The organism is Microbulbifer regidiadema (SeqCode), assembly GCF_052466995.1.
In genome coordinates this window covers 4,699,216-4,790,000 of record NZ_CP174297.1, presented here as the reverse complement: position 1 = coordinate 4,790,000, position 90,785 = coordinate 4,699,216, and the positions used below count along the sequence as shown (strand labels likewise).

The window sequence follows — 90,785 nt, the reverse complement described above, 5'->3', positions numbered from 1 at the left end:
TCAGCGAAATCAACTCGACTACCTGTTTAGGCCGCTAATTTGACAAAACTTAACTAGCCTAAGGATTGTTCGATCCAGCTTGGCACCTCTTTCAACATATTGGGGAGTTCAGATACATCGGTTCCCCCGCCCTGAGCCATATCCTTTCGACCGCCGCCTTTACCGCCCAGTTTGCCGGCAGCAAAACGCATAAGGTCACCGGCAGAAAGGCGGTCAGTCAGGTCCTGGGTCACCGCCGCTACCAGGGCGACTTTTTCATCTCCCGGAGCCGCCAGCAATACCACGCCGCTGCCGAGTTTGTTCTTCATTTGATCCGCCAGATCGCGCAGAGACTTGGCGTCAGCGCCATCAATGGAGGTTGCCAGCACCTTAAAGCCGGCCAAATCAATGGCCTGAGCGGAGAGGTCTCCGCCGGCACCGCTGGCCAACTTGGTTTTGAGCTGGGCGATCTCTTTCTCCAGCTTGCGGTTATTGAGCAAAAGCTGCTCGACCTTATCCGCCAAAGTGTCCGGGCGCGCCTTAAGCAAAGTGGCCACATGTTCCAGGCGATGCTGGGCCTGATCGAACAGAGACATTGCGTGGGCACCTGTTACCGCTTCGATACGGCGCTGACCGGAAGCGATACCGCTCTCACCAACAATACGGAGCAAGCCGATATCCCCGGTGCGCTTAACGTGGGTGCCGCCACACAGCTCCACAGAGAAAGCCCTGTCGTCGGCTTCACCCATTGAGAGTACGCGAACAGTATCGCCGTACTTCTCGCCAAATAGGGCCATAGCGCCCATGGCTTTTGCCGACTCGATATCGGTTTCGCGTGTTTCAACTGGGGTATTTGCGCGAATTTGGCCGTTCACCAGGGATTCAATCGCATGCAATTGTTTTGCCGTCACCGCTTCGGGGTGGGAGAAATCAAAGCGCAGGCGCTCGGAGTCCACCAGGGAACCCTTCTGGGTCACATGCTCACCCAACACCTTGCGCAAGGCCGCGTGCAATAAGTGCGTTGCGGAGTGGTTCAGCGCGGTGGACTGGCGAACATCAGCAGACACGGTGGCCTCAAGGGTTTCACCGACGGCAATAGCGCCTTTTAGCGCCTTACCACTGTGCAAGTGATGCGCGCCCTGCTTGGTGCAGTCGCGCACTTCAAAGCGGGCATCGGCGGCACTCAAATAACCGCTATCGCCCACCTGGCCGCCGGACTCTGCGTAGAAGGGGGTCTGGTCCAGCACAATCGCGCCCTCTTCCCCTTCTTCCAGGCGTTCAACCTGTTCGCCATCTTTAACAATGGCCAAGACTTTGCCGCTTGCCGCAGTCGCGCTGTAACCGAGAAACTCAGTGGCGCCATCCAATTCGAGGACATCGGTATAGTCCTGTTTAAACTTACCGGCAGCGCGGGCTCTCTGGCGCTGGGCCTCCATAGCGGCCTCATAGCCATCCATATCCAGGGACAGGCCGCGCTCACGGGCGATATCCTGGGTCAGGTCTGTAGGGAAGCCATAGGTGTCGTGCAGAGTGAAGACCAACTCACCGGGGATTTCACTACCCTCAAGAGAGCTCAGGGCATCTTCCAGCAGCGCCATGCCCTTATCCAGGGTCTTGGCAAACTGCTCTTCCTCTTTGCGCAGCGCGCTCTCAATTAACTGCTGCTTTTCACGCAGCTCCGGGTAGGCATCTCCCATCTGCTCTGCAAGCGCTTCTACCAGTTTGTAGAAGAAGATCTCTTTGTGTCCAAGCTTGTGTCCGTGGCGCACGGCGCGGCGAATAATACGGCGCAGTACAAATCCGCGCCCCTCATTGGAGGGCATTACACCATCGGCAATCAGGAATGAGCAGGAGCGGATGTGATCGGCGATCACCCGCAGGGACTTCTCTTCCAGATTGCTACAGCCAACCACTTCCCCGGCCGCTTTCAGCAGCGCTTGAAACAGGTCAATTTCATAGTTGGAATGCACACCCTGCATTACAGCGGCGATGCGCTCCAGGCCCATACCGGTATCCACTGACGGCTTGGGCAGCGGGTGCAACTCGCCATCAGCGGTGCGCTCATATTGCATAAATACCAGGTTCCAGATCTCGATATAGCGATCGAGATCGTCGTTATCGGAACCGGGGGGACCGCCGGGCACATCGGCACCGTGGTCATAGAAAATTTCAGAACTGGGACCGCAGGGACCGGTGTCGCCCATCTGCCAGAAGTTATCCTCGTCGAGGCGGGAGAAGCGCTCGGCACTCACCCCCATCTCTTTCAACCAAATATCAGCCGCTTCATCATCGCTGATATGTACGGTTACCCAGAGGCGCTCCTCCGGCAGGTTCAATACCTTAGTCAGGAACTCCCAGGCAAAACGAATCGCTTCGCGCTTGAAATAATCGCCGAAGCTAAAGTTGCCGAGCATCTCAAAAAACGTGTGGTGGCGTGCGGTATAACCGACATTTTCGAGGTCGTTATGTTTGCCCCCGGCACGCACACAGCGCTGCGAGCTGGTGGCGCGATTGTAGGAACGCTTTTCCTGCCCCAGAAAGGTGTCCTTAAACTGCACCATGCCGGCATTGGTGAATAGCAGCGTCGGGTCGTTGCCCGGAACCAGGGAGCTTGAGGGCACAACCGTATGGCCCTGCTCAGCAAAATAATTCAGAAAGGCGTCGCGAATTTGTGCGCTTTTCATCCGGCGTAATTCCACTTCGTTAGTTGAGTTTTATTTGGTTGGCCTCCGTGACTCGGTGTCACTTCTAGCCCACTATTGTGCGAGTCCCTGCTCGGGCATTCTTTTTTGAGCCAGCAGGTGGACGTGCAGGTGAAATACAGTTTGACCTGCGCTTCGACCATTATTAACCACCAGTCGATAGCCTTCGAGTCCCAGCTTGCGCCCCAGTTCTGCCGCAACCCACATCAGGTGGCCGAGCAGGGATTTATCCTCAACCTGAGCATCGGATAAATTCACTAGGGGTTTGCGTGGGATAATGAGGAGATGGGTCGGCGCTTGTGGCGCGCGATCCTCAATAACGACACATTGGTCATCCTCGTAGATCATCTCGGTAGGAATATCTCCCGAGATAATTTGACTGAAAACGCTGGGTTCACCCATAGGTTTATTTTTCCAGCTTTTCCTCGGCTGTCAGCTGCCGCGCTTCAGACTCCAGCATTACCGGTATGCCATCCCGTACAGGGTAGGCCAGGCCGCTGGCCTTACAGACCAACTCCTGAGTGTCCTCCCGGTATTCGAGCGGTGCTTTACTCACCGGGCACACCAATAGGCTCAGCAACTTTTTATCCATGTTCTACCCCACTATTTTCCCCCGGCAGTACTTCCGAGGGGCAAAAATGACCGCGTATCATACAATGCTTCATACGCTTTTACACGGTATTCACTCTCGCTTATGTTGCGCTATTTTGGGGTTTTACGCTTTTTTACCCTTGCGTGACAGCGGTGCGGCCTGCAACTACAGCGTTGAGATGACCGATTAACAACTCCCGAGCCAGGCGCCCCTCCTCCACCTCGTTAAATACCTCGTGGTAGGATTTCGGGAAACAGTGTAGCTGTTTGTTTTTTGAACCCAGCCGCTCAAACCATTTGCGGCTCAGCTCTACATCGACAATTTTATCCGACTCCGGCAATAGCAGCAGACAGGGTACAGATAGCCTACCCAGCCGCTCCGAGAGAAAGGTCCGCTCACGGATAAAAGCCTCGAACCAGCATAGGGATATGCTGCCATGCACTAATTTATCCTCGCCATAGCGCCTGACGACCTCCGGGTCCCGGGATAGCCAGCGGCTATTTATCCGGCTGGAGAGAAGCAACCGCGGAAACCCGCGAGCAAACAGTAACGCCAGCCACAACAAAAACCCTTTCGGCTCATTTTTAGCGCGAAACCCCGGCGCAGAGAGGCTTAAGCTATCGACCGAGCCGTAGCGGATCACACAGCCACAGGCGATAACCGCCCCCATACTGTGCCCGAGAAGGTGCAAACTAAGCCCGGGGTTTACACTTTTTACCAGGGCGATGAATTGGTTGAGGTCCTCGCTGTAAAGCGCAAAATCCTCAATATGGCCGCACCGCCCCTCCGACAGTCCATGGCCATAATGATCCAGTGCATAGACACTGTATCCAGCCCGATTCAGATCCCCCGCCAGCTCGCTATAGCGCCCACTGTGCTCTCCCAATCCGTGTGAAATAACCACGACACCCAGCGCCCCATCAACCCACCAACACCGGTAGTGCAGTGTCACCCCCTTTGTGACAAATTCCATTTCAACTTCCTTAATTTCCCTATTAATTCTTATTTCGCGGGCTACTCCAGAGCTTCGCGATACCTACCCAACATTGCCAAATGATTCATTCGAGAACGCTTGAGCAACGCTTCCTGCGCTGCCGCAACGTTTTCTGGGCGCCCCTGCCAAGCGGCGAGCGCCGGCTCCTGAAGCGCGCGCCCATAAGAAAAGCTCAACTGCCAGGGCTCAGCCCCCCGCTGGTTCATGGCATTGAGGTTGGCGGTGGCCTCTTCCGGCCCCTGCCCCCCAGAGAGAAAGTTAATCCCCGGTACTGCCGCTGGCACGGTTCGGCGCAAACTGCGCAGGGTATATTCCGCCACCTGCCCGGGGTCAGCCGACTCCGCTTTCGCCCCCGGGGTCACCATGCTCGGCTTAAGTAACATCAATTCCAGTATTACCCCGTGCTGGTGAAGAGCGTGAAATACAGAGTGCCAAACCCGCTCGTTCACCGCCGCACTGCGTTCAATATCGTGCTCGCCATCCATCAACACTTCGGGCTCCACAATAGGTACCACCCCCTCGGCCTGACACACGGCCGCGTAGCGGGCCAGCATCTCCGCATTTGCGCTAAGCCCGAGGCCCGTGGGGTTGTGGTGGCCGATAGCGTAGACCTCGCGCCACTTGGCAAAGCGCGCCCCCTGTACCTTGTACTGCCGCAAGCGCTCGGACAAGCCGTCCAGCCCATAGGTAATCATATCTCCCGGGGCTCCCGGTAAGGGTCCCTTGCCCTTGTCCACTTTAATGCCCGGCAGTATGCCCTGAGCTGCGGCCACTTCAGGCAGAGGGCGCCCCTCAATATCCTTTTGCCCCAGAGTTTCCTCGAACAAAATAACGCCGCTAATACACTCACCCAAGCCCTTGCAAGACAGCAGCGCGGCGCGATAGTCGCGCCGACTCTTCTCGGTGGAATCAACCCCGATAGTGGCAAAGCGCTTGGCGATAGTGCCGCTACTTTCATCGGCCGCCAAGATCCCCCTCTGGCCATCGACCAAAGCCGCCACCGTTTCCTGCAACTTATCGATCTGTGACATCTCACCCCTCCCTTCAGTTATTGTGCAAAGAGGATGGGCGGCCCCAGCTAAAAAGCCCTACAGGCTTTCACCGCCCTACGCCAGCCAGTTAGTAATTGCTCCCGCTCTACTGCGACCATTGCCGGTATAAAATCCCGCTCGATTTCCTGTAGACACTCCGGCAACTCCTGTGGCTGCCAGGTTCCACTGCCAATACCCGCCAGCAGTGCGGCACCTATAGCCGTGGACTCAATCTGCTGAGGGCGCTCGACGCGCAGAGAAGAGATATCCGCCTGGAACTGCATCAGGAAGTTATTGGCGCAAGCACCCCCGTCCACCCGCATATGCGTTATCGGTAAACCCAGGGCTCGCTCCATTAGGCGGGCCAGCTCGTCGCTCTGGTAAGCGATAGATTCCAAGGTTGCGCGCACCACCTCGGCTCGGCCAACGCCGCGACTCAAGCCGCAGATAGTCCCCCGCGCCGATGGGTCCCAGTGTGGCGCCCCCAATCCACTAAATGCCGGCACCAGGTAAACACCCCGGGTATCGGGAATACTCTGAGCGATGACCTCGGTATCCACCGCCTGCTGAATCATACCCATTTCATCGCGCAGCCACTGTATGGCGGAGCCCGCCGTAAACACCGCCCCCTCTACGGCATAGGCCGGCTTGCCCCGGGCATCGCAGGCCACTGTAGCCAGCAAGCCCTGAGGAAGCTCCGGGCGATCCTCACCGGCATAAGCCAACATAAAACAACCGGTTCCATAGGTATTCTTAATACTGCCGGGCTCGGTACATCCCTGGCCAAACAGCGCCGCCTGCTGGTCTCCCGCGACACCGCAAATCGGAGCTGACATACCGAGAAAGGCCTGGGGATCTGTATCGATAAAGTGACCTGCCGACGGCAGAATTTGCGGGAGAATAGATTCTGGGCACTGGAAGAAGTCGAGTAACTCCCTATCCCAGGCTTTGTTCTTGAGGTTATACAGCAGGGTGCGGCTGGCATTGGTGTGATCGGTAAGATGGGCCCTTCCGCCACTCAGCTTCCAGATCAACCAGCTATCCACCGTGCCAAAACACAGATCCCCCCTCTGGGCTCGGCTCAGCAGGTCGGGGTTGTGGCGGAATAGCCAGGTCAGCTTGCTCGCGGAAAAGTAGGCATCCAGCAATAGGCCGCTGCGCGCTCGCAACCAGTCAGACCGGCCGAGCGCCTCCAGCTCACGGCACACCTCGGCAGAGCGCCGACACTGCCACACTATCGCGGGAAAAACCGGCTCGCCGGTATATCTGTCCCAGAGAATGGTGGTCTCGCGCTGATTGGTAATCCCTACCGCCGTGATATCCGACGCGCAAATACCGCCGCGCTCAAGTGCTGCGGCACAGACCCGGAGAGTGACCGACCAAATCTCTTGCGCATCCTGCTCAACCCAGCCAGGTTGGGGGTAATGATTGGGGATTTCGGCGTAGCTGCGGCCAACCAAATGGCCCTTACTGTCGAAAATAAAGGCTGTGGTACCGGTGGTGCCCTGGTCAATAGACAGGATCATAGAGTTCTCGCGCTTATTCTTCTGGTCCCTTTCTACGCCTGAAAGAGCGGCCAAAAGCTATAGACCAGCTCCCCAGACACCGGTCAGAATATAAGCCCGATTAATCGCCGTCCAGCGCCCAGCCAATCGCATCGGCGGGAAATCCCCGATAAGCCAGATATCGCTGACGCCGCGCCCGCTCCTTCAGCCACTGATCTCTGGGGAGCTCAGCACTTATTGAGGCCCGGTATTTCCTCTGTAGCATTTCTGCGGCCAGCTCAAACCAGTCCACTTCCAGCTGCTCCAGAGCCCGAGTAATCAACTCACCGCCCACACCGCGCTGCTGTAACTCCTGGCGAATACGAATAGGCCCCTGCCCCCGCTGGACACGGGAGCGGGCAAATACCTCGGCAAAGCGCTGATCGGATTGGTAGTTGAGCTCCTGTAGACGCTCAAGGAGGGCTTCGAAATCGGCACCGGGGAATTTGGCCGCAAGCTTCTGCCTCAGTTCACGGCAGGAGTGCTCGCGGCGGGTCAACAGCTCAAGCGCCGCGCCGAAAAGCGCCTGAGCTGAATCAGCGGAGGAATCCGCTTTTGTGTACGGCATCTACTCTTCCGGTAACTCCACAGCCTCTTCAGAGGTGGCCGGGACCAGATCACCGAGCAGCTGCGCGCGCAACTGGCCTTCAATTTCGTTGCGAATAGCGGGGTTATCGCGCAGGAACTTAGTGGCATTCGCCTTGCCCTGGCCGATCTTATCGCCCTTGTAGCTATACCAAGCGCCGGCCTTATCTACCAACCCCATCTTCACACCGTAATCGACAATCTCACCGATCATGTTGATGCCTTCACCATACATGATCTGGAATTCGGTCTGCTTAAATGGAGGGGCGACCTTGTTCTTAACCACTTTCACCCGGGTTTCATTGCCCACCACCTCATCGCCATCTTTAACGGAGCCGATACGACGGATATCCAGGCGTACAGAGGAGTAGAACTTGAGGGCGTTACCACCGGTGGTGGTTTCGGGGCTGCCGAACATAACACCGATCTTCATACGAATCTGGTTGATAAAGATCGCCAGGGTATTGGTGTTCTTGATATTACCCGTGAGCTTGCGCAGGGCCTGGGACATCAGGCGAGCCTGCAAGCCCACGTGGGAGTCACCCATTTCGCCTTCGATCTCAGCGCGCGGGGTCAGGGCCGCTACGGAGTCCACTACCAGCACATCAACGGCACCGGAGCGCACCAGCATATCGGCCACTTCCAGCGCCTGCTCACCGGTATCCGGCTGGGATACGATCAACTCATCGACATTTACACCCAATTTTTCTGCGTAGATAGGGTCGAGGGCGTGCTCGGCATCCACGAAAGCACAGGTGCCGCCGTTGCGCTGGGCCTCGGCAATCACTTGCAAAGTAAGGGTGGTCTTACCGGAGGATTCCGGTCCATAGATTTCAACAATACGGCCGCGCGGCAAGCCGCCTATTCCCAGAGCCACATCCAGGCCGAGGGAGCCGGTGGAGATCGCGGGGATACGCTCGCGTTCCTTGTCCCCCATGCGCATCACAGTGCCTTTACCGAACTGGCGTTCAATCTGAGAGAGCGCCGCCTTTAGCGCCTTGTCTTTATTGGAATCCATGACCATTCCCGTATTTCTGAGCTGTATTGAGTGGTGGCAAGCTTAACGAAGGATTACTGTATAGGCAACCAGTAATTCCTCAAGCTGAGTACCAGCTCCACATTAAGTTGAGCACTGCCGGAAAAGAGGCCAGTGCTGGCCGCAAACGGGGAAAAATTGACCCGATGGACAGGCTCAAACCGGGTGCTCATAGACAATCGCCAGCATCCCCTTGAGTGCCTCGATCACGGTCTGCGCTTGCACCTCCGCCCGATTGCCGCTGAACAGGAAGCGCTTCGCATCGATCTGTACCGGCTCCTGCCCCTCCGCATGGGCCCAGGCAATCCAAACAGTACCCACCGGCTTCTCTGCACTGCCGCCATCGGGCCCGGCAATACCGCTGACGGCAACGGCGAGATTGGCATCCATCATCGCCAGAACCCCACAGGCCATCTGCCGTGCAACCGGCTCGCTCACCGCACCAAACTGCTTCAGATCGCCACTATCGACCCCTAGGACACTGTTCTTGATCCGATTGGCATAGCTCACAATTGATCCGTCGAACCAACTAGAGGCACCCGCAACAGACGTAATCGCTGCGGCAATCGCACCGCCACTACAAGATTCCGCCGACGACACTCGCCACGCTCTCTTTTCCAGCTCCCGACCCAGCTCACCGGCAAGTTCGATTATCTCTCTGTGATCCACTGTTTCATCCTATTCAACCGCCTCCAGGCCCCACCCTACGGAAGCGGGCCCCAATTCTGAATGTCGACCAGCGCCGACCTGCCCCCCATTTTAAACGAGCAGCGCCTCCGCCGAAAATTCAGCCGCCCTCAACAAAATTAGAACCTGGATTTACAGCAAGATCACACCGGCACCAAAAGATAAAAAATACCGCCAAACCACCAAATCCAACCTCTCCCACTATCTCAGCTAAAAATTAGAATTTAAATTTTAAAAGAGGTGTAAATTCAGCAAATAATTTCAACCGAACAGTTTAGAAGACAAGAAATAGCTTAATGATAAAAGGGCAAAAAATGTGCAAGGGCTCTTATCCACGCTGTCCGCCTCATTTTTTAATAAAATAATTTTCATATATGCGACAAGCTGGACCGCTCCTACGATAAAGGGGCCGCACATTCCCTTTGCAGCTGCCGGCTTTTTGTTAGTCTGTTACTGCTGTAGTAAAAAATAAGTACCAAAATAAAAAGCAGATAAACCTCCAAGCCCCACCAACAACAGTGGGCGCGAAAGTATAGCCATATAAAAACATAATGACGTTGGCGACCCTATAAACAATTAAAGAAAGACAAAATCATGAACTTAAAAAAATCAGCGATTGCAGCTGCGATTGTCAGTGCCTGTGTGTCTTCACTTGCCGGTGCGAAAACACTGGTATGGGAAGACAATTTCGATGGCGACAGTATTGATAAGTCCGTCTGGACTTACGATGTCGGCAATTCAGGCTGGGGTAACAATGAATTGCAAACCTACACCGACGACAGCGCCAATGCCTATATCGAAGATGGCAACCTTATTATTCAGGCGCTGCAAAATGATGACGGCAGTTTTACCTCCGCTCGTCTAAAAACCCTAGGTCGCATGACCTATCAATACGGCACTATTGAAGCGCGCATAAAACTGCCCGACCTAAATGCCGGATTGTGGCCCGCCTTCTGGCAGCTCGGTGGCGACTACGGCCAAGTGGGCTGGCCCGCCTGTGGCGAGCTGGATATTCTTGAAGCGGGCATGGCCGAGGCGCTCAGCGCCGGCACCGTCAACTCCGAGGTTTCAGGTGCTTTTCACTGGTGGCATGAGTCCGATGACTACACCGGCCAGGCAGACTACGGCCAATCGAAAAACCTGGTTGACGATTTCGGTTCCAGTGTGGACCTCACCGAGGACTATCATGTTTTCGGCATGACCTGGACACCCGACAGCATCGCCATGTGGGTCGACGACGAAGCCAATGAAATTATCAGCATCGGCAGTGAAGACCCGGCCTTTGACGAGTTCCGCCAGCACCACTTCCTGATCCTGAACTTGGCGGTAGGTGGTGTATTCCCGGAAATTTATACCAATAGCGAAATCACCGCACCTATGCCCGCTAAAATGTATGTGGACTATGTGCGCATCTACGACAACGACGACAGCAGTTACAGCACAGAAATTTCTCTGGCGGAAGACACGGCAAAAAATGGCGATATCGGCGTATTTTCTGAGAGCGCCAGCCTATCCGAATCGCTGGAGCTTGGCACCGATACAGAGCTGTATATCTGGAATCAAAACAGCATGGCTGCAACTGTTAGCAGCGATGCCGCCGAGGGTGACGAAGCACTGGAGTTAGAGATTACCGCTGGTGAATGGTTCGGTATGGGCTTTTGGATGCACTATGACCTGAATCTGATGAACTATGAAAACGGCCATCTCAATCTCAAAATGAAAACCACCAGCAGCCAGACTATCGGCATCGGAATTTCCAGTACTGGTGGCGGAGATGCCTGGATAGACCTGGTAGATGGCGACGATACCTACGGCTTTGAGCGCGACGGCGAATGGCACCAGGTCAGTATCCCCCTAAGCAAACTCGGAGTAGACTTCAACACTATCAGCCAGGCATTTATGATTCGCGGCGATGCTGCATCTGAAGACTTTGTTCTGGCCATTGACGAGGTCTATTTCAGCGAGAGCGTTGAAAAAACAGCGCCAACCGGTGTCTTCTCTCTCTACAGCGAAACCACCGAGGCCAACTCAACTTTCACCCAGGGAACTGACGGCAACCTGTATATTTGGGGCAACACCCTGCTGGAAGCCAATCAAACCCCATTTGAAGGTGAGGAATCCCTCTCCTTTTACTCCTCGGGTGCCGGCTGGTTTGGAATGGCATTTACTGCCGACAACTATTACGACCTGTCCGCCTTCGACAATGATTCCGCAATGCTGAATTTCGCTCTGAAGACCACTTCAGACACGACTTTTAAAATCGGCATGAAGAGCGGCAGCGTTGCCGATATTGGCCAGCAATGGATTGAATTTGCCAGCGGCTCCGACCCTTACAGCTTCACCCGCGACGGCGAGTGGCACCAAGTATCTATCCCCGTTACCGATTTCAGTAACGAGGTAGATATGTCCAATGTTATTCAGCTATTTGAACTGTTGGGCGTTGACGGGGATATCAGCGATATCGAGATTGACGATATCTATTTCTCCGGCGGAAGTTCAGACGGTGACGATAGCCATCACTGCCATCCGCACACTCGCAAGTGCCCCCCTCGCCACAAAGGGCATAAACATCACCGTGGCGGGCACGACCATCATCATAGAAACTGTCCCCCGCCGGCACAGTGCCCACGGGGTCCCCATAAAGGCTAAAAAATACAAAAGGGCACAGCCAGCTGGCTGCGCCCTTTTTTCTACTACACCAGCCAGTCTCTGCCACCAATATCAAAACTAGCCTGATCTGCCGACAGATATCACCTTTTACAGAGGCAGCCGAGCGTTACCAGCATCTAATTGCTCAGGAATTCTTCAGCTAAAAACATCAAACAATAAATATACACACTGTCATCACAACCCCTCGATTTAAACAGCCCTGAAAAGCTTTTCGGGTAAAACATTTACCAGCAAAAAACCAAAGAGACTTTTATTTTCTTGTAAAAAAATTACAAAAAATTATTTTTCAAGTGGATGCGACAAGCAGGACTGCAAGCACGATAAAAGGTCTGAATCCACTTTCCCGGAGAACAATCGTTTTGCTAGGCTTTGCCCGTGACAAGCGCCTGTTATTTCGAGTGAAATTCAACCAGCAACAATTTAGGTATCCAGTCTTCACTAATTTCACAAACAGTCCTTGATGTGTCACACCACCTACTATCAGGCGTTTTATTCTTATAAATAATTAACAACGAAAGAAAATCATGACTATTAAAAAATCAGCGATAGCGGCAGCTATTGTCGGCACTTTTGTGTCCTCAATAGCCAACTCAAAAACTCTGGTCTGGGAAGATAATTTTGACGGAGACAGTATCGACACTTCCGTCTGGACCTACGATGTCGGCAATTCCGGCTGGGGTAACAACGAGTTACAAAACTATACCGATGATAGCAGCAATGCTTACGTCGAAGACGGAAAGCTGATTATTCAGGCGATACAGGAGAGTGACGGCAGCTTTACCTCAGCTCGATTGAAGTCCCTCGGGCGCCTGTCCTACAAATACGGAACCATTGAAGCTCGCATCAAACTGCCCGATTTGGACGCGGGACTGTGGCCTGCATTCTGGCAACTGGGCAGCGACTACGGTCAAGCCGGCTGGCCCGCCTGTGGCGAGCTGGATATTCTCGAAGGCGGTATGGCTGAAGCCCTCGAAGCCGGTGTCGTCAACTCTGAAGTTTCCGGTGCCTTCCACTGGTGGCACGAGTCCGATGACTATACCGGACAGGCGGATTATGGCGAGTCCAAAAACCTTGTTGAAGACTTCGGCTCCAGCTCCGATCTCACTGAGGACTACCATATCTTCGGCATGACCTGGACACCCGACAGCATTGTTATGTGGGTGGATGACGAATCCAACCAAATCGCCGCACTGACTGACACCAGTGATTCCGCCTTCGATGAATTTCGCCAGCATAACTTTTTAATTCTCAACCTGGCGGTGGGTGGCATCTTCCCGCAGATCTATGACAACAGCGAGATCACGGCGCCAATGCCCGCGAAGATGTACGTTGATTACGTACGTATCTACGACAACGATGACAGCAGCTACAGCACCGAACTCTCCCTGGCAGCCGATACGGCAAAAAGCGGCAACCTGGGCGTATTCGGAGACAGCAGCGATATTTCCAACTCCCTGGCGTTTGGAAGCGATATCGAACTTTACGTCTGGAACAATATGGAAAGCCAGTCCAGCCTCAGTGAGAGCGACGCTCTGGAATTCCAAATTGATGCCGGCGAATGGTACGGCATGGGTGTATGGATGTACTACGACCTAAATTTGATGAACTATCAAAATGGTCACCTAAACTTCCGTATGAAAACCACCAGTGAAGAGAGTATTGGCATTGGTATTAACAGTACCAGCGGTGGCGAGTCCTGGGTAGACTTGAGCGTAGAAGGCGATACTTTTGGCCTGGAGCGCGATGGGCAGTGGCACGAAGTAAGCATTCCCCTGAGTAAGTTTGGAGTGGATTACAACACCATTAGCCAGGCCATTATGCTGCGCGGCGATGCCCCGGCAGAGGCCTTTAGCCTCTCTATTGACGATATTTACTTTAGTGAGAGTGTGGCCAAAGCGGCTCCCAGCGGCACCTTCTCCCTGTACAGTGAAACCACCGAGGCAGACTCCACTTTCGAGCTGGGCAGCGATGGCAACCTGTATATTTGGGGTGAAACTCTGGTCGAGACATCCACCTCCCCCTACGAAGGCTCCGAGTCCCTATCCTACACCTCCGCTGGTGCCGGCTGGTTCGGCATGGCCTTCACCGCTGACTATTACTACGATATGTCGGCCTTCGACAACGATACCGCCACACTCAATTTTGCCCTGAAAAGCAGCTCCAGCACGACCTTTAAAATCGGTATGAAAAGCGGCAGCATCGACGATGTGGAGCAGAAGTGGATTGAATTTAGCAACGGCGCCGACCCCTACGGTTTTAGCCGCGATGGTCAATGGCACCAAATTTCTATCCCCGTAAGCGACTTCAGTGACGAAGTGGATATGTCCAACGTCCTCCAGCTGTTCGAACTACTGGGCGTAGATGGAGAGATCAGCGATATCGAGATTGACAATATCTATTTCTCCGGAGGCAGCGATAACTCTGGTGATGACTCCGACAATGGAGACGACGAGGGCGACAACAATGATAGTGGCAATCGGGACCTGATCGCACAGGCCAGCATCACCGCCAGCAGTGAAATCCAATCCATCGCACAAGCAACCGATGGCGACAGCACCACTCGCTGGGAGAGCGCTCATGGCAGCGACTCAGTATGGGTGCTCCTGGACCTGGATGAAGCGGAGGCGCTGAACACCCTGACAATCGACTGGGAAACTGCCAACGCAGCGGCCTATACGGTGCAAGGCAGCAATGACGCCAGCTCCTGGTCTACACTGGCCAGCTTTAGCGGCGGCACTGCCGGTGAGAGAACCGATGAGCACAGCCTGAGTGGTAGCTATCGATATGTGCGCCTGTACTTTACTGAGCGCAGCACAAGCTACGGCTATTCCATCTGGGAAATGGGCTTAACCGGTGGTGACAGCCAGGCTTCAAGTATCACTGCAACCTCTGAACTGCAAAGCGCTGGGCTGGCAATCGACGGAGACAGCAGCACCCGCTGGGAGAGTGTTCACGGCATCGACAATGTCAGCCTGACCTATGACCTGGGCTCTGTACAGTCTATCGACACCCTTCAGATCGACTGGGAAACTGCCAATGCCGCCGCCTACACCCTGCTCGGCAGTACCGATGGCAGCAACTGGACAACTATTGAGTCACTTTCCGGAATGGGTACAGGTGAACGCACCGATGCAATTAGCGTAGAGGGCGACTACCGCTACTTGCTGATTGATTGCACCGAGCGCAATACCCCGTACGGCTACTCCATCTGGGAAATCACTACTCTCTAAACCCTGTGGGGCAGCACTTTTCTGTGCTGCCCCTTATTCCCCCTTCGATTGCGAGGAAAATAATTCTAAATCCTCTGTATACAACTGCACCCTTGAGGCAATTTTTGTTCGCGCACCGCCACTATAGAAAAAAAAGGGCAATATCCCCTAAAGATAAACCATCGCTAAAATTGCACGCCCCTGTTTCACGTAGCTGCGATACAAATCCCCCACGGGGCTGCTCAAATCATCAACATCTACCCTTTTAAAGCCCAAAGATGAGTAAAAGGGTTCTAAATGTGCATAGGGGAATGTATAGGTATCGCTATCAAAGCGTTCCGCCAGCAGCGCCAATAACTGTCTCGCAACTCCCTGCCCTCGATAGTCCGCAGCAACAGCAACCCCAGCCAGCAGCTTAAAGGTTTCATAGCGCCGCAAATAACCACAAGCAATCACCTCGCCCCGTTCGCTCCGCACAACCCCGCAATCTTCATGGCGTTTGGCTTTGCCACGAAATCCATGCGTGCGATAAAATTTGTTCGCCAGCGGAATCTCTATATCCGCCAGCCACTGAACCCTATAACAAGGCTGCGTTTTCGCCATAAACCTGCCTCTATACCTCGAAGTAAAAAGATGCCCAGAGAGACCTGTAACACCTGCCTGCGCCCCCCCAATGTCTGCTACTGTAGCGCACTAGTGAAGCTGGCCAATACCGTAAAGGTGGTGATCATACAGCACCCACAGGAAGGGAAGCACCCGTTCAATACCGGGCGCATGGCCTACCTGTGCCTGAACAACAGCGAAATGCTTATCTCTGAAACCCTCGCCCCCCAACAGCTGGGGCAGCTGCTTAAAACCCCTAGCGCCCTACTCTACCCATCACTGCAGTGGCTACCTGAGACCCCCCAGTTAGACAAGGGCGGCTCTATCCTTAATCACAAAAACCAACAGGTAAAAATAGAGCAGCTCATTGTGATCGACGCCACCTGGAAAAAATCCAAAAAAATCCTTCACCTCAACCCCAGGCTTCAACAACTCCCGAGGCTAAATCTCAACGGAAACCTAAAGTCCACTTACACCATTCGCAAAACTACGGTTGCCGATGGTTTATCCACCATTGAGAGTATCGCCATGGCTATGACTCAACTTGAAGACAGGAGTGACTTCTCCAGTCTTTTACAACCTTTTGCAAAAATGATCAGCCTGCAACAGCGTAGCTATGCGCTAGAAACGACTTAATGAAAATAGAGATCGCTGCCAGTGAAACCTCAAGGGGAGAGCTGCACCACCATCGCATCAGGAAATATCAAGTTAGACACGCCTTGATAGGTCAGCACACACATAAAGACCGATAATGTATACCGAATAATCTTTCGATATCGCTCCTCATCAATCCTGGACTGAAGTCTAAAGCCAATAATTAGCCCCAAATAGGCAAACACAGTAACTGCGAACAGTGGCATCAGTGCCAAATCATTAAAGCCCGAATAGAACGATAGCACGGCAAACTGTATCAGCTTACCCATCAAGAAACAGATATTGGAAACAATAATTACTTCTCTCGATGACTTGCTTACCTCCAATAAATAAATCATCAATAGCGGTGCAATCGCATTAGTAGCACCACCAATCATACCTGCCAAGCTCCCCATAATGACCGGGAAAAGTACTGGCCGACTGGAAAGCTTGCAAAGATACTTCTTCAAATGATTGGAAAACAGATAAAACAGGATTGATATTGCCAGTAACAACTTGAGAAAGTCAGGATTTGCCCAGGTTAACAGCCATGCTCCGGAAAAACTTCCCAGCGACACCAGCAATATCACCAAAACATATTTAGAAAAATCAACCCTATAATCTCGACATCTATAAAGACTGAAAACAATGAGCAAAAGCGAGGGCAATAGGGTTAACACCACTGCGGTTTTCAGATCATAAACCAGTGCCAGAATGGGTGTGGCGAGCATCGGAAAACCGAAACCCAACGCCCCATGAGCAACCCCCGCTATCAGGATAAGTAGCAATCCTACTGCAACTATCTCTATGACCACTCGCTAAGTAACCCTCGATATAGCAGGCATATCAAAATACATTCGTTTAAGGCACCTTGCTCTATTCTTTATTCCAGTTTTTGTATGAAGGTGTCGCCGACTCAAAAGCACCGTCATTGTACAGAAAAAACGCTCTATCGCTATGGGATATGATCCCACCGTTCCCTGACTTGCCTATCCCTCAGCCCCCTAAATCAAGCTCACACAAGCCCAGCTATTTAACAAAACTGAAACAAGCTCTCTCCCCCCTAAATGGACAAAGTTTACCGGGACACAAAAAAACGTAGTGAACTGCGCCAAAGCAAGATAATTTAATAAAACCACAACAAACAACCCCCAAAAGAGAAAAGAAAGCGTCACAAAATAAAAAGTAGCAACGGCAAGCCCAGCCGATCAATCCACCCCGCAAGGTGGAACAACAGTCCATATATCAAAAATAAAACCTATAAAGTGGATCAGAGCCCCGCCGTTAAGGGCCAATCCCGCTTTCGAAATAAGCTGAGGGGAAAGCATGAAAGATGCCAAGGCGCGCAAATCATTTAAATGCAGATACCAAACAGCCCCAAAGAAAACATCCGACCAACCCCTGCCAGATGGCAGTCATATAAAGCTGAGCGCCGCCACTAAAGTGGCTGTCAGCTACTCTGAGACACGTAGGCATATACGCTTATTCAATGGAGAGGCACAATTCAGCATTTATAAAGATATAAGCTGGCCACTTATTATAGAATCGCGGCAAACATTGATCCGCACGCACAAATCCATCTTCAACATGGATCAGCGATATGGAGAAACAGAAGTCACTGTTCTAGAAGGGAAAATTATAGCCAGCCCAATAAAACAAACTAAAAATCGCAGTAAAGTCGAGAAAGGTGAAACACTCAAAACAACTGAAAACAGCACCGGAGCAATCAAAGCTTTTGACATTGCCACCTACAAGGACTGGTGTAGCGGCTATACCCAGGCCAACAATATCAGGCTGGCAGAACTTCTTATCAAGCTCAATCGCTTTACTGACATACCGCTGATAACCAGAGGGCGGGATACCAATAGGTTGTTGATCAGCGGAACTTACGACTTAAATCATATCGAAAACAGCATTCACTTACTGAGCAAATCCTATAACCTTAAAGCCACTAGAGAAGAGTTCCATATCATTCTCGAACAACTTGCCGAATAACTCCCTAATGCCCCCCCAAATGGATTTATTCCTCCCTGTAATACAGCCATAAAACCGTAGTTTCCTGTAATCTTTACAGCAAATACTGTCATTCTTAGTCGTTCTGCTATGACTAACAATACATAATTTGTTAGTCTAATTTACTCAGCTGGCAAGGAACACCAGGACTCCCCCCCTGGCTCAAAGACTCCTAACCTTGCCAGCTCTTTTTACTCCCACTTATTGCAAGTAAAGATACAGCCCAACAATACTATTCAACCGTATCTCTGCTCTCCTGCCTTAAATAACCAGCCGCATTTTCATCCTGCGCCAACTGCCGCTGTTCCATCATAGGTACTGCCCGGCTGCGCTGATTAATCGCATGAATATTTGAAGTATTTTCGAGGTCCCTACCGCTGGTAATGGAGGCAATGGACTCCCTATCCTTCAAGAAGCCTATCACATCATCCCTGATTTCAGACAGATCCCGCTCAGATTTATGCATTTCAAGTATATGCCTTGGATACTCTAAATTTCTCATACCAGATGCCGCAAAGGTACTGGAGACAACCTTGGTTACAATAACCCAGGGAGTAATTGAACTTCTTACCAATACATTTTCAGAACGTGTACTATCGTGTATGCCTGTACCTGTTGAAATTTTAGACTCGGTAAACGTACCTTCGCATTTAAAATAAACCAATAATGATTCAAATTGTATTTCTGCAAAAAAGATATGCGCAGCATTGGTTAAAAAACGGGCAAAGGTATGAAGAATAAATCCAACTAACAATAAGTGGATTAAAGTCATGCAGAGGGCTCCCCCCGCGGCAACATATTCCTCCAGCAAGGCCAAGCGCCCACTTTCCTGTGTTAAAGCAGTAAACTCCTGCTCAACAGCCGCAATAGATTCCGGTTGAAAAAATTGGATAATATCAATGAACGAATATGCCACCCAAATGGTTAATGCAGTGACCACAAGATAGAGAGCATTACCCACATAAAGACTGATATCGCGAATCCACCTGAATCTATCCCCCAGATCAACGGGGCGGACCGTAGGCTGCACCTCCTGGATCATTTCCCCGGTAAAGGAACCTTTGCCATCGATTTGCTCTACCAGATTTGGATCAAGCTCTCGATAAACCCGATTAGGCACCTCTTTGTAGCGGCGATTTGCCATCACAAGATTATCCAGGTTGATAAAAATCTCCTTCGGATGAACGGATTCCTGCCAGTTATCCCGCAGCTCGGAAACCTCTGTTACCGGATTCGCGACCTCACTTCTAAAACGCAACATAGCGACAACAGCAAAACTACAAGCTGAACCGACGATGACAATGCCTAAAATATACAGAAAAGGGCTAAAGTTCGGTAAGGCTTGGGCCAAAACAGCCGAAACACTAATTAGCTCATCTAAAGAAGAACCACCTTGCTTCGCAAAAAACTCGACTCCCAGGCTTAAGCCCAACCCCAGTAACAGAGGCACCACGATCGAGAATACAATCGTTTTTGCAATACTTCCCCCGGTAAGACTCGCCACACTTTTTTGGGCCTCTCGGGAGATACCACGACTCGCGGAGCGCCATACAACCAGCGTATACAGCAAAGCAATAGCAGAGTACATCGGAAATAGCTCTTGCCCCATATCGCCGGCAAAGCCGCTAAGACAAATAAAGGCAACAATGATATAGGAGAGTATAACCGTAAGCGTACTTACCCAAGCGCCAAACTGTGCTTGTGCCATATTCCGGATGGGGTATGGCATATAGAGCAGCCGGGGAAAGATACTGTGTAGCACTCGCGCCAAGAAGCCTTTGGGCTCAAGAAAGGTCGAGTTCTTGCGCCCAACTAACATCTCCTCCAGTTCAGAAGCGGTATAAGCGACTTCATTTTTCTCTTGAGACGCCGTGCTTGCTTCAGATTTGGAGTGATTAAAGGCCAGTGATACCGGATGGTTGCGCCCGACGAAAAATCGCAATAAAGCAAAAATCCCCCCAGACAAAGCTCGGATACCGCTTACCAATAAAGCTGCGCCGACAATAACCAGCACCCAACCATTGACAGGGTTCGATTTCACCTGGCCTGCAGCCATAAAGAGCAGGATCAGAGCCACAAGAGACTGCACACCGCCCCTGATTGCCGTAACTCGCCCCTCTTTCTTAAAAGGGTTCTTAAGCCCCAGATCAATTGAGCCATAATCAAATGCCATATACTACCCCCTCGGTACAGATCCCCATGCCTGAAGCTTAAATTCAAAACATATACACACTTTTTAAGTGTATGCAGCTTAAGGCTTTCCTGATCATATTTCACTCACTTTCTATACAGCTGGCAACAATAGTTAGTAAGCCAACTGTAACCTCCTGTGCGTCGCATGGATTTCTGCATAACTGGGTATTCTTGAAGGCTTGATAAATGCGCTGTAAGCCGCTCGCATATGACCTGCGCAGCGCCGAGCAGACAAGTTACCAATACCGGTCCCCAAGCCGGGGCATACAATTGACTTTATACCTTCCGAAGGATCTGACTTATTGAACTGCTGTACCGCATTTAAGATTGCTCGAAAAGCATAATAAGCATTTAGAGTACTGGAGATATCTTCTGGTACACGCATAGTTGGAGCTGAGATCAAATAGGGCCAATTCTCATGGGAAGTAGGTACTATTATCGCAGCCCCTACAGGTAGCTCACCATGAAAATCTCCTTTAATTTTCTCTTGTAAACGGTCTTCAACTCGAAAACCCAACCTATCCCTAATAGAAAGATCCAGCCCACCATCCATGATCCCAAAACTGTTTGCAGGGCTAACCATCGCATCAGCTGGCCTGGAAAATAAATCGCCCTCAATAACTTCAACGGTCTCCACACCTTCAAATACTTCACCCCAAGCATCTACAAGTTCTTTTGATTTATCAATTAAGTAGATTTTAGCAGGCAGCATATAAATCTCATTTTTAACAGAATTATTTACAGCCTCACAACTTACTCACCCGATAATCAACTGTAAAGTCTTTTATCCACGTAACTCCTGAACCACTCATAATTTCATTCCCAAGCTCTACATCAGCTATATATAATTCTTTGGAAATTAACCCTTCCTTAACTGCGTAGCTGAGAAGTTCTAAAGCAGGAATAGAGATCTTCATGGAAGGCTGTTTAAGCCTAAATGATACATACACCCAATTATTATCATTTACTCCCGACATATCCCTCCAGTCCTTATGGTACCAAACCTCCCATGCAGCACCATTAACCGTAAGCTCGCTATATTTTCTTCCCGCAGGACTAAAATGTCCCTCAGTAAAGTAGGTCCAAATCATAATTTCAGCAGCTATTACTGAACGATTTTGCTCATCCCCTCTATACTCCTCCGAGATTAACCACATAGTCGTGGCCGTATTATGGTCTCCATTTGACACACTTTCTGTATGATGTGAAATATCAAGTTTAGTAAGACTAGACATCTTCAAAGGAAATGAATCATCAAACTTAGGCTCTGGCGACCAAGGTGAAGATCCTACTTTTATTTGTGGCTGAGAATAAATCAACTGCCTTCCAAAGGGCCAAGACCAGGACCAACCAAACTGCAATTCACCATCTACCAACCGTTCCTTCAAACACTGGGTCCAAGGATCATCTTTTGCCGCATACTTATTCCAGACATTATTACTCAAAACTCCAAGCTTGGTTGGAGCACTGTAGAAATCGTCGCAACTTATAGTTGCCCCCTCAGGCTTAACCCAACCGACATCTTCACCAACAACCTTTGAGCAAAAAGAAAGAACAACAGAAAAAACCAAGATAAACCTCAAAATTAAACCTCACAGTCAAAAATCCAAATATAGCGACTAAAGTTAAATATCAAACAATCAAATATAGAAAAGTTTTAGATAGAACCCATATTGGTTTGTCTTACGAAATCCACAATCACAATCCACAACCATGAAAAAGATTAATGGTCTTTTGGAATTATAGATGGGCAGCTATATATTCTCTTATAAAGAGAGAATCAGGAGCTACTGGTGTTATCAACAATAGGGTAAAATCTCGACTGCGCGCAATCCACTCACATAAATTATACCTATAGCCACTTTTAACCAACAATCCCATTGTCAATGGTCAACCTCTCCCAAGCACTCACAACCCTAAGAACCACCGGTTTTTATCCATATTTTCTGTATAACGCACCCAAAATCAGCCAAAGATCTAGAACACCCTGGGTTTACTGGAATTATTGCCTTAGCCAATTTCAGAATCTCATCTCCTGTGAGATTAGAATATCCGTATATTTTCATTATTAATAGTCAACGCTTTTAGCTTGGATTCGTATCTAGCTCACCAAGAATCTAAATTGGTTATACCTTTTATTTAATCCAGCCACGGAGTTCTACAGTAGATTGTTTTTCCAAAAAACCTAAACCCTTCCCCCAAAAGTGATCTCTAGAATTCAACTTCTACACAGACACCAATAGGCAGAACACAAATTTTACGCCTTTATTCCAACATCTAGCGCACGGGCGAACGACCTGTTGCAGAGCCAAGCGCGAAGTGTGTATTTTTCCGGGATTTGTTAGCGCTCTACTCCTAATCGCTGAATAGACACGGCTTCTTCTGGATCATTTCAAAGTGGTGTTTCTTACAAAACGCACTGCCTTTAATGGCACCTCTTTGGCATACTTTGTTTTTACACCGTATATCTTCTCTTTCCGAACCAAGACAGTCATAAAAGTCTCGATCATTTTTTCTCTGATACTCCTCTGATGAAAGAGGCTTAAAATCCGGATGAGGTAAAAATGCATCATGTTCGTAATAGTATAGAAATGATTCAAGTAATAACTCGTCAGTGAGCTCGCAACCTAAACCTTTAGCGAATAAAACTATGCTTTCAATAGTGCCTGAATCTAGAGTAGAGACAAGTCCTTTCTCTTGTGTAATTAGTGGCTCATCATTTTCATCAACCTGATCATCTTCTAGTTCATCAACGTTAATGATCTGGCCAAGCGTGTCAAAATTCCAGCCCCCCCTTTTCCGGAAGATACAACCACCCCTCTTCAAGCTGCCCACTTGCACGTTTTAATATATTGATTAATGCTTCCATACTTCCCTAACATCTAACTCTCGGCTTAGGCTTTATACACATATCTGAATTCTATTCAAAGTCTCACATAAAGAAATAATCTACCTCCCATCGGAGCGGAGAAATAGAGACGCACCGATTACGCAAAAATGGGAGTGAATCGACAAAAATAGTGCATAGTTTTGGACGCCTCACAGCAGTGTTGTGTTAGTCTTTTATTGAATCTTCTACAAGTGCTCCAGAGGAGATCGTATTTTCTATCCAGTCAATGTAATAGGATACACGGACGTTATAGCCAGCATCTCCGTAACGCCCTCCGTAATAGGTCCGTAAATCCCTTTCGCTAGAATCCCAAGCAACTATACCCGCTAGTTTCCATTCTTGATCTTCGTTGATTAATACCGGACTTCCACTATCTCCTTTACCAGCCATACCTTCGAGCTTAACTGCTGTTTTAGGCGTATCAAAAACATAGGAAATCCAACGATCTTTAACCGTAGAAATTTCGTTGAATGCTCTCCGCAAGGTAGTACGATGCGGACTATTAGCTTTTGGTCCAGCATCTCCTCTCCCAGTGCTACCTTTACCAATTAGCTGTACAATTTTTCCAATTTCATCATCACCTCGATATAGAGAAATTGGCTTTACATCCGTAATTGGATTTTCAAGTTTGATGAGCGCAATGTCGTCTGTTGATGCAATAAACTCTTGAAGGCTAGACCCATTACCAGTCGCCAAGGCTTCTTTTATCAGTTTATTATCTGGTGCCTTATACCCGGGATGGACAATTACAGATGCTACCTTTCTCGGCTCGTTATTTAGATTGACTTCTTTGAAATGTTGCATACAAGCCACATGCGCTGCTGTAACTATCCACTGAGGAGAAATTAAAATACCGTGTCCCTCACCAGGAAAATCTACCAATGCAGGCAGCACAGATGAAGGAATTCGATATTCTTCATCTTCGGTGTCGTCACGAATAATGATCGCATTTACAGTAGATGATATGAACAACAAAACTAATAGCAAATATCCCTTCATTCTTCTTTTCCTCTTAATAAGGATTACTCGCCAAAAGGCTAACGCACGATAATCGGCTAGCGCTATATAGCGATGACAGCCTAGTGAAGGCCCATAGGGCCGGAATGCAACTCATCACCTTTCTATACGAGGGACCCTGAACCCCGTTAACTCTCTTCAAAAACTTCCAGTGCTGTATTAAGGGCATTTATAGATGATGGAAACCCTCCGTACAGCGACATCTGCCAGATAATCTCGCCGATTTCTTCTTTAGTTAAGCCTGCTTTCAATGCCCCTTGGATATTAACTTTTAGTTGCGGTGACGTTTGGCCGCCTATTGCCGTAAGTGCAGCAATGGTAGCGATATAGCGTGATTTTAGATCTAGCCCTGGCCTTGAATACTGCTGTCCATAAGCGAAATCAACCACAGATTCCCCGATGCCAGGTACGTACTTTCCATACCTTTGTTCTAGCACCTCTTCCATTCCAGGATTTACTTCTTCTACCAACGCCCTTCCCCGAGAAAGGGTATTACTAACCTCTGTTTTATCATTCATCAATTTTGTGTCCTTTGAAGGGGCATCCGAAGTGTTTGCGCGCAAAGTGCACCACATAGGCTGCAGTCCAGCTCCGAAGGGCTGGGTGAGCCTGCTTGGCCTTGTATGGCTGTTCTTGCCCGATAAATTTACAGGGAAAATACCATACTTTCTCCGCCAGTTAACTATCTGATTGGGACTCCACAATGATTCAACTGGCTTGTAGGGCTTATTAACTTAAAACGAGGGCACCCAAACGGAACTATAGTGCCAGCTTGTGGAAGTGTGCTCAGGTAGAGATTGGTGTTTGCAGAAACTACGAGCCACCTAAAAATTGACCGCCACAATAACGCCTAGCGTAGCTGTGCCCGAAGCGTAGTTGTTTTTGGATTAAATGAAGCGGCAGCGTAATGACCCCAAAAACAAACGGGGCTTTGGGCGCCAGGTTGTCGCCACTTGTTAGGCTTTTAAAGTGATTACGGAGTTATTCATCATGGTATTTGTCATAACTTTCTGACCACTCGCGTTCATAGCCTTGTTTTTTAAAGTAGCCGGTAAATATATATAGTGATTTTTCAAGCCAGGTTTGTAAGTCAGAGACTCCATGAATAACTTTACCTTCACTTTCATCATCAACAACTTGATCGGTCATCTCCCAAAAGAAATAGGCTAAATCTTTGGCCTCTTTCTTGCTGCTTAAATTTGAGCCGACTGAAACTATAGATTTTGCGATATTACAATCTAATAACTCGGCGTAATACAGCACTAAAGTTTTTGCTGGCTGATTGTATTCGTTAAAGTTCATCATGCTTTAAAAGTCTCTAATGCTAGTGAATCGATAGCTGTAGTGGTCTAATACTTCCGGACACTTCGCTAAGATGGTAAAACTACCAAGTGAGGTGACGTATGACAACAAAAGGTACACGCCGGCAATTCAAGCCGGAGTTCAAGAAAGACGCTGTAGCTCTTGTCTCTGAACAAGGCTATTCGATTTCTAAGGCCGCAGAGGCTGTAGGGACCACTGCTAATAACTTGCGACGCTGGGTAAAGGAGCTGAAGCAGGAAGAGAGCGGAGTAAGGTTGGATGCAGGCGAGCGCGCTGAATTGGATCGGTTGCGACGTGAAAACAAGCGCTTGCGGATGGAGAAGGAAATCCTAAAAAAGGCCAGCGCCTTCTTTGCGAAAGAAATGAAGTAAAGTACAGCTTCATCAAAGAGCAGAAAAGTAGCTTTCCAGTTAGGATGCTTTGCCGAGTAATGCAGGTAAAAAAGAGCAGCTATTACGATTGGTGCCATCGCAGTGATAGCTCAATAGATAGCCAAACATGGCAACTATGCCATCGCTTGAAGGCCTTATTTGCAGAATCTCGGCAGAGCTTGGGAAGCCGCCGACTAATGAAGCTATTACGCAGAGAAGGCTTTAAAATTGGGCGCTATCGAGTCCGAAAGCTAATGAAAAAGCTAGGTTTGGCAGTAAAATGCAAGAAGCGTTTTGCGTTGACGACAGATAGCAAACACCAACTGCCCATTGCAGAGAATCTTCTGAATAGGGATTTTTCGCCGAGTGCTAAAAATCAAGTTTGGGCTACGGATATTACATACATCTGGACGCTACAGGGATGGTTGTACTTGGCGGTAGTAATTGATCTCTATTCACGCCGGATAGTTGGTTGGCACCTAGATCGCCAGATGGAAACGGCTTTGGCGAGTCGTGCGCTGATGATGGCCGTCAATTTACGCACACCATCGCAAGGCCTTCTACACCACTCTGATCGAGGCAGTCAGTATGCCAGCCATACCTATCAGGCGTTGCTGAAGGAGCATGGAATGGTATGTTCAATGAGCCGTAAAGGAAATTGCTGGGACAACGCACCAACAGAACGGTTTTTTAGCAGCCTAAAGCGAGAGTGGCTAACGGGAAATCTCTATGAAACAAGGGTGGACGCGACAGCAGATGTGAGAGCCTACATTGCTTATTACAACTCACGCAGAATACACACAACATTGGGGGATGTAACCCCTATCGAATTTGAGAAATGTGCTTAAAGAGGTGTCCGGTTGGACTTGACCACAACAAGCAGCCATTCGTTGCCCAAACATCTGGAGCTTGCTAATAAGTTTAGTAATGGTCATTTCTTCAACAGCAACCAAAAAATAGTGCGCATCATCGCCTTTAAAACCAGATTCTGCGAACCGGTTTTGCCATCGAACAATTTTATGGACACTAAAGGGTAAGCGTTCAGCAATTTCTTCATTCGACAAATCTTCATCGGCAAGCAATATAATTGACAGACACTCTTTGATTCTCGCTGGTGTCTTACCACTGCGACAGAGGCGTTGAAAATCTTTACGCTCCTCATCTGTGAGGGCTATTGTTACGGGGGCGGGCATTGTCTGTATACCAAAAGCAGCAGCTGGACTACTAATTATATTTGAATATATTGTTCGTTATACCACACTAGGTTGCCTGTCAGATGCAGTCATCAAACTCTGTGTTAATGGTACTGCCCTGAATTGTTCAGGCCTTCAGTAGCACGAACTCTACCTACTATGCCTTCTACTGACTTCTACTGGTCGGTCAAAACCGATCTCTCAGTTTTCAGTTATTCCGTTAACAACTTATAGAGCTCCCAGAGTAAGACATTTAATTTTCTTCACATAGATGCTGGATTTATAAAACGCAGGCCAATTGTAGATGGAGAGCTTCATGGTCACGTGCCCACTGGCTCCGCCTACGTCACACCTCATATCCAGTTCTTGTACATCACCCATGAATTTGCGCTGGGCTTCCTCCAGCCAATACCTCACGATATTAACCTTGCCCTTTCGCTAGCCTTCGGCTCCACGAATACCTGGTAAGAGGACTTTCATCTCTCTAGTTAAATCCCATGTCTGGCACACACGCCTTAATAACGGGCAGACAAACCGAAGGGTTGTCTGCCCAGCCGCAGGCGATCGTTGATTAATTTGTTAAGCCTATTTTTGACAACCATTGTTGATAGCTTAGCTCTAGTTCATTTGGCTCACGAAAACGAAGGTATGAAATTGCAGCATTCGTACCTTCCTTATTGTAAATTTCCCTCAGTTTAGTTCGGATCTTATTGTAATGCTTTATTTGTGCTTCTATATTTGTTTGCCGCAAAGGTATTCTGTTAAACGGTAAGCGAGCTAGATACCCTTCAAATTCTCCTGCCTTGGCAAATAAAATATCATTGCCTTGATTCTTTTTCCGGAGCCTCATAATTGCTGCCTTAACACTCCATTGTTCTGAACTTCTTCCCTCCACTCGCTTAAGAAATTTAAGCATGTACTTTTCAGGATAAGGTGTTACTAGAGCAATCCATGCTGCCCAGCTTATCGATCCCCAGCAATGACGAACCAGGTCCTCATAAAGATACCTATCCATTGCGCATATTGTTCTATGGGTTTGATATAAAAACTCTAATGGCTCGCATTTAATACCTGGGAAATACTCAATAAATTTTTCATAGGGAGTAATTTCCGATAGTTTAAACGAGAGAAACGACTCACCACCTCTCAATCTTGAGAGAGGCATATACGGTGTGTGAGCCATATAGCAGTGTGAATCCATGTAGTGAGGTGTATACATTAGCACTATGTGGGCTTAACGCCGTGATAAATGGCTTATTTTGATTGTTTTGAATTTGTGCTATTTGAGCACAAATTTGAAGCGATTAAAATAGGTCAGATTTCATTACCTTGTTGAACGAAGCCGCTTCGCGGCAGAATAAACGCCTCACAAGCTAAGCTCTTTTCAGTCCAATTCGGACTGAAGATTAAAGGAGCTTATCATGACACCTAAAGAGCAGCGCCGTTTCAACAGCCTTTATCAGCGCCATCTACGCACCCTAAAACTGCAAGGGCTCAGCGAGAGAACTATTGACGCTTACGCGCGAGCTGTGCGGCGCTTGTCTGGGCATTTTAATGCCTGCCCCGATAAAATCTCAACCGATAAACTCGAACAATATTTTTCTGAGCTGGTGGACTCCCACTCTTGGAGTACCGTTAAGGTTGATCGCAATGGCCTACAGTTCTTCTGGAAGCATATCCTCAAGCGCAAGTGGCAGTGGCTGAATATCGTCAAAGCACCCAAAATTCAGTCGTTACCCGATATTCTCACACCACAGGAGATTACGCAACTTATCGGGGCGGCACGTAAACTGCGCTATCGTGTTTTTATTCTCACAACTTATTCCATGGGCTTGCGATTAAGTGAAACACTGGCTCTTGAAGTTGGGGATATTGATGCAGGGCGCAAGCAAGTACATATCCACCGAGGTAAAGGTCATAAGGGTCGCGGTGTCCCACTTCCAAATCTGACCTGCTGCACTCTACGCTCGCTTGCTATTTCCTTGCATTTCCGGCGATATGTCACGGGCACATCGGACCAGGACAACAATGAGCAGCCTATCTGTTAACCTGAGGAGGCTGTAATGCGCCTTGCCTCCGTGATCGAACATTATGAAAGTGCTCTACTGCAAAAGTATGGTGCCCGTCTACTACCTGAGCAGCGCCGAGCCATAGCGGCTATTCGTCACTGCCGTACCACTATGGCTGGTGAAGTACTGTGGCAGTGCGGGGCCTGCTCTTACTCTCTACTGAGTCCACGCTCCTGCGGACATCGCAATTGTCCCCAATGTCAGAACCATGAGGCCAGTCAGTGGTTAGATCGACAGAGCCGCAAGCTACTACCGGTGGAATACTTTATGGTGACTTTTACTCTGCCAGCAGAGCTGCGGGCATTAGCCTTGCACCATCAAAAAGTTGTTTATTCACAATTAATGACCACCTCTGCATAAACGTTAAAGAGCTTTTCTCTCAATGACAAAAAGCTCAATGGAGAAATCGGATTGACAAGTGTTCTTCATACTCAGACCCGGCGGCTGGACTATCACCTGCATTGCCATATTATCGTTTCCGGGGGAGCAGTAAATCGGGTTAAACGTCAATGGAGAAACTCCAAAGGCAAATATTTGTTCAATGGTGTCGCCCTCGCTAAAGTCTTTCGTGCCCGAATGCTTGAAGCCTTGCAAGCAGCGGGGTTGCAGATCCCCCACTCACCAGAGAAGTGGATTGTACAGTGTCAGTCTGCTGGTAGCGGGCAATCCGCACTTAAGTATCTATCCAAATACCTCTACCGTGGAGTGATTAGTGAGAAGCAAATACTGAATAACAAAAACGGAAAGGTAACCTTCCGCTATATTGAAAGTAAAAGCGGGGAAAGTAAAATCCGGACACTGCCAGGCGCTGATTTTTTGTGGCTGCTACTACAGCATGTACTCCCGAAGGGCTTTCGGCGAGTACGTGATTACGGCTTTCCGCATAGTAATGCCAAACGATTATTGCAGCTTGTACAGCTGACCCTCAAAGTTATTCTTGAAACGCTCAAACCAAGAAGTCGACCGTCAATGTGTTGCCCTAAGTGCAGTGCCCCCATGCAGTTTGTGCAAGTCTTTAGCCCGGGCTGGCTCTCGGACTGATGAGCAATCTCTTAGTAAAATATTGCCACTTACCAACAAGGAGGGAATAAGAGTTCAGTAGAAAACACTACATCCATTGGCACCAGAGAAGCCAAGGCTGGCGATCGTCTTTAAAAAATTGAACGATAAGAAACTCCAAAACATTCCACACTCTCAAAAAGATATTTTCTTATAAAGAGCGAGTCGGGCGCTACGGGCTTGTCCAACAACTGGATAAGATCGCGACTACGCGCGATCTATCCTTATTCGTTATACTCAAATCACATTACAAACAATCTTGAACATACATCTTACTATAAGGACATAAAAATTCAGCAGGTATGACGTAGTTGTTTTTTAAATATTCTTCTAAAGATGGCACATACATTTCATGGTAAGCATCGAAAGCGATATCGTATGTATTAAATTTCTTGCTCACAAATCTATCATACACTTCTTTGAAAAATTCTATTTCAACTTGGGTTGCAAAGCCTGGATTTGGAGATAATGCGCTATAGCCACTTCCTTTCCAAAAAAGAAGTAATGCAGTACCAGCATCACAATATGGGTGGTTTAAAATCGCATAAATGCTTTCTACCCCTTCATCATCCCAAGTATAGTGATCAGCAACCACATGCAACTCCTCTTTACTCTGCAAGCATGCGATAGTGACTATTTCATCGTCAGAAATATTAAATTGATCAGCCATATACCTCACGGCTTCATAATCTTTACCGTGCTTTAAACAAATATTATTCCAAGCTTCCTTACTAGGAATAAAACCACATTCAAAACATATAGATGCGCGTTTTTTCTGCTCTTTAGTTAACCTTTTTGCCATTTATTCCTCCAAACTAGACGTTGGCGTTGGTCTTGCCCACAAAAAGTAGACACTCTAACTATGCGTATTTTCACTCATACTCTGCTGGACTTACATAGCCCAATGCAGAGTGCCTACGAACCCTATTGTAGAAAATCTCAATGTATTCAAACACCTCAGATTTTGCTTGCCCTTCGCTTTCGAATGTTCCGGCATAGACCAGCTCGACTTTTAGCCTGATAAAGAATAATTCCATTGCCGCATTATCCCAACAGTTAGCCTGGCGACTCATACTTTACTTGCACTTGCTTTCGGACAAGAGATCCCGGTATTTCTGCGATAGATATTGCACATCCCTGTCAGAGTGAACTATTAGTCCAGGTTTTATTGGTCGTCACTCTAGGGCCATTTTCAATGCTCGACGTGTCAATTCATCGGTCATCTGCGAGTCAAATGCCCAACCTACAATACGTCGAGAGTACAGATCCATAACTACCGCGAGGTATAGCCACCGCTCCAGAACCCAGATATACGTAATGTCACTGGTCCAGCGGCAATTTGGTTGATCCACATCAAAGCAACGCTTAAGTAAGTTGGCGGAGACGTTAATGCTCCCCTCTACGGGCTGACTATATCGAAAGCCTTTGCCGTTTCTCGCTTTAATATGCTCCTGTTGCATAAGCTTAGCGACGTAGTTCCGCGAGCATGGCTCACCTAACTCTTGAAGCTCGCAAGCAATTCTAGGCGCGCCATAACGACCTTTAAACTCAACAAACGTCTCTCGGATTTTCTCGATTGTTCGTATCTTTCTAATCGTGCGAGCAGATGGCAATCGCCCCCGCCATCGATAATAACCCGATCTTGAGACTTCTAAACACCGACACATCAAGCTAACCGGGAATGACCCTACATGCTCTTGTATCAATGCGTACTTTACTCTAGGTGGTTCGCAAAGTACGCAGCTGTAGGTTCAACCTGTCAAGGCAACACCCTGTTTAATAACCTGCTTTGGTGTCGCAAAGTTCAGTGTTTTTCTTGGCCTGCTATTAAGCTCGTTAGCAACTTGATTTAGTTTCCTCTGAGTATGCTGCGCCAAGCATGTCTTTTTTGGAAAGTACTGACGGATTAAGCTGTTGGTATTTTCATTCGTTCCCCTTTGCCAAGGGCTCTGAGGATCGCAGAAGAAGACAGGAACACCTGTCTTTTCCGTAAATTCAGCGTGCTTCGCCAGCTCCATTCCTCGGTCCCATGTCAGTGATTGGAGAAGCTCTTTTGGCAGTTTTTTAAACCTAGCAACAAGCGCCTGGTTCACAGAAGTCGCATCTTTCCCTTTCAATTTAAGAATGATCGTATACCTCGATTTTCGATCCACAAGCGTGGCGATATGAGTGTTGTTTGAACCTGACACTAAGTCACCCTCCCAATGACCTAAAACACATCGTTCTTGTATCTCCTGAGGACGCTCCCTTATCGATGTACCGTTGACGATGTTGATAGTACCGCGCTCGCCTTTACGTGAATGTTGTTTGCTGTGACGAAGACTGTGAGATCGACGCAAATGCTTTACTAGCTTATGATGAAGTGCTGAACGCTCACGGAAGTACAGTGTTTTATAGATATTCTCTGCTGATATCTGCATTGATTCATCAGCCTGATATGTCTTCCATAACCAACCCGATATTTGCTCTGGAGACCACTTCAACTCTAATTTTTCCAAAACAAGCTTCTTTAGCCTCGGGTTTTGCTCAAGCAAATACGGCTTGGGGCGCCTTGCCATCCGTTTTGCACGGTTGTTTGCATCTACAGCTTTATAGTATCGTCGCCCCCGATTTCTCTGAATCTCACGCGAGATTGTGGATGGATTCCGATTCAAGGAGCGAGCGATTGCTCGAATACTTTGTTTTGCAGAAAGACCTGCACGTATTTCCTCGCGTTCGGCTAATGTGAGGTGTTGAGGAGATGGCTTTCTGGGTATTGGTTTAATTCCGCCAGTATCTCTCAAAACAGTAAAAATGGTTCCTGGCTTAGAATCTATGGCATTGGCAGTTTCACTAAAGCCAATGCCCTTTTTCCAAGCGTTGAAAATCCACTCTTTTTATTCTGCTGTAAATATGCGCTTCATTCAATGATCCCCCGATAGGCCATATTCCTACAGGGGTGTTGCACTGATCAATTGAATCTACAGCTGCGTACTTTGCGAACCACCAAGAGTAAAATACGCATTGATACAAGAGCATGTAGGGTCATTCCCGGTTAACTTGATGTGTCGGCGTTTAGAAGTCTCAAGATCGGGTTATTATCGATGGCGAGGGCGGTTGACAGCTCAACGCATGATTAGAAAGATACGAACAATCGAGAATATCCGAGAGACGTTTACTGCTTTTAAAGGCCGTTATGGAGCGCCTAGAATCGCTTACGAGCTTCGAGAGTTAGGTGAGCCATGCTCACGGAACTACGTCGCTAAGCTTATGCATCAGGAGCATATTAAAGCGAAAAACGGCAAAGGCTTTCGATATAGCCAGCCCGTAGAGGGGAGCATTAATGTCTCCGCCAATTTACTTAAGCGTTGCTTTGATGTGGATCGACCAAATTGCCGCTGGACAAGTGACATTACGTATATTTGGGTTCTGGAGCGGTGGTTGTACCTCGCGGTAGTTATGGATCTGTACTCTCGACGTATTGTAGGTTGGGCATTCGATTCCCAGATGACCGATGAATTGACACGTTTTGAACGTAGCGGCCCTGAATTTTCATACCTGAAACCCGCAATATGCAGATTTCGGGCGCACTGCCCCTAGACAGCTAGATATTTCCTCCCTATCAATAAGTTGACAAGCCCTGCTAACAGGCACAGCTGTTTAGTATTTTTTACTAACCCTAGATAATGAGTTATATTATATCCGAAAATACATTTAATATAACGGAAGGGGTGCTCGACCTTAGTTCGAGTCTGCGCCTTGATTTTTTCAGCTTTGCGCAGTTCAGTGCGCCCAGGAAGATTTTTCGATATGCTTGGCTTCATTGCTATGTGCCAGTCTAACTCTCGTTCCTTCAGCCCTTCACGTTTCTCCACGCCAATATAGCCAGAATCACCCAAGGCTCTTTTTTCATCTCCATGTAGGGCTCGCTCTACAGTTGTAATATCATGAGCATTTGCTGCTGTCGTATCAACACTGTGCTCTATTCCGGTCACATCATCGATGCCAACACACATCTTCATGCTAAAATACCACTGCCCGCCTTTTTTAGTTTGATGCATTTCTGGATCACGAGCTTTCTCGCAATTTTTAATAGAGTTGGGTGCATTGATATTCTTAACATCTACGATACTACCTTCTTTTAGTAGGACACCAATTCCTTTGAGATGACTGTTAAACTCTTCATAGAATCGACGTCCGAGTTGGTGTTTCTCAAGTAGGTGACGGAAATTTAGAATAGTAGTTTCATTAGGGATGGGCTTTGTAAGCGTCAGGCCGGCAAAATTAGGTATAGCCTCTATCTCAGAAAGAGAGTCTTCCATAGCCGGGCCGCTGAGGTTGTGAAAAATTTGTGTGCAGTGAATGCTCGTCATAACCCTCATTGGATAAGGTCACCTGCCTCGCCCTAGTCTTGGATAGAAGGGTTCTACCTTACTCTCAAGGTGCGCCCATGGAATCAGGTTATCAATTTGCTCAAGAAACTTATCTTTACGAGTTTTGCACGTTTGTTCCGGTATTCAGTTTCGGCAAAGCTGACCTGGTGCATGGTTTGTGTTATTTTTACTTATTATTGTTTACTGATATTTTACGTCATTTCGGCAGGAACTTATTCAGAGATTCCTTAGCACACTTCTGATACTTCCAAGCTGTAATGCGGTGTAGATTGAAATCTGATGCTACATGGGGTTAGATGCTAAGCCTTGTATTCAAACAGATCATGAGCCAAAAAGGGGTTTCGATTGCGAGTCAAAGAGCTGAATTAAAAATCACTGTAGCCAAGCTGTAATGCGGTGTAGATTGAAATCTGATGCTACATGGGGTTAGATGCTAAGCCTTGTATTCAAACAGATCATGAGCCAAAAAGGGATTTCGATTGTGAGTCAAAGAGCTGAATTAAAAATCACTGTAGCCAAGCTGTCAGAGCTCTGAAAGGGCCTCATGAGGTCTATGATCGTGAGTTACTCAGAATCATGGGATACTGATCATGAGAAAAATACCATTTACGTATCTATTCGTATTTTTTATAGCAGCTTGCGCAATTACAGATAGCAATATCAATTTGTATGTGGATTACAAAGCATATAATGCTGTAGTAACTGCATAAAATGTTAAACAAAAGGCCCCCCATGTATGTTACTGACAGTATACTCCACAATATGAACTTTAATCATCCATTAATCAGTGGTGAGCTTATTGTTTTGAGCAGATATATCAGCAACTAAACAGGATACTACCAAAATGTATCTGGAAAGCCTGGGTGTTTAACCGTCGATGGCTTTGATGATAACGAGCAGCCGGTAGTGCTAAATATCAAATATAAACATGAAGATATATGGAGAATTGATTACATACATGTTAATTATCCCGATACAGCAAAGGCTTTCAAGAAAGTTGTCCGCCGCCCTTTACAAAGCTTCTGATCGGTGCCAACAAAACGCTGCACTCGGCTCCGGCGCTATCGCGCCTCTGTGGGTGAGCTTGACGTTATAAGCTCTGTTACTAGCTGTAATTATTCCACGTTATTGTTAGTATAAATTCGATTATTTTATAACTCATACAAGGATGAAGTAAGATGTCACAAGGTAACCGTGCAATACCGAAAAAGAAATATACTATAGGAACAACTAACTATATTTTCAACAGAGTTGGTAAAGGAGGAGTTAACAGTAGTGCAGACATAAGGAGTATCATTTCATTATTAGAAAATAGAAAAAAAGATCCCTACTACCAAGAAAAACTTCATGGATTAAAAATCCCAAACCCCTTCTCCTCAAATATTATTCGGGAGTTAACTCAGTGTATTTCAGACTTTCAAGCCAGCATACAGGGAAGCAAAAAGGTTGATGGGGCAGTTGATCCAGCTGGCTCTACTATTTTATACCTTGGCGGGGTAAGACTTACAGGAAAACATATTATCGTAGATTTAGATCATCAAAATCTTTACGCTTACAATGGAAAAAATAAAATATATGAATTTCATTGTGCCTCTGGTGATAAAGGGCACCCTACGGCAATAAAGCCCTCTTTACACTATATATACAGAAAGCATAAAGAATACAGAAGCCGTAAGTATGATGCACAAATGGATTATGCGATGTTTTTTACAAAAGATGGTAAAGCTATTCATCAATCAAATGCTGTAAGTGTTACCTCCTTTTTAAAATTCTTTGGTGCTGATTCATTAGGATCTCATGGTTGTGTTCGCCTAAGTGAAGATGATGCCAAGAAATTATTTAGTTGGTCACCCATGAATACTCCAGTATTTATTGATATGGCTTAGGAGTTAGGGTTTATGAAAGCACTAATTTATCTAACTCTAGGCGTCCTCTTTGGAGGAAATGTTGGATATTTATATGTAGTCAGCATGTCTGACGATCGCAGTGAAGATATAATAAAAAGAGAAATTACCTTACTTAATAAGTATTCTAATATTCCTTCTTGTGAAGATTTAATAGATACTAAAGGTAGTATTACTCAGAAATCTGAAAATGGTAATCACATATTTTGGTCATACTTAAGCGAGGACAATTTGCTTAAAAAGGCTGTAATTTCATCAGACTTTGTTGTTGCATACGAAGAGGTTGAAAAAAAATGCGAATAACTAGGTCTCACTTATAATAAGCTTTTGAATAAGGACAGATACAGTTGGCTTTTGTTTCTACGTCGCTAATTATAGCCAACTATATTTTGCCTGTTAACAGGGCGTTATAACTAAGACTTGCCCGCATTTAGTAGATGCCCTGTGTAGTTAGTTTTAGCCCTAATACGGAAGTGTATTACGGGTAAGAAAAGAACTCAGACTTATATGGAATCTTTCCGCAGAAAAGCCTGGAGTAACAACGGCTTCTGTGGCACGAGAGCTAGGCGTCAACGCACAGTAGATTTACAACTGGCGTTGTCAATTTAATCGACTGCCTGATAAGCAGTTCAATAGTTTAGACGGCGTCGACTATTCCAAATAGGAAAGCGCTGAAGTTCGCAAGCTCAAGAGGGAACTGCATGAAGCTCGTCAGGAGGTTGAGTTTCTAAAAAAGGCAGCTGTAGATTCAATTGATCAGTGCAACACCCCTGTAGGAATATGGCCTATCGGGGGATCATTGAATGAAGCGCATATTTACAGCAGAATAAAAAGAGTGGATTTTCAACGCTTGGAAAAAGGGCATTGGCTTTAGTGAAACTGCCAATGCCATAGATTCTAAGCCAGGAACCATTTTTACTGTTTTGAGAGATACTGGCGGAATTAAACCAATACCCAGAAAGCCATCTCCTCAACACCTCACATTAGCCGAACGCGAGGAAATACGTGCAGGTCTTTCTGCAAAACAAAGTATTCGAGCAATCGCTCGCTCCTTGAATCGGAATCCATCCACAATCTCGCGTGAGATTCAGAGAAATCGGGGGCGACGATACTATAAAGCTGTAGATGCAAACAACCGTGCAAAACGGACGGCAAGGCGCCCCAAGCCGTATTTGCTTGAGCAAAACCCGAGGCTAAAGAAGCTTGTTTTGGAAAAATTAGAGTTGAAGTGGTCTCCAGAGCAAATATCGGGTTGGTTATGGAAGACATATCAGGCTGATGAATCAATGCAGATATCAGCAGAGAATATCTATAAAACACTGTACTTCCGTGAGCGTTCAGCACTTCATCATAAGCTAGTAAAGCATTTGCGTCGATCTCACAGTCTTCGTCACAGCAAACAACATTCACGTAAAGGCGAGCGCGGTACTATCAACATCGTCAACGGTACATCGATAAGGGAGCGTCCTCAGGAGATACAAGAACGATGTGTTTTAGGTCATTGGGAGGGTGACTTAGTGTCAGGTTCAAACAACACTCATATCGCCACGCTTGTGGATCGAAAATCGAGGTATACGATCATTCTTAAATTGAAAGGGAAAGATGCGACTTCTGTGAACCAGGCGCTTGTTGCTAGGTTTAAAAAACTGCCAAAAGAGCTTCTCCAATCACTGACATGGGACCGAGGAATGGAGCTGGCGAAGCACGCTGAATTTACGGAAAAGACAGGTGTTCCTGTCTTCTTCTGTGATCCTCAGAGCCCTTGGCAAAGGGGAACGAATGAAAATACCAACAGCTTAATCCGTCAGTACTTTCCAAAAAAGACATGCTTAGCACAGCCAACTCAGAGGAAACTCAACCAAGTTGCTAACGAGCTTAATAGCAGGCCAAGAAAAACACTGAAATTTGCGACACCACAGCAGGTTATTAAACAGGGTGTTGCCTTGACAGGTTGAACCTACAGCTGCCTTTTTAGAAACTCAACCTCCTGACGAGATTCATGCAGCTCCCTCTTGAGCTTGCGAACTTCAGCGCTTTCCTATTTGGAATAGTCGACACCGTCTTAACTATTGAACTGCTTATCAGACAGTCGATTAAATTGACGACGCCAGTTGTAGATCTGTTGTGCGCTGACGCCTAGCTCTCGTGCCACAGAAGCCGTTGTTACTCCAGGCTTTTCCGCTCTCTTAACTGCTTCTCTACGGAACTCCTCCGTATACGCCTGAGTTCTTTTCTTACCCATGATACACCTCCGTGTTAGGCCTAAACCTAACTATACAGGGTGTCTACTAAACGTGGGTAAGTCTTTTCCCTAACGCCTAGCACAGCGACTGGCAAAATTTGCGATTCAATTGCGATAGCAATTTGAGTGACTCTTTTGACAGTCCGTTGCTGCTACTTGTTAGCTGTATCTTTGAAATCAGCCTGCAATTTTTCAAGGTCAGACCACTCTGTATCTTTGTAAAAGGTAACTTGTTGTGGTCAAGTCCAACCGGACACCTCTTTAAGCACATTTCTCAAATTCGATAGGGGTTACATCCCCCAATGTTGTGTGTATTCTGCATGAGTTGTAATAAGCAATATAGGCTCTCACATCTGCTGTCGCGTCCACCCTTGTTTCATAGAGATTTCCCGTTAGCCACTCTTGCTTCAGGCTGCTAAAAAACCGTTCTGTTGGTGCGTTGTCCCAGCAATTTCCTTTACGGCTCATTGAACATACCATTCCATGCTCCTTCAGCAACGCCTGATAGGTATGGCTGGCATACTGACTGCCTCGATCAGAGTGGTGTAGAAGGCCTTGCGGTGGTGTGCGTAAATTGACGGCCATCATCAGCGCACGACTCGCCAAAGCCGTTTCCATCTGGCGATCCAGGTGCCAACCAACTATCCGGCGTGAATAGAGATCAATTACTACCGCCAAGTACAACCATCCCTGTAGCGTCCAGATGTATGTAATATCCGTAGCCCAAACTTGATTTTTAGCACTCGGCGAAAAATCCCTATTCAGAAGATTCTCTGCAATGGGCAGTTGGTGTTTGCTATCTGTCGTCAACGCAAAACGCTTCTTGCGTTTTACTGCCAAACCTAGCTTTTTCATTAGCTTTCGGGCTCGATAGCGCCCAATTTTAAAGCCTTCTCTGCGTAATAGCTTCATTAGTCGGCGGCTTCCCAAGCTCTGCCGAGATTCTGCAAATAAGGCCTTCAAGCGATGGCATAGTTGCCATGTTTGGCTATCTATTGAGCTATCACTGCGATGGCACCAATCGTAATAGCTGCTCTTTTTTACCTGCATTACTCGGCAAAGCATCCTAACTGGAAAGCTACTTTTCTGCTCTTTGATGAAGCTGTACTTTACTTCATTTCTTTCGCAAAGAAGGCGCTGGCCTTTTTTAGGATTTCCTTCTCCATCCGCAAGCGCTTGTTTTCACGTCGCAACCGATCCAATTCAGCGCGCTCGCCTGCATCCAATCTTACTCCGCTCTCTTCCTGCTTCAGCTCCTTTACCCAGCGTCGCAAGTTATTAGCAGTGGTCCCTACAGCCTCTGCGGCCTTAGAAATCGAATAGCCTTGTTCAGAGACAAGAGCTACAGCGTCTTTCTTGAACTCCGGCTTGAATTGCCGGCGTGTACCTTTTGTTGTCATACGTCACCTCACTTGGTAGTTTTACCATCTTAGCGAAGTGTCCGGAAGTATTAGACCACTACAACATAAAATGGTCCACCGCCTTCGTCCTCGACAACCTCAGGGATTACTTCCAAAATCCCAACAAATTCTGTTTCATCCCATTGAAGCACGATATTTCCTATGACTTAGTAGTGGTAGGACAGCCGGTTACCCTAACTGCCCCCACGCAGATCCGGACGTGCGGAACTACCGCATCCGGCTCTTCAATAATATATTCGCTCGTGTAAAGCACGAACCCTAATACCAGTCCACAAGTATACTGCGTTTGTATACTCGCGGTGGCTTTAGCCCAAAATATCCCAGCATTTCCTTTAGACTGTTCCAGTTGTAACTCTTGCGCTGACTCCGTCGATTGAGCCATTTGTGCATACTGTGTAGAACATAGCTGTACAAACGGGACAAGCTTCGACTGTTGTCTGGCAGACCGAAGTAGTTCTGGAAGCCTTGTAGCTTGCGCTTCAGTGTGGGCAGCCATTCTCTCAGACGCTCACTGCGCTTGGCTTTGATCCAGTGGTAGAGTGCTTCCATTGTGCCCTTCTGTTTCTTTGCGGCAGTCCGGCGCCTGAGCCTGGGACGTTTGTTGACGTCCAGGCTCCAGTAGAACTCAAAACCCAGAAATTGGAACTGCCGTTTTCGGCCCGGATGGAAGCGGCTAAAGCGCTTCAGGTGCGTTTTCTCGGGGGCTAACTGCAGGCCAAACTTGTTCAGCCGTTGCGGTAGTACCCGGTAAAAGCGCTCTGCATCCGTTTTCAATTGGAAAGCCGCTACATAATCATCGGCGTACCGGATTAGCATGGCTCTGCCACGCATACGCGGCTTAACCTTCTTCTCGAACCACAAATCCAGGACGTAGTGCAGATAGATGTTCGCCAGTACCGGACTGATCACGCCACCTTGCGGGGTGCCTGCTGCCGCTTTACTAAACTTACCATCTGGAGTTTGCACGCGCACCTTAAGCCACTGTTTAATCAGTGTCAGCAGGGCTTTGTCGTCGATACGAAGGGCTAGCATGCGCAGTAACCAGTCGTGATCCAGCTGATCGAAGAAGCCTTTAATATCGGCTTCAACGATGTAGCCGTAGCCTTTGAATTGCAGGTTTAAGCCAAGGCTATGTACGGCTTGGTGGGCGCTTTTCCTGGGGCGGTAGCCGTAGCTAAAGGGCAGAAAATCCTGCTCCCAGATACTTTGCAGTAGCTGCGCTACGCTCTGCTGCACCAGTTTGTCTTCCACCGTAGGCAGCCCCAGTGGGCGCTGCTTGCCGTTGCCTTTGGGAATCAATACCCGCTTAATCGCCTGGGTACGGTAGCGCTTGTCACACAGCCGTTGATGTAGGCATTGGATATTTTGTGGCAGACCTTGCCGGTAAGCTTCGGTTGTTACTCCATCGATACCGGGGCGGGCCTGCTTGTTGAGCTGGCCCCAGCTTTGATACAGCAGGTTGGAATTTAGCAGTCCGTATAAATTCTGAAACCTGTGCGCGGGGTGGCTCTGTGCTTTAAATGCGATGGCGTGCAAGGCGGTTGTCATAGTGTCTCCAGCCCTACTTTGTCCGGACTATGTTTCTGTTGCACACCGATATTACTGTCAGCCCCTTCGCCATGTAAGCGGCTTTCCCGCTCTCGGACTACTATGAGCTGATCCGACTTCCGAGTGGTCTTCGTTGGTTTCACCATTAGGCTTAACTTCCCTACCTGTTCCTTCAGGAACCTGCTCGGATCTCTCAAGTTCTCAATACCTCTCTTTCTACATGCCACGGCTTGATAACCCCGCCGATCCGCCACAACCTCACCAATGCGGTTGCTTTGCCTGGACTTCGATGGCGTTACACATCTCGTCGATCGGAGCTCACTTTATTATCGGAGCGATACCAGCACTTCAGGGTCACGATAACCCCTATGGCCTATAGAATTCTCTGTGTACGCTTCACATAGTTTGTTCACAGTGAGAAAAAAAATGAGTATATTTTTTTTTCCTTCTGCTCCGCCCTACGCGCAACACTCGATACGGGTGGCTGGTTAGGCCCTACCCGACAGGGACTTCCACCCTGCAAGAAGCATCAAGCTTAGCTTGACGCACTAACGCCTCAATAACCGGCAGCTGGAACGAAGCGAAGCGTAGTGTAAGCTGTCCGGCGCTGAAGGCGCGAAGTTCATTGATTTGTTAAGTATGTCTACGCCCACCATTCGCAGTAATTCTCAAAATCACTAGAATCAGGATCTAATATCTGTACATAAAAGCCTGACTCGAGATTGAGTTTTTGAATAACAGCCCTAACCTCAGCTGAGGTTACTGCACTCGAAAAATCAAAAAGGAAAGGTAGAATATCATTATCTTTTTTCCATTCACTTTCGAGATCTTTAGCAACTTCCAAACCAGAGTCCCAGCCGCCCTCATACATGTTCGCATAGTCATAAAGGCCCCATGCTGCAATGTCATCGGTGGCAGCATTATCACCTGACTCGTAAAAAGATATTTCCACTTTAGCGTGCCAAGGAAACACCCCTATATCTATGAGCTTTATTTTCTTATCTGATAGGCCTTGCCTGTTTATTTCAAAATATTCCAGCAGCGCTTTCTCGATTTTCTCAATACTATATTCCATAGCCACCTTAATACTTAACGCCTACAGCAGAGGCAAACCGAAGCAAAGCGTAGGTTTGTCCTGCTGGCTGTAATTGTTAGGGTTACCTTTCACTCGCGAACCAGCACTTTTTTAGTATTGGGATTGAAGTACACGTGCTTAACCAACTTAAAATTATCTTTCCCGACTTTGATTTCCCATACCTGCTCACCAGATTTGGCAAAATCTTTGTAGCCTTCTGACCAAGAAATACGTTCAGGATAAAGTACACACCAAGAAGTTTCTTCAAATAATAATGCACGCAATATATGAAGTTGAGCTTCAACTTCTGGTTCTGCCTCACCAACATAATCGGTAGGCAAAGGAGGGCAACTAATACCTTTTCGTTCCTCTCCTATCGTATAAGTACAAATTGATAACAAAAGTAAACAAAAAATCACCCTCATTCCTGACTCCTTGTAACTCTAACGCCTTGCGCACGGGCAGACAAACCGTAGGTTTGGTTGTCCAGCCGCGTAGCGGCGATTGTGCCGCAATTGGTTATGTGTAGTTAGCAGCCACATGCGATTTTTTTGCCTTCACTCGCATTCATACCGTTGGTTTCATAGCCATCTTTGCGCCACCAATCCAGGCCGCCCAGTAGCTCTTTAACCTCAAAGCCTAATTCTGCCATTTTTAGAGCGCCTTTTGTGGATGCGTTGCAGCCGATACCATCGCAGTAAGTGACATAAAGCTTGGACTTATCAAGATTTGATGTTGTCTCATGGCTCATGGTTCTATAGGGAATGTTTATTGCTGTAGGGATATGCTCATCTTCATAAGAACTTTCTGCCCGAGCATCAATAACAATTACGCTCTCTCTATTATTAATTGCCTCGCCAAGATCCCATGAGTCGGTTTCGTAATTTAGTTTTGTTTTATAGAAATCGATTTGATCCATCACTTTACTCTTGGTTTTACACATAACGCTTTGCTAATGGGAAAATACTGCGTATTGGCCGGAACGGCCAGCAGTAATTTTCCCAGTGAGTTTACGAACGAAATTTAGCAACTTGTTAGCACTACAACGTATGCAAAAAATGATCAATTATCGACTGCCTAATTTCTGGTGCAGTTTCTTGACTGAAACCGTGACCCGTTGGATAGGAATGATGAACGACAGAATACTTGAAGTGATGTTCTTTCAGGTAGTTAACAATATCATTAGACATTTTCGTTGAAGGCCATATATGATCTTTTTCCGCAGAAATAAGTAAAATTGGACCATTGATTTTTTCAAAGGCAAACATAGCCTTCTTAACATTTTCCTCGTTTTTTAATGCTGCTATAAACCTGTCTAATAGGGGAGCATCTTTATCAAGTTCTAAACTTAGTGCAGGAACATCTTTTCCGTTTAACGTCCAAGCTGAACTTGCCGTTGTCATACCATACCAAGCGACTTTACTTGGCGTGGTTACAGCTAAAGATTTTATTCGTTTATCATGAGATGCAACTAAAAAAGATAACTCTGAGCCTCTTGAACCACTGACAAATCCAATTCTTGACGAATCAATTTCTGGAACTGTTTCTAAATAGTCTATTGCATTAAAGGTATATTCCAATGGAATATGATCCAGTGTTTTCGATATGCCATCTTCTTTAAAAAAAGCAAGACCTAACACCGCAATACCATGTGGCGCAATCATTTTTCCATTTGAATCGCCCGTGCTGATGCCTCCTTCAGAACCACCAATAGCGATAACCACGGGAACCTTTTTATCGGTTACAGGGAGATAAAGATTTGCAACGAGATTTTTATAATTTACCTTTTTTACAATGTATTCATAATCTTTCGCATTTGCTTGATTGACTAAGAAACAAAAAAAGATAAAAAGACAAGTTGATTTAATACGCATAATTTTCCTTTGTAGTGCTAACAGTGTATTCAAAAGCAGCTGCATTATATCACCTGCCAATATATCCCAGGAGTAAGAATTCACCAAAACCCAAAAAACACATACAAATCAGTGAGTTAGCCAGCCCTAACATAAAAACACCCAAGTGGATATATTGCAGCTGCACCATATCTTGTTATTTTGCTCCTTTTGATCAAAAACATAAATCGTTAAAAATCAATAAGTTAGCGCCTATATTGATGTGGATATGTGCAGCTGCTTTTGATCTCCGATATTGACAGCATAGGGAAACAGCAAATACTGTATATAAAAACAGTATGAGAAAGTGTCATGGATGATATTCGCCCTAAGCTGCCCGCTAAACCAGAACGTTTTATGGATATCTTGCGCCAGCATATTCGCAAACAGGGACTATCGTACCGAACGGAACAGACTTACACCCATTGGATAAAGCGATTTATCCACTTTCATCGCTTGAAGCACCCTGCCGATATGGGGGCCGCTGAGGTTGAGGCGTTTCTTACCTACCTTGCTGTTCAGGGGCTCTGCGCAACCAATACGCAAAGAGTGGCATTGAATGCCATTGTCTATCTCTACAAACAGTTCTTAGACAGGGAAATCCCAGATTTGGATTTTAAGCTTGCCAAGAGGCAGCGGCGGCTGCCTGTTGTTTATAGCCGCGAGGAAGTGTTCGCAGTTCTCAGTCATTTACAGGGCCTTTTCAGATTGCAAATTGAGTTGATGTATGGCTCAGGGCTTCGCAGTGCCGAACTACTGTCTCTCCGAATAAAGGATGTGGACTTTAGCAGCAACAATATTTTTGTCCGTGGCGGGAAGGGGAATAAGGATCGCACTACCCTTCTGCCGAAAGGGATAGCTGAAGATATACAGCGTCAAGTCAAGCACGTATCTCTTCTTCACCAGCAGGATTTACTCGCCGGTTACGGCTCAGTTTATCTACCAGATGCCCTCGATCGAAAATACCCCAATGCCGCCAAACAGCTGGCCTGGCAATACTTGTTTCCCGCTAACTCTATCAGTCAATGTCCCCGCTCCGGCATATATTGAAGGCACCATATGCACTCATCCACATTGACGCGCCAAGTAAGTAACGCCGTAAGAAAGGCGGGAATCAACAAACCGGCACGCTGCCATGCATTTCGCCATAGCTTTGCGACCCACTTGCTCGAAGCGGGTTATGACTTGCGTACAACTCAGGAGCTGCTTGGGCATTCGGATATAAGCACTACCGAAATTTATACTCATGTCGTAAATCGGGGAGATAAAGGCGTTTTAAGCCCCTCAGATCGTCTGCGCAACATAAATAAAATTGAAGAGACTGAAGCTAACTATTTTGTAGAGAGCAAGATAGGGGAGGTGCTGGGGCTTAGCTTATTGGCCGCGCCTTAGCAGTGGGGGGATCGGATACCAGCTTGCGCCGGTATCCCAATAAAAAATATAAATATCGGTCGAGTTATCCCGGAGTGACATCACCATTTTGCGCGCGCTGGCGCAGGGCGTGATCGATCAGGACTAGGGCCATCATCGCTTCGGCGATTGGCGTTGCCCGAATACCAACACAGGGATCGTGGCGGCCTTTGGTTACCACTTCAATGGGGTTGCCGGAGCGATCGACACTGCGGCCAGGGATACGCAGGCTGGAAGTCGGCTTCAGGGCGATATGGGCAATAATATCCTGGCCACTGGAAATCCCCCCTAAAATGCCGCCGGCATTATTTGATAGAAATCCCTCTTGCGGAGTAATTTCATCCCGGTGCTCGGTGCCCTTCTGTTCCACGGAGTCAAAGCCCGCACCAATCTCCACACCTTTTACCGCATTAATACTCATCAGGCCGTGGGCCAAATCTGCATCCAGGCGGTCGAAGATCGGTTCGCCCAGTCCGGCGGGAACGCCGCTGGCGTGTACAGAGATACGCGCACCGATGGAGTTCCCCTCTTTGATCAACGCCTGCATATAGGTTTCCATTTCAGGAACCCGCTCCGCGTCCGGGCAGAAAAAGGGGTTTTGTTCCACTTGCTCCCAATCCAATTTCTGTACCTTGATCGGGCCCAACTGGGAGAGGTAGCCGCGCACTTCAATACCGTATGTTTGCTTCAGCCACTTTTTGGCAATGGCCCCGGCGGCGACCCGCATAGCGGTTTCACGGGCGGAAGAGCGGCCACCCCCACGGTAGTCGCGAATACCGTATTTCTGCCAGTAGGTGAAATCCGCGTGCGCCGGCCTTACCTGCTCGGCAATATTGCTGTAGTCCTTGGAGCGCTGGTCGGTATTTTCAATTAACAGGCCAATGGGTGTGCCGGTGGTTTTTCCCTCGAACACACCGGAGAGTATTTTTACCTGATCCGGTTCACGACGCTGGGTGGTATAGCGAGAAGTACCGGGCTTGCGGCGGTCCAGCTCCCGCTGGATTTCCTCTTCACTGATCTCCAGGCCCGGGGGGCATCCATCGACGATACAACCGAGCGCGGGGCCGTGGCTCTCGCCAAAAGTGGTGACACAAAACAGCTTACCAAAGGTATTGCCCGACATAGACGACTTTTCCAACTAGTAGGTGGTAAAACGGGATGAGCCCCAAAAGGGGCGAGCATTATAAATGATCTGCCCGCCCCGGTGCGCCAGCTGAGGGAAAAAGCACAAGTGTCCGCACAACCGGGCTTGCGCCCCTATCCCGGCAATCGAGATTGCCGGGGAGGCAAAAGGAATTACTCCTTATCGAAGTAGGATTGATAGGCGAGCAGTTCTTCCCGGCTGATGGCGAACACACCGTGGCCGCCATCTTCAAACTCCGGCCACATAAACGGCACTTCCGGGAAAGCCTGCTCCAGGGCTTCCCAACTATTGCCCACTTCGCAGATCAGCAGGCCCTCTGGCTGCAAGTGGTTGGCGGCTTCGCGCAGCAGGCGGCGGGTAAAGTCGAGGCCGTCACTACCGGAACCCAGGGCGATATCCGGTTCTGCGTGGTACTCCTTGGGCATTTCCGCTAAATCGCGGGCATCCACATAGGGCGGATTGCACACGATCAATTCGTAACTCATCCCCTGGAGGCCGGCAAAGAGGTCCGATTGCACCGCGCGTGCGCGTTCGTTCAAACCGTGGCGATTGATATTGATCTGCGCCACTTCGATCGCGTCTGCGGAAATATCGCTCACATCAATCCGCGCTTCCGGAAAGGCCTCGGCACAGGCGATACCGATACAACCGCTGCCGCAGCAGAGATCCAGAATCGCCAGGGGTTCCACATTGAGCCAGGGCTGGAAATTGTGGCGAATCATCTCGCCAATCGGCGAGCGGGGCACCAGTACGCGCTCATCCACATAAAAAGTCATATCGCAGAAGTGCGCTTCCCGGGTCAGATAGGCCGCCGGTACCCGCTCGGTAAAGCGCCGCTCCAAGATAGTGAGCACATCGCGGCGCTCCTCCATGGTCAGGCGGGCCTGGAGTATCTCCGGCTTGCTGTAGGGGGGTAGATGCAGGGCGTGAGTTACCAATAACACAGCCTCGTCCCAGGCATTGTCAGTGCCGTGACCGTAGTAGAGATCGGCCTCATTGAATCGGCTGGTCCCCCAGCGGATATAGTCCAAAACCGTGGTCAGCTCGTGGAGGCTGGATTCACGCCTTTCTATCATCGAATCTATCCTTAAGTACTATGTATCTCGTCAGAGTCTATTGTCACTTATATGATGGCCTCTGTTGTGGCTATCGAAGTGCCAGGCAATGCCCGAGGAGTGTAGTTTGGTTGCCGCCAATAAGCGACGAGTAACGCTGTGTGGTGATTGTATCGCCGCAATCCCAGGGCCATTTTATTGCCCAGTGCTACTCCCCATCGCTTGTATCCCGAGCAATCATTTATACGGAGTGATTGCACTGCACCACTGTTTCCTCAGCGGAAAAATACCCCGACAACGGCCATTAAATGAACTCCGACAGCCCCCAGGGTCCGCACGGATCTTTACTCTCGGGTTACAAACGCTTAGGGTAGCGCACCCGCCCTTGGGGCTGAGATGTTGGAAAGAGCAGCATGAACGAACATTACGCGCGAATTATTGAAGCAATCGGCGAAGATCCGCAACGCCCTGGGCTCAAAGACACCCCGGAGCGCGCCGCCAAAGCCATGGAATACCTGACACGCGGCTATAAACAGACCGTGGAAGATGTAGTCAACGACGCGCTCTTCCCGTCCGATTGCAGCGAGATGGTACTGGTAAAAGATATCGAGCTCTACTCCCTGTGCGAGCACCACCTGCTGCCGTTTATCGGTCGCGCCCACGTAGCCTATATTCCCAATGGCAAGGTCGTCGGCCTGTCCAAGGTAGCGCGCATTGTCGATATGTTTGCGCGCCGCCTGCAAATTCAGGAACAGCTGACCGTAGAGATCGCCGAGACCCTGCAAAAGGTTACCGGTGCCGCCGGTGTCGGTGTGATCATCGAAGCCAAGCATATGTGCATGATGATGCGCGGCGTGGAAAAACAGAACTCGATTATGAAGACCTCGTCTATGCTCGGTACTTTCCGCAGCAATCAGGCCACCCGCAACGAGTTCCTCTCCCTGCTGCGCCAGTAAACGCCACCGCCGTCTAGCGGCCGCCAGGGCCGCTTTGACCGAGGAGTAAATGCTATGCCTCACCTGATCATTGAGTATGCGAAAAATCTGGAAGAGAAGATTTCTGTCGCGGCACTGGTCAGTTCGGCCCAGGAGACGATGCGCAGTTCCGGGTTATTCGCCTCCCACACAATTAAGACCCGTGCCAAACCCTACGATCAATTTATTGCCGGGGATAATGGCGGTAGTTTTATCCACGCGGAGATCCGCCTGCTTGAAGGGCGCTCTACGCGGGAGAGAGAGGAACTCAGCTCTGCGGTTTTTAACAGCCTGTGCCAGTTTGCCGAGGGTGTTCCCGCAGTCTCGGTAGAGGTGCGGGAGATGGATGCCAGCTGCTATTCCAAGCGGGTGCCGTTTTAAGCACCGCCTTAGCTATCGGCTTCACCGCGCAAGAAAGGTCCGAACCACTCCGCTATCCCCCGGGCGCCGCTCTCCTCCAGGTGCAGGTGGTGGCTGCCGGGTATTTCCCGCGCCTTAATAGCGGGGAACTCCTCCAGCACTGGGCGCAAGCGCTCGAACATCTCCGCGATCCCCCCTTCAGCGAGCACCAGCTGCACCGGCATCTTTAATCGGGACAGGTAAGCCCGGATCTGCGGCTCATTGAGCTTGGCAGTAGAAGCCGCCATCAGGCGGGGGTCGTTACTCCACATATAGCCGTCTTCCACTGCGCGGGTACCCCGCTCGGTCAGCACCTGTGCAGCCCACTCGGTCAGCGGAAACATACCGTTTTTACGCGCTTCTACCGCTTCGTCGAAGGTGCTGTAAACCCGCAGCTTGCGCGCGGCGTAACGGGCCCGCTGGGCAATGGCCTTGGCGAGATTCTCCGGGGCTTTTTCATCCTCGCTGGAGGGGGGCACCAGACCATCGATCAGTGCCAGGCGCTTTACCCGGTCGGGAAAGGCGCCGGCGGTAATCACCCCGGCAATAGCGCCGCGTGAGTGAGCCAGAATGGAAAACTTGCGCCAGCCGAGCGCATGCACCGCACCCAGAATATCCTCCGCCTCTTCCCAGATGTTGTAGTTGGCATCGAGTGAACGGTGATAGCTGCGGCCGTGGCCGGGCATATCCACGGCCACCAGATTAATTCCACTTAACAGGGGGGCCAGGCGCTCAAAACTGGCGCAGTTATCCAGCCAGCCGTGCAGGGCGATGACCGGCTCTCCCTCCGGGTCGCCCCACTGGCGCGCGGCAATCGATTTATGTTCAAACTCGAGAGTGATCTCTCGGGGGGGCATTTGATTTGTCGCCAAAGCGCTATCCACCAGACAATGACTAAAACAGGTGGGGAAATGGTGCGACCCATCGGCAATATCTGCAATGACAGTTGTGATCAGTGCAATAGGGATTTGCGGGCAGGCACAGGCGGAAAAGTTACTCTGCGTGCTGCAACCACTCCAGCTCAGCACAGCCATTGGCCCACACTTCGGCACTGACACAGGCGAGACTGGCGGTGCCCATGGGGTGCTGATTACCGCTGCCACAGAGGCCATTGAGCAAGCTGCCCACCAGTGGCTGGTGGCTCACCAGCAGAAGCGGAAAGCTATCCTGGGCCTGCAAGTGATCGAGCAGCTGCTGTGGATCGGTATTGCCGATCAGCAGCGGTTCGCTAATAACCGGCAGTCCCAGTTGAGCGGCAACAATCTCGGCGGTTTCCTGGGTGCGCACATACGGGCTGGCCCAAATTGCCTTTACCGCCGCCAGCTCCCCGGCACGCGTTGTGCAGACCTGGGCAACCTGCCTGCGCCCGCGCTCTGTCAGGGCTCTCTCTGCATCATTGGCGAGCATGGGCTCGGCGTTGCCGTGGCGTAAAATAAACAGCTGCATGGGGCGTCCTCAGGGAGTGGCTCGTTGCGCTATCAGTAGCAGTAGAATATTTGTAGAGAGGGCCGCTGGTATTTATCCGGCACACTCACGGGCACCGGATAAACAAGCAGCTGGGGGAGGAATCAGTTTTTGTCGACAGGCTTATCGGCGTCGTCGGCACTCTCCTCGACAAGCTCGGGCTTTTCCCGCTGCTCCGCTGCGGAGTTGCCCAGGATAATAGCATCCTCGGCTTCATCTTCGGCCCGCTCCTTGTCCCGTATTGTTTCCGCAGCAACCACTTCCGCAGACACTTCTTCCGCACCCTCATAGCCAGACAAATCCTCTACGTCGGATTCGGGCCACTCGGAAAACGGGAAAGGCTTTTCGTCGGAGTTGTAAATCAGGAACTGAATCGCCTGATAAACGTAGGAGGAGAGCTGATCGCCAAAGCGGCGCAGATTATCGTTGGGTTTCCCATTGATAATCGAAAACAGGAATTGCAGTATCACTACCGCCATCAGTAGCCATGCGGCAACCTGAAGGCACACCGCAAACAGCACCATATAGATAAGGCGCACCCACTGGTTGCCGGAAGTAAGATTGCGCTTTAGATTGTCATTGTTCATATGAGGCTTCCATTTAAGGCTTGGCCGAGTAGGCCACATCAAAAGTTTGTGCGCCCGACATCAAATTACGAATCACCTCAGGAATCGGCCGCTGTTCAAATAATATGGCGTGAATCGCAGAAACCAAGGGCATATAGACACCCTTTTCGTCCGCTTTCTGCTTAATTAGACGAACGGTATTCACACCTTCGGCCACCTGACCAATTTCTGCGATGGCCTGATCGAGCGGCTTGCCCTTGCCCACCATATAGCCCACCCGATAATTTCGGCTGAGGTCTGAAGAGCAGGTTAAAATCAAGTCGCCGACACCGGCGAGGCCGATAAACGTCATGGGATCGGCGCCCATCGCCTCGGCAAAACGCATCATTTCTGCCAGGGAGCGGGTGATCAATAAGCTGATGGTATTTTGCCCGCGCTCTAACGCCGCTGCCATACCGGTGATGATCGCGTAAATATTTTTCAGCGCGCCGGCAAGCTCCACTCCAAATACATCACCACTGGAATATACCCGGAAAGTCTCCGAGTGCAGTGCCGATTGAATCGCTTTGCAAAGCGATTCATCTTCACTGGCGACCACCGTTGCAGTGTAGTGCCCCGCAACAATTTCTTTAGCAAAATTCGGTCCGCTCAAAACCCCGACCCGCATGCCGGTGGTTTCCTCGCGCAGGATATCGCTCATTAAGTGGAAACTGTCGTGTTCGATTCCCTTAGTGGTGGAGATCAGCATAGTGCCCGGCGCCAGCAGTGGGGCCACTTTTTTCACCACCTCGCGGAAAGACTTACTGGGAATCGCCACGAAGACGATAGTGCAACCGTCGAGCGCCTGCTCCAGGTCACTGGTAATCTGTAATTCCGGGTGCAGGGGTACGCCGGGTAGGTACTTGTGATTCTCTCGGGTATTGCGACACTCAGCCGCTGTCTCCGCACTGCGCATCCACTGGCGGGTGTCGTGGCCGTTGCCCGCCACAATGTTAGCAATTGCGGTTCCGAAACTGCCGCCGCCCAATACGGCAATAGCGAGGGGGTTGGAAGTTTCTTTTTGCATTGTCACACCGATAAAGCTACTTATAAGACTTGCGGATTATAGAGCTATGACCCGCTGAGCCCAATGGGGTCAAATTGTTTTAAACTTCTGCCAATTGTGCGAAACAGCACAGTAAATAACAAAAACGGCCCTCTGCCTTGACCAACCGATAAAATACCGCTCGATCCGGCAGGGGCCGTTTTCCAAGGCCGGCCAAGTCGAGTCGACTCCGCCGGCCAGCGCTTGGCAGCGATCGATAGCGCTGACTTAGCCGTGCATTTCCAGCAGCAGCGTATTCAGGCGGCGCACATAATCCGCCGGGTCCGCCAGCTGGTTGCCTGCGGCCAGGTTGGCCTGGTCCATAAGGATATTGGTGAGATCCGCAAAGCGATCCTCATCCGCCTCCTGATCCAGACGCTGTACCAGCGGGTGGGATGGATTGATCTCGAAGATCGGCTTGGCATCCGGCAGGGCCTGTCCAGCCTGCTCCAGAATGCGGCGCATCTGCGGGCCCATATCCTGTTCGCTCACTACCAGACACGCCGGGGAATCCACCAGGCGAGTAGTCGCGCGCACAGATTCAACGCGCTCTTGCAGAACGGCCTGCACTCGCTCAACCAGGGCACCGGACTCCTGCTCGACTTTTTCGCGCTCGGCCTTGTCTTCATCGCTCTCGGCTTCACCCAGGTCCAGCGCGCCCTTGGCCACGTCCTGGAACGGCTTGCCATCGAACTCGTTCATATGGCCGACGAACCACTCATCCACCTGATCGGTGAGCAGCAGCACTTCGATACCCTTCTTGCGGAATACTTCCAGGTAGGGGCTGGATTTGGCCGTGGCAAAGTTGTCGGCACACACATAGTAGATCGCCTTTTGGCCATCCTTCATGCGACCCGCATAGTCTTCCAGGGATTGATCCTGCTTCTCAGTATCGGCGTGGGTGCTGGCAAAGCGCAGCAGCTTGGCGATTTTCTCTTTGTTGGAGAAGTCTTCCGCCGGGCCTTCTTTCAGTACGTTGCCGAACAGTTCCCAGAGTTTCTGGTACTCGTCGCCATCTTTTTTCGCCAGCTTGTCCAGCATATCCAGCACGCGCTTGGTCAGCGCGCTCTTGATCGCATCGGTGTTGCGATCCTGTTGTAGGATTTCACGGGAGACGTTCAGCGGCAGATCGTTGGAGTCCAGTACCCCTTTTACAAAACGCAGGTACAGCGGCAGGAATTGCTCCGCATCGTCCATGATAAAGGTGCGCTGCACATACAGCTTGAGGCCGCGAGCGGCGTCGCGCTGGTACAGGTCGAACGGTGCGCGTGCGGGGATATACAGCAGGCTGGTGTAATCCTGTTTGCCCTCCACGCGGTTGTGGCTCCAGGTCAAGGGGTCGTCGAAGTCGTGGGAGATATGCTTGTAGAATTCCTTGTACTCTTCAGACTTCACTTCCGAGCGCGGGCGGGTCCACAGAGCCTGGGCTGCGTTGACCGCTTCAAATTCAGGCGCCTTCTCTTCTTGCGGCGCTTCGCCCTCTTCCGCTGCCGCCGGCATTTCCTCTTTCAGCATCTCTACCGGAATAGCGATGTGATCGGAGTACTTTTTGATAATGGAGCGCAGGCGCCAACCATCGGCAAACTCTTTCCCTTCCTCTTTCAGGTGCAGAACCACTCGGGTGCCGCGCTGGGGTACCTCAACGGTCTCCACAGAGTATTCCGCTTCGCCGTGGCACTCCCAGTGTACGCCCTGGTCGGCATTCAGACCGGCGCGACGGGTGAATACGTCCACTTTGTCGGCGACGATAAAGGCGGAGTAGAAGCCCACACCAAACTGGCCGATCAGGTGCGCATCTTTTTGCTGATCTCCAGTCAGCTGCTGCATAAACGCAGAGGTGCCGGAACGGGCAATGGTGCCGAGGTTTTCGATAACCTCATCGCGGCTCATACCGATACCGTTATCGGTAATGGTGAGGGTGCCCTCTTCCTTGTCAAACTCAATGCGAATACGCAGGTCTGCATCTTCGCCCAGTAACTCAGGCTTGGACAGCGACTCAAAACGCAGCTTGTCAGCGGCGTCAGAAGCGTTGGATACCAACTCGCGCAGGAAAATCTCCTTGTTGGAGTACAGCGAGTGGATCATCAGGTGCAGCAGCTGCTTGGCTTCCGTCTGGAATCCATGGCTCTCTTTTTGGGCCTCAACGGTCATCTATTCGGTCTCCCCGTATACGTCAATCGGAACAGAGAGCAAATATTGGGACCCGCCAGCAGGTTTCAAGGGGGGAGTTCACACTCACCAGTGAAGATCAGCGATCCCCACTGGCCTGAGCGGTGGCGAGATTGCCTTTGCCGGTAATATCGATCACAAAGTTGGCGGTGAGATCTGAGATAACACGGGACTCCGCATTCATCAGGATGGCGATACCCACTTTCAGCTTTTCCGAGTAGGCCACCGCCGCGCGGAAGCCCGCTACCCAGCCGCCGTGGTAAATAATACGGTCATCGCCGATGGTGTAGAGGCGCCAGCCCAGGCCGTAGCCCGCGTGCGACAGATAATCCCTCCAGACACGGTGGCGCATATGGCGCTGGGTGGCGACCCGCTCAGTGGTCATATCGGCGATCACTTCCGGCGACAGCACTTTGGGGTAGTAGCCCATCTGCGCCTTCAACCACTGCGCCATATCGGAGATGCTGGCATTTACCCCCGCTGCCGGCGCGGCAAAGTAGTACTCTTTCTCCACCTTCACCGGGCGCCAGCCGCTGCCGGTCTGGATATGCGGCGCCGCACGGTTGTTGGAGGCCATAAAGCTCTCCCAACCGACCGAGGCGTTCTGCATTTTTAGCGGGATAAAAATGCGCTTCTTTAACTGCCGGGCAAAGGAGACCCCAGTCGCCTCAAGAATCACATCCTCAATCAGGCTGAACAGTACATTCTGATAGCCGTAACATTTTCCCGGCGAACAGCGCGGGTCGATTTTGGCAAATTTGGGCAGTATCTTGCTGACGGGTTTGTTGTCCTCAAGATAGTTGTCGTAGGCATTGGGCGTCAGGCCCGAGGAGTGGCTGAGCAGGTGTTCCACCTCCAGCTGGCGGGACAGCGAGGGCGTTTTAAAGCTCAGGTCAGGCACATAGTTGACCACCTTGTCATGCCACTTAAAACGGTTCTCGTGCTCCAGCACAGTGGCCATGCTGGCGGCAAAGGTCTTGGATACCGACGCCAGGCGGAACACCGTATCCCGGTCCACCTTGCCGGACTTACCCCGGACTCTGACGCCATAGGTGTCCATCGCCACCACCCGATTGCCATCAACAATGACATAGGCGCCGCCGGGTATGGACTTACCCGCCATCATTTGTTTGAAGTAGCGGCCAAACTGTTTGGCCTTGTCGTCTATATCAGCCGCACGCGCAGGGAGAAACAGGCTCCCCAGAATTAACAAAAAAAGGAAAACATGTGCCAAAGAAGCGCACCTGCGATAGACAATATTGAATAGAATTGCAGGTCTCATAAATAAATCGAGCCGCCAAAGCAATCCGCTAGTTGCAGATAAGACTAGCAGCCAGCGGGCAAAAACTCTATTTAGGCGCCACGCAGGACTGACCGATGAATTCTAGTCTGCACTTATCTCAAGCGCGGGGACGGCTATGCCAATCGGCAACAACAGAGCTGGTATAAACAAAAAAACCGCCTTGCGGCGGTTTATCTTCGGGGCCCTGGGGCCCCTGCGCAAAAAAGCGTCTTACAGCTTCTCAGCGTTCTCGCTCAGGTAAGCCGCAACACCTTCCGGGGAAGCGTTCATACCTTTGTCGCCTTCCTGCCAACCGGCGGGGCAAACTTCACCGTGCTCCTGGTGGAACGCCAGAGCGTCAACCATGCGCAGCATTTCGTCAACGTTGCGGCCCAGCGGCAGATCGTTAACGACCTGGTGGCGTACAGTGCCTTCTTCGTCGATCAGGAAGGAGCCGCGGAAAGCAACACCAGCGTCAGCTTCTACGTCGTACGCCTGGCAGATTTCGTGCTTAACGTCTGCAACCAGGGTGTATTTAACCGGGCCGATACCACCGTCGTTAACGGAGGTGTTACGCCATGCGTTGTGAGAGAACTGGGAATCGATAGATACACCGATTACCTCAACACCGCGCTTTTCGAACTCGGCAAAGCGGTGGTCGAAAGCGATCAGCTCAGAGGGACATACGAAGGTGAAGTCCAGCGGGTAGAAGAAAACTACAGCCTTCTTACCTTTGATGGTTTCTTTCAGGTTAAAAGTATCGACGATCTCGCCGCTACCCAATACCGCTGCTGCGGTGAAATCCGGAGCCGGCTTGCCTACCAGAACTGCCATGAAAACCTCCTCAATCAATGATGGGTTGTTGATAATGCGTGATGTGTTCAATTTATAAGCAATAGTTATAAATTGAATGGGAATTCGTAGTGGGCCGCTATGATACACACCCACTTATTACAGGCCCATAAATTTTTTAAATCAGGCTGATAGCAGAACAGCTATGCGTGAACTGGGCCCCAAAATAGGATGACTCACCACAAAAATCGCACAAATTGCGAACAAAGAGGTTGAAATGCCATCATTCCGAAATCTTATTGACACTCATTCTCAGTTGCAATAGGATTTCGACTTAACTAATATTGAGTAAGGTTTAGACAGAGCCAATAGCCATGTATGTATGTATTTGTAAGGGCATAACTGACCGCCAGATCAAAGAGGCGATCTACGATGGCTCCACTTCGGTGAAGGCGTTGAGACGCCAATTGGGCGTTTCCTCTCAATGTGGGCGCTGCGCCGAGCAGACCAAAGAAATCATCGATGAGACTATGAGCGGGGGGATGATAGCCTCCGCCAATAGCGGGCTGTTCTACTCCGCCAGCTGACCCCCGCCAGTTCACCCTTAATATCGGTCGCAACAGTCTGGTGCGGCCGCCCCCCCAAAAACGCACCCCCAAGCCCATAGACTAAGCTGATTGCACGCAGGTGTACCCGGCGGCTTATGAAGCAGTATCTCGTACATCTCTAACGAACATCTCCACTCCAGCCTCTGGAGCGTCCCGCTGGTTATGATTCTGGCGGCCCTATCTCTCGCCGCCAGTCAATTCGACCCCCACCTAGTCGGGAATTTTATCCGCGACCGCGCCAGCTATGTCTATGCCATTCTGATCCTGCGCTCTATCAGCAGCGCAGAAAGAGGAAGCGATAACTGCGACATCAGCGTGCTAACCGCACTGGTGCTGACTTTAATCAGTGCTATCTACCTTATTTACTTTATTCACAATGTCGCACAGTCAATTCAGGTCGATAGCATTACCCACCGTATTCGCCTGGAATTTCAGCGGGCGGTAGCGCGCGAATACCCGGATTGCGATACCCCAAACTGGTGAAAAATATTTGATCCGGAGCGCCTCGATCTCGGTTCCAGCAAGGTCGGCATCCCCATCCCAGGAGAAGCTTATCCGGCGAGCAACCCCGAGCACACAATCCCCGCAATTCAGCCGGCAATACAGATCGCTATCCAACTAACTGCGGAGCAGAGCCTTGGTAGGGTATTAAGTCGGTCCGAACCGGCCAATTGCTTCACCAATTTTGCGGGAAGTTGCGCATAATTTGCAGTAGCCTTGGACTCTCTCAGTTCTCAATGCCTCACTGGAAAAAATTGTCGAATACGGCCGAACAAACAGTGTATTTATATGCCACCCGCCCAACGCACTGGCAAATAGATAAACAGGCGCTAGCGAATTATTTAAAATGCTTAGATAACGACAACCCTGCCTGTATAAAAAATAAAATTGACCAACAAACCCTTAAAGATAAATTAGCGTTTATTCAAAAAACACTGAAAGGTTGAAATACAACCCCGCAACCTAAATGAGAATTATTTTCGTTGCTATTTTTGGCCAAATTTGCGTTAAAACCCTTGTTTTTCCTGCATTCCGCAAGAAAAATTTTTTCTTGACTTGCCGCAGATCGCAACGCAAACTCGACCCCGATTGCGGCTGACAGCCTAAATAAAACCAGGCAAATCAACTAGCTGCAAAATTTAGTGACCAGCACTCTTTGGCAACTAAAAATATCAACTAATCTCTAGCGATTGATAAATAGGAATTCCCTGCAAACCCTATTGAGTTGGCAGGACTTCAGGAGCACAAGCTATGAAAGGCGACCCCAAGGTAATTGAGCACTTAAACAAAGTACTGGGTAATGAACTGGTAGCGATTAACCAGTATTTCCTGCACGCCCGCATGTACGACAACTGGGGTTTCAAAGAGCTGGGCAAACAGGAATATCACGAATCAATCGATGAGATGAAACACGCCGATTGGCTGATCGAGCGTATTCTTTTCCTCGAAGGTATTCCCAACCTGCAACACCTGGGCAAACTTCTGATCGGTGAAAATACCGAAGAGATGCTCAAGTGCGACCTGAAAATTGAGTCGAAAGCCATTCCCGACCTGCGCGAAGCTATCGCCTACTGCGAATCCGTCAGGGACTACGGCAGCCGCGAACTGCTGGAAAAAATCCTCGAATCTGAAGAGGAGCATGTAGATTGGCTGGAAACCCAACTGGAATTAATCGACAAAGTTGGTATTCAGAACTACCTGCAAACCCAGATGGAAACTGCCGCCGGCAGCTCTGGCAAATAGCTTAAGCCGTCTCACAGGCATAAAAAAACCGCAGTTGTAGCTGCGGTTTTTTTATTGTCGCAATGCCCTACCGTTTTTAGTCGGTAGCGGCACAAGAGCAAAAGCCAATATTAGCTCTCGTCTTCGCTCTCTTCTGCTGAAGCCTCATCGATCAAGGTTTTCAGCTCACCATTCTCATACATTTCCATAATGATGTCACAGCCACCGATCAACTCGCCCTTTACCCACAGCTGGGGGAATGTCGGCCAGTTCGCATATTTGGGTAGCTCAGCGCGGATATCCGGGTTGGCCAGAATATCAACGTAGGCAAAGCGCTTACCGCAAGCCATCATTGCCTGGGAGGCCCGCATGGAAAAGCCGCACTGGGGGGCGTTGGGGCTACCTTTCATGTAAAGCAGAATGGTGTTATCAGCGATCTGCTGCTTGATGTTCTCCAGTGTATCCATAAGCGTGAAAAACCTCAGGTGGTCGAAGCAAAAGTAAATATACAAGCACAATACCGCAATTCGGCATAGCGCACCGACGCTCATTGTACCCCAGCGAGGCCCGCAATAAGTACACCATAGCGCCGATGGGGCCAAAAACTGTAAATCTGCCACACTGGACACAATGTTGGAAATTGAGCCAAGCAGATAACACACACCCTATAAAGGCTGTGTTACCATTGCCTGGATCAATATAAAATGCAGATCAAAACAAAAAAACAGAATTTTCTGCGGAATGCAGATGTGTAAGACTTAAGGAGATGCCCCGGTGACCACCCCGACACTCATGCAAAACTACGGCGACCGAGCCCTCACCCTGGTGCGGGGGGAAGGCAACTATGTGTGGGATGATCAGGGGCGACGATACCTGGATGCCATCTCCGGAATCGCCGTCTGCGGTCTCGGTCACTGCCACCCCAAGGTCACCCTGGCCCTGCACGAGCAGATCCGAACCCTGTTGCACGTATCCAATCTCTACAATATTCCCGCCCAGGAACAGCTGGCCGACAAACTTGTACAGATGTCCGGTATGGACAATGTCTTTTTCTCCAATTCCGGTGCCGAGGCCAATGAAGCGGCTATTAAACTGGCGCGGCGACTGGGAAATAGCCGCAATATCGAAACCCCGCAAATCCTGGTGATGGAGGGCGCCTTTCACGGCCGCACTCTCGCCACCCTGACGGCAACCGGTAATAAAAAAGTCCAAGAGGGCTTTGGCCCCCTGCCCGAGGGGTTTCTGCGAGTTCCCTTTAACGATACCGCAGCTATCGAAAAACTGGCCGCTGAGCGCAGCGATATTGTCGCTGTGCTGGTAGAGCCGATTCAGGGCGAGGGCGGTGTGCGCCTGCCCTCTGCCAACTACCTGGGTAAATTGCGCGAGCTGTGCGATCAACACCAGTGGCTTCTGATGCTGGATGAGGTGCAGACCGGCAATGGGCGCAGCGGCAAAGTGTTTGCCTATCAGCACGCGGGTATACTGCCCGATGTCGTAACCACCGCAAAAGGACTGGGGAACGGTGTCCCCATCGGCGCCTGCCTGGCAAGAGGGGTCGCCGCACAATTATTTTCTGCCGGTACTCACGGCTCCACTTTCGGCGGCAACCCGCTCGCCTGTAGCGCAGCGCTGGCCGTACTCGACGCCCTGGAAAGCGAGTGGCTGATAGAGCGCGCCGAAGTACTGGGGCTGCGCCTGCTCCAGCAGCTACAGCAGCAACTATCCGCTTGCAGCCTGGTGAAAGAAGTGCGCGGCCTGGGGCTGATGATCGGCATCGAACTACAGCGGCCCTGCGCCGCCCTGGTAGACATGGCCCGCGAGCAGGGACTACTGATTAACATTACAGCCGGCAATGTTGTACGCCTGCTGCCCCCACTAACTCTCAGCGATGACGAGTGCCACCGATTGGCAAGCGATGTCAGTTCACTGATTCACCAGTTTGCACTGCAAGCGGTCTGATGCAAAAAAAGGAGAACGGCTTATGGCGGTCAGACATTTTCTTACCCTGACAGATTTATCCGCACAGGAACTCACACAAATTATTGAGCGCGCCATCGAATTAAAAAAACTGCGCGCACAGGGAATTACCACCGACCTTTTTCGCGGCAAAGTACTGGGGATGATTTTTGAAAAATCCTCCACCCGCACCCGCGTTTCCTTCGAGGCGGGTATGGCGCAGATGGGCGGCAGCGCCCTCTTTCTCTCCCCTCGCGATACCCAGCTGGGGCGCGGGGAGCCGGTTGAGGACAGCGCCCGGGTGATTTCCAGCATGGTGGATATGGTGATGATTCGCACCTTTGGCCACCAGGTGCTGGAGCGCTTCGCCGAGTACTCGAAAGTACCGGTGATCAATGCGCTCTCCGACAGCTACCACCCCTGCCAGCTACTCGCGGACATTCAAACCTATGTGGAGCACCGGGGCAGCCCGGAGGGCAAGGTGGTCGCCTGGGTCGGCGACGGCAACAATATGTGTCACTCCTATATCAATGCTGCGCGCCTGTGCAATTTTGAGCTGCGCATCGCCTGCCCACCGGGCTATGAGCCCGATGCCGATATTCTCGCTGCGGCCGCCGATCGCGTCACCGTGGTACACGACCCAGTCGCGGCGGTAACAGGGGCCGACTGGGTAGCCACCGATGTGTGGGCCTCCATGGGCCAGGAAACTGAACAGCAGATCCGCCTAAAAGCCTTCGAGAACTTCCTCGTGGATCACGAATTGATGAGCCATGCCAACAGCAATGCCGTCTTCATGCACTGCCTGCCGGCCCACCGAGGCGAGGAAGTCAGCGCCGAGCTTCTGGAGGACAGCAACCTGTCTGTGGTCTGGGATGAAGCCGAGAACCGCCTCCATGCACAAAAAGCCCTGATGGAATTTCTACAGGGCCACAGCCACTAGCCCGCCTAAACGATACAGCGGTTTCTACCGCTGTATCGCACCTGCCCTCTCCCCCTCATATCTTCCGGTGAGCCCCAACAGAGGCCATTGACACCAAAGTGCTCACAAAATCGCCAGATTCAACAGTTGGCACCAAAGACCCATTTACAGCCCGCCCAAGTGCCAAGATTAAATAACCGTCAGCAAACTGATTAATTGAGTACCACTTTGCTCAAAGAGCAGCCATTTGCAAATAGTTATTGCCGTTGTTAATTTACAGCGCCCAAGCTATTAAAAAAAATTGTAAGGCTTTGTACCCGATTCTCTCAGCCTGCACTCACTCCTTTGCAGCCCAGAGCTGACGGGCCCTGTCGCGAAAGTGGCTACTGACTCAGCCCCACTACCCACAATTTATCCACAAACAACTACAAAGTTATTCGCCTTGAACTGACCCGCCTACCGCATTATCTTGTAGCGCTCTCGGGGTATACCCCCTATATATTGGGGTAGGGACCTAAGAGCACCCCCATTTTATGGGGCAGATTCCGGCGCACCACCGCACTTTTTGGCGGCGGGCGTCAGGCGCTGCTTTTTTCAAAGCAGAATCAGAGGTAAGCGGGTGGAATGGAGCTTCCGCCACAGGCAACAGCTGGCACACTTTTTCAAGGAACCGGTGACAAGTCGCCTGTTTCCAGTATCCACAGCTGTGGATAAATACTGGCAAAGCGAAGGACACGCTCCGCCATGCCACGCAGTCATGTGGCCGCCGTTCATTTGAGCGCACGCGGACAGATAACAGTACAAACCTTTCGGAGATTTACATGCACACAGAGACAGGGCGCTCTCAAGCCGTGCCTGAGGAAAAATCAGGCACCTCCAGCGACCAGGCGACTGGCGGCACCACTCTGGCCGCTACTGCACCGGGCCAGATCCGCGTGATCAAGCGCAATGGCACCGTTGTCCCCTACGACGACAGTAAAATCGCTGTCGCCGTTACTAAAGCCTTTCTCGCTGTTGAAGGCGGCACTGCCGCTGCTTCCAGCCGTGTCCACGAGCAAGTTGAAGAGCTGGTCGAGCAGATCAGTACCACTTTCAAGCGCCGTATGCCCTCTGGCGGCACTATCCACATTGAGGAAATTCAAGATCAGGTAGAACTGGCCCTGATGCGTACCGGCGAGCACAAAGTTGCCCGCGACTACGTACTCTACCGCGAAGAACACGCCCGCCTGCGCGCCGAGAAAGAAAAAGCGGCCCAGAGTACGGAGCAAGCGGTCGATGCCCACCCCAGCATTCGCGTAAAGCAGGACGACGGCAGCCTGGTTCCTCTGGATATGGAGCGCCTGCGCACCGTTGTCAGTGAAGCCTGTGAAGGCCTGAAAGATGTCGACAGCGCGGCAATTCTTAACGAAGCCCTGAAAAACCTGTACGACGGCGTCTCTGAAAACGATATCAACACTGCGCTGGTTATCACTGCGCGCACTCTGGTTGAGCAGGAACCCAATTACACCTTCGCTACCGCCAGCCTGCTGCTGGACAAGCTGCGCTCCGAAGCCCTGCGCTTCCTCGGCCTGGCCGAGCGCGCCACCCAGCACGAGATGGAAAAGCTCTACGCCTCCGCCCTGCCCACCTATGTGCAAAAGGGTATCGAGCTGGACCTGTTGGACCCGGCACTGGCCACCTTCGACCTGGAAACACTCGGTAAAGCCTTAAAAGGCGAGCGCGACCACCAGTTCACTTACCTCGGCCTGCAAACTCTGTACGACCGCTACTTCCTGCACAGCGACGACATTCGTTTCGAACTGCCGCAGATCTTCTTTATGCGCGTCGCCATGGGCCTCAGCATCAACGAAGAAAACAAGAACGAGCGCGCGGTAGAGTTCTACAACCTGTTGAGCTCCTTCGACTACATGAGCTCCACCCCGACCCTGTTCAACGCCGGCACCCTGCGCCCGCAGCTGTCCTCCTGCTACCTGACCACGGTACCGGACGACCTGCACGGCATTTACGGCGCTATCCGCGATAACGCCATGCTGTCCAAGTGGGCCGGCGGCCTTGGCAACGACTGGACGCCGGTGCGCTCTCTGGGTTCCTATATCAAAGGCACCAACGGCAAGTCCCAGGGTGTTGTGCCCTTCCTGAAAGTGGCCAATGACACCGCAGTAGCCGTCAACCAGGGCGGTAAGCGCAAAGGCGCTGTGTGTGCCTACCTGGAAACCTGGCACCTGGATATCGAGGAATTCCTCGAACTGCGCAAAAACACCGGTGACGACCGCCGCCGCACCCACGATATGAACACCGCCAACTGGGTTCCCGACCTGTTTATGAAGCGCGTGTTCGAAGACAAAGAGTGGACCCTGTTCTCGCCGGCCGATTGCCCGGACCTGCACGACCTGTTCGGCACCGCTTTCGAAGAGCGTTACAACCACTACGAACAACTGGCTACCGAAGGCAAGCTGCGTCTGTTCAAGAAGATCCGCGCCCTCGACCTGTGGCGCAAGATGCTGGGCATGCTGTTCGAAACCGGCCACCCCTGGATCACCTTCAAAGACAGCTGCAACCTGCGCAGCCCGCAGCAGCACGCCGGTGTGGTACACAGCTCCAACCTGTGCACCGAGATCACTCTCAACACCAAGGCCGACGACGAAATCGCCGTATGTAACCTGGGCTCCGTCAACCTGGCTCAACATATCGGTGACAACGGCGAACTCGACCGCACCAAGCTGGCCAACACCGTAAAAACTGCGGTACGTATGCTCGATAACGTTATCGACATCAACTACTACGCGGTTGAAAGCGCACGTCAGTCCAACATGCGTCACCGCCCGGTGGGCATGGGCCTGATGGGCTTCCAGGATGCGCTGTACAAAGCCGGCATCGCCTACGCCAGCGACGAAGCCGTAGCCTTCGCCGACAGCACCATGGAAGCGATCAGTTTCGAAGCCATTTCCGCTTCCAGCGATCTGGCTGCCGAGCGCGGCAAGTACCAAACCTACGAAGGCTCCCTGTGGAGCAAAGGTGTTCTGCCACTGGATTCTATCCAGATCCTGGCCGAACAGCGCGGCCAGCAATTTATCGAACAGGACACCAGCTCCACTCTGGACTGGGACGGCCTGCGCGAAAAGGTTAAAGCCCAGGGTATGCGCAACTCCAACGTGATGGCGATCGCCCCCACCGCGACCATTGCCAATATCACCGGGGTTTCCCAGTCGATCGAACCGACTTACCAAAACCTGTATGTGAAGTCGAACCTGTCCGGCGAATTCACCGTAGTAAACCCCTACCTGGTACACGACCTGAAAGATCGCGGCCTGTGGGATCAGGTGATGGTTAACGACCTGAAATACTACGAGGGTTCTGTACAGAAAATCGATCGCGTACCAGAAGATCTGAAAGCGAAATACCGCACCGCGTTTGAAGTGGATCCGCGCTGGATTGTGGACGCCGCCAGCCGTCGCCAAAAGTGGATCGACCAGGCTCAGTCCCTGAACCTGTATATCGCCGGCGCCGACGGCAAAAAACTGGACCTGACCTATCGCATGGCCTGGTTCCGCGGTCTGAAAACCACTTACTACCTGCGCGCCCTGGCTGCCACCACCACAGAGAAATCCACTGTGAATAGCGGCACCCTGAACGCGGTAAGTGCACACGGCAACAGCAACGGCGCAGCTGCGGCGGCACCCGCTGAACAAGCAGCGCCCGCACCGGCCGCCGTGCCTCAGGCCTGCTCACTGGACGACCCGGATTGCGAGGCCTGCCAGTAAAATTTAAGCCCCTGTTTTTAAGGGGCTGCACTAACTCTCGGGGGAGAGCGTCGTAACCGCAAATGCGGGCATGACCATGCGCAGCGACCCCGGTCCACCCACTATTTAAACAAATGGTGGGGAATATCACCGGGACCGGGGATCGGCTGCGATTTCACCTCCGAGAGAAGCCAGTGCAATTGCCAGCGAAAATTCAGTGCAAATAAATGCACAAAAAGCGCAGCAAAAATTGATCTGGCACAGGATTTTCTGTGCCCAGGCGCGTTAAAAATACAAGCCTGTAAAGAATTATTACCGGTAAAAAAATACATCGGTATGCCATCCCTGGTTACGCTCAATCTGCGAGTAATACCCCAGGAAGATTTAAGAATTTTTTATCGAATTTTCGATAGTGAGACCGATCAGAAGGGCCAACTATGCTGAGCTGGGACGACATCGACACCAAGCCCCAACAACCTGAAAAAGCACCCGAACCGCAACCGGCGCCGGAGGCCCAGGCCAAACCCGTGCAGGAATCCACTTCCTACACCGCCGCTCCGGCGTCGCCTGCGGCCCAAAGCGGTTCCACTGCTGTTGAAGCCGCCCGTGCAGCAGTTGCCGATATGGACCCGGCTCCCGGCCTGGAAGAACTGGAAATGGGTGCGGCCCGTATCCAGGTAGATGAAAAGCGCATTATCAATTGCCGCGCTGACCTCAACCAGTTGGTGCCCTTTAAATACGACTGGGCCTGGCAAAAATACCTGGACGGCTGCGCCAACCACTGGATGCCCCAGGAAATTAACATGAATAAAGACGTGTCCATGTGGAAAGACCCCAACGGTCTGACCGAGGACGAGCGTCGCATCGTGGAATACTCCCTGGGTTATTTCTCCACCGCAGACTCCCTGGTTGCCAACAACCTGGTATTGGCAATCTACCGCCATATCACCAACCCGGAGTGCCGCCAGTACCTGCTGCGCCAGTCTTTTGAAGAGGCCATCCACACCCACGCCTACCAGTACTGTGTAGAGTCTCTGGGCATGGACGAGGGCGAAGTCTTCAATATGTACCGCGAAGTGCCCGCAGTGGCCAAAAAAGCGGCCTGGAGCCTGTCCCACACCCAGGCCATCGGCGATCCCAACTTCAAAACCGGCACTGTTGAATCCGACCAGGAGCTGCTGCGCAACCTGATCGCCTTCTACGCCGTCACCGAAGGCATCTTCTTCTACTGCGGCTTCAGCCAGATCCTGTCCATGGGTCGCCGCAACAAAATGACTGGTGTTGCCGAGCAGTTCCAATACATTCTGCGCGACGAGTCTATGCACCTGAACTTCGGCATCGACGTCATCAACCAGATTAAACTGGAAAATCCACACCTGTGGACGGCGGAGTTCCAGCAGGAAGTGACCCAGATGATTCTCGAAGGTATGGAGCTCGAAGTGGCCTACGCCCGCGATACTATGCCCCGTGGCGTACTGGGTATGAATGCGAATATGATGGAGGAGTACCTCCAGTTTATCGCCAACCGCCGTCTCAGCCAGCTGGGTCTGAAAGAGCAGTTCCCGGGCGCGCAGAACCCATTCCCATGGATGTCTGAAATTATGGACCTGCGCAAAGAGAAAAACTTCTTTGAAACTCGCGTTATTGAGTATCAAACTGGCGGCGCACTACAGTGGTAAGCGCCTCCCAGTCAGCGAATTACTAAAAAGGAAAAAGTAGTCGCTCACAGGAAGAGAAGTATTGAAACGGGCTTAACGCCCGTTTTTTTTATCCTGTGACAATCGGCTCGATAAGCCCCTCCTACATTATTTTATTGGCAGCCGTGATCACCTTTTGTCTTCAATGGTTTCTTAACTGTCAAGCCAGCGCCGAAAGGCAGAACTTCTAGTCTTACTCGTTACTAATGGCTCATTCAGGCCGGAAAGGTATATCGCCAGAGTATCCTTACCATAAGCTTCAAAGCGCTGCACATACTCAATATTGACAATATCGCTGCGATTGATCCGAATAAATTTTTGTGGGTCTAGCTGAGCCTCAAGGTCAGTCACAGATTGCTGTATCAAAGCGTGACTCAGCCCACTCTGGTGATAAGCAAAGATAATACCTCGCTCCGCCCGCAGACAAACAATATCCTTCACCCATAAGACTTCCATACCCTGCCGCTTTCTCAATAGAAACCTATCCCTAAAGCTTGTGCGGGGTTCTTCCTGATTAGTGTTTCCACCTATAAAACTATCTTTTAACTGCTCGAAAGCCAACATAGCACTCGTAAAGCGTTTATAAGAAAATGGCTTAAGTAAATACTCAACCCCCATATTTTGGAAAGCATTCATCCAATAGGCATCATAAGCCGTGGTGTATATTATCGGGCAAGGTAAATCAATTTCACCTAACGCATGAAAAACAGAGCCATCGAGTAGCTCTATATCTGAAAAAATAAGATCCAGCGACACCCCCTCAAGAAAAAATTCTCGCACTTTCTCTACTTTATCCAGGGGCCCCAGAATTTTTGCCTGGGGATCATGTTTCAGTATATATCCCTTGAGCTTCTCAGCAGCTAGCGGCTCATCCTCTATTAATAGAATATTCATTCGATACTGTATTAATTGCCAATCAATGGAAGACGCAGCATAAAATCACCATCCCGCTTTATCACCTCTACCGATCTACCCAAAATTGCCTCAGATCTGACCTTCAAATTACTTAGCCCTACTTTTTGAGAGAGACTGCCAGTAACTTTTGGTCTAATTTTGTTGCTAACCTCAAGCCAGCGATCAACAATTTCAACCTTAATCGACAACGGATTTTCCTTATCTCCCTGATTGTGCTTAACCACATTTTCTAACGCCAACTGGAGAGAGCAAGGTAAAGTTGCATACTGGGATCGCACCGTCTCCCCACACTGAATATCCAACTTATAGGCGTTGGAAAATCGCTGAGTCAACAGTGACATATAATCATCTGCAAAAGCAAGCTCCCGCTCAAGACTTATTGTCTTACAATTATGACCATCCAAGATATAACGATAGATATTCGTAAACCTGTCGAGAAACTCATCAGCCTCCTCCGGCCTCGAAGCAATAAGCGCAGACAGAATATTGAGATTATTAAACAGAAAGTGGGGGTCCAGTTTCTGCTGCATCACCTCAAGTTGCTTTTCCAGCAGTAATTTCTGCACTCTCTCTAAGTCTAGCTGCCGAGCATTAATCCCCTCAACCAGCTGAAAGGCAATAACTGCACCGCTATTTAGTGCATGTAGCATAAGTAAACTTATTGACAGCAAGAGCACATGCCTCCCATCTATCACCTGCAAACCGAAGGCAAACTCTAAAAATAAGGTAAGAGCTATTGAAGCAAACAGGTAAAAGGAACAGCTAAGTATAAAAACTTTTATACACTTTTTAGCGGGTATCGCTGTATTTTCCTGTTTTGACACTATCGCCTTATAGGCTTTCAAGGTTAACCACTGGGAGAAAAAACACTGTAGCGCAATCCAAAAGGGCGCATCATAGTGTACCACAATAGGATTTCCCGGAGCAGCTTTTAGAAAGGCTGAATACAAGACAACCAAAATTGAAAAGCATAGGGTCAATATAATAGTGGCTGCCTTTTGCATTCTTATCGTTAACTCACTTACTGTGGAAGACTCATAATAACCTGCCCATTAACATCGAGAAACTCTAATTTTGCCTCTCCGTCCTTGGTAACTATTAGCTGTATACGTTTTTTCCCATCTGCATCGTTAAGCTGAAGTTTTGAATCTCCGTTTAACGTACCATAAAAGGCCCTTCTCGTTCCCCCAAGCTTCTCCTCTTTATACCGCCTCAAAATTTGCGCTACCCGCTCCCTGTCATTGCGTTTTTTGGCCTCAGTAAGCTCCTTGGACAACTCAAAATCCATATCCTGAGCTGGGCGATCCATTACTGTAAGGCCGGTTACCATATAGTCCAATTGTTCAATATGCTGAACCATAAGTGTTTGATCTTGGTTATACCGATCAAAGGAGAGATGCAACCCATGGCTGGTCTCATCGCCAGTTTGCCCGCCTCGAAATATAAATCCTCCATTTTCAGTCCCCTCATCGTTATAAAAAATCATTCCAGGCCTAGGAGAGGAGGGACGAAAGACCTCCCCACCTAGCTTTTCAACTCCCGGGGCCCTGTCTGAGTTTGCCAAAACCATACGTTTTAGCCCGCTTTTCTCTACAATATTTATCCTCTCAACAGAAATCTCTTCAAATTCAACTGAGCGATTATTCAGCCCTATATATATCCCTAGGCTAACTACACTTAGCACCAACAACACATTAAACTTGCCCTGATAACTTGGTACTTTTTCTTGGTTTTTCATATTGATTACCCTGCCTTTTTCAAGCTAAAGGTTATGGGCTAAAGCGCAAGCGTGGGAGAGGAAAATGATGAGCAGGGGGAGAGTTCTAATGAACAGGGGGAAAATGGGGACAAGGTTCGCAGCCAAAATGGCATTTTAACAACAAAAGCCAAACCAACTTACCACCTATCCAATATCGAAGTTGGCAAGAGTGTCATCACCCGACCATAAAGCACTCTCACTGTACTACTTTACCGAATTACGGCAGCTGAGCTTTTCAGGTAAAACGATAGGTCTATTCAGATAGGTCCATCAAGATACCGCCATAAGCAGAGATCTCAAAGCTGACTGTGCCCTTCCCCCCTTGCCTACGGCAATAGCACAGGCAATTACTACCGACAGCCTTACCAATTCACCAGTGATTCACCCCTTATCGATCGGGAAATCGCACCGGGTATAAAACCGGCGCCAGAAGGGCTTCACCGGCACGCCTGAGCCTCAAGAATACGGACAGACTAAAAGCTCCATAACCGTATTACTAACTTATCGAAGGAACTCTTAGCCAACTCCCCATATAAAAATAGATTTAAGTTCTAGCTGGACCGCCATTTGTTACCAGTGGCAGTAGCCTGGCAATTAAAACAATTTGGATACGATCTATTGTTGGCGCATAATACCCTGAACTGGCAAGTCTGGCAGCTGTCCCGTCTTACTTGAGGAGGCCTCCCAAAGTCTACCTCCCTTGAAACTCGTGAATGTGAATTTATCTATGAGCACCCCTGATTTAAACCAAATTATTGATCTCGACTGTGAAGACCGCTACGAACACTTTTTGAGTGTGACTGGAGAGGAACGGGAGGTCTGGATATTGGTTGATAGCCAAAACTGTTTCCTAAAAATTCATACCGATGAAGATGGTGGTTTCGAATACCTACCAGTATGGCCAAGTGCCGAGCTTGCCTGCGCTTATGCCGAAAATGAAGCGGGACTTACCCCAAAAAGTATCCCTCTGCCACAGTTCTTGAACAAGTGGCTGCCCGGCTTAAAAAATGACAATATTGAAATCGGTATATTCCCGGCACCGGACAAAAGTGTCTGGATTACCAATTCAGAGGAATTGGGCAGTGACTTGCGTGAGGAACTCAATAACTTCTAAGTTATCTCACAGCTTATGTAATAGCCACTTTGCAAGAAGTGGCTACCTAACCTATTAATTAAATTAGTTCAGAGCAAATCCAATCTTACTGGGAAAGTAAATCATCCAGCGCAACAAATCCTGAAAATATAACCTCTAATAGGGCAGTATTTTTCTAGACCCCAAAGAATCTTAATCCAGCAACAAGGCAGATAAGCTCAGCCCTGCGAACCTTTTATATTGCCGAGCAGCATCGCATTTGAAAATATAGACCGGAATATAATCAGCCCGTTAATCTATGCATTACGACGATTCCTGGAGCGCTCAGGTATAAAAAAGGCACAAACTATCGAGGAACGTCAGAGATACAACCTTATAGTTACCCAACTACGGCACACAGAAACTAAAAAGCCCGCTTAAAGCGGGCTTTTTATCAGCAGCCGAGTTGCTTACTCGGTACAGGCGGCGATACGGCCAGCTGTGTTCTTGCCCGCACCACAGTCCAGACCATCGGGAATACCGGTGTAATCTGGAGCCATAATACCGCCATTGCGCTGAGCGTCATGGTCGGTGTAAATGCTCGCCAAGTTGTAGGAGCGCGCGGTGCCTTTACTATCGTTGTCGCAGGAGAAAATAGCACTTCCGTAAGCAACACCCAGGAAAGTCTTGTATTCCTTCAGGTTTGACCACAGGTTGCGCTTGGCAGAGCCGGAGCAGTTCATCTGGGAAGCCAGGTTAATATAGCCATCATCCTCACCACTCAACAACAGAGAGGTAGCACTCTCGATACCCGGGAAGCCCGCATAGCCGCCGATAGTGTAAACCGGCGCTGCCAGGTTGGTACCGACATAGTTGCGCACAGCATAGACATCATTGGTTTGCAGATAGCGAACCGCCGAACACTCACGGCCAATAAACCAATCGTTGATCAGATCTTCGACCCAGCTGCCGTTACATAGACGGTCAACACCCTCGGTTCCAGTGATTGCACCACCGGTAGTAAAGATCGCTGCGATACCGTTAATAGCGGAGTCAAAATCCACTTCAACCGCATAGTCATCATTCAAGCCGGCAACGTTAACGGTTTCGGTTTCAGTTTTACAGCTCTTCCAGAACCAGGAACCACTACAAACCTCTGAGGTTGTTGTCTCGGTATTGGAATCGTACTGGTTGTAAGCGCGGTTATAATAGGGAGAGCCCTCTACCGCATTACCTGCGAGATACATCATCTGAGTCGCACCCTGGCTGTGTGCGATCACATAGAAAGTATCATCCGCAGCACACTGGTTTTCATGCTCGAAATCATCGCCTTCGCCATTGCGAATAGCGATAATCTGCCGGGCAATTTCACCTGCTGTTCCGTCGTGCCAATAGGGCATTTCGCCTTCATCGGTGGAGTTGTAACCTACCACACCGTAGTTTCCACCATTTACAAGCAGCTGCTCAATAAAGTCGCTCCCCGCATACTCATCAAAGTAAGTGCTACTCCAATAGTCTAAAGCCGGTTGCTCAAGGTTGCCCTGAGAGTCAATACGCTGCTTGATATGGCCCTCTTCACCGTGGCCGTGAACCAAGATGTAACAGTTGTCCGCACTCGCAGACGTCGATCCCAGGAACCCTGCCAATAGTAGGGAGAAGCTCGCACCCAGTCGCTGATAACGTGTCATTGTGATGTCCTTTTATTTTGCTCAGGCTTGATCCCAATTTTTTAAATTGTCTTTTTATATTGCCGAGACTGTTTTATGGCCTGCGAAAGGTATCCGGTTAATAAGCGCCAAGAATATGACTAATAGCGCCATATGGATCTTTAGGGCGACAAGTAGGGTGACCAATCGGTCAGAAATTTGGAGAAAACCTATCCTGATATGACCCAGTTTTGAAGCATCTAGCCTACTAAATCACTGTCACAAGAAAGCAAATCGATAGATAAGTGAGCGCTCCCTTACGGGGTTTAACCTCCCCCGGAAAGGTAGTTTATTTATAGAAGGGCACCTTACACTTTGTATAGATTTTAGCCAGCGTCAAACAAGGCGGGGGCAATTGCCCGGCTCCCATTTGTTACAGCGGCCACATTACAGGAGGCGTTTCTGAATAGCCCGCAATCTGTATGGAGGCTTTGATCAGGATGAAAAGATGTATATAAAAATCGGAGTGAGCACTAACAAGCAAAGGCACGGGGTACTGTAATGCTACTCCCATGTTTTAAGCGTTTAATATCAGAACCAGTGTAAATTAACTTGCGCTGGAAAAGTACGCCGCTGGCAAGGGGAGGCCCCCTTGCCAATTGACATATCAAACGGAAGAATTAATTAACGCTATTCGAATGATAAATCAGCGCCTGCCAAGTATTTTGCTGACCGCTTATATAGTTGTCATAAGTTGGATTCTTAATATAAGTCCAAGCCACTTTGCCCTCTCCTAAATACATAGGCTCATCCAGGCCACCCCAACCATAGTTTGGTAGTTCCATAGGTCCTTCGAGCACATTGAGATCCGCATCAATTTCCATGACGTAGTAAGCTTTTGGTACTAACAGTCGTTTAGAACCGTTATCAGCATAAATACGGTTATAGGCAAGGTTGTCGGAGATACACTGGAATTTTGCATAACCCAATAGATAGCGCCCATTTTTCAAGTCGATAAGCTGTGGATCACTTATTTGACAATCATCATCCGCCACTAACCAATTAAAACCCTGCCCTTCCATACTGCCTGTAGAACTGACCCTGGCAATACCAATACGGGTTAAAGAGCTAGAGTCTAATGCATCACCAGAATACAGGCCCTGCCTAGTCATTGTGGGAAAACTATCATCATCTTCCCAATAGCTATAACTCATATAAGACAGGAAACAGTTTGTCGTATCGTAATCTGCACAATCTTCATCAAAGGGACCCTCGGCAGACAGGTCAACACCGACTTCATCCTCTAAGAACCTATCCATATCTGCATCTGCAATATATTTAGGTGAGACAATCAGTGACAAGTTGGTATTGGCATCTACAGGCACCACCGTATGACCTCCGCCGTTAGAAACCATAACAGAGGTAGCAGGTACAAAATGATTAAAGCGGCCTTCAGTAGAGGAACTGGATGTTTCCATCTTCACCGCAATAGTGCCCAGTTGCCCATGGGTACTGCCGATCCAGTCATTCCAATCGCTAGTACAAATTGCTCCAAACATTTCATTATCCGGATTATAGAACGAGCGAATATTTATCACATGACCATCGCCGCAGGCCCAATACCAGCCACGATTATCCGTGCTACTCATATCCAGAGACCAATTGTCTCGATCTATGACGGTCAAACCCGCTGAATAATGGGAACTCCCATAGCCATCAAATACCCGTGCAGAAACAGAGAAACCGTAGCTGCTGCGCCCCTGGCTATCCTCTTCAACATAAAGTAATTCTTGTGCACCAAGGTGCGTTCCACCGTGCATTTTATTCACTACATAGGTATCAGGCACTTCACTTAACTGCTGGTTTTCCCACTCCAACAGCCAAATTTGTTCGTTGTAGCTGTAACTGGCATCTCGAATATACTGGAGCAAATCATTGTAATCGCCAGAGGCAAGATTGGAGATGATATAATCCATTTCCTCTTGCATATCAGATCCTTTAATCGTGCTAAAGGACGGTGAATCTCCAAAGTCAGTATCCGGAAAATTCGCCTCCAAACCTGCAAGAAAATCATCAAAAGTCAGCGTGGCATGCCCGGTAAAAAACTCGATATATTCACTGTGATTGGTCGCAACCAAAAGACCTATTTCATTAGCGATGCGGGATTCGATGGTGTCAATATTGTCTTCCATTTTCATCCAGGTTGAGCCATATTGCTCAACAAGGTCAGCCTCTACATCATAGCGCTCACTGGCTTGGTATTCCGTATTACACAATACTGCTACAGTGGAACAATCTGAACTCACTGCCACACCATGAGATTCATAGCACTGTTTTAACAATGTGGCATTGCCTGTGGGCTCAAAACTGGAAGTTGCAGGGTCGTACTGCAACTCATAAATAGAACCGTAAGTGGTATCCTCAACACCGGTCCCCTCGGCTAAAGTAGTGGAAACAAACATTCTCGGGGTATCGGTATCGATTGCACAAGTGGCTGTATAATTTCGGATAGGGATATCAATATCCTCTTCATCCTGCTCTCCATCGGTACGCGCAATATAGTGTGCCATCTGATATACCTCTCGGGCATTATTCATGCCCTCGGGTAAAGTGACATCAACAGCCGTCAACGATGCAAACCCCAAGTCAGTAATTTCCACATCCCCCAGTACAACAGTAGTGCCGACATTATCAGAGATCGGGGTATCTTCACTATCAGATGATCCCTGGCCACCACTACTATCTTGACTACCGCTACTGTCTTGATCACTATCTGTAGAGGAGGTATCCGTTTCCGCAGAGGAACCCCCACCACCTCCACATGCAGCCAACAATAGCATCAAAGAAAACGCCAATATTTTCTTATTTATTAGTAAACCCATTCGTTCTGCCCAACTTATATATCACTAAAATATTTTATTATTTACTTGCTGCCATCAATTGGTCAGGTATTTCCAATCTCAGAGCCGGCGTGAACTTTAAAATGATGTAATCGTTTTTCTGTGAAGCAGTTTTAGAAATGCTTTGGGAGTGATCAGCGGCCATCACACACCGATAAACGGTACTCGTTTACCGGATCGATAAAGCATGACTACTCAGGCAAAACTTAGCGATAGCTTAAGGGATAACCAACTTAATAAATTGTTACAACCGTAACAATTCGCTGACAATAAAGAAAACCGCTATAGTCTTGTCAAACCACTCTGAGATGGCCATCCTCTAACATCTCAAATACTCATAATATGGAAGTGTCAACATGAAAAGACTTGCCCTCTTAGCTACACTCATCATTCCCAGCTTTGCACTGGCAACACCTGAAATTACAGGCAGTCCACAAGACTTGCGCGGTCTGATTTATCCAGAGTCAAAAATTGTCACACTGCATGGCAGCGCAGAAGAAACAGCGTATTCAGATCAAGCCATTGTGAATGTTATTGTAACCACTCAAGAACCCCGCCTGTCAGATGCTATTGCCAATAACAGTGCTCTGCGTGAGCAGTTAACTCGCAGTTTGGTCGAAGCTGGTATTGATAGAGGAAAAATCAAGAACTCAAAGTTCTCATCTTCCCCTCAGTTTGGCTGGTTAGGCAAGAATCCATCCAGCTATAAAGTGATCAATCGGGTGGCAATCACCATTGATCAGGAGAATCATTTGCAAGCTATCGCACAGTTAACCGATGAAAATAAAGAAATCGAGATAGTGAGCACTTCATTTGAGCATTCAAAAGTTTCTGAATATACAAAGAAAGTACAATCCAAAGCATTGGCAAAAATTATGGAGCAAAAAGCAGACTATGAAGGCACGCTTGGCATTCAGTTAACGCCGGTGAATATCCGCACAAGAAGCCTCGGCTATCATGGTACAGCCGGTGCCGATGCTGTAGAGGAGGTTGTCGTTACAGCTGCCAGAGCTAGAAGTAGCGGGTTGAAAGACAGCACTTCACGGACCTATATAGAAAGAGAGACCAGCTCTTTCGATGAAGTTCAATATGAGGCTTCACTGTCAGTAGATTTTCAAGTGACGCCAGCGAATGTAGCTGATTAATTCTTTATCAACCGATAACATTGGCAGAAGTCTCTACAATATGGACTCCTGCCAACCTATGCCCCCACTAACTCTCTCAACCTACAGAGAGGGATAAGATCTGGCTAATCTCATTCAAACTGCGCTTAGACTGGGACTGCCAGATTTCAATTGCTTCTTTCAAAGCTGCCCAATCCTTCTTAGAGGAGGGAGATTTATCAACAACCCCCTCTCGAATCAGCGCGCGAATCGTATCGCTGGCAAAAACCAAGGTGTCGATCCCCATACGCCTTAAAAATACTTGTGCGGTTTTCCCCCCTAGACGATCTCCACCTTTCCTCAGGTACTGAAGGTTTTCAATATAGTTAGCGGTATTCCAATTAGAGAAATACTCCCCCAGACTCCCGTGTTCATTTGAGATATGCCAAAAGAAGTCTGCATTTCTCTGAATAGAGCGGGTTTTAGTCCAGTGCTTAATCATCCCTTCCTGCCGCATCAGGTCATCCAAAGCCTCCTCCGGTAGGCGACGACAGAAAGAAGCATCAAAACCATAAAAGATCCTCTCTATATCCGGCCATTTTTTTTCAACGACCTTCCAATTAAAACCAGCTTGAAAAACCGCACGAGATACCGCTGACAACCACTGGTTATCGGGTATCTCTTTTAAGAACTGTGCGGATTTAGGCTTAATCAGCCTTTCCTGAAGACCACCTAACCCGCCAAAACGATCAATAACCGGCGCCTCAATAGCAGAAAATTCGCGCATAACTTATAGCTTCCAAAAGATCTCCCTATATTCTACGCCGACAATTGAAAATTCAAAACAAGAGATGTTTTTGTAAAGGAGTATAAATAGCAATGTGCGATCAGCTCGACCTAAGAGATTGGTAAAATCAATTGATTTTATCTGACTCTACCGGAAATAATCCACAAAAAAAAGGGGAGCAAGCTCCCCTTTTAAATAAAACACCGCTAACAAATAAAGGTTGCTTAGCTATCTACAGCCAAGCAGAGATACTGCCTTATTTATCAAGCTACTTTACTGGGACTTTCTATCACTCTCACGATGAGTATCACCAAGTAAATCGAGGTAAAACGCATACTGCAAGGCCGTCTCTTTATAGCGGCGGAAGCGTCCCGAAGAACCGCCGTGACCGGCCTCCATATTGGTATTAAATAGCAGCTGATTTTTATCGGTCTTCAACTCCCGCAGTTTTGCCACCCACTTCATGGGCTCAAAATATTGCACCTGGGAGTCATGTAGCCCTGTGGTCACCAGCATATTGGGGTAGTTCTGTGCTTTTACCTGATCGTAAGGCGAATAGGAGAGCATATATTCATAGCTGTCCTTATTGTTGGGGTTACCCCACTCGTCATATTCATTGACCGTCAGAGGGATGGACTCATCCAACATGGTAGTCACCACGTCGACAAATGGCACCTCTGCGGTTACCCCTCGATACAAACCCGGCTCCATATTGACTACCGCCCCCATCAATAGCCCCCCTGCACTGCCGCCGGAAGCAAAGATCTTATCAGAGGCTGCATACTTCAATTGGCTCAAGCCCTTGGTAACATCAATAAAATCAGTGAAAGTATTCTTTTTATTGAACATCTTTCCGTCTTCATACCAAGCGCGCCCCAATTTTTGACCGCCGCGAATATGGGCGATAGCAAATACAAAACCGCGATCCAGCAAGGATACTATAGAGGAACGAAACCAGGGGTCGACGGTACTGCCGTAGGAACCATAGGCGTATTGCAGCAGTGGATTAGTACCATCTCTCTGGAATTTATCCTTGCGATATACCAGAGACACCGGCACCTTGACACCATCCCGTGCGGTAATCAGGATACCCTCACTCTGATAGCTCTGAGGGGCAAACCCACCGGGCACCTTATCTTGCTTAAGCAGTGTCAGATCACCGCTATCCAGCCGGGCCTCATAGATACTCTTTGGTGTCGTCAGGCTTGAGTAAGACACCCGCACACTCTCCGATCCCAAATTGGGATTGGCACTTAAGTCCAACTGGTAAACCGGGTCATTAAAGCCGACCTCAAGAGCCTTGTTGTTCTCTAAGTTAATGATCCGAAGCCCTGCCTGACCTGATTTTCGCTCTATCAGAGCGAGATGCTGGTCAAATAAGGTAAAGTCTTCCAGAAGAGTGTCACTACTGTGTGGTATTACCTCCTGCCACTTAGACTTATCCGCAGCATCGGCCATAGAGGCTTTCATCAACCTGAAGTTTTCGGCCTGCCAGTTGGTAAGAATATAAAACTCACCTCCCAGTTTTAGCGCCGAGTACTCGTGGTCTTTTTCCCGGGGGTGTAGGGGGGCAAAGTCTGCCAGCGGGGTATTGGCATCCAGAATGGACTCGCCGCTACTGGTCGTCGAGCTGTGGTGAATCCGCACCAGCTCCCCATCCCGGGATTTGGAAATCCAGGTGTAGAAGGCCTTATCCATTTCTTCATAAACAATAACATCGTCACTCTGTGGGGTGCCCAATGTATGTCGCATTACTTGATAGCCGAGCAGAGTCTGGCGATCTTTATTGATATAGAAGACGGTCTTATTGTCATTTGCCCAAACCGCAACCGGTGAGGCATTTTCCAGCTTGTCCGGCAGTAGTTCACCGGTTTTTAAATCTTTGAAGCGAATCGTGTAAACACGGCGCCCCACACTGTCTTCAGGGTAGGCGAGCAATTGATTGTTGGGAGATACGGCCAGGCGTCCAACACTGAAATAGCCGCTACCTTCGGCCAGGCTATTTATGTCCAGCATAACTTCTTCAGGCGCCTCTTGGCTGCCTTTGCGCCGGGCGTGAATCACATACTCTTTTTGTGGCAGGTAGCGACTGTAATACCAGTAGCCATTATAATAAACGGGTACCGTCGATTTATCTTTTTCCAAACGTCCAGTCATTTCCTCAAAGAGTAATTCCTGCAACGCTTTAGTGTGCTGCATTACCGAGTCGGTATAGGCGTTTTCTGCTTCCAGGTGCGCAATAACATCTGGAGCTTTGCGTTCATCATCGCGCATCCAATAGTAATTATCGATACGCTCATGACCGTGCATAACCAGCTTGTGGGGCACTTTCTTGGCCACAGGAGCAGAAACATCCTCGTTAAACAAAACTTTTTCCTCTGTTGCCTGGTTATTTTCCGCTTCACCACACCCCGCTAAACCGAGGGCGAGCAGTAATGTTGCCGCAGTTTTATTCATCAAAATTTATCTCTTTTGTGTATTCTTCTTTTACCCACCAATACTGCTTTATTGCAATCAGGTTAGAGCACCGATAAGTCGCATCACATCCCGACAAGGCCCCCTATGCTGAACACCAATAGGCAATTCTCAGTCGAGGACCTATTACCTGAAATTTTAAAGCCCCTATCTCCGGCAAATACTAACCCGTCAAAATCAACCAGCTCATTCCCGCAATAATCAGCGATGCCGTCACGCTCAGTATTGCCCCCTCACGCACCATATCCTGTATGCGTACCTTGCCTGTTCCGTAGGCGATGGCATTCGGTGCCGTGGCCACAGGCAACATAAACGCACAGCTGGCACTCATCGCCGCCGGTATCATCAGTACCATCGGCTCAAAGCCCGCAGAGGTTGCAGCTACAGCGAGAATGGGCATAAGCAAAGTTGCAGTGGCGGTATTACTGGTGATCTCTGTCAGGAAGGTTACGCTCAAACAAAGTATTACCAGCATTAGCCACAGCGGCATTGTGGTGAGGAAAGAAAGACCATTGCCGAGCATATCGCTTAGGCCGGAGCTGGAGAACCCTTTTGCCAGTGCAATACCGCCGGCAAACAGCAACAGCATTCCCCAGGGAATTGTTTCCGCTGTCTGCCAGTCCAGCAGGCGTCCGCCCTTGCCATTGGGGACTAAAAACATAGCGACAACCGCCGCAAGGGCCACAGTACCATCGCCGGCAGCATCAACCCCTATCAGGTCGCTCCAGCCACCGAATGGTGCATTGCGGGTAACCCACAGGAGAATAGCCACCCCAAAAACCATTAAGGTGCGCTTTTCCTCTGCCCGCCACTCTCCCACTTGCGGGGGCTCGATAGCATTTTTCAGATGGATATTACGAGTCAGCCAAAGGGCCATAATCGGCAGGGTCACCAGGGCGACAGGCAGGCCAATTTTCATCCACCCCAGGAAACTAAATTCTCGCCCCGTTACCTCCTCATAGATCCCCATAAAAATAACGTTGGGTGGCGTTCCCAGCGGGGTCCCCACCCCACCCAGGCTCGCGGCATAGGCAATCCCCAGAATCAGGGCAATACTCAAGCGCTGGTTATCAATCCTGGAGAGAATCGCCAAAGCAATGGGCAGCATCATTAGGGTTGTGGCGGTATTGGATATCCACATACTCAAGAAGCCCGCCGCCAGCATAAACCCGAGCACCAGCCTGCGCCCGCTGGAGACACCGACAATACGCAACATATACAGAGCGAGCCGCTCGTGCGCGCCGCTCTTCTCCAGGGCTTTGGACAGGATAAAAGCTCCCATTAGTAACAGAATGACATGACTGCCCAGAGAAGAGGCTACTTCGCGGTGATCAGCGACCCCAAATAGGGGCAGAAGAACAAAAGGCACCAGTGAGGTGGCGGGGATAGGCAGGGCTTCTGTAACCCACCAGATCACGGTCAGCAAGGTAATCGCTGCGGTTACCGCCGGTAGGTATTGCATTCCCATCGCGGCTAAAAAGAAATAGAAGGCCGCTGCCAAAAGAGGACCTAAAACTATAAAGCGCTGTCGCGCGATCGACATATCTGCCCCCAACGACTCCAGGGTTTAATTTTTATTGGTTATTGCTGTTGAGAAACTGGGCTCCGGCCAATCACCGCACGATCCAGGTCCCCTCAGGTAGATACACAAAATACAAGAAAGTGAGCACTCTGCGCACTACTTCGAAGTAATAAATTCCACTGGTCTACAAAGAATGTACAGAACAAAAGCATCTTGTTTGATTTTTGCCCACCCCTATGGGGGCTAGCATACAGTCGCCTGCTCGATAAAAAAGCCTGTGCAGAAAAAAGCTAAACAAAAGCGGCTGTTAGGGAGGTCTGCGCAAATGTACAATACTGACAAACCATTATTTATAGTTTTTTGAGCTTAATTCAAAGAGTGCTAATACCCACTCTGCACTAGGGAACCGCTGAATAATTCCGTGGCCCCCTAGAGCTATTCAAGCGAATAAAAAACGATCAGTTATTATATGAGGTACCTCTTGAAACACACCGCTCTTGCCGCTTTTATCGCGCTATTTAGCTCCAGTATTCACGCCGAAGAACAGCCTTTCTACCTGAAGGCTTCTCTCGGGTATACACAGTTTGACTCCGACAGCTCTTATACGATTAAAGAGGATTTAGACTCCGTCAGTTACGGGTTTACGTTTGGCTACCGGATCAATCAATATATCGCTATTGAGGCGGGAATGACCGACTTAGGCAAGCTAGAGCGGCGCTCTGGATACGAACTATACGATGCTGAAATCTATGGTGATCAAGATTATCAAACTGTCTTTAATGCAAGCTCTTATGACCACACTAAGACCGAGTACAAATCGTACAGTTTAGGAGCCGCTTTTACTAAGCGCTTTCAACAACACCTGAGCGCGGGTGTCCGTCTCGGTGTTCACCAGTGGAATACCACTTCCAGTGGTAGCGGTAATTACGAATATTCTATTGATTGGTACAGCCCAGATGGCGAGCTCTTGGAATCAGAAAGCTATGCTTGGTCTGGCGATTGGGGTGATGAGAAAGATAGCGGCACCGACTCCTACTATGGCGCAGTAATAAGCTGGTCCACCGGTGCCTGGGATATCGGTCTTGAACATACTCTCTATAAAATCGAGGATGAAAAAGCCAACTTTACCGCATTGGGGGCTACTTACAGCTTCTAATCCGAATCAAACTATCAGATTCTGGAGGAAGTGACTACTTACACTTCCTCCAGAGCCCGCCCCTAAAGCACCTTCGCCGCTGCTCCCTCCCCCTCAACTAAAATCCAGCCAGCTACTCTGTACAATTAAGCAGTATCCGGCAAACTATCGCCTGCGACAGCCAGTAAAGAAGAAAAGGCAAAGGGAATTATGAGCAATATACCCAATACTGTAGAAGTCTTGGAAAAACTCCGCTGGAATGCCCACCTGTGCAAGCACAGCCATTTTCGCGCATCCATGAAGGGGCGCAATTTGCATGTGCTATGCGGGGTTCCCATCGTTGTCGTCAACCTATTCCTCGGCTCACTGTTCTTCTCCCTGATCAATGCGGAGCTACCGGACTGGACCAAGTGGAGCGGTGCGGGACTGGCCCTGTTAGCCGCCTTGCTTGGCGGTGTGCAAACCTTCTTCAACTTTAAAAAGAACTATGAGGGGCACCGACAAGTTGGTAACGAATATCTGGCAATCGCCAGGGAGTGTGAGCGACTGATCGCCCTCTATTTTGACAGTATCCTGGATCTCGAACATCTCTCTAAAAAGATTTCAGAACTGAATACACGTTACAGCGATATCAATCAGCGTGCGGAAGAGTTTATTGTGTCAGATAAGGTATACAAACAGGCGGCACACACCCAAACTCAAAAGGCCGCGCGCGAGCCCTCTCTGGTGGAGCAGATGCGCAAACGCCAGGCCTCCGCACTGAGAATTGCCGGGGAACCGATTGAAGCCGTAGACGGTAACCACTGATCCGGTCCGCCGGCACTGCAGTACCCCCCTGAAACAGTAGCGCCCTCACCTCTACAGAACAAACAGTAAAATGCAGACAGATCACAGCAGCCATCAAGCAACCGCAAGCACTCACCCCTTGTGCTATTTGGCCACAGATATCGGCACCCCGAGTAATGTCGGGGGCTTATTTCGCATCGCCGATGCACTCGGTGTAGAGAAAATTTATTTAACCGGTGAAACCCTAACGCCGCCCAACTCCAAGATTCGAAAAATTTCCCGCTCTACTGAGAAGTACGTCCCCTACGAATATCACGTATCCGCCATTGATACTGCGCAAGCATTAAAGGCTAAAGGCTATCGATTAATCTGCCTGGAAATCACCTCGAACAGCATTGAACTGAAACAGGCTCCCATTACTAGCGGAGATAAAGTCTGCTTGGTATTGGGCTCGGAAAAGGATGGCGTAGCTGCTGAACTCCTGAAGATGGCAGATGCCGTGGTGCATATCCCTATGCAGGGGGTCAATTCTTCAATGAATGTCACTTCCGCTTGTGCCATAGCAACCTATGCCCTGCTGGAAAAAATTTAGGCGGGGACTTTAACTATCAGGTTCTTCTGGTTGGCGTAGTCTGGATCACCACCAAATCTTTTATTGCAGTTCAAACCATTGATTGCCTGAATTTCCGCTTGGCTTAAATTAAAGTCTGAAAGTAAAAAGTTGTTGCGCATATTATCCAGGCTTTCTGCTTTCGGAATAACGATACGGTGCTGCTGGATATTCCATTTCAAGATAACTTGCCCCGCCCCCACCCCGTGATCCTCAGCGATCTGTACGATTAATGGATCTGCCAACGGCTTGTCCTGGGCTTCGACACCACTCCAGGTAGAACCGGAGCCCAGCGGCGACCAACAGCAGATGGCAATTTTATGAAATTGGCAATAGTCCACCAGAGGCTGCTGAGTGAAATAGGGATGCAATTCAATTTGATTGCAGACTGGGGGAACCTCGGCAAAAGCCGCAAGCTGTTCTATATCCGTTTTACGAAAGTTTGAAACACCCAGGGCGCGCACTTTCTTTTGCTGGTAAAGCGCTTCCATCGCCTGCCAAGTTTCCCGGGTATAAGCCGGTACAGGCCAGTGGATCAAATAGAGATCCAGGTACTCGAGCTGCAAGCGCTCCAAACTGCGGGCAAACGCATCGTGGGTTTTTCGATTCCCCTGCTCGCTATCCCAAACTTTACTGGTAATAAATAGCTCGGCCCGCGCCAGGCCGGACTCTTTGATCGCTCTCCCCAGCGCCCGTTCATTGCCGTAAACTGACGCCACATCAAAGTGGCGGTACCCCACTGACATGGCCTTTAAAAGTACTTCCGTGACATATTCATCATCCTGTTGCCAACTGCCAATAGCAGCCATTCCCATGCCGAGCTGGGGTATCTCTACACCGTTATTCAATTCGAGAAAATACATAATCAATATCCTTTCAGATTCCGGTGCGGCACACCGGCGAGGATCTACAGCGCTTCTGAAATTCAGGGCGTACAGAAGTCAACGGGCTGTAAGCAGCGAGTTCACCCGCAGCGATTAATCAGTACACAAAAGAAAGATACCGTTTCCTATTTTTAGCTGGCGATCAACCGCTATTTGGGTGGCAGCGACCCCGCAAACACGGCACCACGGCTGACCCAATTATCCAGATCGACAGCCACAGCATCTTCTTCCACATACACCATACCTTTTAAGGGGCGCCCCGTGTAATCCATAGGGCGGGTATAGCGCTCAGACAGAGCCGTTTGATAATCATCAGGCCCAACGCGGACCATCAACTCCTCCCCGACAACCCCACAGGCCATATTGCCATTCAACATAAAAGCGAGCCCGCCAAACATCTGCTTTTCACTCAGACCTTCATTTCCCTGAAGTAGTTTGCGCACCTTTTCAGCCAGGTTTTCGCTGTACGCCATAAGTTCCTCCTTAATCTATTTTATTGAGCAAAAATTCCCCTTCAGATACGGTTTTTTCTGAACTGATTAACCACGATAAAATTAGAAAAGATTCGAATGGAGAAAATGTGAATACTAATCCCAATAAGATATTGGGTGGAGCGATGAGCAAGTACACTGTAAGTTCAACAGATAACTGCACCATAGCAAAAATGTTATTTCGAATAATTGCTTAAGTGTAGCAGTAAGTGAAGCTTATTCACTTGAAAAGAAGAGCGTTACGCCAGGAAATAAAAGGGCTGAAAACTGTTATAGAAGAGTTTGCTTGTTTATTCAAATTGTGGCGACCTGAAAAGGCCACCACAACCTGACAAACACCCCGGCCAACTAACCGCCGGGGTACTGATTTGTCTTAATCAACAAATACCCGCGCGTTGCGGAACAGACGCATCCAACCGGCGTCTTCGCTCCACTCATCCGGGCGCCAGCTGTTGTTGACCGCTCGTGCAACTCGCTCCGGGTGCGGCATCATAATCGTGACACGGCCATCTTCAGAGCTCAGGGAAGTAATACCGTTTACCGAGCCGTTGGGGTTGGCCGGGTAGGTCTGGGTAATTTCCCCTTTGTTATTCAGATAGCGCATCGCGATGGTACCGGAAGCTTCGCACTTCTCCAGCGCCTGCTGATCGGCAAATTCCACCCGGCCCTCACCGTGAGCAACGGCAACTGGCATATAAGTGCCCGCCATACCTTTAAACAGCACAGAGCTAGACTCTTCAATGCCCACCAGGGCAAAGCGCGCCTCATACTGCTCGGACAGGTTGCGCACAAAGCGCGGCCAGTGGTCGGCACCGGGGATCAGCTCTTTGATCACAGAGAACATCTGACAACCGTTACACACCCCCAGACCGAAGGTATCGTTGCGGTTAAAGAAGCCTTCGAACTGGTCGCGCGCGCGATCGTTAAACAGAATGGTTTTCGCCCAGCCCTCACCGGCTCCGAGTACGTCACCGTAAGAGAAGCCACCACAGCCCACCAGGCCTTTGAATTCATCCAGGGCCACACGGCCGGACAGAATGTCGCTCATATGCACGTCGACAGCGTTAAAGCCGGCGCGGTGGAAAGAGTGCGCCATTTCCACCTGGCTGTTGACCCCCTGCTCGCGCAGTACGGCAACTTTTGGACGAACACCTTTGGCGATATAGGGCGCGCTGACATCTTCGCTCATATCGAAAGTCAGGTTTACCGTCAGGCCCGGGTCATCCTGGGCAATTGCGGCAAACTCCTGCTCGGCGCACTCGGCGTTATCGCGCAGGGATTGGATACGGAAGCTGGTTTCCGACCAGATCTGCTGCAACTCCGCGCGGGAGCGCTTAAAGATTTCAACACCGTTATTGGTGATGCACAGGTGCTCGTTATTGTTCAGGTAACCGATCTTGTGGGTGGGTACGCCGACAGCGGCAAAGCGCTGTACCAGCATATCCGCTTCACAGGCGGGCACCTGTAGTACCGCACCCAGCTCTTCACTGAACAGCGCGGCGATCGGGTCTTCACCCAACTCGTAGATTTCCACGTCCATACCCACGCGGCCGGCAAAGCCCATTTCCGCCAGGGTTGTGAACAGACCGCCGTCGGCGCGGTCGTGGTAGGCCATGATCAGATCTTCGTTCAGCGCCTGCTGCACCACTTCAAAGAAGCCTTTCAGCTTCTTGGCGTCGTCCAGGTCTGCGGGCTTGTCGCCCAGCTCATTGTAGACCTGTGCCAAGCAGGAACCGCCCAGGCGGTTTTTACCGGCCCCCAGGTCCACCAGCAGCAACTCGCTCTCACCTTTATTCGTGCGCAATTGCGGAGTCACGGTTTTGCGTACATCGGTAACCGGAGTAAAGGCAGAGATTACCAGCGACAGCGGTGCGGTAACCGCCTTTTGCTCACCCTCGTCTTCCCAGGCGGTGCGCATAGACATGGAGTCCTTGCCCACCGGAATGGTAATACCCAGCTCGGGGCACAGCTCCATGCCCACCGCTTCTACGGTGCGATAGAGTTTTTCCTCTTCGCCCGGGTGGCCCGCAGCGCACATCCAGTTGGCGGAGAGTTTGATATCAGACAGCTGCTTCACCGGGGTACAGGCGATATTGGTGATCGCCTCGCCCACGGCCAAACGACCTGACGCGGGTGCATCCAACAGTGCCACCGGGGTGCGCTCCCCCATAGACATGGCTTCGCCGGCATAGCTGTCGTAGGACACGGTAGTCACCGCACAGTCCGCCACCGGCACCTGCCAGGGACCGACCATCTGATCGCGGGACACCTGGCCGGTAACCGTGCGGTCGCCAATGGTAATCAGGAAGCTCTTGCTGGCCACGGTGGGCAGGCGCAGCACCCGCTCAGCCGCTTCATTCAAATCGATATCGGCCGTGGAGAAAGCCTTGGTTGCCGCCTGGCGCGTCTGTGCTTCGCGATGCATGCGCGGCGGCTTGCCGAACAGTACCGACATCGGCAGATCCACCGGCTTGGAGTCGAACTTCTTGTCATTTAACAGCAGGTGTTTGTCTTCGGTGGCTTCACCGACAACGGCGTAAGGCGCGCGCTCGCGCTCACAGATCTGCTCAAAGCGCGCCAGGTCTTTCGGCATCACCGCCAGTACGTAGCGCTCCTGGGATTCGTTACACCAGATTTCCAATGGGCTCATACCCGGCTCATCGCAGGGCACATTGCGCAGCTCAAAGTTACCGCCGGTACCGCCGTCTTTGACCAGTTCGGGGAAGGCGTTGGACAAACCGCCCGCACCCACATCGTGGATAAAGGCGATGGGGTTGCTCTCACCCAGCTGCCAGCACTGGTCGATCACCTCTTGGCAGCGGCGCTCAATTTCCGGGTTCTGGCGCTGTACTGAAGCGAAATCCAGGTCTTCAGAGCTGGAACCGCTGGCCATACTGGAGGCCGCACCGCCACCGAGGCCGATCAACATGGCCGGACCACCCAGCACTACCAGTTTGGCGCCGGGGGAAAACTCGGGCTTCTCAACATGCTCTGCGCGGATATTGCCGTAGCCACCAGCCAGCATGATCGGCTTGTGATAGCCGCGACGCTCGCCGTCAAAATTCTCTTCAAAGGTGCGGAAGTAACCGCAGATATTCGGGCGGCCAAACTCATTGTTAAATGCCGCACCACCGATCGGCCCCTCGATCATAATATCCAGGGCGGTAACGATGCGCTCGGGCTTGCCGTAGTTGGCCTCCCAGGGCTGCTCCCAACCGGGAATGCGCAAGTTGGAAACGGTAAAGCCTGTGAGGCCCACTTTCGGCTTGGAGCCACGGCCAACCGCGCCCTCATCGCGAATCTCACCACCGGCACCGGTGCCGGCGCCGGAGAAGGGGGCGATCGCGGTGGGGTGGTTGTGGGTTTCCACCTTCATCAGCAGATGAATAGCTTCGTTGCTGAAACCGTATTCTTTGCTGTCCGGGTCCGGGTAGAAACGCCCCGCTTCACTACCGACAACCACAGCGGCGTTATCCGCATAGGCGGACAGTACGTTATCACCACCTTTCTGGTAGGTGTTCTTGATCATGCCGAACAGGGAGTGCGGCATCTCTTCGCCATCGATGGTCCAGGAGGCATTGAAGATTTTGTGGCGGCAGTGCTCGGAGTTTGCCTGGGCAAACATCATCAGCTCTACATCGGTGGGGTTGCGCTCCAGCTCCTGGAAGCTGGTGAGCAGGTAATCAATCTCATCTTCCGCCAGGGCCAAGCCCAAGGTGACGTTGGCATCTTCCAGCGCTTCGCGGCCGCCCTCGAGAATATCCACGCCGCGCAGCGGGCGCGGTGCCTCTTCCACGAATAATTGCTCCGCCTGATTAAAGTCGGTGAATACCGCTTCAACCATACGGTCGTGCAAACGGGAGGCCAGAGCAAGGCGTTCAGCTTCGTTTAACTCGACACCGGTAATGTAGTAGGCGATACCTCGCTCCAGGCGCTGAACTTTATTCAGGCCGGCGTTGTGCGCGATATCAGTGGCCTTGGAAGACCAGGGCGAGATCGTACCCGGACGCGGCACAACCAGGATCAGCTCGCCTTTCGGCTCGTGTTTTTCCTCGGTTGGACCGTATTGAAGCAATCGCTCCAGTAGGGCCATCTCCTGGTTATCCAGTGAGTCGCTGTCTGCAAAGTGAACGAACTCGGCGTAGAGATCGTCGATGGTCGGTTGCAGCGCGCGCAGTTGATTGAGCAGGTTTTTATGGCGGAATTTCGACAGTGCGGGAGCACCACGCAGAACTAACATTGCGGGAGATAGCCTCTTGTCTAAATGAGAAAGATTGCGCGAATGGGATTTCGCACAAGGCCCCGGAAATTTGAGAGGCGCAATTGTACCTGAAGCATCGCCACTCCAACACACCCGCCGGACACTTGGACACACATGAACCAATTAGTAATCTGAATGCTCAAAAGACAAACAAAATTGAGCGAAAATAAATCAATTTTGCGTCAAAGCCTGGCTCAACTAACTAAGTCTGTAATGCTTTGCAAGCGCGTAGGTCACAGTGTTCAAAAGACAAACTGGGCAGATTGTCGCCAAATCATGTAAAATTAGCCCGCTGCGTCGCCCTATTTGAGTGGGAAACTGGCGCGCAGCGCCTTAGGCACAACACTAAATACACCAACGGACTAGCTAGAGGGACAGCCTATGATGATGAAAAGCCGTATGCTGCGCTACGTCCGCCGCGTGTGCAAAGGGATTGCCCTTTCCTGCTGCGCCTCCCTGCTGGTTGCCAGTAAAGCACCGAATACTCTGGAGCGTGTCAAAGCCTCCGGCGAATTGGTCGTACTGTCACAAAATGGCCCTACTACTTATTACGAAGACGCCACCGGCAACCCCACCGGGTTTGAATACGGTATGTTGCATGCTTTTGCCG

The 90,785-nt window shown here is 49.7% G+C and carries 80 protein-coding genes and 3 pseudogenes (1 of these 83 running past the window's edge); 30 read left to right on the top strand and 53 right to left on the bottom strand.

The features are described 5' to 3' along the window. Nucleotides 1-53 precede the first annotated feature (53 nt). The 9 genes from alaS to ACJJIK_RS20975 form a co-directional block, all read right to left on the bottom strand. Nucleotides 54-2,663, bottom strand: a complete 2,610-nt coding sequence (alaS, locus tag ACJJIK_RS21015) for an alanine--tRNA ligase (protein WP_444943757.1) — start codon at nucleotides 2,661-2,663, stop codon at nucleotides 54-56. Between the two features lie 72 nt (nucleotides 2,664-2,735). Further along, nucleotides 2,736-3,083, bottom strand: a complete 348-nt coding sequence (locus ACJJIK_RS21010) for a histidine triad nucleotide-binding protein (RefSeq protein ID WP_444930164.1) — start codon at nucleotides 3,081-3,083, stop codon at nucleotides 2,736-2,738. Between the two features lie 4 nt (nucleotides 3,084-3,087). Next, on the bottom strand, nucleotides 3,088-3,273 hold the full coding sequence (locus ACJJIK_RS21005) for a Trm112 family protein (RefSeq protein ID WP_108734085.1): 186 nt from the start codon (nucleotides 3,271-3,273) through the stop codon (nucleotides 3,088-3,090). Between the two features lie 133 nt (nucleotides 3,274-3,406). Further along, entirely contained in the window at nucleotides 3,407-4,246 is an 840-nt protein-coding gene (locus ACJJIK_RS21000; RefSeq protein WP_444943756.1) for a lysophospholipase, read from the bottom strand. Between the two features lie 41 nt (nucleotides 4,247-4,287). Continuing rightward, nucleotides 4,288-5,298, bottom strand: coding sequence for a class I fructose-bisphosphate aldolase (locus tag ACJJIK_RS20995; RefSeq protein WP_444943755.1), 1,011 nt, complete (start codon nucleotides 5,296-5,298; stop codon nucleotides 4,288-4,290). Between the two features lie 47 nt (nucleotides 5,299-5,345). Next, nucleotides 5,346-6,824, bottom strand: a complete 1,479-nt coding sequence (glpK, locus tag ACJJIK_RS20990) for a glycerol kinase GlpK (protein WP_444943754.1) — start codon at nucleotides 6,822-6,824, stop codon at nucleotides 5,346-5,348. Between the two features lie 100 nt (nucleotides 6,825-6,924). After that, nucleotides 6,925-7,410, bottom strand: coding sequence for a regulatory protein RecX (locus ACJJIK_RS20985; protein ID WP_444943753.1), 486 nt, complete (start codon nucleotides 7,408-7,410; stop codon nucleotides 6,925-6,927). Next, nucleotides 7,411-8,445, bottom strand: a complete 1,035-nt coding sequence (gene recA / locus ACJJIK_RS20980; protein WP_444930159.1) for a recombinase RecA — start codon at nucleotides 8,443-8,445, stop codon at nucleotides 7,411-7,413. Nucleotides 8,446-8,619: 174 nt separating this feature from the next. Continuing rightward, entirely contained in the window at nucleotides 8,620-9,132 is a 513-nt protein-coding gene (locus tag ACJJIK_RS20975) for a CinA family protein (protein ID WP_444943752.1), read from the bottom strand. Between the two features lie 612 nt (nucleotides 9,133-9,744). On the opposite strand from ACJJIK_RS20975, the gene ACJJIK_RS20970 reads away from it, so the two are divergent. Together ACJJIK_RS20970 and ACJJIK_RS20965 are read left to right on the top strand one after the other, a co-directional pair. Next, nucleotides 9,745-11,799, top strand: coding sequence for a family 16 glycosylhydrolase (locus tag ACJJIK_RS20970; protein WP_444930156.1), 2,055 nt, complete (start codon nucleotides 9,745-9,747; stop codon nucleotides 11,797-11,799). Nucleotides 11,800-12,344: 545 nt separating this feature from the next. Next, nucleotides 12,345-15,050, top strand: coding sequence for a discoidin domain-containing protein (locus ACJJIK_RS20965; protein WP_444943751.1), 2,706 nt, complete (start codon nucleotides 12,345-12,347; stop codon nucleotides 15,048-15,050). Between the two features lie 147 nt (nucleotides 15,051-15,197). Here the strand turns inward: ACJJIK_RS20965 and ACJJIK_RS20960 are convergent, their stop codons facing one another. Beyond that, nucleotides 15,198-15,632, bottom strand: a complete 435-nt coding sequence (locus tag ACJJIK_RS20960) for a GNAT family N-acetyltransferase (protein ID WP_444943750.1) — start codon at nucleotides 15,630-15,632, stop codon at nucleotides 15,198-15,200. Nucleotides 15,633-15,662: 30 nt separating this feature from the next. Here ACJJIK_RS20960 and ACJJIK_RS20955 point away from each other — a divergent pair, with 30 nt between their 5' ends. Then, nucleotides 15,663-16,268: a tRNA-uridine aminocarboxypropyltransferase gene (locus ACJJIK_RS20955; RefSeq protein WP_444943749.1), complete on the top strand. Its 606-nt coding sequence runs from the start codon at nucleotides 15,663-15,665 to the stop codon at nucleotides 16,266-16,268. A 29-nt stretch (nucleotides 16,269-16,297) separates the two neighbouring features. Here the strand turns inward: ACJJIK_RS20955 and ACJJIK_RS20950 are convergent, their stop codons facing one another. Continuing rightward, the gene (locus tag ACJJIK_RS20950; RefSeq protein WP_444943748.1) at nucleotides 16,298-17,080 is read right to left on the bottom strand and encodes a sulfite exporter TauE/SafE family protein; all 783 of its coding nucleotides are present in this window, start codon (nucleotides 17,078-17,080) and stop codon (nucleotides 16,298-16,300) included. Between the two features lie 511 nt (nucleotides 17,081-17,591). On the opposite strand from ACJJIK_RS20950, the gene ACJJIK_RS20945 reads away from it, so the two are divergent. Further along, nucleotides 17,592-18,260, top strand: a complete 669-nt coding sequence (locus ACJJIK_RS20945; RefSeq protein ID WP_444943747.1) for a FecR family protein — start codon at nucleotides 17,592-17,594, stop codon at nucleotides 18,258-18,260. Between the two features lie 250 nt (nucleotides 18,261-18,510). On the opposite strand, the gene ACJJIK_RS20940 is transcribed toward ACJJIK_RS20945, so the two are convergent. The 7 genes from ACJJIK_RS20940 to ACJJIK_RS20910 all read right to left on the bottom strand — a co-directional run bounded on the left by ACJJIK_RS20940 (nucleotide 18,511) and on the right by ACJJIK_RS20910 (nucleotide 25,683). Then, on the bottom strand, nucleotides 18,511-20,451 hold the full coding sequence (locus tag ACJJIK_RS20940) for a hypothetical protein (protein ID WP_444943746.1): 1,941 nt from the start codon (nucleotides 20,449-20,451) through the stop codon (nucleotides 18,511-18,513). A gap of 132 nt (nucleotides 20,452-20,583) precedes the next feature. Then, entirely contained in the window at nucleotides 20,584-21,183 is a 600-nt protein-coding gene (locus ACJJIK_RS20935) for a macro domain-containing protein (RefSeq protein ID WP_444943745.1), read from the bottom strand. A gap of 34 nt (nucleotides 21,184-21,217) precedes the next feature. Beyond that, complete coding sequence (locus tag ACJJIK_RS20930) at nucleotides 21,218-22,042, bottom strand: GH12 family glycosyl hydrolase domain-containing protein (RefSeq protein ID WP_444943744.1); 825 nt, start codon at nucleotides 22,040-22,042, stop codon at nucleotides 21,218-21,220. A gap of 784 nt (nucleotides 22,043-22,826) precedes the next feature. Further along, nucleotides 22,827-23,297: a DUF7716 domain-containing protein gene (locus tag ACJJIK_RS20925; RefSeq protein WP_444943743.1), complete on the bottom strand. Its 471-nt coding sequence runs from the start codon at nucleotides 23,295-23,297 to the stop codon at nucleotides 22,827-22,829. A gap of 229 nt (nucleotides 23,298-23,526) precedes the next feature. Then, nucleotides 23,527-24,360 (bottom strand): S1 family peptidase, encoded by an 834-nt coding sequence (locus ACJJIK_RS20920; protein WP_444930146.1) that lies wholly within the window; start codon nucleotides 24,358-24,360, stop codon nucleotides 23,527-23,529. Nucleotides 24,361-24,506: 146 nt separating this feature from the next. Continuing rightward, nucleotides 24,507-24,896 (bottom strand): carboxymuconolactone decarboxylase family protein, encoded by a 390-nt coding sequence (locus tag ACJJIK_RS20915; RefSeq protein ID WP_444930145.1) that lies wholly within the window; start codon nucleotides 24,894-24,896, stop codon nucleotides 24,507-24,509. Between the two features lie 463 nt (nucleotides 24,897-25,359). Next, the gene (locus ACJJIK_RS20910; RefSeq protein WP_444943742.1) at nucleotides 25,360-25,683 is read right to left on the bottom strand and encodes a hypothetical protein; all 324 of its coding nucleotides are present in this window, start codon (nucleotides 25,681-25,683) and stop codon (nucleotides 25,360-25,362) included. Between the two features lie 98 nt (nucleotides 25,684-25,781). Here ACJJIK_RS20910 and ACJJIK_RS20905 point away from each other — a divergent pair. Beyond that, nucleotides 25,782-26,920, top strand: a protein-coding gene (locus ACJJIK_RS20905) for an IS3 family transposase (RefSeq protein WP_444943741.1) whose coding sequence is annotated in 2 segments (ribosomal slippage) — nucleotides 25,782-26,031 and nucleotides 26,031-26,920 — 1,140 coding nt in all. Because the reading frame shifts where the segments join, the coding sequence is not laid out codon by codon here. A gap of 83 nt (nucleotides 26,921-27,003) precedes the next feature. Here ACJJIK_RS20905 and ACJJIK_RS20900 read toward each other — a convergent pair. After that, entirely contained in the window at nucleotides 27,004-27,129 is a 126-nt protein-coding gene (locus tag ACJJIK_RS20900; protein WP_444943740.1) for a hypothetical protein, read from the bottom strand. Between the two features lie 707 nt (nucleotides 27,130-27,836). Continuing rightward, complete coding sequence (locus ACJJIK_RS20895) at nucleotides 27,837-28,448, bottom strand: hypothetical protein (RefSeq protein ID WP_444943739.1); 612 nt, start codon at nucleotides 28,446-28,448, stop codon at nucleotides 27,837-27,839. A 238-nt stretch (nucleotides 28,449-28,686) separates the two neighbouring features. Here ACJJIK_RS20895 and ACJJIK_RS20890 point away from each other — a divergent pair, with 238 nt between their 5' ends. Together ACJJIK_RS20890 and ACJJIK_RS20885 are read left to right on the top strand one after the other, a co-directional pair. After that, the gene (locus tag ACJJIK_RS20890) at nucleotides 28,687-29,313 is read left to right on the top strand and encodes a tyrosine-type recombinase/integrase (RefSeq protein WP_444943738.1); all 627 of its coding nucleotides are present in this window, start codon (nucleotides 28,687-28,689) and stop codon (nucleotides 29,311-29,313) included. 15 nt (nucleotides 29,314-29,328) lie between these two features. Continuing rightward, nucleotides 29,329-30,375: pseudogene (locus tag ACJJIK_RS20885) on the top strand (IS91 family transposase). Between the two features lie 265 nt (nucleotides 30,376-30,640). Here ACJJIK_RS20885 and ACJJIK_RS20880 read toward each other — a convergent pair. The 4 genes and pseudogenes from ACJJIK_RS20880 to ACJJIK_RS20865 all read right to left on the bottom strand — a co-directional run bounded on the left by ACJJIK_RS20880 (nucleotide 30,641) and on the right by ACJJIK_RS20865 (nucleotide 33,260). Continuing rightward, a complete protein-coding gene (locus ACJJIK_RS20880; RefSeq protein ID WP_444930138.1) occupies nucleotides 30,641-31,195 on the bottom strand; it encodes a DUF4274 domain-containing protein in 555 nt (184 codons plus the stop codon). Nucleotides 31,196-31,265: 70 nt separating this feature from the next. After that, on the bottom strand, nucleotides 31,266-31,466 hold the full coding sequence (locus ACJJIK_RS20875; RefSeq protein ID WP_444930137.1) for an IS3 family transposase: 201 nt from the start codon (nucleotides 31,464-31,466) through the stop codon (nucleotides 31,266-31,268). A gap of 102 nt (nucleotides 31,467-31,568) precedes the next feature. Next, a pseudogene (locus ACJJIK_RS20870) lies at nucleotides 31,569-32,120 on the bottom strand (IS3 family transposase); the annotation flags it as partial. Nucleotides 32,121-32,144: 24 nt separating this feature from the next. After that, complete coding sequence (locus ACJJIK_RS20865) at nucleotides 32,145-33,260, bottom strand: IS30 family transposase (RefSeq protein ID WP_444932391.1); 1,116 nt, start codon at nucleotides 33,258-33,260, stop codon at nucleotides 32,145-32,147. Between the two features lie 91 nt (nucleotides 33,261-33,351). Between ACJJIK_RS20865 and ACJJIK_RS20860 the strand changes: the two genes are divergently transcribed. Next, nucleotides 33,352-33,972: an IS3 family transposase gene (locus tag ACJJIK_RS20860; protein WP_444932390.1), complete on the top strand. Its 621-nt coding sequence runs from the start codon at nucleotides 33,352-33,354 to the stop codon at nucleotides 33,970-33,972. Here the strand turns inward: ACJJIK_RS20860 and ACJJIK_RS20855 are convergent. Then, nucleotides 33,969-34,918: pseudogene (locus ACJJIK_RS20855) on the bottom strand (IS5 family transposase). The gene ACJJIK_RS20860 and the pseudogene ACJJIK_RS20855 overlap by 4 nt on opposite strands. 1,026 nt (nucleotides 34,919-35,944) lie before the next feature. Between ACJJIK_RS20855 and ACJJIK_RS20850 the strand changes: the two are divergent. The 3 genes from ACJJIK_RS20850 (at nucleotide 35,945) to ACJJIK_RS20840 (ending at nucleotide 38,625) form a co-directional block, all read left to right on the top strand. Then, nucleotides 35,945-36,652: a L,D-transpeptidase gene (locus ACJJIK_RS20850; RefSeq protein ID WP_444930136.1), complete on the top strand. Its 708-nt coding sequence runs from the start codon at nucleotides 35,945-35,947 to the stop codon at nucleotides 36,650-36,652. 12 nt (nucleotides 36,653-36,664) lie between these two features. Continuing rightward, nucleotides 36,665-36,973 (top strand): hypothetical protein, encoded by a 309-nt coding sequence (locus ACJJIK_RS20845; protein WP_444930135.1) that lies wholly within the window; start codon nucleotides 36,665-36,667, stop codon nucleotides 36,971-36,973. Nucleotides 36,974-37,509: 536 nt separating this feature from the next. After that, nucleotides 37,510-38,625, top strand: coding sequence for an IS30 family transposase (locus ACJJIK_RS20840; protein WP_444945093.1), 1,116 nt, complete (start codon nucleotides 37,510-37,512; stop codon nucleotides 38,623-38,625). A gap of 107 nt (nucleotides 38,626-38,732) precedes the next feature. Here the strand turns inward: ACJJIK_RS20840 and ACJJIK_RS20835 are convergent, their stop codons facing one another. From ACJJIK_RS20835 to ACJJIK_RS20805, 7 genes are all read right to left on the bottom strand, one after another. Continuing rightward, a complete protein-coding gene (locus ACJJIK_RS20835; RefSeq protein ID WP_444943737.1) occupies nucleotides 38,733-38,912 on the bottom strand; it encodes a transposase in 180 nt (59 codons plus the stop codon). 261 nt (nucleotides 38,913-39,173) lie between these two features. Further along, a protein-coding gene (locus tag ACJJIK_RS20830; protein ID WP_444943736.1) for an IS3 family transposase occupies nucleotides 39,174-40,312 on the bottom strand; the annotation gives its coding sequence in 2 pieces (ribosomal slippage) (nucleotides 39,174-40,063 and nucleotides 40,063-40,312; 1,140 coding nt in all). 279 nt (nucleotides 40,313-40,591) lie between these two features. After that, on the bottom strand, nucleotides 40,592-41,881 hold the full coding sequence (gene ltrA, locus ACJJIK_RS20825; protein ID WP_444943735.1) for a group II intron reverse transcriptase/maturase: 1,290 nt from the start codon (nucleotides 41,879-41,881) through the stop codon (nucleotides 40,592-40,594). 643 nt (nucleotides 41,882-42,524) lie between these two features. Then, a complete protein-coding gene (locus tag ACJJIK_RS20820) occupies nucleotides 42,525-42,956 on the bottom strand; it encodes a hypothetical protein (protein ID WP_444928592.1) in 432 nt (143 codons plus the stop codon). An 89-nt stretch (nucleotides 42,957-43,045) separates the two neighbouring features. Next, complete coding sequence (locus ACJJIK_RS20815; RefSeq protein WP_444943734.1) at nucleotides 43,046-43,381, bottom strand: hypothetical protein; 336 nt, start codon at nucleotides 43,379-43,381, stop codon at nucleotides 43,046-43,048. Between the two features lie 104 nt (nucleotides 43,382-43,485). Next, a complete protein-coding gene (locus tag ACJJIK_RS20810) occupies nucleotides 43,486-43,875 on the bottom strand; it encodes a rhodanese-like domain-containing protein (RefSeq protein ID WP_444943733.1) in 390 nt (129 codons plus the stop codon). A 121-nt stretch (nucleotides 43,876-43,996) separates the two neighbouring features. Then, entirely contained in the window at nucleotides 43,997-44,875 is an 879-nt protein-coding gene (locus tag ACJJIK_RS20805; protein WP_444943732.1) for an acyl-CoA thioester hydrolase/BAAT C-terminal domain-containing protein, read from the bottom strand. A gap of 285 nt (nucleotides 44,876-45,160) precedes the next feature. Here ACJJIK_RS20805 and ACJJIK_RS20800 point away from each other — a divergent pair, with 285 nt between their 5' ends. Together ACJJIK_RS20800 and ACJJIK_RS20795 are read left to right on the top strand one after the other, a co-directional pair. Further along, nucleotides 45,161-45,898 carry an integron integrase gene (locus ACJJIK_RS20800; protein ID WP_444943731.1) on the top strand — a complete coding sequence of 246 codons (738 nt, stop codon included), beginning with the start codon at nucleotides 45,161-45,163 and terminating at the stop codon, nucleotides 45,896-45,898. A 9-nt stretch (nucleotides 45,899-45,907) separates the two neighbouring features. Further along, nucleotides 45,908-46,240, top strand: a complete 333-nt coding sequence (locus tag ACJJIK_RS20795) for a tyrosine-type recombinase/integrase (protein ID WP_444943730.1) — start codon at nucleotides 45,908-45,910, stop codon at nucleotides 46,238-46,240. 64 nt (nucleotides 46,241-46,304) lie between these two features. On the opposite strand, the gene aroC is transcribed toward ACJJIK_RS20795, so the two are convergent. Together aroC and prmB are read right to left on the bottom strand one after the other, a co-directional pair. Continuing rightward, nucleotides 46,305-47,381: a chorismate synthase gene (aroC, locus tag ACJJIK_RS20790; RefSeq protein ID WP_444930126.1), complete on the bottom strand. Its 1,077-nt coding sequence runs from the start codon at nucleotides 47,379-47,381 to the stop codon at nucleotides 46,305-46,307. Between the two features lie 173 nt (nucleotides 47,382-47,554). Next, a complete protein-coding gene (gene prmB, locus ACJJIK_RS20785; protein ID WP_444930125.1) occupies nucleotides 47,555-48,478 on the bottom strand; it encodes a 50S ribosomal protein L3 N(5)-glutamine methyltransferase in 924 nt (307 codons plus the stop codon). Nucleotides 48,479-48,870: 392 nt separating this feature from the next. Here prmB and folE point away from each other — a divergent pair, with 392 nt between their 5' ends. After that, on the top strand, nucleotides 48,871-49,413 hold the full coding sequence (folE, locus tag ACJJIK_RS20780; RefSeq protein WP_444930124.1) for a GTP cyclohydrolase I FolE: 543 nt from the start codon (nucleotides 48,871-48,873) through the stop codon (nucleotides 49,411-49,413). A 54-nt stretch (nucleotides 49,414-49,467) separates the two neighbouring features. Next, on the top strand, nucleotides 49,468-49,812 hold the full coding sequence (locus ACJJIK_RS20775; protein WP_444930123.1) for a 5-carboxymethyl-2-hydroxymuconate Delta-isomerase: 345 nt from the start codon (nucleotides 49,468-49,470) through the stop codon (nucleotides 49,810-49,812). An 8-nt stretch (nucleotides 49,813-49,820) separates the two neighbouring features. Here the strand turns inward: ACJJIK_RS20775 and ACJJIK_RS20770 are convergent, their stop codons facing one another. The 7 genes from ACJJIK_RS20770 to ACJJIK_RS20740 form a co-directional block, all read right to left on the bottom strand. After that, nucleotides 49,821-50,864: an alpha/beta fold hydrolase gene (locus tag ACJJIK_RS20770; RefSeq protein ID WP_444943729.1), complete on the bottom strand. Its 1,044-nt coding sequence runs from the start codon at nucleotides 50,862-50,864 to the stop codon at nucleotides 49,821-49,823. Further along, a complete protein-coding gene (gene sixA / locus ACJJIK_RS20765) occupies nucleotides 50,824-51,276 on the bottom strand; it encodes a phosphohistidine phosphatase SixA (RefSeq protein WP_444930121.1) in 453 nt (150 codons plus the stop codon). The genes ACJJIK_RS20770 and sixA overlap by 41 nt, the downstream gene beginning before the upstream one ends. A 122-nt stretch (nucleotides 51,277-51,398) precedes the next feature. Beyond that, a complete protein-coding gene (locus ACJJIK_RS20760) occupies nucleotides 51,399-51,881 on the bottom strand; it encodes a DUF4389 domain-containing protein (RefSeq protein WP_444943728.1) in 483 nt (160 codons plus the stop codon). A 13-nt stretch (nucleotides 51,882-51,894) separates the two neighbouring features. Further along, entirely contained in the window at nucleotides 51,895-52,926 is a 1,032-nt protein-coding gene (locus ACJJIK_RS20755; RefSeq protein WP_444930119.1) for an NAD(P)H-dependent glycerol-3-phosphate dehydrogenase, read from the bottom strand. 246 nt (nucleotides 52,927-53,172) lie between these two features. Then, entirely contained in the window at nucleotides 53,173-55,095 is a 1,923-nt protein-coding gene (gene htpG, locus ACJJIK_RS20750) for a molecular chaperone HtpG (RefSeq protein WP_444943727.1), read from the bottom strand. Between the two features lie 97 nt (nucleotides 55,096-55,192). After that, nucleotides 55,193-56,347 (bottom strand): serine hydrolase domain-containing protein, encoded by a 1,155-nt coding sequence (locus ACJJIK_RS20745; protein WP_444943726.1) that lies wholly within the window; start codon nucleotides 56,345-56,347, stop codon nucleotides 55,193-55,195. Between the two features lie 279 nt (nucleotides 56,348-56,626). Beyond that, nucleotides 56,627-57,229 carry a peroxiredoxin gene (locus tag ACJJIK_RS20740; RefSeq protein WP_444930116.1) on the bottom strand — a complete coding sequence of 201 codons (603 nt, stop codon included), beginning with the start codon at nucleotides 57,227-57,229 and terminating at the stop codon, nucleotides 56,627-56,629. Nucleotides 57,230-57,561: 332 nt separating this feature from the next. Between ACJJIK_RS20740 and ACJJIK_RS20735 the strand changes: the two genes are divergently transcribed. The 4 genes from ACJJIK_RS20735 to bfr all read left to right on the top strand — a co-directional run bounded on the left by ACJJIK_RS20735 (nucleotide 57,562) and on the right by bfr (nucleotide 59,538). Next, on the top strand, nucleotides 57,562-57,774 hold the full coding sequence (locus tag ACJJIK_RS20735; protein WP_444930115.1) for a bacterioferritin-associated ferredoxin: 213 nt from the start codon (nucleotides 57,562-57,564) through the stop codon (nucleotides 57,772-57,774). Between the two features lie 126 nt (nucleotides 57,775-57,900). Then, nucleotides 57,901-58,278: a DUF2254 family protein gene (locus ACJJIK_RS20730; protein WP_444945092.1), complete on the top strand. Its 378-nt coding sequence runs from the start codon at nucleotides 57,901-57,903 to the stop codon at nucleotides 58,276-58,278. A gap of 254 nt (nucleotides 58,279-58,532) precedes the next feature. Continuing rightward, nucleotides 58,533-58,742 carry a hypothetical protein gene (locus ACJJIK_RS20725; protein WP_444943725.1) on the top strand — a complete coding sequence of 70 codons (210 nt, stop codon included), beginning with the start codon at nucleotides 58,533-58,535 and terminating at the stop codon, nucleotides 58,740-58,742. A 304-nt stretch (nucleotides 58,743-59,046) separates the two neighbouring features. Next, nucleotides 59,047-59,538 (top strand): bacterioferritin, encoded by a 492-nt coding sequence (gene bfr, locus ACJJIK_RS20720; RefSeq protein WP_444930112.1) that lies wholly within the window; start codon nucleotides 59,047-59,049, stop codon nucleotides 59,536-59,538. A 110-nt stretch (nucleotides 59,539-59,648) separates the two neighbouring features. Here bfr and grxD read toward each other — a convergent pair whose 3' ends face one another. Then, entirely contained in the window at nucleotides 59,649-59,984 is a 336-nt protein-coding gene (gene grxD / locus ACJJIK_RS20715; protein WP_444930111.1) for a Grx4 family monothiol glutaredoxin, read from the bottom strand. Between the two features lie 307 nt (nucleotides 59,985-60,291). On the opposite strand from grxD, the gene ACJJIK_RS20710 reads away from it, so the two are divergent. From ACJJIK_RS20710 to ACJJIK_RS20695, 4 genes are all read left to right on the top strand, one after another. Next, nucleotides 60,292-61,476, top strand: a complete 1,185-nt coding sequence (locus tag ACJJIK_RS20710; RefSeq protein WP_444943724.1) for an aspartate aminotransferase family protein — start codon at nucleotides 60,292-60,294, stop codon at nucleotides 61,474-61,476. A gap of 22 nt (nucleotides 61,477-61,498) precedes the next feature. After that, on the top strand, nucleotides 61,499-62,413 hold the full coding sequence (gene argF, locus ACJJIK_RS20705) for an ornithine carbamoyltransferase (RefSeq protein WP_444943723.1): 915 nt from the start codon (nucleotides 61,499-61,501) through the stop codon (nucleotides 62,411-62,413). 800 nt (nucleotides 62,414-63,213) lie between these two features. Further along, the gene (locus tag ACJJIK_RS20700; protein ID WP_444943722.1) at nucleotides 63,214-66,153 is read left to right on the top strand and encodes a ribonucleoside-diphosphate reductase subunit alpha; all 2,940 of its coding nucleotides are present in this window, start codon (nucleotides 63,214-63,216) and stop codon (nucleotides 66,151-66,153) included. Between the two features lie 416 nt (nucleotides 66,154-66,569). Continuing rightward, a complete protein-coding gene (locus tag ACJJIK_RS20695) occupies nucleotides 66,570-67,811 on the top strand; it encodes a ribonucleotide-diphosphate reductase subunit beta (protein WP_444896444.1) in 1,242 nt (413 codons plus the stop codon). A 171-nt stretch (nucleotides 67,812-67,982) separates the two neighbouring features. Here ACJJIK_RS20695 and ACJJIK_RS20690 read toward each other — a convergent pair whose 3' ends face one another. Genes ACJJIK_RS20690 through ACJJIK_RS20680 form a run of 3 tightly spaced genes read right to left on the bottom strand, consistent with a single transcriptional unit; the run spans nucleotide 67,983 to nucleotide 70,482 of the window. Continuing rightward, nucleotides 67,983-68,723, bottom strand: coding sequence for a LytR/AlgR family response regulator transcription factor (locus tag ACJJIK_RS20690; RefSeq protein WP_444930107.1), 741 nt, complete (start codon nucleotides 68,721-68,723; stop codon nucleotides 67,983-67,985). An 11-nt stretch (nucleotides 68,724-68,734) separates the two neighbouring features. Then, nucleotides 68,735-69,748 carry a sensor histidine kinase gene (locus ACJJIK_RS20685; protein WP_444930106.1) on the bottom strand — a complete coding sequence of 338 codons (1,014 nt, stop codon included), beginning with the start codon at nucleotides 69,746-69,748 and terminating at the stop codon, nucleotides 68,735-68,737. A 17-nt stretch (nucleotides 69,749-69,765) separates the two neighbouring features. Then, the gene (locus ACJJIK_RS20680) at nucleotides 69,766-70,482 is read right to left on the bottom strand and encodes a hypothetical protein (protein WP_444930105.1); all 717 of its coding nucleotides are present in this window, start codon (nucleotides 70,480-70,482) and stop codon (nucleotides 69,766-69,768) included. Between the two features lie 51 nt (nucleotides 70,483-70,533). On the opposite strand from ACJJIK_RS20680, the gene ACJJIK_RS20675 reads away from it, so the two are divergent. Both ACJJIK_RS20675 and ACJJIK_RS20670 read left to right on the top strand, forming a co-directional pair. Next, on the top strand, nucleotides 70,534-70,692 hold the full coding sequence (locus tag ACJJIK_RS20675) for a hypothetical protein (protein ID WP_444930104.1): 159 nt from the start codon (nucleotides 70,534-70,536) through the stop codon (nucleotides 70,690-70,692). A gap of 538 nt (nucleotides 70,693-71,230) precedes the next feature. Next, on the top strand, nucleotides 71,231-71,617 hold the full coding sequence (locus ACJJIK_RS20670; protein WP_444930103.1) for a DUF2750 domain-containing protein: 387 nt from the start codon (nucleotides 71,231-71,233) through the stop codon (nucleotides 71,615-71,617). 428 nt (nucleotides 71,618-72,045) lie between these two features. Here the strand turns inward: ACJJIK_RS20670 and ACJJIK_RS20665 are convergent, their stop codons facing one another. Continuing rightward, nucleotides 72,046-73,263: a hypothetical protein gene (locus tag ACJJIK_RS20665; RefSeq protein ID WP_444930102.1), complete on the bottom strand. Its 1,218-nt coding sequence runs from the start codon at nucleotides 73,261-73,263 to the stop codon at nucleotides 72,046-72,048. 638 nt (nucleotides 73,264-73,901) lie between these two features. Next, nucleotides 73,902-76,103, bottom strand: a complete 2,202-nt coding sequence (locus tag ACJJIK_RS20660) for a hypothetical protein (RefSeq protein WP_444930101.1) — start codon at nucleotides 76,101-76,103, stop codon at nucleotides 73,902-73,904. Between the two features lie 374 nt (nucleotides 76,104-76,477). Here ACJJIK_RS20660 and ACJJIK_RS20655 point away from each other — a divergent pair, with 374 nt between their 5' ends. Next, nucleotides 76,478-77,266 carry an SIMPL domain-containing protein gene (locus ACJJIK_RS20655; RefSeq protein WP_444930100.1) on the top strand — a complete coding sequence of 263 codons (789 nt, stop codon included), beginning with the start codon at nucleotides 76,478-76,480 and terminating at the stop codon, nucleotides 77,264-77,266. A 76-nt stretch (nucleotides 77,267-77,342) separates the two neighbouring features. Here the strand turns inward: ACJJIK_RS20655 and ACJJIK_RS20650 are convergent, their stop codons facing one another. From ACJJIK_RS20650 to ACJJIK_RS20640, 3 genes are all read right to left on the bottom strand, one after another. Then, complete coding sequence (locus ACJJIK_RS20650; RefSeq protein ID WP_444930099.1) at nucleotides 77,343-78,011, bottom strand: DNA-3-methyladenine glycosylase I; 669 nt, start codon at nucleotides 78,009-78,011, stop codon at nucleotides 77,343-77,345. 273 nt (nucleotides 78,012-78,284) lie between these two features. Beyond that, nucleotides 78,285-80,468: a S9 family peptidase gene (locus ACJJIK_RS20645; protein WP_444932389.1), complete on the bottom strand. Its 2,184-nt coding sequence runs from the start codon at nucleotides 80,466-80,468 to the stop codon at nucleotides 78,285-78,287. A gap of 181 nt (nucleotides 80,469-80,649) precedes the next feature. Next, nucleotides 80,650-82,029, bottom strand: a complete 1,380-nt coding sequence (locus tag ACJJIK_RS20640; protein ID WP_444930098.1) for an SLC13 family permease — start codon at nucleotides 82,027-82,029, stop codon at nucleotides 80,650-80,652. 460 nt (nucleotides 82,030-82,489) lie between these two features. Here ACJJIK_RS20640 and ACJJIK_RS20635 point away from each other — a divergent pair, with 460 nt between their 5' ends. From ACJJIK_RS20635 to ACJJIK_RS20625, 3 genes are all read left to right on the top strand, one after another. After that, a complete protein-coding gene (locus ACJJIK_RS20635) occupies nucleotides 82,490-83,164 on the top strand; it encodes an outer membrane beta-barrel protein (protein WP_444930097.1) in 675 nt (224 codons plus the stop codon). A 189-nt stretch (nucleotides 83,165-83,353) separates the two neighbouring features. After that, on the top strand, nucleotides 83,354-83,950 hold the full coding sequence (locus tag ACJJIK_RS20630) for an SLATT domain-containing protein (protein ID WP_444930096.1): 597 nt from the start codon (nucleotides 83,354-83,356) through the stop codon (nucleotides 83,948-83,950). Nucleotides 83,951-84,020: 70 nt separating this feature from the next. After that, nucleotides 84,021-84,521 (top strand): TrmH family RNA methyltransferase, encoded by a 501-nt coding sequence (locus ACJJIK_RS20625; protein ID WP_444930095.1) that lies wholly within the window; start codon nucleotides 84,021-84,023, stop codon nucleotides 84,519-84,521. Here the strand turns inward: ACJJIK_RS20625 and ACJJIK_RS20620 are convergent. From ACJJIK_RS20620 to purL, 3 genes are all read right to left on the bottom strand, one after another. Next, entirely contained in the window at nucleotides 84,518-85,402 is an 885-nt protein-coding gene (locus tag ACJJIK_RS20620; protein ID WP_444930094.1) for an aldo/keto reductase, read from the bottom strand. The two genes, ACJJIK_RS20625 and ACJJIK_RS20620, sit on opposite strands and share 4 nt — an antisense overlap. A 170-nt stretch (nucleotides 85,403-85,572) precedes the next feature. Next, on the bottom strand, nucleotides 85,573-85,896 hold the full coding sequence (locus tag ACJJIK_RS20615) for a TfoX/Sxy family protein (protein ID WP_444930093.1): 324 nt from the start codon (nucleotides 85,894-85,896) through the stop codon (nucleotides 85,573-85,575). A 391-nt stretch (nucleotides 85,897-86,287) separates the two neighbouring features. Further along, a complete protein-coding gene (purL, locus tag ACJJIK_RS20610) occupies nucleotides 86,288-90,154 on the bottom strand; it encodes a phosphoribosylformylglycinamidine synthase (RefSeq protein WP_444930092.1) in 3,867 nt (1,288 codons plus the stop codon). 402 nt (nucleotides 90,155-90,556) lie between these two features. Here purL and mltF point away from each other — a divergent pair, with 402 nt between their 5' ends. After that, nucleotides 90,557-90,785: the start of a membrane-bound lytic murein transglycosylase MltF gene (gene mltF / locus ACJJIK_RS20605; RefSeq protein ID WP_444930091.1), read on the top strand. The gene runs 1,250 nt beyond the window's last position; 229 of the gene's 1,479 nt are visible here — the first part of the coding sequence; the start codon lies at nucleotides 90,557-90,559; the stop codon falls past the right edge of the window.

Bases quoted from the DNA above. Each gene is read 5' to 3' on its own strand.
- alaS (WP_444943757.1), bottom strand. From the start codon at position 2,663: ATGAAAAGCGCACAAATTCGCGACGCCTTTCTGAATTATTTTGCTGAG.
- ACJJIK_RS21010 (WP_444930164.1), bottom strand. From the start codon at position 3,083: ATGGGTGAACCCAGCGTTTTCAGTCAAATTATCTCGGGAGATATTCCT.
- ACJJIK_RS21005 (WP_108734085.1), bottom strand. From the start codon at position 3,273: ATGGATAAAAAGTTGCTGAGCCTATTGGTGTGCCCGGTGAGTAAAGCA.
- ACJJIK_RS21000 (WP_444943756.1), bottom strand. From the start codon at position 4,246: ATGGAATTTGTCACAAAGGGGGTGACACTGCACTACCGGTGTTGGTGG.
- ACJJIK_RS20995 (WP_444943755.1), bottom strand. From the start codon at position 5,298: ATGTCACAGATCGATAAGTTGCAGGAAACGGTGGCGGCTTTGGTCGAT.
- glpK (WP_444943754.1), bottom strand. From the start codon at position 6,824: ATGATCCTGTCTATTGACCAGGGCACCACCGGTACCACAGCCTTTATT.
- ACJJIK_RS20985 (WP_444943753.1), bottom strand. From the start codon at position 7,410: ATGCCGTACACAAAAGCGGATTCCTCCGCTGATTCAGCTCAGGCGCTT.
- recA (WP_444930159.1), bottom strand. From the start codon at position 8,445: ATGGATTCCAATAAAGACAAGGCGCTAAAGGCGGCGCTCTCTCAGATT.
- ACJJIK_RS20970 (WP_444930156.1), top strand. From the start codon at position 9,745: ATGAACTTAAAAAAATCAGCGATTGCAGCTGCGATTGTCAGTGCCTGT.
- ACJJIK_RS20965 (WP_444943751.1), top strand. From the start codon at position 12,345: ATGACTATTAAAAAATCAGCGATAGCGGCAGCTATTGTCGGCACTTTT.
- ACJJIK_RS20960 (WP_444943750.1), bottom strand. From the start codon at position 15,632: ATGGCGAAAACGCAGCCTTGTTATAGGGTTCAGTGGCTGGCGGATATA.
- ACJJIK_RS20955 (WP_444943749.1), top strand. From the start codon at position 15,663: ATGCCCAGAGAGACCTGTAACACCTGCCTGCGCCCCCCCAATGTCTGC.
- ACJJIK_RS20945 (WP_444943747.1), top strand. From the start codon at position 17,592: ATGAAAGATGCCAAGGCGCGCAAATCATTTAAATGCAGATACCAAACA.
- ACJJIK_RS20940 (WP_444943746.1), bottom strand. From the start codon at position 20,451: ATGGCATTTGATTATGGCTCAATTGATCTGGGGCTTAAGAACCCTTTT.
- ACJJIK_RS20935 (WP_444943745.1), bottom strand. From the start codon at position 21,183: ATGCTGCCTGCTAAAATCTACTTAATTGATAAATCAAAAGAACTTGTA.
- ACJJIK_RS20920 (WP_444930146.1), bottom strand. From the start codon at position 24,360: ATGAAGGGATATTTGCTATTAGTTTTGTTGTTCATATCATCTACTGTA.
- ACJJIK_RS20915 (WP_444930145.1), bottom strand. From the start codon at position 24,896: ATGAATGATAAAACAGAGGTTAGTAATACCCTTTCTCGGGGAAGGGCG.
- ACJJIK_RS20910 (WP_444943742.1), bottom strand. From the start codon at position 25,683: ATGATGAACTTTAACGAATACAATCAGCCAGCAAAAACTTTAGTGCTG.
- ACJJIK_RS20900 (WP_444943740.1), bottom strand. From the start codon at position 27,129: ATGAAGAAATTGCTGAACGCTTACCCTTTAGTGTCCATAAAATTGTTC.
- ACJJIK_RS20895 (WP_444943739.1), bottom strand. From the start codon at position 28,448: ATGGCTCACACACCGTATATGCCTCTCTCAAGATTGAGAGGTGGTGAG.
- ACJJIK_RS20890 (WP_444943738.1), top strand. From the start codon at position 28,687: ATGACACCTAAAGAGCAGCGCCGTTTCAACAGCCTTTATCAGCGCCAT.
- ACJJIK_RS20880 (WP_444930138.1), bottom strand. From the start codon at position 31,195: ATGGCAAAAAGGTTAACTAAAGAGCAGAAAAAACGCGCATCTATATGT.
- ACJJIK_RS20875 (WP_444930137.1), bottom strand. From the start codon at position 31,466: ATGAGTCGCCAGGCTAACTGTTGGGATAATGCGGCAATGGAATTATTC.
- ACJJIK_RS20850 (WP_444930136.1), top strand. From the start codon at position 35,945: ATGTCACAAGGTAACCGTGCAATACCGAAAAAGAAATATACTATAGGA.
- ACJJIK_RS20845 (WP_444930135.1), top strand. From the start codon at position 36,665: ATGAAAGCACTAATTTATCTAACTCTAGGCGTCCTCTTTGGAGGAAAT.
- ACJJIK_RS20835 (WP_444943737.1), bottom strand. From the start codon at position 38,912: ATGGGTAAGAAAAGAACTCAGGCGTATACGGAGGAGTTCCGTAGAGAA.
- ltrA (WP_444943735.1), bottom strand. From the start codon at position 41,881: ATGACAACCGCCTTGCACGCCATCGCATTTAAAGCACAGAGCCACCCC.
- ACJJIK_RS20820 (WP_444928592.1), bottom strand. From the start codon at position 42,956: ATGGAATATAGTATTGAGAAAATCGAGAAAGCGCTGCTGGAATATTTT.
- ACJJIK_RS20815 (WP_444943734.1), bottom strand. From the start codon at position 43,381: ATGAGGGTGATTTTTTGTTTACTTTTGTTATCAATTTGTACTTATACG.
- ACJJIK_RS20810 (WP_444943733.1), bottom strand. From the start codon at position 43,875: ATGGATCAAATCGATTTCTATAAAACAAAACTAAATTACGAAACCGAC.
- ACJJIK_RS20805 (WP_444943732.1), bottom strand. From the start codon at position 44,875: ATGCAGCTGCTTTTGAATACACTGTTAGCACTACAAAGGAAAATTATG.
- ACJJIK_RS20800 (WP_444943731.1), top strand. From the start codon at position 45,161: ATGGATGATATTCGCCCTAAGCTGCCCGCTAAACCAGAACGTTTTATG.
- ACJJIK_RS20795 (WP_444943730.1), top strand. From the start codon at position 45,908: ATGCACTCATCCACATTGACGCGCCAAGTAAGTAACGCCGTAAGAAAG.
- aroC (WP_444930126.1), bottom strand. From the start codon at position 47,381: ATGTCGGGCAATACCTTTGGTAAGCTGTTTTGTGTCACCACTTTTGGC.
- prmB (WP_444930125.1), bottom strand. From the start codon at position 48,478: ATGATAGAAAGGCGTGAATCCAGCCTCCACGAGCTGACCACGGTTTTG.
- folE (WP_444930124.1), top strand. From the start codon at position 48,871: ATGAACGAACATTACGCGCGAATTATTGAAGCAATCGGCGAAGATCCG.
- ACJJIK_RS20775 (WP_444930123.1), top strand. From the start codon at position 49,468: ATGCCTCACCTGATCATTGAGTATGCGAAAAATCTGGAAGAGAAGATT.
- ACJJIK_RS20770 (WP_444943729.1), bottom strand. From the start codon at position 50,864: ATGGCTGTGCTGAGCTGGAGTGGTTGCAGCACGCAGAGTAACTTTTCC.
- sixA (WP_444930121.1), bottom strand. From the start codon at position 51,276: ATGCAGCTGTTTATTTTACGCCACGGCAACGCCGAGCCCATGCTCGCC.
- ACJJIK_RS20760 (WP_444943728.1), bottom strand. From the start codon at position 51,881: ATGAACAATGACAATCTAAAGCGCAATCTTACTTCCGGCAACCAGTGG.
- ACJJIK_RS20755 (WP_444930119.1), bottom strand. From the start codon at position 52,926: ATGCAAAAAGAAACTTCCAACCCCCTCGCTATTGCCGTATTGGGCGGC.
- htpG (WP_444943727.1), bottom strand. From the start codon at position 55,095: ATGACCGTTGAGGCCCAAAAAGAGAGCCATGGATTCCAGACGGAAGCC.
- ACJJIK_RS20740 (WP_444930116.1), bottom strand. From the start codon at position 57,229: ATGGCAGTTCTGGTAGGCAAGCCGGCTCCGGATTTCACCGCAGCAGCG.
- ACJJIK_RS20735 (WP_444930115.1), top strand. From the start codon at position 57,562: ATGTATGTATGTATTTGTAAGGGCATAACTGACCGCCAGATCAAAGAG.
- ACJJIK_RS20725 (WP_444943725.1), top strand. From the start codon at position 58,533: ATGCCTCACTGGAAAAAATTGTCGAATACGGCCGAACAAACAGTGTAT.
- bfr (WP_444930112.1), top strand. From the start codon at position 59,047: ATGAAAGGCGACCCCAAGGTAATTGAGCACTTAAACAAAGTACTGGGT.
- grxD (WP_444930111.1), bottom strand. From the start codon at position 59,984: ATGGATACACTGGAGAACATCAAGCAGCAGATCGCTGATAACACCATT.
- argF (WP_444943723.1), top strand. From the start codon at position 61,499: ATGGCGGTCAGACATTTTCTTACCCTGACAGATTTATCCGCACAGGAA.
- ACJJIK_RS20700 (WP_444943722.1), top strand. From the start codon at position 63,214: ATGCACACAGAGACAGGGCGCTCTCAAGCCGTGCCTGAGGAAAAATCA.
- ACJJIK_RS20695 (WP_444896444.1), top strand. From the start codon at position 66,570: ATGCTGAGCTGGGACGACATCGACACCAAGCCCCAACAACCTGAAAAA.
- ACJJIK_RS20690 (WP_444930107.1), bottom strand. From the start codon at position 68,723: ATGAATATTCTATTAATAGAGGATGAGCCGCTAGCTGCTGAGAAGCTC.
- ACJJIK_RS20685 (WP_444930106.1), bottom strand. From the start codon at position 69,748: ATGCAAAAGGCAGCCACTATTATATTGACCCTATGCTTTTCAATTTTG.
- ACJJIK_RS20680 (WP_444930105.1), bottom strand. From the start codon at position 70,482: ATGAAAAACCAAGAAAAAGTACCAAGTTATCAGGGCAAGTTTAATGTG.
- ACJJIK_RS20670 (WP_444930103.1), top strand. From the start codon at position 71,231: ATGAGCACCCCTGATTTAAACCAAATTATTGATCTCGACTGTGAAGAC.
- ACJJIK_RS20665 (WP_444930102.1), bottom strand. From the start codon at position 73,263: ATGACACGTTATCAGCGACTGGGTGCGAGCTTCTCCCTACTATTGGCA.
- ACJJIK_RS20660 (WP_444930101.1), bottom strand. From the start codon at position 76,103: ATGGGTTTACTAATAAATAAGAAAATATTGGCGTTTTCTTTGATGCTA.
- ACJJIK_RS20655 (WP_444930100.1), top strand. From the start codon at position 76,478: ATGAAAAGACTTGCCCTCTTAGCTACACTCATCATTCCCAGCTTTGCA.
- ACJJIK_RS20650 (WP_444930099.1), bottom strand. From the start codon at position 78,011: ATGCGCGAATTTTCTGCTATTGAGGCGCCGGTTATTGATCGTTTTGGC.
- ACJJIK_RS20645 (WP_444932389.1), bottom strand. From the start codon at position 80,468: ATGAATAAAACTGCGGCAACATTACTGCTCGCCCTCGGTTTAGCGGGG.
- ACJJIK_RS20640 (WP_444930098.1), bottom strand. From the start codon at position 82,029: ATGTCGATCGCGCGACAGCGCTTTATAGTTTTAGGTCCTCTTTTGGCA.
- ACJJIK_RS20630 (WP_444930096.1), top strand. From the start codon at position 83,354: ATGAGCAATATACCCAATACTGTAGAAGTCTTGGAAAAACTCCGCTGG.
- ACJJIK_RS20625 (WP_444930095.1), top strand. From the start codon at position 84,021: ATGCAGACAGATCACAGCAGCCATCAAGCAACCGCAAGCACTCACCCC.
- ACJJIK_RS20620 (WP_444930094.1), bottom strand. From the start codon at position 85,402: ATGTATTTTCTCGAATTGAATAACGGTGTAGAGATACCCCAGCTCGGC.
- ACJJIK_RS20615 (WP_444930093.1), bottom strand. From the start codon at position 85,896: ATGGCGTACAGCGAAAACCTGGCTGAAAAGGTGCGCAAACTACTTCAG.
- purL (WP_444930092.1), bottom strand. From the start codon at position 90,154: ATGTTAGTTCTGCGTGGTGCTCCCGCACTGTCGAAATTCCGCCATAAA.